At 46.9% G+C, this 115,343-nt stretch carries 97 protein-coding genes, 8 tRNA genes, 1 other RNA gene and 2 pseudogenes (1 of these 108 running past the window's edge); 56 read left to right on the top strand and 52 right to left on the bottom strand.

What is annotated here, in order from left to right; all coding sequences use genetic code 11:
* Window positions 1–70, top strand: partial view of a bifunctional tRNA (5-methylaminomethyl-2-thiouridine)(34)-methyltransferase MnmD/FAD-dependent 5-carboxymethylaminomethyl-2-thiouridine(34) oxidoreductase MnmC gene (gene mnmC / locus MJ770_RS00535; protein ID WP_239249331.1) — the end only. Its footprint begins 1,754 nt before the window's first position; only the last 70 of its 1,824 coding nucleotides appear in the window; the start codon falls outside the window, past its left edge; it ends in the stop codon at window positions 68–70.
* Between the two features lie 410 nt (window positions 71–480).
* On the opposite strand, the gene MJ770_RS00530 is transcribed toward mnmC, so the two are convergent.
* Window positions 481–1,134 (bottom strand): YceH family protein, encoded by a 654-nt coding sequence (locus MJ770_RS00530; protein WP_239249329.1) that lies wholly within the window; start codon window positions 1,132–1,134, stop codon window positions 481–483.
* Between the two features lie 307 nt (window positions 1,135–1,441).
* Here MJ770_RS00530 and MJ770_RS00525 point away from each other — a divergent pair, with 307 nt between their 5' ends.
* From MJ770_RS00525 to MJ770_RS00485, 9 genes are all read left to right on the top strand, one after another.
* Entirely contained in the window at window positions 1,442–1,636 is a 195-nt protein-coding gene (locus tag MJ770_RS00525; protein ID WP_239249327.1) for a hypothetical protein, read from the top strand.
* A gap of 241 nt (window positions 1,637–1,877) precedes the next feature.
* Window positions 1,878–1,962 (top strand) — tRNA-Leu (locus MJ770_RS00520).
* Window positions 1,963–1,999: 37 nt separating this feature from the next.
* The gene (tig, locus tag MJ770_RS00515) at window positions 2,000–3,313 is read left to right on the top strand and encodes a trigger factor (protein WP_239249325.1); all 1,314 of its coding nucleotides are present in this window, start codon (window positions 2,000–2,002) and stop codon (window positions 3,311–3,313) included.
* Complete coding sequence (gene clpP, locus MJ770_RS00510; protein WP_256448757.1) at window positions 3,313–3,939, top strand: ATP-dependent Clp endopeptidase proteolytic subunit ClpP; 627 nt, start codon at window positions 3,313–3,315, stop codon at window positions 3,937–3,939. Before tig ends, clpP begins: the two co-directional genes overlap by 1 nt.
* Before the next feature lie 61 nt (window positions 3,940–4,000).
* Entirely contained in the window at window positions 4,001–5,257 is a 1,257-nt protein-coding gene (gene clpX / locus MJ770_RS00505; protein ID WP_239249323.1) for an ATP-dependent Clp protease ATP-binding subunit ClpX, read from the top strand.
* Between the two features lie 111 nt (window positions 5,258–5,368).
* Window positions 5,369–7,780: an endopeptidase La gene (gene lon / locus MJ770_RS00500; protein WP_239249321.1), complete on the top strand. Its 2,412-nt coding sequence runs from the start codon at window positions 5,369–5,371 to the stop codon at window positions 7,778–7,780.
* Window positions 7,781–8,168: 388 nt separating this feature from the next.
* Window positions 8,169–8,244, top strand: a tRNA-Val gene (locus MJ770_RS00495).
* 14 nt (window positions 8,245–8,258) lie between these two features.
* Window positions 8,259–8,335 (top strand) — tRNA-Asp (locus MJ770_RS00490).
* Window positions 8,336–8,399: 64 nt separating this feature from the next.
* Window positions 8,400–10,289 carry a SurA N-terminal domain-containing protein gene (locus tag MJ770_RS00485; protein ID WP_239249319.1) on the top strand — a complete coding sequence of 630 codons (1,890 nt, stop codon included), beginning with the start codon at window positions 8,400–8,402 and terminating at the stop codon, window positions 10,287–10,289.
* Between the two features lie 54 nt (window positions 10,290–10,343).
* Here MJ770_RS00485 and fabI read toward each other — a convergent pair whose 3' ends face one another.
* The 4 genes from fabI to MJ770_RS00465 form a co-directional block, all read right to left on the bottom strand.
* The gene (fabI, locus tag MJ770_RS00480; RefSeq protein ID WP_239249317.1) at window positions 10,344–11,132 is read right to left on the bottom strand and encodes an enoyl-ACP reductase FabI; all 789 of its coding nucleotides are present in this window, start codon (window positions 11,130–11,132) and stop codon (window positions 10,344–10,346) included.
* 260 nt (window positions 11,133–11,392) lie between these two features.
* Window positions 11,393–11,716 carry a hypothetical protein gene (locus MJ770_RS00475; RefSeq protein ID WP_239249315.1) on the bottom strand — a complete coding sequence of 108 codons (324 nt, stop codon included), beginning with the start codon at window positions 11,714–11,716 and terminating at the stop codon, window positions 11,393–11,395.
* Window positions 11,717–11,897: 181 nt separating this feature from the next.
* A complete protein-coding gene (locus tag MJ770_RS00470; protein ID WP_239249313.1) occupies window positions 11,898–12,038 on the bottom strand; it encodes a hypothetical protein in 141 nt (46 codons plus the stop codon).
* A gap of 199 nt (window positions 12,039–12,237) precedes the next feature.
* Window positions 12,238–12,924 (bottom strand): hypothetical protein, encoded by a 687-nt coding sequence (locus tag MJ770_RS00465; protein WP_239249311.1) that lies wholly within the window; start codon window positions 12,922–12,924, stop codon window positions 12,238–12,240.
* Between the two features lie 720 nt (window positions 12,925–13,644).
* Here MJ770_RS00465 and MJ770_RS00460 point away from each other — a divergent pair.
* Window positions 13,645–14,346, top strand: a complete 702-nt coding sequence (locus tag MJ770_RS00460) for a YebC/PmpR family DNA-binding transcriptional regulator (RefSeq protein ID WP_239249309.1) — start codon at window positions 13,645–13,647, stop codon at window positions 14,344–14,346.
* An 80-nt stretch (window positions 14,347–14,426) separates the two neighbouring features.
* Here MJ770_RS00460 and MJ770_RS00455 read toward each other — a convergent pair whose 3' ends face one another.
* Together MJ770_RS00455 and MJ770_RS00450 are read right to left on the bottom strand one after the other, a co-directional pair.
* Window positions 14,427–14,666 carry a thioredoxin family protein gene (locus MJ770_RS00455; protein ID WP_239249307.1) on the bottom strand — a complete coding sequence of 80 codons (240 nt, stop codon included), beginning with the start codon at window positions 14,664–14,666 and terminating at the stop codon, window positions 14,427–14,429.
* Window positions 14,667–14,724: 58 nt separating this feature from the next.
* Window positions 14,725–14,958 (bottom strand): thioredoxin family protein, encoded by a 234-nt coding sequence (locus MJ770_RS00450; RefSeq protein ID WP_239249305.1) that lies wholly within the window; start codon window positions 14,956–14,958, stop codon window positions 14,725–14,727.
* A gap of 636 nt (window positions 14,959–15,594) precedes the next feature.
* Between MJ770_RS00450 and MJ770_RS00445 the strand changes: the two genes are divergently transcribed.
* From MJ770_RS00445 to MJ770_RS00420, 6 genes are all read left to right on the top strand, one after another.
* Window positions 15,595–16,671, top strand: coding sequence for a cell division protein ZipA (locus MJ770_RS00445; RefSeq protein ID WP_239249303.1), 1,077 nt, complete (start codon window positions 15,595–15,597; stop codon window positions 16,669–16,671).
* A 27-nt stretch (window positions 16,672–16,698) separates the two neighbouring features.
* Window positions 16,699–18,741, top strand: coding sequence for an NAD-dependent DNA ligase LigA (gene ligA / locus MJ770_RS00440; RefSeq protein ID WP_239249301.1), 2,043 nt, complete (start codon window positions 16,699–16,701; stop codon window positions 18,739–18,741).
* A gap of 51 nt (window positions 18,742–18,792) precedes the next feature.
* Window positions 18,793–19,659: a UTP--glucose-1-phosphate uridylyltransferase GalU gene (galU, locus tag MJ770_RS00435; protein ID WP_239249299.1), complete on the top strand. Its 867-nt coding sequence runs from the start codon at window positions 18,793–18,795 to the stop codon at window positions 19,657–19,659.
* Complete coding sequence (locus MJ770_RS00430; protein WP_239249297.1) at window positions 19,659–20,204, top strand: hypoxanthine-guanine phosphoribosyltransferase; 546 nt, start codon at window positions 19,659–19,661, stop codon at window positions 20,202–20,204. The genes galU and MJ770_RS00430 overlap by 1 nt, the downstream gene beginning before the upstream one ends.
* 337 nt (window positions 20,205–20,541) lie before the next feature.
* Window positions 20,542–21,288, top strand: a complete 747-nt coding sequence (locus MJ770_RS00425; protein ID WP_239249296.1) for an S-methyl-5'-thioinosine phosphorylase — start codon at window positions 20,542–20,544, stop codon at window positions 21,286–21,288.
* Window positions 21,278–21,865, top strand: coding sequence for a peptide deformylase (locus MJ770_RS00420; protein WP_239249295.1), 588 nt, complete (start codon window positions 21,278–21,280; stop codon window positions 21,863–21,865). Before MJ770_RS00425 ends, MJ770_RS00420 begins: the two co-directional genes overlap by 11 nt.
* 286 nt (window positions 21,866–22,151) lie before the next feature.
* Here MJ770_RS00420 and fumC read toward each other — a convergent pair whose 3' ends face one another.
* The 5 genes from fumC to MJ770_RS00395 all read right to left on the bottom strand — a co-directional run bounded on the left by fumC (window position 22,152) and on the right by MJ770_RS00395 (window position 30,036).
* The gene (fumC, locus tag MJ770_RS00415) at window positions 22,152–23,534 is read right to left on the bottom strand and encodes a class II fumarate hydratase (RefSeq protein WP_239249293.1); all 1,383 of its coding nucleotides are present in this window, start codon (window positions 23,532–23,534) and stop codon (window positions 22,152–22,154) included.
* Window positions 23,535–23,546: 12 nt separating this feature from the next.
* Window positions 23,547–24,332, bottom strand: coding sequence for a class I SAM-dependent methyltransferase (locus MJ770_RS00410; protein WP_239249291.1), 786 nt, complete (start codon window positions 24,330–24,332; stop codon window positions 23,547–23,549).
* A gap of 282 nt (window positions 24,333–24,614) precedes the next feature.
* The gene (gene nadB, locus MJ770_RS00405; RefSeq protein ID WP_239249289.1) at window positions 24,615–26,195 is read right to left on the bottom strand and encodes an L-aspartate oxidase; all 1,581 of its coding nucleotides are present in this window, start codon (window positions 26,193–26,195) and stop codon (window positions 24,615–24,617) included.
* 249 nt (window positions 26,196–26,444) lie between these two features.
* Complete coding sequence (gene recQ / locus MJ770_RS00400; RefSeq protein ID WP_239249287.1) at window positions 26,445–28,286, bottom strand: DNA helicase RecQ; 1,842 nt, start codon at window positions 28,284–28,286, stop codon at window positions 26,445–26,447.
* Window positions 28,287–28,842: 556 nt separating this feature from the next.
* A complete protein-coding gene (locus MJ770_RS00395; RefSeq protein WP_239249285.1) occupies window positions 28,843–30,036 on the bottom strand; it encodes a mechanosensitive ion channel in 1,194 nt (397 codons plus the stop codon).
* Between the two features lie 877 nt (window positions 30,037–30,913).
* Here MJ770_RS00395 and MJ770_RS00390 point away from each other — a divergent pair.
* From MJ770_RS00390 to ppsA, 3 genes are all read left to right on the top strand, one after another.
* On the top strand, window positions 30,914–31,627 hold the full coding sequence (locus tag MJ770_RS00390; protein ID WP_239249283.1) for a DUF6969 family protein: 714 nt from the start codon (window positions 30,914–30,916) through the stop codon (window positions 31,625–31,627).
* 647 nt (window positions 31,628–32,274) lie between these two features.
* Window positions 32,275–32,613, top strand: coding sequence for a hypothetical protein (locus MJ770_RS00385; RefSeq protein WP_239249281.1), 339 nt, complete (start codon window positions 32,275–32,277; stop codon window positions 32,611–32,613).
* Between the two features lie 362 nt (window positions 32,614–32,975).
* Complete coding sequence (gene ppsA / locus MJ770_RS00380) at window positions 32,976–35,360, top strand: phosphoenolpyruvate synthase (protein WP_239249279.1); 2,385 nt, start codon at window positions 32,976–32,978, stop codon at window positions 35,358–35,360.
* A 120-nt stretch (window positions 35,361–35,480) separates the two neighbouring features.
* Here the strand turns inward: ppsA and MJ770_RS00375 are convergent, their stop codons facing one another.
* On the bottom strand, window positions 35,481–36,236 hold the full coding sequence (locus tag MJ770_RS00375; protein WP_239249277.1) for a fused MFS/spermidine synthase: 756 nt from the start codon (window positions 36,234–36,236) through the stop codon (window positions 35,481–35,483).
* A 209-nt stretch (window positions 36,237–36,445) separates the two neighbouring features.
* Window positions 36,446–37,312, bottom strand: coding sequence for an NAD(P)H-hydrate dehydratase (locus MJ770_RS00370; RefSeq protein ID WP_239249275.1), 867 nt, complete (start codon window positions 37,310–37,312; stop codon window positions 36,446–36,448).
* 79 nt (window positions 37,313–37,391) lie between these two features.
* Here MJ770_RS00370 and purL point away from each other — a divergent pair, with 79 nt between their 5' ends.
* Window positions 37,392–41,354, top strand: coding sequence for a phosphoribosylformylglycinamidine synthase (gene purL / locus MJ770_RS00365; protein ID WP_239249273.1), 3,963 nt, complete (start codon window positions 37,392–37,394; stop codon window positions 41,352–41,354).
* Between the two features lie 68 nt (window positions 41,355–41,422).
* On the opposite strand, the gene MJ770_RS00360 is transcribed toward purL, so the two are convergent.
* From MJ770_RS00360 to MJ770_RS00325, 8 genes are all read right to left on the bottom strand, one after another.
* A complete protein-coding gene (locus MJ770_RS00360) occupies window positions 41,423–42,208 on the bottom strand; it encodes a peptidylprolyl isomerase (RefSeq protein WP_239249271.1) in 786 nt (261 codons plus the stop codon).
* A gap of 33 nt (window positions 42,209–42,241) precedes the next feature.
* Complete coding sequence (locus tag MJ770_RS00355; protein ID WP_239249269.1) at window positions 42,242–42,487, bottom strand: BolA family protein; 246 nt, start codon at window positions 42,485–42,487, stop codon at window positions 42,242–42,244.
* A gap of 41 nt (window positions 42,488–42,528) precedes the next feature.
* Complete coding sequence (locus MJ770_RS00350) at window positions 42,529–42,831, bottom strand: YciI family protein (protein ID WP_239249267.1); 303 nt, start codon at window positions 42,829–42,831, stop codon at window positions 42,529–42,531.
* Window positions 42,832–43,374, bottom strand: a complete 543-nt coding sequence (locus tag MJ770_RS00345) for a septation protein A (RefSeq protein ID WP_239249265.1) — start codon at window positions 43,372–43,374, stop codon at window positions 42,832–42,834. It abuts the gene before it with no gap.
* 23 nt (window positions 43,375–43,397) lie between these two features.
* On the bottom strand, window positions 43,398–43,793 hold the full coding sequence (gene msrB, locus MJ770_RS00340; protein WP_239249263.1) for a peptide-methionine (R)-S-oxide reductase MsrB: 396 nt from the start codon (window positions 43,791–43,793) through the stop codon (window positions 43,398–43,400).
* A gap of 104 nt (window positions 43,794–43,897) precedes the next feature.
* Entirely contained in the window at window positions 43,898–45,313 is a 1,416-nt protein-coding gene (locus MJ770_RS00335; RefSeq protein ID WP_239249261.1) for a PhoH family protein, read from the bottom strand.
* An 8-nt stretch (window positions 45,314–45,321) separates the two neighbouring features.
* Window positions 45,322–45,783, bottom strand: a complete 462-nt coding sequence (locus tag MJ770_RS00330) for a peroxiredoxin (RefSeq protein WP_239249259.1) — start codon at window positions 45,781–45,783, stop codon at window positions 45,322–45,324.
* Window positions 45,784–45,877: 94 nt separating this feature from the next.
* Window positions 45,878–47,803, bottom strand: coding sequence for an ATP-dependent DNA helicase (locus MJ770_RS00325; RefSeq protein WP_239249257.1), 1,926 nt, complete (start codon window positions 47,801–47,803; stop codon window positions 45,878–45,880).
* A 262-nt stretch (window positions 47,804–48,065) separates the two neighbouring features.
* On the opposite strand from MJ770_RS00325, the gene ssrA reads away from it, so the two are divergent.
* Window positions 48,066–48,434, top strand: a transfer-messenger RNA (tmRNA) gene (gene ssrA, locus MJ770_RS00320).
* Between the two features lie 841 nt (window positions 48,435–49,275).
* Here ssrA and MJ770_RS00315 read toward each other — a convergent pair.
* The 5 genes from MJ770_RS00315 to MJ770_RS00295 all read right to left on the bottom strand — a co-directional run bounded on the left by MJ770_RS00315 (window position 49,276) and on the right by MJ770_RS00295 (window position 58,237).
* Window positions 49,276–49,998, bottom strand: coding sequence for a flavodoxin family protein (locus tag MJ770_RS00315; protein WP_239249255.1), 723 nt, complete (start codon window positions 49,996–49,998; stop codon window positions 49,276–49,278).
* 865 nt (window positions 49,999–50,863) lie between these two features.
* Window positions 50,864–53,353, bottom strand: coding sequence for a WD40/YVTN/BNR-like repeat-containing protein (locus MJ770_RS00310; protein WP_239249495.1), 2,490 nt, complete (start codon window positions 53,351–53,353; stop codon window positions 50,864–50,866).
* Window positions 53,354–53,903: 550 nt separating this feature from the next.
* On the bottom strand, window positions 53,904–55,940 hold the full coding sequence (locus MJ770_RS00305; protein ID WP_239249253.1) for a C1 family peptidase: 2,037 nt from the start codon (window positions 55,938–55,940) through the stop codon (window positions 53,904–53,906).
* A gap of 1,234 nt (window positions 55,941–57,174) precedes the next feature.
* Entirely contained in the window at window positions 57,175–57,735 is a 561-nt protein-coding gene (locus tag MJ770_RS00300; protein ID WP_239249251.1) for a Fic family protein, read from the bottom strand.
* Window positions 57,704–58,237, bottom strand: coding sequence for a DUF4172 domain-containing protein (locus MJ770_RS00295; RefSeq protein ID WP_239249493.1), 534 nt, complete (start codon window positions 58,235–58,237; stop codon window positions 57,704–57,706). The genes MJ770_RS00300 and MJ770_RS00295 overlap by 32 nt, the downstream gene beginning before the upstream one ends.
* Between MJ770_RS00295 and MJ770_RS00290 the strand changes: the two genes are divergently transcribed.
* The gene (locus MJ770_RS00290; RefSeq protein WP_239249507.1) at window positions 58,193–58,402 is read left to right on the top strand and encodes a hypothetical protein; all 210 of its coding nucleotides are present in this window, start codon (window positions 58,193–58,195) and stop codon (window positions 58,400–58,402) included. The genes MJ770_RS00295 and MJ770_RS00290 overlap by 45 nt on opposite strands.
* A 179-nt stretch (window positions 58,403–58,581) precedes the next feature.
* On the opposite strand, the gene cysG is transcribed toward MJ770_RS00290, so the two are convergent.
* Together cysG and MJ770_RS00280 are read right to left on the bottom strand one after the other, a co-directional pair.
* Window positions 58,582–59,961 carry a siroheme synthase CysG gene (gene cysG, locus MJ770_RS00285; protein ID WP_239249249.1) on the bottom strand — a complete coding sequence of 460 codons (1,380 nt, stop codon included), beginning with the start codon at window positions 59,959–59,961 and terminating at the stop codon, window positions 58,582–58,584.
* Between the two features lie 722 nt (window positions 59,962–60,683).
* Window positions 60,684–60,768, bottom strand: a tRNA-Leu gene (locus tag MJ770_RS00280).
* Window positions 60,769–60,823: 55 nt separating this feature from the next.
* Between MJ770_RS00280 and rnr the strand changes: the two genes are divergently transcribed.
* Window positions 60,824–63,067, top strand: a complete 2,244-nt coding sequence (rnr, locus tag MJ770_RS00275; RefSeq protein WP_239249247.1) for a ribonuclease R — start codon at window positions 60,824–60,826, stop codon at window positions 63,065–63,067.
* Window positions 63,060–63,797, top strand: coding sequence for a 23S rRNA (guanosine(2251)-2'-O)-methyltransferase RlmB (gene rlmB, locus MJ770_RS00270; RefSeq protein WP_239249245.1), 738 nt, complete (start codon window positions 63,060–63,062; stop codon window positions 63,795–63,797). The genes rnr and rlmB overlap by 8 nt, the downstream gene beginning before the upstream one ends.
* Window positions 63,798–64,017: 220 nt before the next feature.
* Here rlmB and MJ770_RS00265 read toward each other — a convergent pair whose 3' ends face one another.
* Both MJ770_RS00265 and MJ770_RS00260 read right to left on the bottom strand, forming a co-directional pair.
* A complete protein-coding gene (locus MJ770_RS00265; RefSeq protein ID WP_239249243.1) occupies window positions 64,018–66,006 on the bottom strand; it encodes a UvrD-helicase domain-containing protein in 1,989 nt (662 codons plus the stop codon).
* A gap of 476 nt (window positions 66,007–66,482) precedes the next feature.
* A tRNA-Leu gene (locus tag MJ770_RS00260) sits at window positions 66,483–66,571 on the bottom strand.
* A 193-nt stretch (window positions 66,572–66,764) separates the two neighbouring features.
* Here MJ770_RS00260 and MJ770_RS00255 point away from each other — a divergent pair.
* From MJ770_RS00255 to MJ770_RS00145, 23 genes and pseudogenes are all read left to right on the top strand, one after another.
* Window positions 66,765–66,840: transfer RNA gene (locus MJ770_RS00255), tRNA-Gly, on the top strand.
* Between the two features lie 55 nt (window positions 66,841–66,895).
* Window positions 66,896–66,969, top strand: a tRNA-Cys gene (locus tag MJ770_RS00250).
* Between the two features lie 70 nt (window positions 66,970–67,039).
* Window positions 67,040–67,116, top strand: a tRNA-Pro gene (locus tag MJ770_RS00245).
* A gap of 460 nt (window positions 67,117–67,576) precedes the next feature.
* Window positions 67,577–70,951: a type I restriction-modification system endonuclease gene (hsdR, locus tag MJ770_RS00240; protein ID WP_239249241.1), complete on the top strand. Its 3,375-nt coding sequence runs from the start codon at window positions 67,577–67,579 to the stop codon at window positions 70,949–70,951.
* Between the two features lie 140 nt (window positions 70,952–71,091).
* On the top strand, window positions 71,092–71,346 hold the full coding sequence (locus tag MJ770_RS00235; protein WP_239249239.1) for an antitoxin: 255 nt from the start codon (window positions 71,092–71,094) through the stop codon (window positions 71,344–71,346).
* The gene (locus MJ770_RS00230; RefSeq protein ID WP_239249237.1) at window positions 71,343–71,759 is read left to right on the top strand and encodes a type II toxin-antitoxin system VapC family toxin; all 417 of its coding nucleotides are present in this window, start codon (window positions 71,343–71,345) and stop codon (window positions 71,757–71,759) included. Before MJ770_RS00235 ends, MJ770_RS00230 begins: the two co-directional genes overlap by 4 nt.
* Before the next feature lie 9 nt (window positions 71,760–71,768).
* The gene (locus MJ770_RS00225) at window positions 71,769–73,274 is read left to right on the top strand and encodes a class I SAM-dependent DNA methyltransferase (protein ID WP_239249235.1); all 1,506 of its coding nucleotides are present in this window, start codon (window positions 71,769–71,771) and stop codon (window positions 73,272–73,274) included.
* Complete coding sequence (locus MJ770_RS00220; protein WP_239249233.1) at window positions 73,274–73,828, top strand: endonuclease domain-containing protein; 555 nt, start codon at window positions 73,274–73,276, stop codon at window positions 73,826–73,828. Before MJ770_RS00225 ends, MJ770_RS00220 begins: the two co-directional genes overlap by 1 nt.
* A complete protein-coding gene (locus tag MJ770_RS00215; RefSeq protein ID WP_239249231.1) occupies window positions 73,825–75,465 on the top strand; it encodes a restriction endonuclease subunit S in 1,641 nt (546 codons plus the stop codon). The genes MJ770_RS00220 and MJ770_RS00215 overlap by 4 nt, the downstream gene beginning before the upstream one ends.
* A gap of 20 nt (window positions 75,466–75,485) precedes the next feature.
* Window positions 75,486–77,105: an ATP-binding protein gene (locus tag MJ770_RS00210; RefSeq protein ID WP_239249228.1), complete on the top strand. Its 1,620-nt coding sequence runs from the start codon at window positions 75,486–75,488 to the stop codon at window positions 77,103–77,105.
* Window positions 77,102–77,953, top strand: coding sequence for a hypothetical protein (locus MJ770_RS00205; protein WP_239249226.1), 852 nt, complete (start codon window positions 77,102–77,104; stop codon window positions 77,951–77,953). Before MJ770_RS00210 ends, MJ770_RS00205 begins: the two co-directional genes overlap by 4 nt.
* 33 nt (window positions 77,954–77,986) lie before the next feature.
* Entirely contained in the window at window positions 77,987–78,295 is a 309-nt protein-coding gene (locus tag MJ770_RS00200) for a hypothetical protein (RefSeq protein ID WP_239249224.1), read from the top strand.
* Between the two features lie 114 nt (window positions 78,296–78,409).
* Window positions 78,410–78,596, top strand: a pseudogene (locus MJ770_RS15520) (ParD-like family protein); the annotation flags it as partial.
* A gap of 168 nt (window positions 78,597–78,764) precedes the next feature.
* Window positions 78,765–78,887: a hypothetical protein gene (locus MJ770_RS00190; protein WP_320412200.1), complete on the top strand. Its 123-nt coding sequence runs from the start codon at window positions 78,765–78,767 to the stop codon at window positions 78,885–78,887.
* Between the two features lie 270 nt (window positions 78,888–79,157).
* On the top strand, window positions 79,158–79,400 hold the full coding sequence (locus MJ770_RS00185) for a type II toxin-antitoxin system Phd/YefM family antitoxin (RefSeq protein WP_239249221.1): 243 nt from the start codon (window positions 79,158–79,160) through the stop codon (window positions 79,398–79,400).
* Window positions 79,401–79,808, top strand: a complete 408-nt coding sequence (locus tag MJ770_RS00180) for a type II toxin-antitoxin system VapC family toxin (protein ID WP_239249219.1) — start codon at window positions 79,401–79,403, stop codon at window positions 79,806–79,808. It begins immediately after the preceding gene.
* A 75-nt stretch (window positions 79,809–79,883) separates the two neighbouring features.
* Window positions 79,884–80,030, top strand: a complete 147-nt coding sequence (locus MJ770_RS00175; RefSeq protein WP_239249217.1) for a hypothetical protein — start codon at window positions 79,884–79,886, stop codon at window positions 80,028–80,030.
* A 228-nt stretch (window positions 80,031–80,258) separates the two neighbouring features.
* Window positions 80,259–80,702, top strand: a complete 444-nt coding sequence (locus MJ770_RS00170; RefSeq protein WP_239249215.1) for an antitoxin Xre/MbcA/ParS toxin-binding domain-containing protein — start codon at window positions 80,259–80,261, stop codon at window positions 80,700–80,702.
* A complete protein-coding gene (locus tag MJ770_RS00165; RefSeq protein ID WP_239249213.1) occupies window positions 80,702–81,160 on the top strand; it encodes an RES family NAD+ phosphorylase in 459 nt (152 codons plus the stop codon). The genes MJ770_RS00170 and MJ770_RS00165 overlap by 1 nt, the downstream gene beginning before the upstream one ends.
* Before the next feature lie 613 nt (window positions 81,161–81,773).
* Window positions 81,774–81,977, top strand: coding sequence for a hypothetical protein (locus tag MJ770_RS00160; RefSeq protein WP_239249211.1), 204 nt, complete (start codon window positions 81,774–81,776; stop codon window positions 81,975–81,977).
* Between the two features lie 277 nt (window positions 81,978–82,254).
* Window positions 82,255–83,895: a tyrosinase family protein gene (locus MJ770_RS00155; protein WP_239249209.1), complete on the top strand. Its 1,641-nt coding sequence runs from the start codon at window positions 82,255–82,257 to the stop codon at window positions 83,893–83,895.
* A gap of 19 nt (window positions 83,896–83,914) precedes the next feature.
* Complete coding sequence (locus MJ770_RS00150; RefSeq protein ID WP_239249207.1) at window positions 83,915–84,304, top strand: hypothetical protein; 390 nt, start codon at window positions 83,915–83,917, stop codon at window positions 84,302–84,304.
* A 21-nt stretch (window positions 84,305–84,325) separates the two neighbouring features.
* A pseudogene (locus MJ770_RS00145) lies at window positions 84,326–84,634 on the top strand (transposase zinc-binding domain-containing protein); the annotation flags it as partial.
* Here MJ770_RS00145 and MJ770_RS00140 read toward each other — a convergent pair.
* On the bottom strand, window positions 84,595–85,008 hold the full coding sequence (locus tag MJ770_RS00140) for a helix-turn-helix domain-containing protein (protein WP_239249202.1): 414 nt from the start codon (window positions 85,006–85,008) through the stop codon (window positions 84,595–84,597). The pseudogene MJ770_RS00145 and the gene MJ770_RS00140 sit on opposite strands and share 40 nt — an antisense overlap.
* Window positions 85,009–85,049: 41 nt before the next feature.
* Window positions 85,050–85,292 (bottom strand): type II toxin-antitoxin system HigB family toxin, encoded by a 243-nt coding sequence (locus MJ770_RS00135; RefSeq protein ID WP_239249200.1) that lies wholly within the window; start codon window positions 85,290–85,292, stop codon window positions 85,050–85,052.
* Window positions 85,293–85,763: 471 nt separating this feature from the next.
* On the opposite strand from MJ770_RS00135, the gene MJ770_RS00130 reads away from it, so the two are divergent.
* Both MJ770_RS00130 and MJ770_RS00125 read left to right on the top strand, forming a co-directional pair.
* A complete protein-coding gene (locus tag MJ770_RS00130; RefSeq protein ID WP_239249198.1) occupies window positions 85,764–85,910 on the top strand; it encodes a hypothetical protein in 147 nt (48 codons plus the stop codon).
* Between the two features lie 176 nt (window positions 85,911–86,086).
* On the top strand, window positions 86,087–87,076 hold the full coding sequence (locus tag MJ770_RS00125) for a transposase (RefSeq protein ID WP_239249196.1): 990 nt from the start codon (window positions 86,087–86,089) through the stop codon (window positions 87,074–87,076).
* 99 nt (window positions 87,077–87,175) lie between these two features.
* Here MJ770_RS00125 and MJ770_RS00120 read toward each other — a convergent pair whose 3' ends face one another.
* From MJ770_RS00120 to MJ770_RS00080, 10 genes are all read right to left on the bottom strand, one after another.
* Complete coding sequence (locus MJ770_RS00120; protein WP_239249194.1) at window positions 87,176–87,745, bottom strand: YceI family protein; 570 nt, start codon at window positions 87,743–87,745, stop codon at window positions 87,176–87,178.
* Between the two features lie 515 nt (window positions 87,746–88,260).
* On the bottom strand, window positions 88,261–89,814 hold the full coding sequence (locus MJ770_RS00115) for a glutamate synthase-related protein (protein WP_239249192.1): 1,554 nt from the start codon (window positions 89,812–89,814) through the stop codon (window positions 88,261–88,263).
* Between the two features lie 95 nt (window positions 89,815–89,909).
* Window positions 89,910–90,371: an AraC family transcriptional regulator gene (locus MJ770_RS00110; protein WP_239249190.1), complete on the bottom strand. Its 462-nt coding sequence runs from the start codon at window positions 90,369–90,371 to the stop codon at window positions 89,910–89,912.
* Window positions 90,372–90,529: 158 nt separating this feature from the next.
* A complete protein-coding gene (locus tag MJ770_RS00105) occupies window positions 90,530–91,522 on the bottom strand; it encodes an endonuclease/exonuclease/phosphatase family protein (RefSeq protein WP_239249188.1) in 993 nt (330 codons plus the stop codon).
* Window positions 91,523–91,779: 257 nt separating this feature from the next.
* Window positions 91,780–92,370, bottom strand: a complete 591-nt coding sequence (locus MJ770_RS00100; RefSeq protein ID WP_239249186.1) for a uracil-DNA glycosylase family protein — start codon at window positions 92,368–92,370, stop codon at window positions 91,780–91,782.
* A gap of 195 nt (window positions 92,371–92,565) precedes the next feature.
* Window positions 92,566–92,799 (bottom strand): transposase, encoded by a 234-nt coding sequence (locus MJ770_RS15515; RefSeq protein WP_445083108.1) that lies wholly within the window; start codon window positions 92,797–92,799, stop codon window positions 92,566–92,568.
* Between the two features lie 54 nt (window positions 92,800–92,853).
* Window positions 92,854–93,234: a DUF488 domain-containing protein gene (locus MJ770_RS00095; protein WP_239249184.1), complete on the bottom strand. Its 381-nt coding sequence runs from the start codon at window positions 93,232–93,234 to the stop codon at window positions 92,854–92,856.
* Between the two features lie 31 nt (window positions 93,235–93,265).
* The gene (locus MJ770_RS00090) at window positions 93,266–93,715 is read right to left on the bottom strand and encodes a hypothetical protein (protein WP_239249182.1); all 450 of its coding nucleotides are present in this window, start codon (window positions 93,713–93,715) and stop codon (window positions 93,266–93,268) included.
* Window positions 93,716–93,814: 99 nt separating this feature from the next.
* Window positions 93,815–94,132, bottom strand: coding sequence for a quaternary ammonium compound efflux SMR transporter SugE (gene sugE, locus MJ770_RS00085; RefSeq protein WP_239249180.1), 318 nt, complete (start codon window positions 94,130–94,132; stop codon window positions 93,815–93,817).
* A gap of 180 nt (window positions 94,133–94,312) precedes the next feature.
* A complete protein-coding gene (locus tag MJ770_RS00080) occupies window positions 94,313–95,257 on the bottom strand; it encodes a hypothetical protein (RefSeq protein WP_239249178.1) in 945 nt (314 codons plus the stop codon).
* Window positions 95,258–95,551: 294 nt separating this feature from the next.
* On the opposite strand from MJ770_RS00080, the gene MJ770_RS00075 reads away from it, so the two are divergent.
* On the top strand, window positions 95,552–96,160 hold the full coding sequence (locus tag MJ770_RS00075) for an IS3 family transposase (protein ID WP_320412203.1): 609 nt from the start codon (window positions 95,552–95,554) through the stop codon (window positions 96,158–96,160).
* A gap of 246 nt (window positions 96,161–96,406) precedes the next feature.
* On the opposite strand, the gene MJ770_RS00070 is transcribed toward MJ770_RS00075, so the two are convergent.
* The 5 genes from MJ770_RS00070 to MJ770_RS00050 all read right to left on the bottom strand — a co-directional run bounded on the left by MJ770_RS00070 (window position 96,407) and on the right by MJ770_RS00050 (window position 104,175).
* Window positions 96,407–98,047 (bottom strand): sensor domain-containing diguanylate cyclase, encoded by a 1,641-nt coding sequence (locus MJ770_RS00070; RefSeq protein ID WP_239249176.1) that lies wholly within the window; start codon window positions 98,045–98,047, stop codon window positions 96,407–96,409.
* Window positions 98,048–98,261: 214 nt separating this feature from the next.
* On the bottom strand, window positions 98,262–101,525 hold the full coding sequence (locus MJ770_RS00065; RefSeq protein WP_239249174.1) for an ATP-binding protein: 3,264 nt from the start codon (window positions 101,523–101,525) through the stop codon (window positions 98,262–98,264).
* Window positions 101,486–102,637 carry a hypothetical protein gene (locus MJ770_RS00060; protein WP_239249172.1) on the bottom strand — a complete coding sequence of 384 codons (1,152 nt, stop codon included), beginning with the start codon at window positions 102,635–102,637 and terminating at the stop codon, window positions 101,486–101,488. Before MJ770_RS00060 ends, MJ770_RS00065 begins: the two co-directional genes overlap by 40 nt.
* A 34-nt stretch (window positions 102,638–102,671) precedes the next feature.
* A complete protein-coding gene (locus MJ770_RS00055) occupies window positions 102,672–103,175 on the bottom strand; it encodes a substrate-binding domain-containing protein (protein ID WP_239249170.1) in 504 nt (167 codons plus the stop codon).
* A gap of 565 nt (window positions 103,176–103,740) precedes the next feature.
* On the bottom strand, window positions 103,741–104,175 hold the full coding sequence (locus tag MJ770_RS00050; RefSeq protein ID WP_239249168.1) for a response regulator: 435 nt from the start codon (window positions 104,173–104,175) through the stop codon (window positions 103,741–103,743).
* A gap of 1,114 nt (window positions 104,176–105,289) precedes the next feature.
* Here MJ770_RS00050 and MJ770_RS00045 point away from each other — a divergent pair.
* The 3 genes from MJ770_RS00045 (at window position 105,290) to MJ770_RS00035 (ending at window position 107,981) form a co-directional block, all read left to right on the top strand.
* Window positions 105,290–106,273, top strand: a complete 984-nt coding sequence (locus MJ770_RS00045) for a malate dehydrogenase (protein WP_239249166.1) — start codon at window positions 105,290–105,292, stop codon at window positions 106,271–106,273.
* 145 nt (window positions 106,274–106,418) lie between these two features.
* On the top strand, window positions 106,419–107,045 hold the full coding sequence (locus MJ770_RS00040; RefSeq protein WP_239249164.1) for a class I SAM-dependent methyltransferase: 627 nt from the start codon (window positions 106,419–106,421) through the stop codon (window positions 107,043–107,045).
* 153 nt (window positions 107,046–107,198) lie between these two features.
* Entirely contained in the window at window positions 107,199–107,981 is a 783-nt protein-coding gene (locus MJ770_RS00035; protein ID WP_239249162.1) for a VC0807 family protein, read from the top strand.
* Window positions 107,982–108,448: 467 nt separating this feature from the next.
* Here the strand turns inward: MJ770_RS00035 and hpnE are convergent, their stop codons facing one another.
* The 4 genes from hpnE to MJ770_RS00015 all read right to left on the bottom strand — a co-directional run bounded on the left by hpnE (window position 108,449) and on the right by MJ770_RS00015 (window position 112,678).
* Entirely contained in the window at window positions 108,449–109,774 is a 1,326-nt protein-coding gene (gene hpnE / locus MJ770_RS00030; RefSeq protein ID WP_239249160.1) for a hydroxysqualene dehydroxylase HpnE, read from the bottom strand.
* Window positions 109,775–109,895: 121 nt separating this feature from the next.
* Window positions 109,896–110,729, bottom strand: a complete 834-nt coding sequence (hpnD, locus tag MJ770_RS00025) for a presqualene diphosphate synthase HpnD (protein ID WP_239249158.1) — start codon at window positions 110,727–110,729, stop codon at window positions 109,896–109,898.
* A 222-nt stretch (window positions 110,730–110,951) separates the two neighbouring features.
* Window positions 110,952–111,767, bottom strand: a complete 816-nt coding sequence (hpnC, locus tag MJ770_RS00020; protein ID WP_239249156.1) for a squalene synthase HpnC — start codon at window positions 111,765–111,767, stop codon at window positions 110,952–110,954.
* 542 nt (window positions 111,768–112,309) lie between these two features.
* Complete coding sequence (locus tag MJ770_RS00015; RefSeq protein ID WP_239249154.1) at window positions 112,310–112,678, bottom strand: cytochrome c; 369 nt, start codon at window positions 112,676–112,678, stop codon at window positions 112,310–112,312.
* Window positions 112,679–113,381: 703 nt separating this feature from the next.
* Between MJ770_RS00015 and MJ770_RS00010 the strand changes: the two genes are divergently transcribed.
* Window positions 113,382–114,200 carry a tetratricopeptide repeat protein gene (locus MJ770_RS00010; RefSeq protein ID WP_239249152.1) on the top strand — a complete coding sequence of 273 codons (819 nt, stop codon included), beginning with the start codon at window positions 113,382–113,384 and terminating at the stop codon, window positions 114,198–114,200.
* A gap of 514 nt (window positions 114,201–114,714) precedes the next feature.
* Window positions 114,715–114,906, top strand: a complete 192-nt coding sequence (locus tag MJ770_RS00005) for a phage holin family protein (protein WP_320412202.1) — start codon at window positions 114,715–114,717, stop codon at window positions 114,904–114,906.
* Window positions 114,907–115,343 lie beyond the last annotated feature (437 nt).

Below are 115,343 nucleotides of genomic sequence, written 5' to 3'. Positions count from 1 at the left end.
GATTGCAGCGATGGCATGTGAGCAATTGTTGCCACTGCCATTGTCGGTAGTAAATGCATTAACGCCTTAGCAGGGGCTTGTAGGGTAGGAATGGATAATTAACGATAATGTGTGCGGCAAAAAAACTATGCGGAATTCATATGTGCTTTTTTACTACGATTAAGGATCGGCCTGATAATTAAATATTGTGTCCGCTAAATTGTAAGAATCTCCCTCTTTATTTGATATTTCCATAAATAGTTGACACTGAAATAAATATAACTCGTTGATAGGTAGCGCGGTAGGCTGAGTTGAATGAAATCAAGCCCTACACTCACCTCACGCATGGTTTGGCGTCTGTCACACAAACACGAGGTCAGTTCTAACATTTCAAAAGGCTCTTAGAACTTAATTAAAGGGATGCATTACTTAGCCAAGCAGTTGCTTGGTGAATTCATCATGTGATTATTTTACCCATACGCAGACTGTCTCTGTTCATAGCTAATCCGTTAAGGAGTCTATTCTAGCGCTAAGCTCTTCAACTTGCTGTTCCAATTTAACCACTCTCTGTTCTAAATCCGTCTTACTAATCCGTTCTGTAGTGTATGTAGCTATCATTTTATTGGTGTGTGCTTCAATATCAATGGCGCCAGAGAATAGGTGCATGTATTCGCAGTCCTTACGTCCAGGTGTACGTGGCAGTTGTACAATCACTGGTTCGGAATTAAGCTCGTTAAGACTGTCAATTGCATCAACAACTTCAACGTTATCGGTAAAAATATGTAAGCGGCCACTGCGTGCTCGTAATTCACCAGGTGTTTGAGGGCCTCGCATCAATAGCAAACAGACGATGGCAAACTGCGGTGGAGTAAAATGTATATCACCGAAAGTGGTATTGCAAAATCGCTGTTTATATTTCTCAACGCCATTGTTGAAATTTTCCTCAATAACAAGCAGGTGTTTGTCACATAGGTCACGTGCGGTGCGTTTCACTATACCTTTATCCAGCGACATCACAGGGTCGCGTCCAGACTTCTGATTGCACGCATTCGTCAGCGCATTGAGGGATAATGGATACTGATCCGGCGTAAAGATGGATTTTTCCATCAGGCAAGCAATAATACGAGTTTCGTTGATAGTTAAGCTCTGGAGCATAGATTGGCCTCGGGAATTATTTAACGAATGTTATATTCAAATTTAAGCAATATTCTATACCCAAGTGGGAATAATGGGCCAAGTTGCTTTATTCGTATTAAATTTTCAAGCATTTTCAAAGGTGCAACGGTGCCTGCCATTGATATTTAGATGACGACCATCAAATGGAAACGTAACATATCTCACTGACCAGGATGTAACTCCTAAAGTCAGCGCACCTTGGACACAAATATCGCTTGAGTTTAATGAGACGTTTGAATGACTTTTTTTAACAGGGTTTTTTACTCAAAAGTCAATATCGAACGCCTTGAAAAACGCCACTTATTGCAGGTTGTTGTTATGGAAGGCTATAACGGCTGAGTGCATTCGCCACAAGGAAATATTTCCGGTGCCAGCCAAAACAGACACCATAGATGCACGTAGAGTTCTCGAACTGTTCTGCCAGCCCGAATACCTGTCGATGGCGAAAGACGCACGCTACTACGTTACGCCGGCACCGTAAAATATATATAAATCATGTAAATAGCGCCAAAAATGTATAGATATATTAGTCAGGAAAATGCTAATGAGCTGCGCTTAAGATAGTTTTGGTGGATTGGCAAAAGCATGCCTTTGTTCCGATTGCAATGCTTGGAATAGTGCCAACCAAATATAGAATATTTCTACTTGGCACCAACATTTCACCTTTTCGCTTACCGCCTTCATACTTATCATATGTTACAATGGCTCTGTTATTGGAATGGGCGAAAGTGGCGGAATTGGTAGACGCACTGGATTTAGGTTCCAGCGCCGCAAGGCGTGAGAGTTCGAGTCTCTCCTTTCGCACCAACTGAAGAATTCACTTATTAACCTAAGGAAAGCTAGTATGTCGAGCGTAGAAATCATGAGCGGGTTGGAGCGCCGCCTTAATGCATCCATCCCTCTGCAACTGGTTAGCAGCGAAATGGAGGTGCGCCTAAAGAAAATGGCACGTACCGCTGAGGTACCTGGTTTCAGGCCAGGCAAGGTGCCGTTCAAGATTCTGGAGCAGAAGCATGGTGCGCAAGTGCAGCAGGAGGTGCTGCGAGATGCTTTACGACAATCCTTCGCCAAAGAAGCGGAAGATAGCCAGTTAAAAGTGGTTGGTTTCCCTGCTTTTGAAATTAAGACCACCGACCCTGATGCAGTGTGGATTGAGTATAGTGCGACTTTCGAAGTCTACCCTGAAGTCGTATTGGGTGATCTTAGCGGAGAAAGTGTGGAGCAGGTGTCTTACACCTTAAGTGATGCCGATGTTGATACTACGATTGTTACGCTGCTTACCCAACACGCAACTTTCGAAGAGGCTGACCGTGCGGCCAGGGATGGAGATAGGGTGCATATTGATTTCAGTGGCTTACTGGACGGTAATGTATTCGAAGGGGGTGAGGCTAGAAATTTAGCCGTAATGTTGGGCGTCGGAAGTTTGTTGCCAGATTTTGAAAATGCCATTATTGGCATGAAAGCTGGTGAAACTAAAACTTTCGAGATGACTTTTCCGCAGGACTATAAGGCAGAAAAAGTGGCTGGTAAAGCAGTGACGTTTACTATTACCTTGCACAAGGTGGAAGATCAAATTTTGCCAGAAATTGACGATAAATTTGCCAAGCTCCTCGGTATAGAAGATGGTGATGTGAATAAGCTGCGAGATGAGGTTCAAAATAATTTAGAGCGGGAAGTCAAGCGACGCATAATGTTACGTAATAAAGACAGCGCGATGGCTGCCTTGCTGAATGTGACTCCTGAATTGGAGATACCTAAGGCATTGTTGGATGCTGAAGCGCAGGGCTTGATGCAGCAAACTATGCGAGATATGAAAAAACGCGGAATGGAAATGCCAAAGGATGAGGAGACTTTACCGCTTGAGCTATTCACTGAACGTGCGAAAAAGCGTGTTAAGTTGAGTTTGATTATGACGGAGATCGTAGGTAAATATGATTTGCACGCTAAACCTGAGCAGGTTAAGGCGCTGGTTGAAGATTACGCACAAAGTTATGATAATCCAGAAGAAGTGGTGGAGTGGCACTATAGTGAACCGGAACGTTTGCAAGACGCTGAAAATTTGGTGTTAGAGGATAACGTGGTGACTTGGGTGACGGAAGCTGCCAATGTGATAGAAAAGAGCATTGAATTTAAAGAGTTGATGGAGAATGCCGCGTGATGCATAGCGAAACACCTCTAAATAATGAGGATCCGCAAAATATCGGTATGATTCCGATGGTGATAGAAACCAGCGGCCGTGGGGAGCGTGCATACGATATCTATTCACGTCTGCTCAAGGAGCGAGTTATATTTTTGGTCGGCAATATCAATGATATGAGCGCAAATCTGGTGGTGGCGCAGTTGTTGTTTCTCGAGTCGGAAAATCCAGACAAGGAGATCCACCTTTATATAAATTCACCAGGCGGTTCAATTTCGGCAGGCATGGCTATTTATGACACTATGCAATTCATAAAGCCGGAGATTTCGACGTTATGCATTGGCATGGCGGCATCTATGGGTGCTTTTTTGTTGCAGGCCGGTGCAAAAGGTAAGCGCTTTATGTTGCCTAATTCTTCGGTGATGATTCATCAGCCATTGGGAGGTTTTCAGGGGCAGGCGACAGATATTGAGATTCACGCCAGATATATATTGAGCCTGCGTGAACGCCTTTATGACCTGATGGCGCAACACACCGGTCGCAATGTAGAGGAAATTGCCCGTGATAGCGAGCGCGATAAATTCCTAACTGCGACTGAAGCTGTTGATTATGGCTTGGTAGATAAAGTGCTTGATAAACGTGTTTGACCAAAAGCATGAGCACAATCGATAGGTAAGACGTAAGCGATAAACAAATCAGGAGGGGTGAATGGCGCTGGATAAAAGCAAGGGTGACAAGCTATTGTATTGCTCATTTTGCGGCAAGAGCCAGCATGAAGTTCGCAAACTGATTGCGGGGCCTTCTGTATTCGTGTGCGACGAATGTGTCGAGCTTTGCAATGATATTATTCGCGAGGAAATTAATAATACCGTGTCTGGCAGTACGGACAAGGCTGATCTGCTAGTGCCACATGATATTCGTGCGCGTCTTGATGAATATGTGATCGGTCAAGATCATGCCAAGAAAATTTTGTCTGTGGCGGTTTATAATCATTATAAGCGTTTAAAAAACACAGATACAGATGAGGTGGAGCTAGCTAAGAGCAATATTTTGCTGCTCGGCCCGACTGGTTCAGGAAAAACCTTATTGGCGCAAACCTTAGCGCGATTGCTTGACGTTCCGTTTGTGATGGCCGACGCTACTACGCTGACCGAAGCGGGGTATGTTGGCGAAGATGTCGAGAATATTATTCTGAAGCTATTGCAAGCGTGTGACTATGATGTGGAACGCGCGCAGCGCGGAATTATTTATATCGACGAAATTGATAAGATTTCTCGCAAAGCAGACAATCCTTCTATTACTCGAGATGTTTCAGGCGAAGGGGTGCAGCAGGCGTTACTTAAGTTAATCGAGGGGACGAAGGCATCTGTGCCTCCACAAGGTGGCCGCAAACATCCTAATACCGAATTCTTGCAGGTTGATACTACCAATATCCTATTTATATGCGGTGGAGCGTTCGATGGCATGGAAAAGGTCATACTCAACCGGTCAGAGAAAGCTGGCATTGGTTTTGGTGCAAGCCTTTCCAATCGAGATGATAAGAAGAGTGTAGGTGCGGTATTACGTAATTTAGAGCCTGAAGATTTGATCAAATTTGGTTTGATACCTGAGTTTGTCGGACGTCTGCCAGTGGTTGCTACTCTTGAAGAACTGGATGAAGCGGCGCTCATTCAAATTTTGACCGAACCAAAAAATGCCTTGACCAAACAATACCAAAAGTTGTTTGCTATGGAAGGCGTAGAAATAGAATTCGACGAGGCCGTGCTGCAGGCCATTGCCAAGAAAGCACTGGTACGCAAGACAGGTGCGCGTGGTTTGCGCTCGATTCTGGAAAGTGCTTTGCTTGATGTTATGTATGATCTGCCTTCGATGGACAATGCGAGCAAGGTGGTATTGGATGTCAGCAACGCAAATGGTGAAATTAAACCGATTGTGATACACACGGATGCATCAAGAGCAGCTTAGTAATTTAAAGCAGCATCCTGCGAGCTGATGCGGCGATTTATAACTTGACTTGAATTTTTTCATTGTGCCCCCATCTAATTGTCAGGTTAATCCACAGAGGAATTTTAAACTATGACTGAGTATGATACCGATGTACTAGTTACCAGCTTTTTCCCACTACTTCCTTTGCGCGATGTGGTGGTGTTTCCACATATGGTGATCCCATTGTTTGTCGGACGCGCGAAATCTATCAAAGCACTGGAATCTGCTATGGAAGCGGGTAAGAGTATTGTATTGGTGGCGCAAAAAGCTGCAGCTAAAGATGAGCCTGCCGCGGATGACTTATACTGCGTTGGTAGTATTGCTAATATTTTGCAGATGCTAAAGTTGCCTGACGGAACCGTAAAGGTGCTTGTGGAAGGCACACAACGAGTAAAAATATTACGTGTTCTGGATGAAAAAAATCATTTCGATGCGGATATTGACCCAGTCCCTAGTGATGATGGGTTGGATAATGAAGCAGAGGCTTTGCGTCGCGCCTTAATTAATCAATTTGATCAATATGTTAAACTCAACAAGAGGATTCCGCCAGAAACATTGACGTCTTTAGCTGGTCTGGAAGATTCAGGGCGACTAGCGGATACTATAGCCGCGCATTTGCCACTAAAACTGGAGCAAAAGCAGGAGATATTGGAGATTTTTGATGTCCGAAAACGCCTTGATCATTTGTTGGGTCTATTAGAAGCCGAGCTCGATATCCTGCAAGTTGAGAAACGGATTCGCGGTCGTGTCAAACGGCAAATGGAAAAAAGCCAACGCGAGTATTACTTGAATGAACAAGTAAAAGCAATACAGAAGGAGTTGGACGAAGGTGAAGATGGTGCTGATTTTGAGGAGTTGGCAAAGAAAATTAAAGCTGCCCACTTACCTAAAGAAGCACGTCTCAAAGCTGAAGCCGAAATGAAAAAGCTGCGCTTAATGTCCCCCATGTCAGCAGAGGCGACTGTAGTGCGTAATTACCTCGACGTGTTGGTAGGGTTGCCATGGAAAAAGAAAACAAAAATCAACAATGACTTGAAATCTGCTGAGGAAATATTAGAAGCGGATCATTATGGCTTAGACAAGGTCAAGGAACGTATTGTGGAGTATCTTGCAGTGCAGCAACGTGTTGACAAGATGAAAGCGCCAATTCTTTGTTTAGTCGGGCCACCGGGCGTTGGTAAAACTTCGCTGGGTCAGTCTGTTGCGCGGGCTACAGGCCGTAAATTTATGCGTATGTCATTAGGCGGAGTGCGTGACGAGTCAGAAATTCGTGGCCATCGCCGCACTTATATTGGCTCAATGCCAGGTAAAATATTGCAGAATATGACCAAGGTAGGCGTAAAAAATCCGTTGTTCCTACTCGACGAGGTAGATAAGATGGGTATGGATTTTCGCGGTGACCCATCGTCTGCGCTGCTTGAAGTGCTAGATCCAGAACAGAACCATACTTTCGTTGATCATTATGTCGAGGTTGAATATGACTTATCTGATGTAATGTTTGTTGCGACCGCAAATACCATGAATATCCCAGGTCCACTTTTGGATCGCATGGAAATTATCCACGTCTCAAGCTATACGGAAGACGAAAAAGTAAATATTGCAATGCATTATTTAATTCCGAAATCCCTTAAAAACAATGGTTTAAAAGTTGAAGAGATTGGGATATCAGAAAGTGCAATTCGTGACATATTGCGTTACTATACTCGCGAAGCAGGGGTGAGAGGTTTGGATCGTGAGCTGTCTAAGATTTGCAGGAAAGTGGTGAAAGCATTGCTTCTAAAAGGTCGTGCTAGCAAGGTAATGGTGAATGCTCGTAATTTGGATAAGTATCTTGGAGTGCGACGCTTCAACTATGGAATCGCAGAGAAACATAATCAGGTTGGGCAAGTAACCGGGTTGGCATGGACAGAAGTTGGCGGTGAGTTGCTGACCATTGAAACTGCAGTCTTGCCGGGTAAAGGTAATATTACCCCCACTGGTAAGCTGGGCGATGTCATGAAAGAATCGATTCAAGCTGCACTTAGCGTTGTGCGTAGTCGTGCTCATAGCTTGGGTATTGCAGATGATTTTTACCAAAAAACTGATTTACATATCCATTTACCTGAAGGCGCTACACCCAAAGATGGACCAAGTGCTGGCGCAGGCATTTGTACATCGATAGTCTCAGCGTTGACTGGTATCCCTGTACGTGCTGATGTGGCGATGACCGGGGAAATCACGCTACGTGGTGAGGTGCTGGCGATTGGTGGACTAAAGGAGAAGTTGCTGGCGGCTCAACGCGGTGGTATTAAAGTTGTATTGATCCCAGAAGAAAACACTAAGGATCTTGTTGAGATTCCAGATAACGTAAAAAATAAGCTTGATATTCATCCCGTTAAATGGATCGAGCAGGTATTGGAGATAGCGTTGGAGCGCAAGCCGCAGCCATTACCTGAGGCTGATCCAGTAGTTAAGCCCATGTTGGTGGAGAAAGATAGTCGAGCTACTGCGATTAAGCATTGATGTGTTATGACGGCTTTATTAAAATAATTGTAACTGTCTAATATATTAAATTTTTCAGTTACAGTGAATATTCTTTATATTGGGCCAATGTAGTACTTGTTTTCAACTGATAAAAATTAATTAAGAAAGTAACTATAAAAAATAGAATGACATGTAAAATATTTATTCGTAGTTTGCACGATGGATGAGTCCGTTTACGCAATAAAGATGGTTCTGATCAATCGATTATTCTGCACTCGTTGCAAGGATGAAAGCTAAGTCTAAAAAATCATTGCATATAAAAGCTTTCGTTCTAATGCTAGCGAATAAATCAAGATCAATGCAGTGAAATGGCCGAAATATTTTTCTGGTAATAATCTGAAGATTGCTGTAAACTGCTACTTTTATTGGGTGCTTAGCTCAGCTGGTAGAGCGTCGCCCTTACAAGGCGAATGTCGGGGGTTCGAACCCCTCAGCACCCACCAGCTGTTTTTTTTTGGGAGTGGTAGTTCAGTTGGTTAGAATACCGGCCTGTCACGCCGGGGGTCGCGGGTTCGAGTCCCGTCCACTCCGCCAAATTGAGGCGAACGAAAGTTCGCCTTTTTTCATTTTTGTACATAAACTTTATCGGGCGGTTAATATGTTTGATTTCGTGCATGGGAACAAACGGTTCGTTCAGATCGTGTTGGCTCTCATCATTCTTACGTTTGCATTTTGGGGTGTGGATTCTTACAACAAATCTTCTCCAGGTGAGACTTTAGCTACGGTTAACGGAAATAACATCAATCAAGTGGAATTCGATCAAGCTTTACGCCAGCAACAAGACAGAATGCGTAAGGTGATGGGTAGTAACTATGATCAAGCCATGTTTGATCAGCCTGAAATAAAACGCACAATACTGGAAAATTTGATTAGTCAACGACTGTTAATGTCGGAGGCTCGTTCCATCGGTTTGACTGTTAGTGAGAAGTATTTGGCTCAAAATATCGCTAATATTGAGGTATTTCAGAAAGATGGGAAATTTGACAAGCAGCTTTATGAATCAGTATTGCGCCGTGAGAATATGTCACCACTAACATTTGAGGCAAATGTAGCAAGTGAGCTATATATGCGCCAGCTTATGGATGCGTATACGCGGAATGGTTATGCATCAAATAATACAGCTGATAATCTGGTACGCCTGATTGAACAACAACGTGTTGTTGCTGTCGCTAATATTTCGTTAGAGCCATATCTAAAACTGGCGAAAGTGGATGAAGCTGCAGTGAAAGATTACTATGATATGAATTTAAAGGAGTTTCAAACGGATGAGCAGGTGAAGGTTGAGTATGTGACGTTTTCAGCTGATGCATTGCAATCACAAGTGACTGTGGATGAGGCTGAAATTAAGAAATATTATGATGAGCGTCAGAATGAATTTGGTTCACCTGAAGAACGCCAAGCGGCACATATCCTGATTGCTGTGAGTGCGGAGGCATCTGATGAAGATAAGGTGGCTGCCAAGACTAGGGCAGAAAAAGTATTGCAGGAGGTTAAGCAGTCACCCGATAAATTTGCTGTGTTAGCAAAACAATATTCGCAAGATCCTGGCTCCGCTGCAAGTGGAGGTGATCTTGGCTATTTTGGTCCCGGGGCTATGGTTAAGCCCTTTGAAGAAGCCGTATACAAGCTCAAGGTAGGTGAAATTAGCGATTTGGTGCCAACTGATTTCGGCTTTCACATTATCAAGCTATTGTCAGTAAATCCTGCTAACACGCTTCCTCTGGATGAAGCAAGGATTGCTATTACGCAGAGGCTCAAACTGCAAAAAACAAACAATAAATTTGCTGAATTGGCAGAACAATTCAATAATATTGTGTATGAGCAAAGTGATACTCTTGAGCCAGCAGCAGAATTGGTGAAAATGCCGATAGAAAAGAGCGACTGGTTGAGTAAAAATGAGTCGGGTTCATTGCCTTGGACAGACAAAGCAATACAAGCGGTTTTTTCGGAAGATGTAACGAAGAAGAAGCGCAATAGCACTGCAATCGAGATTGCACCAAATACATTGTTTGCGGCACGACTGCTGGAATATAAGCCAGTCAGTACTCGCCCGTTCAAGGAGGTGAATGAGAGTATTCGTAAGAAACTGCAGCGCAAGCAAGCGTTAGAGTCAGCTGTCAAACAGGGGCAACTGGTATTGGCACAACTGCAAAGTGGCGAGAAAGTTAACGTAGATTGGACAGTGCCGACTGCCATTACACGCGAACAGCATCCGGGTTTTGACAATCGAATGGCCCGTCATGCATTTCAAGCAGATGTAACTACCCTTCCGGCATATGTTGGCATTGAAAATGAACTAAGTGGTTATGAACTGATTCGAGTAGATGAAATCAAAGAGGTTGCTGATATTGACGAAGTGCACCATGCGCGTTATATGCAACAGCTGCGCCAAATAACGGGTGAAGAAATGTTCCAGGCCTATCTTGCGGATGCCAAGAAAAATTCTGACATTACAATGAAGCCTTTTTCTGCAGACGAGAATAATTAATCAGTTTTCTGGGCTCACTAATTTAGCTTTTAGCAATAAAATTATCAATATTGCTTATGGCTCAGTTGTTCCTAGTGCTGTGGTATTAAAACCACCATCTACATAAGTGATTTCTCCGGTGATCCCGCTGGCTAAATCACTGCACAGGAACGCCGCAACATTGCCGACCTCTTCAGTGGTGACGTTGCGTTTCAATGGGGCATTTTTTGCATTGTAGTTTAAAAGTTTACTAAAATCGGCAATGCCTGCTGATGCTAATGTTTTAATTGGACCTGCGGAAATGCCATTTACACGGATATTTTTGCTGCCAAGATTCATTGCTAAATAACGAACACTGGCTTCTAGACTGGCCTTAGCTAGACCCATTACGTTGTAGTGTGGCATGGTGCGAACCGCGCCAAGGTAGCTTAACGTCACCAGCGCCGCAGCCCGGCCTTCCATCATAGGTAATGCGGCTTTAGCCATCGCCGGAAAGCTGTAAGAGCTAATGTCATGAGCAGTTCGGAAAGCTTCGCGTGTAAATCCATCAAGAAATTCACCAGCTAATGCCTCGCGTGGAGAAAAGGCGATTGCATGCACAAAGCCATCGAATTTATCCCAATTTTTATTGAGATTAACAAATAGCTGTTCAATTTCTACATCGCTGGTTACATCGCACGGAAACACCAATTCACTTTCAAATTCTCGAGCTAGTTCGCATACTCGGTCACGTATGCGCTCACCCTGATAGGTAAATGCCATTTCTGCACCTTCCCGCCGCATGGCTTGTGCGACACCATAGGCGATGGAACGATTACTGATCATACCAGTAATTAAGATGCGTTTATTTGCCAGAAATCCCATGTTAATCCTTTAATTTAGGTGATGCTTAATATAACGCGTAATTATAACCTCACTATCATTTTTGCGCGCTGCGATGATACAACGCTCAAGCCGCGATTGAAATTTAGTCAACCTTCATCTAGCAGATTTTTTGAGTTCTATTATTCTGTTGGCGTCAACCGTCAACCGTCAACCGTCAACCGTCAACCGTCAACCGTCAAATTGTTCAACATGGAGCTGTGTTATTCAATGTTTATTCTCGGTGTGAATGGACGGTGAAGTCAGACGCGATAGGATTGAACTGACAATTTAGTAAGTTCTCTGCCACTCGTAGATCGTACTTGCTGTCGGTGGTGTTCACTAACTGCTTCTTCCAAACCGACTGCAACCTCGCTTCGCGCATTAGAATGACGCACTTTGTATCGATATATAACAATGTGTTGTGTCTTTAATTCGCTTATCGATACGGGGCGGCCGCCAGAGCAGTGTTGATTCACGAAGGCAGCTTGAATCTGCACACTGGCTGGTTGCTCGGTGTGCTTGGTGGTGAGATAGTCCGAGAGGCTGATTTGTAATACTCGATATGCTTGGCTGATGGTCTTCATGCTGTCCTTGCTGAATGAGATTGTAGATTATCTCAGTTCGTGTGCAATGAAATTCAATGATTTTTTAGTGATTTATTACCAGAGCCCTGCTGACGGTTCTCGTTCTCCCGTTGGCGTATGTGCTGCTGCTTGGCAGTGATAATCTTCCCGAGATTGGTTTATCATGCTGCTTATCCCAGTATTATTCAATCCAGTGGGCCACTGCTGCGCGACCTTGGCTTATGCCTATAACCACTTGCGTGATAGTCAGTCGTTGATTAGTTACTATGCTACAAACTACAAATTTATATGCGTCATCGTAATGCTTGCGGTGCTTGTTCATTGGCGATTCCTCTCTAAGCGGATAATAATTCTAGTGAGGTGTACGTTTCTATTAGAGCGCTACATGCAGTAGGCCTCTCATTCTCGGACAGCCACTTAGGCCATTTCTGGACGGTTATTTGGTGCACGATCACTCTTGAAATACCTCATTTACTTACTTCCACCCATGAATACTGTGACACCTTGTTACAGTCAGGTCCCTAGACCAATACGTCGCAGGGTACCTGCGTTGCGTTTTGGATGGTGTTTGAATGCGCGTATGCGACGGATAGCCCTAGGCTGGAAATAATGCCTCCATCGCCTCGCATCGCGCCATCGGCATGAGTTAGAGACGGCCAATACACGCCGATAGCCGGTTGCCCTGAGGTTGTCCAGGAGAATACTGAGTCTATCCAGGCAACGGCTGACGTAAACCCATTAGCATGGCCAGCGATGTCGGCTATCGGATACTGATGGATACCCACGCCTTCAGCAACATCGAAGTCGAATTGAATGCCACCCGACCAGACCTTGGATTCAAGCTTGCGGCACTGCTTTGTGCCATCTGCATTTTCGGTCAATGAAAAGCCCCATTCTTTCGCATATCCGACTCCGACTGCTAGTCCGGATGTTTTGACGTATGAAACCGTCTGAGAGTGAGTGCCATATTTTTGATTGTGATCCGGAAAACCGCCGAGGACGCGCTCCATGTAATCGATGCGTTCACGGTCCCCTTCGTATTGCGTTACTCCGGCATCGGGTGTTGGTGGAATATCGGCGTTGCGGCTTCGATATCGGGTACTGAGTTCCGCGGCAGTGAGCGTTACGCCAGAAGCTGGTACACGTTGCAGCAGAAAATTGATCGCAGCCAGACCGCTTTTCTTGGAGGCGTTGTATTTTTTACGCAACGCCGCTTTGTCAATGGAGCAAACTTTCGCATTGGCAGGATTTTTCGGATTGAGGTTGCGTTTGTAGCCTGCGGGGTAGGTATAACATTTACCTGTCAGGACATATTCGGTCGATCCCTTTTGGCAGCCTTCCCGCCCCTTGTATTGCGCTTTAGCAAACGGCCCGGCGAGTTTCTTGTAACATACTTTGTCACTCTTGATACTTCGCCATAACGCATGCTTGTATCCGGTTGGGCAGCTGTAGCATTTGTTACTGAGGCCATGTTCGAATGATCCCGGGAACTTCTTGCCACACTGTTTAGCATCGGATTATTCACATCAGTGACCGACACTGGTTTGGTCTGATCAAACGCTTGCACGCATCTTAAAATTTTGGATCTAGCCTGCAGGCTGCATCTGACGCAGGGCAGAATAATAGTAAGTCCTGGTCAAGCTGTAAATAGTAATGGGTCAAGTCACTTGATAAATATATAAGTAATTATATTGAATTGTCGAGTAAAATGAATAGGGTTGTAAATTTATAATTAATAAATAAATTGACCTATTATTTTGTATTAACCACTATTTGTTAATAGCGAATTTAGTATTGATAAAGCGACTTGACGCATTACAGGTGCACTCACATGAATGGACATGCGATTAGCGCTGCGATTGATGCAACTCCGTACTTGAGGCAAAATGCAGGAGAGATCGAATAAACAACACATATAGAGAGCAAACATGGGTGCACAGTGGAAAGCCAGACATAAAGAAGTTGCAGCGAATGCCAAGGGCAAGATCTTCGGTAAGTTGTCCAAGGAAATTATGGTCGCAGCAAAAGGCGGTGCTGATCTGGATTCGAACGCACGTTTACGACTAGTGGTTGAGCAGGCCAAAAAAGTATCAATGCCCAAGGAAACGCTGGAGCGGGCCATCAAGAAGGGTGCAGGATTGCTCGACGGCGGTGCAAGCTTGGAGCGGCTGACATACGAGGGCTTCGCGCCTCATAATGTCCCAGTGATTGTCGAGTGCCTAACAGACAACGTCAACCGTACCTACCCCAACATCCGCGTGCTATTTCGCAAGGGTCAACTGGGTGCCGCTGGTTCCGTCTCGTGGGACTTTGACCATGTGGGTATAATAGAAGCAACGCCAAATTTAAAAGATGCGGATGCCGAAGTCGCCGCCATCGAAGCTGGCGCGCAGGACTTTGAACCTGCCGACGAAGGCGCAACAATGTTCATCACCGATACGGCCGATCTTGATGTCGTGTGCAAGGCACTACCGGAGCAGGGCTTCACTGTGATTTCTGCACAATTGGGTTACCGCCCGAAAAACCCGGTCACGTTAAGCGATGCAGAGAGCGAAGACGTGGAGGCGTTTCTGGAAGCGGTTGATGCGGATGACGATGTGCAGAATGTATATGTGGGATTGGCGGGATAAGTGGCTGGTTTTGAGAAATCAATGGGGTTATGGTAAAAAAAATTGGTGGTTAGACTCGATTTTAATATTTTGTTTATTATTTAAAATAAACAGTCCACACTGCCTTCGTGTTCTTCAACGTTGAAATGTAATATGTTGCCATTTTTCAGGACCAGCGCCGGAAATGCTTTAACTCCCTTGTTCTCCGCTTCAATTTGTTTCGAAGGGTTTATCCCGATATGGACAATTTCTAAATTGGCTAAGCCGATTAGATTTACAACTTCCTGTCCAACCAATGCACATATATCGCAACCGTCGTGGTAGAGAATCGAATTTGTCATAATTTTATATAAATATTAGTATGAAAACTAAAACATGGAGAAAATCGGCCCTTAAAGTTTAACCTTTTATATTCGCCATTGATGCACCGAAATTTATGTGAAGTACATTTCCGTGTGGCGTTACTAATGCCGGAACTGACTTCACGCCTGCTTTTTTTGCCTCGTCAAATCTTGACATATCTTCACCAAAATGGACGATTTCTACATTTTCGGCACCAATTAAATTGACAATGTCATGTTCGGCATCGGCGCAAACAGGACAACCTGCATGATAGAAAACTGATTTACTCATTTTATTATCCTTGTTGAATATGTAACATAAGTTTCCAGTCGGAATATAATCAGGAATCCTAACATAGTCAAGTTGGTGTGATAAATTTAATAGTGGGCATGCTGATACTAGGTCGAAAATAAAGGTATACAATCATCGTTTCGGTGGGTATTCGTAATTCAGGCTCGGAACTTCGATCACCCTGTAGGCTGTCAGAGCGCAGCTTCTTTGCACAAAATTGAATTTCCAACATAGAAGCTAGCTGCTGGCATAGATGTTATTTGCAGGAGCTTTAACAAACCCTTTAGGATTGGAATAGCGTAGTGTGACCTCTTTGCCAATGCACCACTAATACAGCGTGCCAAGGCACTCTATTTTATTTCAATAAATCCCGCCAGTCGGCATACCCGGGTTATATTACAGCAAAATATAAATTCAATTGTATTCAAATTGTTGAGGATGGTTATATACAAAATATTCTATCGTTATAATTATGTAAACCATTTTACTATGGTAGGTAATATCAGAAAAATGATCTAAACTTAAATAATAGGCCATACTGACCTTTGCCATTTCTCAGCTCTCTTGCGATAATTCGACAATAACGGTGTGACTTGCCGCGCATGCAGAAAGTTAATCTACCGCATTATTTTCAATATGAGTGAACTACAACTTAGCTTGCTTGGCATCGGCGTCGCAGTGGTGCTGGCAATATATATTTATAATTGGTTGCAGCAGCGTAAGTATCGACGCAAGTTCAGTGCGGCGTTCAAGCATGGGCATGAGGATGCGTTATATCGCCCAGCTGTAAAAGTTCAGGCAGATGAATTGCTGGTCGAAAAGGTAGAGGAAGCCGTGCCCATTAGTATCTCGCCCAATGAATCGCAACATAAGTACGCGGTAGATGCTATGTGCGCGTTGCTGGATATGGAAACCGATTTTATCGCAGTGATTTCGCCTAAAAATCCGATGAGTGCAGATGCACTAACATTGCTGTGGCAGCAACGCTTTGATTGGGGTAAAAGCATCCAAGTATGTGGCTTGAATGCGGCGAGCGGTGAATGGGAAGATGTGATTGTAGATAGTCCAGTGGCCTATACCTCGTTTAAGCTGGCGTTACAATTAGCAAATCGAGCCGGTGCGGTGAGTGAAGTTAAATTGATGGACTTTCGCAAACTGGCGCGAACAATTGCAGCACAATTACATGCTGATATGGTTCTACCGGATGTGGCAGAAGCCACAGCGCGCGCGATAGAATTGGACAACTCCTGCGCAGCAGTAGATTTGATTATCGGCTTGAATCTGTTACCCAGCGATGAGCACAAACTGTCTGGCAAGGATGTTTCACGCGTTGCTGAACACTACGGTTTAGTTTTGCAAGCGGACGGTGCATTCCATTTGGTTGATGAGCACGGGCATACTTTGTTTAGTTTGTGCAATGAAAACAACACACCATTTCAACCGCAAGCTTTGGATCAATTTCATGTGACCGGACTGACTTTATTACTGGATGTGCCACGTGTGGAGCATCCTTCATTATGTTTCGACCAAATGGTGGTTTTGGCACAACAACTGGCTAATGAATTGCGTGCAACCATAGTGGATGCGCGCCATATGGCATTAAGCGAAGGCAGCATTACGCTAATCCGTGAGCGCATTGCTGCTGTTGAAGCTGACATGGGAGCACGCAACATTGTTGCTGGCAGCGCTCAGGCGCGCAGGCTATTTTCCTAAGTTTTTCTTTCAGATCAGGTTCCATTAATGATTGAGTCGGTGCCGCAGCGTATTGCGCATTTGCGTGGGGAAATCGAGCGACACAATTACCAATATCATACATTGGATGATCCCCTGATTACCGATGCGGAATTCGATGCATTGTTCCGTGAATTGCAAACGCTCGAAATTCAATATCCCTCACTTGCTTCGTCGGACTCGCCTACTCAGCGAGTTGGCGCTGCGCCGCGTTTAACTTTTTCCAAAGTAGAGCACCGCTCGCCAATGTTTTCGCTTAACAACGCCTTTAGTGAAGCTGAAGTAAAGGCATTTGATGTTCGTACTCGCGAGACATTGAGCGTGGCCGATGTAGAGTATTCCGTAGAACCTAAATTTGATGGCCTGGCAGTCACGCTCACCTATCGCGATGGATTATTTGTGCAGGGCGCGACGCGAGGTGATGGCGTGGTCGGTGAAGACGTGACGCAAAATTTGCGTACCGTAAGGAATATACCATTGCGGTTGGATTCAAGACAATTAGCCGAGCCCATTCCGTTAATAGAGATACGGGGCGAGGTGCTGATGTTCAAGATTGATTTTATCGCGCTAAATCGTCAGCAAGCAGCCAAGGGTGACAAGTTGTTCGCCAATCCACGCAATGCCGCTGCGGGTTCATTGCGGCAGCTCAATTCGCGAATTACATCTAATCGCCACCTGAGTTTTTTAGCCTATGGAGCAGGCGCGGCCGAAGGATTCATATTGCCTGGCACGCATGCTGAGCAGTTGGAGTTTTTGCAGAAGTTGTCTATGCCGGTGCCACAGGAACGTCGCGTAGTGAATGGACTCGGCGGCTTACTAGGCTATTATCGTGAAATTGGTGAACTGCGCAACAAGCTGCCCTACGAAATTGACGGTGTAGTGTACAAAGTTAATAACATCTCACAACAAACTAGACTGGGCTATGTGTCGCGGGCACCTCGCTTTGCACTTGCGCACAAATTTCCGGCAGAAGAAGCATTGACCACCGTGCTGGACATTGAGGTGCAGGTGGGACGTACTGGCGCATTGACTCCCGTAGCGCGCCTGGCTCCAGTATTTGTCGGTGGTGTAACGGTGACCAATGCCACACTGCATAACGAAGATGAATTACGTCGTAAGGATATCCGCATTGGCGACACTGTGAGTGTTCGGCGTGCTGGCGATGTCATTCCAGAAGTGGTCAGTGTCCTACTTGAACAGCGTCCTGTGGATACATGTGAGTTCAACATGCCACAAACTTGTCCAGTATGTGGCGCACACGTTATCAAGCTGCCGGACGAAGCGATACGGCGTTGTAGTGGCGGGTTGTTTTGCCCGGCACAACGCAAGCAGGCGCTGTTGCATTTCGCCAGCCGTCGTGCCTTGGATATTGAGGGGCTTGGAGAGAAGCTGGTCGACCAACTGGTGGGGCAGCAATTGGTGCATACACCTGCCGATTTATATAAACTGAATTTGCTGGCATTGGCCCAACTGGAACGTATGGGTGAAAAATCCGCTCAAAATTTGCTGGATGCAATAGAACACAGCAAGCAAACTACACTCGCGCGTTTTATCTATGCGCTTGGTATCCGAAATGTGGGCGAGGCGACCGCAAAAGAACTGGCGAGTTATTTTGCAACGTTGGACAATTTTATTTCGGCCGACGAAACACGCCTGCAACTTGTACCCGATATTGGGCCCGTTGTTGCGCAAAGCATTTCAACTTTTTTTTCCGAGCCGCATAACATTGAAGTGATCTCTCAATTATGCGCTGCCGGGGTGCAGTGGCCGGAGCAGGCTGAATCTGCCGTGCAATTATTGCCTTTGAACGCAAAAATTTTTGTATTAACCGGTACACTTGCCAGCATGAGTCGCGACGAGGCCAAATCCAGATTGGAAAAACTTGGCGCACGTGTGACTGGCAGCGTGTCACAGAAAACCGATTATGTGGTAGCTGGTGCTGAGGCGGGTAGCAAACTTAGTAAAGCTCGGGATCTAAATGTTACAGTGCTGGATGAACAACAATTCATGCAGCTATTGAATCAAAACGAATTGTCATCTGCCCCTGGCTAAATCGTAATTGTTTTTTGATAATCTTTAACCGGAAAGTTATGGGAATATATTATGACCAAAATTACTAAAGCTGTATTTCCGGTAGCTGGATTGGGCAGCCGTTTCCTGCCTGCCACCAAGGCAAGTCCAAAGGAAATGATGCCGATAGTAGACAAACCGTTAATCCAGTATGCGGTGGAAGAGGCTGTGGCAGCTGGTATTACTGACATGGTATTCATTACTGGCCGCAATAAACGCGCTATTGAGGACCACTTCGACACGGCTTATGAGATTGAAGCTGAGCTTTCTGCGCGCGGCAAAAGCGAGCTATTACGTGCAGTTCAGGAAGTAATTCCCAAGCACGTAAATTGCATTTACATTAGGCAATCAGAAACGCTTGGGCTCGGCCATGCAGTCCTGTGCGCGCAGCCAGTGGTGCAAAACGAACCGTTTGCGGTGATCTTGGCCGATGACTTAATTGCTGGGGATATATCCGTCATTAAACAGATGGCCGATGTATGTCAGCGCTATCAATGTTCCGTACTCGGTGTGGAAGACGTGCCACCGTCACAGACGGGCAACTATGGCATAGTCAGTAGTAGCAATGTGGAACAGAATGTTGAACAGGTACATGCCATCGTTGAAAAGCCTAGCCCGTCAGATGCACCTTCCACTCTAGCAGTGGTGGGGCGTTATGTGTTGACACCGCGTATTTTCCATCATTTGGCTAGAGTACAGGCGGGCGCTGGCGGAGAAATTCAGCTAACCGATGGTATTTCTTCGCTGTTAAAGGAAGAAAAGGTGCTGGCATATCGGTTTAACGGTACGCGTTACGATTGCGGCTCTAAGCTGGGCTATCTCAAGGCAACAGTTGCATTTGGCCTTAAGCACCCCGAACTAAGTGAAGGATTTGCCGCTTACTTGGCAACGATCAAGTAATGCTTTCTAATCAGCAAGCGAACGATATTCTGAATCAAGCAGAGTTGATAATTTCAGCTGAAGAAGTACAAGCAGCCGTAATGAGCGTTGCGCGGCAAATTAATGCTGTATTAACTGATACACATCCACTACTGCTGTCCGTAATGGGTGGTGCAGTGGTGTTTACCGGACAGCTGCTACCGCAACTTACTTTTCCGCTTGACTTTGATTATGTGCATGTGTCGCGCTATGGCAGGAACCAACAGGGCGGGGCCTTGCACTGGAAAGTCGAGCCACACGAAAATGTAACCGATCGTGTGGTTTTGGTGGTGGATGATATTCTCGACGAGGGTGAGACACTGGCCGCAATTAAGCAGCGTGTTCTGGATTTGGGCGCCGCCAAGTTTTACAGTGCTGTGTTTGCTGATAAACAGATTGCAAAGTCTAAACCGATTTGTGCTGATTTTGTCGGGGTAGAATTACCTGATCGTTTTGTATTCGGCTTCGGCATGGACATTTATGGCGCGTGGCGTAATCTGCCTGCAATTTACGCAACCAGGAAATAATAGACTCAATTAATATGAATGTAATGCCTTCTATTTATTAGATTTAATATGTGTAAATATTTTTATTTGTACTTTCTGAGTTTCAAATACGGGAATTAGTAAGTACTAGCAGCTTATCGGATTAAAGGGGACTCGCTGGAAATTAAGCTGAGTGGTGACTATTCTGCCGCTATTTTTTGGCAATAGAACAACTATTGCCTAGTAAAGTCGTTAAGTGGGGTAAGCAGGTATTTCGCCGCAAGGTGAAAGCTCGCAAAATTTTCCCATGATCAGCTAAATTTTCGCTACGATTCGTCAAGTCCAACAGGCTGCTAAATTTTTCAAAAGGTATTAAACAATGTTAGCGATTATTGGTGGCACTGGGCTGACGCAACTGACCAATCTGGAAATATCGCATAGACAGGTGATGCGCACGCCATATGGCGAGCCTTCTGGAGCGATTACATTTGGCCACTTGCGCCAGCATGAGGTGATGTTTATTGCCCGTCATGGCTACGGCCATACTATCCCGCCGCATGAGGTAAATTATCGCGCCAATCTGTGGGCGTTAAAAGAACAGGGGGCACAACGAGTCATTTCTGTCGCAGCAGTTGGGGGAATCCGCGAAGATCTATTGCCCGGTGTTATTGTGCTCCCAGATCAAATTATTGATTACACCCATGGACGCGAGTTTACCTACTTTGATGGGCGTGATTGCTCGGTAACGCATATTGATTTTACCCAGCCTTATAGTCAGGAACTACGCCAACAAATTCTGGATGCTGGCAGATGTGCCGACATCCCTTGTCTGGATGGCGGAGTATATGCCGCTACACAGGGGCCACGTCTGGAGACAGCAGCAGAGATCAACCGTCTGGAGCGCGACGGTGCCGATATGGTGGGCATGACCGGTATGCCTGAAGCCGCTTTGGCCAAAGAGCTTGGTTTGAATTACGCTGCTATAGCGGTAGTGGTGAATCATGCTGCCGGGCGCGGTAGCAGCCGCGATGGCGTTCATTTGGAAACCATCAGTACCGTGGCACAACCTGCCATGGCGCGCGTGCGTAGCATCCTTGAATGTGTGGTGGATTCTGATGTCGATTAAAGAAGTACTACGTATGGGCGATGCGCGCCTGTTGCGTTACGCGGAGGAAGTGATCGATTTTGATACGCCCGAATTGCACGATTTATTGCTCGACATGCGCGACACTATGCAGGCGCTGAACGGTGCGGGACTAGCAGCACCTCAGATAGGTGTGAATTTGCGTGTAGTGATCTTCGGTGTGCAGCTCAATTCACGCTATCCCGATGCTGAATCAGTGCCAGAAACGGTATTGATCAATCCCATTATCACTCCGCTAGCAAAATCAGGTAATCCATTAAGTGTAGAAGATTCGCATGTGGGATTAACATTGAGTCCGGATATGGTGGAAGGATGGGAAGGCTGCTTGAGCGTGCCGGGACTAGTCGGGCTGGTACCGCGTTTTCAATCCATCCATTACCAGGGACGCGATGAATATGGCGCCTTGATAGATCGCGTGGTAAATGGTTTTCATGCGCGTGTTGTGCAACATGAGTGCGACCATTTGGACGGGATTTTGTATCCCATGCGAATTCGTGACCTGAGTCAGTTTGGTTTTACCGATGTGCTGCGTTCTAATCAACGTCAGGCGGACGAATAAGGAGAGAGGAAGACTTGAAGTTTAAGAGTTAGAGAGCTTAGATAAGGACGCCTCTAAAAATTCAATTTTCTATGCAATGCAAGGCGCGAGTACAAAATTTGAGCGCGGCAATATGGTTAATATGCAAGTTATAAATTATTTCGAGTAACGCAGTATTGTGACGCAACGTGGTAAGCAGACAAGCCGCGAAGCGGCTGCATGCAAAATTAGATTTTTATTGGTGCCCATAAACAATGTCTCTAAACCAGCGATTTTTAAGCAGTGCGATTAAGTAATTTTAGATACATCAAGTCATCTTCGCTGGCTGCACCCAGCTGTCGAATTCTTCTTCCGTAACATAGCCTAGAGCTAACGCCGTCTGTTTTAGCGTGCCGCCATCCCGGTGTGCTTGCTTGGCGATTTCTGCAGCCCGATCGTAGCCAATATGCGGGGTCAACGCGGTCACTAGCATTAATGAGCGTTTCAGCAGTTCTGCAATACGCTCATCGTTGGCCAGGATGCCGCACACGCAGTGTGTCTCGAAGCTTGCCATTCCGTCAGTAAGTAGACGCACGCTTTGTTGAAAGTTGTGAGCGATAAGCGGTTTAAAAACATTAAGTTCAAAATTGCCAGAAGCACCACCTATATTGATAGCAACATCATTACCAAAAACTTGGCAACACAGCATGGTAAGTGCTTCGCACTGTGTGGGATTAACTTTACCCGGCATAATCGAGCTGCCCGGTTCGTTCTCAGGAATACTGATTTCCCCAAGACCAGAACGTGGTCCCGAAGCCATCCAACGGATGTCGTTGGCAATTTTCATGAGTGCGGCAGCGAGTGTTTTGAGCATGCCATGAGCGGCTACCAAAGCATCATGAGCGGCCAGAGCGGCAAACTTGTTGGCAGCGCTTTTGAACGGCAAGCTGGTGCTGCGAGAGAGTTCCGCAGCAACACGCTCCCCGAATTCAGCATGTGTGTTAAGTCCGGTTCCAACTGCAGTCCCTCCGACAGCAAGTTCGCAAAGCGAGGGGAGGGAAGCTTTAATTATGGATTCTGCATAATCTAACTGCGCCACGTAAGCAGAAAATTCCTGTCCAAGCGTTAGCGGAGTTGCATCCTGCAAGTGCGTTCGTCCAATCTTCACGATGCTGTCAAAGTTGCGAGATTTTTCTTCCAATGTCGTACGTAGATTGCGTAGCGACGGAAGCAGGGATTGGATGATGCTGAGGCTAGCTGCCACGTGCATGGCAGTGGGGAAAATGTCATTAGATGATTGACCGAGATTTACATCATCATTAGGATGGACCAGCCGACCTTTGCCCCATTTTCCGCCAAGCAATTCCGAAGCTCGGTTAGCGAGCACCTCGTTCAAATTCATATTGGTCTGGGTACCAGAACCCGTCTGCCATACAGAAAGTGGAAACTCTTGCGTATGCTGGCCAACCAGAATTTCATCCACTGCCTGCACAATAGCATTTGCCTTGGCAACGCTTAACAGATTTAAATCGCGATTGGCCAGCGCGCAAGCGCGCTTGACCATAGCGAGTGCAAGGATGATCTCCTCCGGCATACGCTCGGAAGAAATATGGAAATGTTTAAGCGAACGTTGCGTTTGCGCGCCCCAAAGCCGATCTGCTGCAACCTCTATGGGGCCAAATGTATCGTGCTCTATTCTAGTGTGAGTCATGCAGTATTGATTTTATTTAGTAATTATATAAGCCTGCTGAATGCCGAAGCCACCACCCGAAAAATCTTTCTCGATATCATAAAAAAGGCGGTTAATCGGGTTGAAGCCAGGGTATGCTGCAGGGTCTGTTACCAACTCTCTCAAAAATCTTGATCCCAGGTAATAGATTGATGAAAACTCATCTACCTTAAACGTCAAACCCTTTTGAGTGAGAAATTCCTCTAATACAGCCTTTTTAAAGAATCGATTTGAATCATGTTCAATTAATGGTGGCATTTCCTTAAGTTGCCTCATTGCATTGAGTAATGTAAACGGTTCCAAAAAAGGCTCGGATAAAATCACCTTCCCGCCTGGCTTAACAACCCTCAGGCATTCATTAATAGCAATTTGCTGTTCTTCCCAAGTAGCCATAAGGGTAACCACTCGTGTGGCATAAGCTAAATCAAAAGTATCATCAGGGAATTGTAAAGCGTTAATGTCACCAATTTCAAACTTTACAACATCTCCAACCCACTGAGCTTTTTTCAGAAGATTGGCCTGTTTAATCATGTTTTCAGCAAAATCAACCCCTGTAATAGAGCCAACATCTTTGTGCCGCTCTAATTGTTGGAACGCGGAATATCCATTAGCACAACCCACATCAAGTATATGATCCCCACTTGAAATGTGCTCTCCTATGGCATCGATTTCAAGTTCAATCATGAAATTATCGCTCCAAGATGCTTGATATGAGCCTTTATGAGTTTTAGCCTGACTTTCCCAATAGTCTTTTGCAACATCCTTTTCAGTTTTTTCCACGTTGTCTCCTTATAGACTAAATACTAGTGCCTGCTTGATAATTAACGTTGTATTTTGCATAAGGTTTGCTTCGTACAATACTTACCAATATGTCATACACTATCATTGGTTTTACTTATTATGCCTTATGCAAAGTGAGGCCAGCATTCTAAACAAATAAAAAATAATTGCCAAAAATGCGCTAACTTGCTCATAGTTAAATTTGACTATATTGTTGTTGTTGAGGCTCACACCAAGAAACGTGACTCTGGTTGATTACGCAAGAGGTGTACGATAAAAAGTTCACTTAAAAAGGGGAGTGAGCACGGTCGGTGTGGCCAGCGGCAGCGTATCGGGGTAATCCTTGCTGTAGTGTAAGCCACGGCTTTCATGCCGAGATAATGCACTTTGCACGATGAGATCGGCCGTTAATACCAGATTGCGTAATTCCAGCAAATCAGCTGTGACATGGAAATTGGCGTAGTACTCGTTGATTTCCTCATGTAATAGTTTGATGCGGTGTTGCGCGCGTTGCAGCCTTTTGGTGGTCCGCACTATTCCGACATAGTCCCACATGAATTGGCGCAATTCCGCCCAATTGTGCGAGATTATAATTTCTTCGTCGGCATCGGTCACTTGGCTCTCATCCCATTGCGGCAATGGAATGAACTGACTTGGTGGCGTGGAAAGTATGTCGCGAGCGGCAGCATCGGCAAACACCATACACTCCAGTAAAGAATTGCTGGCCAGGCGGTTAGCTCCATGCAGGCCAGTGTGAGCGGTTTCTCCTACGGCATAAAGATTGGCTAGATCGGTGCGCCCATGCAGGTCAGTAACAAGGCCCCCGCAGGTGTAGTGTGCTGCCGGGACTACTGGTATGGGTTGGCGCGCGATATCAATACCCAGCGACAGACACCGCGCGTAGATGGTAGGGAAATGCGTTTGCAGAAATTCTACCGATTTATGTGAGATATCGAGATACACGCAGTCTAAACCACGCTTTTTCATTTCGAAATCAATGGCGCGAGCGACGATGTCTCGCGGCGCAAGTTCGGCGCGCTCATCATGAGTAGGCATGAATCGTGTGCCATCGGGCAGTTTCAGGATGCCACCCTCGCCACGGACTGCCTCGGAAATGAGGAAAGACTTTGCGTGTGGGTGATATAGGCAGGTCGGATGAAATTGAATGAATTCCATGTTGGCCACCCGGCAACCGGCACGCCAACCCATAGCAACGCCGTCGCCAGTTACGGTATCTGGATTGGTGGTGTAAAGATATACCTTACTAGCACCTCCGGTGGCTAAAATTGTGTCATGAGCAGCAATGGTGCTGACTTCATCGCTCAGACTGTTGAGTGCGTAAGCACCATAACAATGATTGTTCGTGTGGCCGAGTTTGTTGCCAGTAATCAGGTCGATGGCAATGTAATGCTCCAGCAGCGTGATGTTGGGATGTGCCAGAACTTTGGAAGCAAGTGTTTCCTGTACGGCATGGCCGGTGGCATCGGCGGCGTGAATGATACGTCGATGGCTGTGGCCGCCTTCACGTGTCAGGTGATAGCCGATATCGGTATTGGCATCACGTGTGAACGGCACGCCTTGCGCAATTAGCCAGTCAATTGCCGACTTGGCGTGTTCAATAACATAGTGCGTGGTGGCAGGGTCACAGAGACCAGCACCGGCGGTCAATGTATCCTGTATATGCTCGGCCAGAGAATCTTCTTGCGACAACACGGCAGCGATTCCGCCTTGCGCCCAAACGCTTGCGCCTTCCAATAGCGATTTCTTGGTGATGACGGCGACTTTTCGCTGATCAGCAAGTTTCAATGCCAATGAAAGTCCTGACAGTCCGCTGCCTATAATTAAAACATCAAATTGCAGCATGCTAATGTTGTGCTTCGCTTATCTTCGAGCCAAGTTTACGATGGGTACGAATGATATTCTGGAAAATATCATTCGCCTTCACAATCCAGATGAAGGGTTTCGGGTTGTGATTGTGCATAGCGACGTACTCCTTAAATGACGTGAACAGTTCTGAACGCTATGGAAGATACCACGCTCCAGTCAGTTCGTTAAATTACAACAATAGAAACACGCGGCTGTCTTGCGGAAATAATGAACTCAATTTTTGGTCTATTTAACGTCATTTTCCTCTTCTGTAATCACACTCAAAAATTCATTTCCATAGCGGTCTAATTTGGCTAAGCCGACCCCGCTAATTTTTCCTAAATCGGAGAGATTACTAGGACGATATTTGAGAATTTCCAGCAATGTGCTGTCGTGAAAAATCACATAGGGCGGTACGCCTTGTACACGGGCGAGCTCCATACGTTTGGCTTTAAGCGCCAGCCACAGCGGATCTTCATTTGCTCCAGCAAAAGCTTCGCGCATTCTTGCGCCGCGCTCAATTTTGCTGATTTTATTTTTAGCCGGTTCTGCATCGCGACGCAGCCACACTTCGGACTCACCGCGTAACACTGGGCGTGCTTCTTCGGTCAGATGCAATCCGCCGTAAGCTTCCATGTCCACATTGAGCAAACCAGCAGCAACTAACTGGCGATAGACACTACTCCATTGAATCTGCGAGAGCGACTGGCCGATCCCAAAGGTACTAAGTTGCTGGTGGCGAAATTTTTCGACCTGTGCTGTTACCTTGCCTAGTAGCACGTCAATCAAATAACCAACGCCGAAACGCTGCCCAGTGCGGTAAACACACGACAATGCCATACGCGCCGCTTGAGTCGCGTCCCAAGTATCCATAGGCTCCAGGCAATTGTCGCACTGAGCACAGTTGCCTGGATGCTCTTCCCCAAAATAACGCACGATAAGTTGGTGGCGGCAAGCAGTAGATTCGCAAAATCCCAGTAGTGCATCGAGTTTATGTAGCTCTAACCGTTTGCGATCCTCGGGCGCCTCGCCGGACGCCAGCATCTGACGCATTGAGACAACATCGCCCAAACCGTAAGTCATCCATGCATCTGCGGGCAAACCGTCGCGTCCGGCACGACCAGTTTCCTGATAATAGCCTTCCATGCTTTTGGGCAAATCAAGGTGAGCGACAAAGCGCACGTTGGGCTTGTCGATGCCCATGCCGAAAGCGACAGTGGCGACTATTATGACGCCTTCCTTGCGCAGGAAGCTGCGTTGATTCTCGCTACGCACGACCGCACTAAGTCCGGCATGGTAGGGTAATGCATTCCAACCGCGCTCATTAAGCCAAGCTGCTGTTTCATCTACTTTTTTACGAGACAGGCAATATACGATGCCAGCATCATTGGCATGCTCTGTTTCCAGAAAGGTCAGCAATTGCTGCCGGGCATTGGCTTTCAGCGTTATCCGGTAACGGATGTTGGGACGGTCGAAACTTGAAACAAATTGCCGCGCATTCTCAAGTGCCAACCGTTCGACGATCTCACTTCGGGTTGGTGCATCCGCTGTGGCCGTTAGTGCAATGCGTGGCACATCCGGAAAGCGTTCATGCAATACCGTCAGGCCTCGGTACTCTGGACGGAAATCATGGCCCCATTGTGATACGCAATGGGCTTCGTCAATGGCAAACAGTGCCATGCCATGCTCGGCTTGCACCTGTTCCAGCATGGACAAGAAACCAGACATCAGCAACCGCTCTGGAGCCACATACAAGAGATCTAAATCACCCCGCAACAAGCGGCTAGACACGGTGCGCGATGTGTTTGCATCCAGACTGGAGTTAAGAAAAGCTGCGCGCACACCAAGCTGGCTAAGTGCGTCCACCTGGTCTTGCATCAACGCAATCAATGGTGACACCACTATGCCCACCCCACGCCGCAACAATGCCGGAAGCTGATAGCACAACGACTTGCCGCCCCCAGTTGGCATTAATACCAGCGCGTCACCGCCAGCAACAACATATTCAATTATAGATAGCTGTTCACCACGAAAGGACGAATAGCCGAAAACATCATGGAGAACTTGTTGGGCGGTAGGGGCTAACATGAAAATAAAGGTATCACACTCGAAGCTATTCTGCCCATGCGCATATTCTTACGTTCAGCCAAGCCGAACTTGCTGCCCAATCTTCGAAGCAGGTCATAGAAATGTTGACTACCCACACTTTCTATTCAGAGAATCGCGAAAATTTTGAATGTTATCCTCGTTTTTGAGTGGCAAGGATGTGTATTGCTGTTAATAAAACATGCCATCTGTATATCAATTAAAATTATGATTAATGGGTTAAGTTACTTGATTTATAATAAATTTACAGACGTATTATATTTCATTCGTCAATATAATATTCTGGCTTAATTAAAACATGTGGAAATGCTGCAATGTATTGAGGAAAACGGAATATGTTTATGCGAACTCGGCCTCTACCAAGATTCATTGCGTGATAGTAGACATTATTATGTTCCATTTTTTAAGTCGTACAGGCCGCCAGGATAAGTGACGCCTCCTTTTAATTTTATGCCTGCCAATTTCCAACTTAAAAAGTGCACAAATAAAAACGGCTCCCGAAAGAGCCGTTTAAATCCATCGCTAAAAAAATTGAGTACTATTCTTTAGTAATGTTATCAACCGTTAGATCCTTTTTTTTGGTAATTTTGTCAGCCCAGAGATCCGTTAGTTTTTTTGCTGCATCTCTGCCACCTAAACCAAAAGCCAGTGCTGTTGCAATAGCAACCCCACCAAGTGTAAATCCAAAAGCCATCGTAATAATGTCGTCTGCCAGTCCCATCGCTTGGAGTCCCATTGCCAACACCAAACCCAAAATCGCAAAACGAGCAATATTAGCTAAAACAATATTACTATTTTTGGATAATGTTTGATATGCCAGTGAACTAAGAAAATTACCAACAATCAAAATTATCGCGCCAACTAATAAGCCGCCACCAAACGTTAGTATTTTGGCAAATATAGCTGCAAGCACCTCGATACCTAAAGTATTCAATGCTGCAGTAGAAGCCGCAAGCATAGAGAAAAACATAATTGCCCCACCAATTAATTTGATAGGTGTGAATTTCTCAGTAAATAAATTGGTGAGACCTAGTTTGACGGGTAAATCATTAAGATGCATACCATCCAACAAACTCGTTAACAGATAGACAACAAATTTAGTTACAACGTATGTCACCAATAAAATGATGCCGGCACCAATGATGTTAGGTATAGCAGCCATTAGCTTATTTAACATATCTGACGCAGGTACAGAAATCGCAGGAATGTTTAATATACCTAATGCAGCTACAATAATTGGCACTAAAACAACAACAAATATAAAAGCACTGCCAAATTTAGAAACTACAACCTTGTCACTTCCTGTTTTTTCCGCAATTTGTTGATCAACCTTTTTCAATGGAACAGCAACTAGTTCTGCGACAATTTTTGCAATAATCCAACCTGCATAAGCTACAACACCCGCGCCAATAATACGTGGCACTGCAGACAGGAATTGGTCAATCATGTTCTTCAATGGTGACAGCACATCTGTTAAGCCAAAATGTTGCAATACTGCCATTAATACAAAAATAGTTAGAATACCTCTAATTAATGAGCAGCTAATATCCAATAAATTATATTTCGATAAAAATTTAATCTTACCCAACAGTTTGCAGGCAACATTACTCAGAAATTTCACAACCATTAGGCCGATAACCAGTATTACTAAGCCAATTATGGCATTCCCCAAAGCAGTAGTAGTAGCTGGCCCTAATACACCTTGTACGGATTCAGTTAAATTATTCATCATCAGACTCCCTTGTCAGATTTGTTGGAACACCAGTGTAACTTAAAAAACGATCTATAATTTATATTTAGATGGATTTTTTATTGCTTTTCCGTGTTTTGTATGGTAAATGGATCGGTTTTAGCTCCCTAATTTATCTTCGATATTTATCTCCATGGGCTGAGTAAATCCACGCGACCGAGTAAAGGATAATGGGTCACATTACTTGATTCAGTATAAATTGACAGACATCGTCTACCCCATTCGTTTACGTAATACCTTTGTAAGATGTTCTGATCAAGCGACTTAACCTGTTGCAGCTTGCACAGCCTAACGAAGGCTACAGGCGGTCCGTCACTATCGCTTGCCAAACCCGTCTTCTCAGACGAAAGGTGACGATGGCTTTAAGGGTGTCAGAACGGCGTGTCGATTACGCGTTCTTGTGTATTGGTCAGTGAGCCAAATAAGTGTAGTATATTCAGGGGAGCAACAATCAACTATATTGCTTCCTCATAGAGGTCGTTTGTGAGTTTTTCAGCGGATTTATGCGATAGCAATTTATTTAATCTTTACAGGAAAATTATCATGGCAAATTTGTCTCAGTTTCTTAAGCGATCAATTGTTGGTGCTGTTATTACAACTGCTGCATTGGCATCCACTGGATGCTCGACGATGTGTCACAGTGGTCGCGGCTGCGGGACATCGAAAAGTCAGTCAAAATGTGGCGCCAAATGTGGTTCCAATTCTGGCACTAAGAGCAGTGGTGGCGACGTAAATTATTATCGTACGCATAGCCCAAAATAAATCAGTATTACTGATACCCAAGAGGGGGGTTACCCCCTTCGGAATAACTCGTATTTATTGGACAGACTTTCTTTAGAGCAGGCTTGGTGGGTTTAATGTGAGTTACCGATCAATGTTGCGTGCGATGGGAGATGCAGAATTTGCGCATGTGTATAAGTGTGCGCAGTGTAGTGTGTATGCTTGGGGCGATGCCACTCATAAACATGGTTCGCTACTGCAAAATTGGATTTGTGGCAAGGAAGTCCGAGAAGATGAGCGCTATCCCGATCCGGATGTATTGGATCGTCGTCATGGCTATCAGTTTTTTTATCACTCCCATCGGCATGCAACGGTTGAGCATGGCCATTTGCATCTTTTCTATCACGCTACTATTTCAGGGAATAGGCGTTATGTTAGAGAAGGTAAGCCATGGAAACGAACAGCCCCATCCCATCTTTTTGCTATTAGTCTGGATAGTCGTGGCCTGCCTGTAGGTTTATTTACGGTAAATCATTGGGTAACCAATGGCCATTGGCTTAGTACCTCCACCATTTTGGCGACAATTAAACGTTTCCGTTTTCAAATTGAAGGCGAACACTCTGTGTCGGCCGAGTGGCTCACTGGTTTCATTGGCATGTACGTTCCTATCATAGAAAATCTCCTACATCGAAGGGACACTACACTGTCCAATCTCGCCAAGGCTATTGGAATAAGTCAATCACTAGAGGATCATCAACACGAAGTATTGAGTGTAGTGAAAATTGACTGGATGCACGATATCCAAGTGCTGGAAAAAGAGTGGGAGCGACGCAAAATGACTTGTTTTGGTTGATTTATTTCCGTGACGAAGGGGTGATAAGTCAGAGCACTCTGCTTGTAAAAACACAGGTAGGCCTGAGTTGTTGGTAACAAGGAATTAGCAAATCGTCCCTTCGAGGAGCAGACTTTTGGGAGCTGGATACTTAAAGGCAGTAGGAATTAATTTGGCCTATTATGAACTTCTGTTTGTGGCTACTTGGATCTCGCGAATGATGATTTTATGGCGGTGCAGATGTTGGACTGTTTGCAATTATTCAGAAGCCATTCGGTGAAAATTTTTTCCAGCAACGATCATGGATACGAAGGAGAAAAGAAAGTAGTAAGTAATATTGCAACGGTATACAAGACGCCTTGTAAAAAATTCAAATCAATACCCAACGTCAGTAACTGTTTCAAAGCTGACGCGATATTCTAATAGCGGGATTCACAAGCAATAAAGATGAGCGACAATGAGGCCGTCAGGGCACTAATCAATCCAAGAGTAATGTTGTATAAAGCTAATTCAATTTGAATCAAAAAAAGCAGGTTTGTGTAATTAAATCAGCAAGGAAATATGAAAATTACCTACAAATAAGATCGAATCAGAACAAAGTTTAGTTGCTCAGATTCAAAATCCTTCGTTCAGACTCATTCACGGATTGGAAAATACTGGAGAGTATTATGTCACAAGGTTTATGCACGTCATGCGGCTATACAGGTGAGACGAAAACAGTATCCAAAGGCAGTATTGATACCGAGATCATCCTTTGGTTTTGCTTTTTGATTCCGGGTGTCATTTATTCAATTTGGCGTTATCGTTCTCAGCATGAAGTATGCTCAGTCTGCGATCAGGCAACGATCATTTCAGCTCACTCTCCCGAAGCTCAGAAAATCATTCACGAGCGCGAGAATCGTGAAAAAGAGGTTGTCGCACCGGTCCCAGATTTCAGGCCGCCATCAAAAGTAGCTATTGGAACAGGCAGAGTGGTTGGGCGTTTAGTCGGCCGCTTTTTCAAATAAACTGAAAAAAATATTAAGAATCTATGAAGCAAGAATTGCCATAATTACCATTAGATGGTCTCTGGTAGACCGCTGAATTGTAGACCGCTGAATTCAGGGGTAGCTACTAAATTTGTATGGCTGGCTTTTTGTAACAGGCTGGAAGAATTCGATTATCAAAGCAGTTCATTGAGAAGACCATACACCACGGTTGTTGCCATTTCAGGCAGTCTTTACGCTGAATTTTTTGAGCGTGGCGGCATATAAAGATGTGTATCTTCGAAATAATCTGACTTGAGGGTGTGTTTGCGGTCAGAGATTTTTGTTATTTACACAGAGAGAGTTCAATGTCCGTTTCTACTATTTGTTGAGTGGAGAAAAATATGGAACAGCAACAGTATGTCGTGTGGCTTGAAACATTGCGTATGAGTGATGTGGCCAAGGTGGGCGGCAAGAATGCGTCGCTTGGAGAAATGATCAGCCAGCTTGCCCATCTTGGTGTGCGTGTGCCGCGTGGCTTTGCTACTACGGCTGCAGCATATCGTGAATTCCTTGCGCAGAGCGATTTAGATAAACGCATTCGCGCAGTACTCGACGATCTCGCTGTGACTGATGTGACCGCACTAGCTGAGGCCGGTAGTCAGATTCGCCAGTGGATAATGGACACTCCAATGCTGCCGCGTCTGGAAAGTGAAGTTCGTAACGCATATGAAAAGATGCAGGCCGAGGCGGGTGTTGATATTTCCTGGGCCATTAGATCCTCTGCCACGGCGGAAGATTTGCCGGATGCTTCGTTTGCCGGGCAGCAAGAAACTTTCCTCAATATTAATGGTGTGGATCATGTCTTGTCAGCCATTAAGCAGGTGTTTGCCTCGCTGTATAACGATCGTGCTATTGCCTATCGCGTCCATCAGGGATTTAAAGATCAGGATGTGGCGTTGTCGGCAGGCGTGCAGCGCATGGTGCGTAGCGATTTAGGTGCAAGTGGCGTTATGTTTACGCTGGATACTGAGTCTGGTTTTGAGCAGGCGGTACTCATTACTTCCGCATATGGCCTGGGCGAGACGGTAGTCCAAGGCACAGTCAACCCGGACGAATTTTATGTGTACAAGCCTGCTTTAAAGCAAGGTAGATCTGCAGTAATCAGCCGTAATCTTGGTGGCAAGGCGATTAAAATGATATTCGGCGCCGGACATGAAACAGGACGTTCTGTTCTCACAGTAGAGGTGCCGCTGGCAGAGAGTCAGCGCTTCTCGGTTACCGATGCAGAGGTGGAAGAGCTGGCGCGTTACGGGTCGATCATTGAGCAACATTATGGTCGCGCGATGGATATCGAGTGGGGCAAGGATGGGTTGGATGGCAAACTTTATATATTACAGGCACGGCCAGAGACAGTGCAGTCGCACGAAGCCCAAGGAAAGCTGAGGCGTTATCAATTAAAGCAACAGTCCCAAATATTGGCCAGTGGACGTGCTGTCGGAAAACGTATAGGCAGCGGTTCAGTATGCTTAGTGGCGGATGCCAGCAAAATGGATCAGGTGCAGCTGGGCGATGTGCTGGTGACGGATATGACCGATCCTGATTGGGAACCGGTAATGAAGCGCGCGTCTGCGATTGTTACCAATCGAGGCGGGCGCACTTGTCATGCGGCCATTGTGGCGCGCGAACTAGGTGTTCCGGCGGTAGTGGGATGCGGCGATGCAACGCAAATTCTTAAACATGGTGATGAGGTGACAGTTTCTTGTGCCGAGGGAGATATTGGAAAAGTGTATCAGGGCATTCTCGATATCGAGGTGTCAGATTTGGCATTGGATGAAATGCCGACCCCGCCAATTAAAATTAGTCTGAATGTAGCGAACCCGGAGCTGGCGTTTGAGTCCAGCCGTCTGCCCAATGCTGGCGTGGGGCTGGCGCGGTTGGAATTTATCATCGCACGGATGATAGGCATACATCCCAAGGTGGTGCTCGATTATCCCAATTTATCAGCGGACTTAAAAGCGCAGGTGGAGGCAAAGACCGCAGGTTATGCCACGCCGGAAGATTTTTATGTTGAGAAGTTGACCGAAGGCATAGCCATGCTGGGTGCGGCCTTTGCACCTAAACCGGTGATTGTTCGCTTTTCAGATTTCAAATCCAACGAATATTCCAGCTTGCTCGGCGGTTCTCAATACGAGCCAAGTGAAGAAAATCCGATGATCGGTTTACGTGGCGCTTCACGTTACATATTAGACAGCTTTCGCGATTGTTTTGCGCTGGAGTGCCGTGCCATACACCGGGTACGCGATGAAATCGGGCTGACCAATATAGAAGTGATGATTCCGTTCGTACGCACACTGGATGAAGCTAGGCTAGTGATAAAAGAGCTGGCTGAAAATGGTTTGCGTCGAGGCGAGAACGGCCTGCGCGTGATAATGATGTGCGAGATTCCTTCAAACGCGTTGCTGGCCGAACAGTTCCTGGAGTACTTCGATGGTTTTTCCATTGGTTCAAACGATCTTACCCAGCTTACTCTTGGCATAGACCGTGACTCTGGACTAGTAGCAGGGGCATTTGATGAGCGCAATCCGGCAGTTAAAGTGTTGCTCAGCATGGCGATTCAGGCTTGCCGCAAGGCCAATAAATACATCGGTATTTGTGGGCAGGGTCCGTCCGACCATCCGGATTTTGCGCAGTGGCTCGTAGAGCAGGGTGTTGAGGCCGTTTCGTTGAATCCGGATACCATTGTAGAAACATGGCTATATCTGGCAGAGCAGGCCGCCAAAAAATAATAAACCATCTTATTTCATGATTGCGGTAGTCCTGCGTTAAATTGACTTGCATAAAAATACGCTGGTGTACCTGAGCGCTATTTTGTTTTGGTAAGCAAGCGCGTTTAACAACGAACAAGGTTATATCTCAAGCACTCCGCCTTTACAGGTCTTTGCTTGCTCCAATCGCGTCAGGGTTGGCAGCAGGTTGAGGCCAATTTCTTTTTTTAATATTAGCGCCTGATCCTTCAAGTCATCCATCGAAACGCAGATTGGCTCGCCCGCTGCGGCAAAGGCAATGGCGTTGCCACTGTCGCAGGAAGGAAAAGCCAAGACGCGGCCATCGAAAGCACTGCGAATGCGTTCGACACTGTCCTTGAAGCCACGGCTGTGACTTAAAAGATTGACGGCCATGATGCCATTTTTACTCAGATGGGCGCGTGCAATTTGATAGAACGGCAAGGTCTCGAGCGCACCAGCGCGGGCATTGGCATCAAATCCATCTACCAGTATCAGGTCATAGGTCTGGTCGCAGTTGGCAATAAATTCGACGCCATCAGCAATCACTATTTTCAATCGCTTAGGGTCTTCCGGCAGCTTGAAAAATTGTCGGGCGGCAGCGATTACTGCGGGTTCGATTTCTACTACAGTGAGTTTGGCCAGTGGTTGGTTGCGATAAAGAAATTTGACTAGTGAGGCAGCACCGAGTCCAATCAATAATACCTTGCGGGGAAATTGGGTTTCCTCTCGTAAAAGTAAAGACGCCATCATCTCTTTGGTGTAATCGAGCTCCAGGTTCCATGGACGCGCGATGCGCATTGCACCTTGAATCCACTCAGAACCAAAGTGCAGAGTGCGAACGCCAGACTCCTCGCGAATGTCAATTGAGAGACTCATAATTTTTACCGAAATTTGTGTGTGTTTTTTTGCTGTTGTGCTTGAAAGCAGGTATTTGTAATGAAGGGCGCCTCTAAAAATTCAATGTTCTAGGCAAGACAAGACGCGAGTAAAAAATTGAACGCAGCATATATTTGATATGTAGGTGATAATTTTTTCGGGTAACGCGGCATTGTGATGGAAATTGGGTTTTGAGAGGTGCCATGAAGTTATTTGCTTTGTATAATCCATTGGTTTAACAGCCAGCGCGCCCATTCTGTCACTTCAGTGGCTGTCATGCCGATTGTGACTTTCTGTTTTGCCATTGCATCACCTGCTGCGCCATGCAGATGCACTGCCAGCAATAAGGCTTGATCCACATCTAACCCTTGGGCGATAAAGGCGGTAATAATGCCAGTTAACACATCGCCCATGCCGGGGCTACTCATGCCGGGATTGCCGGTGTTGTTTACATACATTTTGCCTTTGCGCGTGACGCACAGGCTATTAACACCCTTCAGTACCACGGCACTGCCAAAGCGTTTGGCCAGTTCCTGTGCGGCTTCGGAGCGAGCGGACTGCACTTTTTCAATGGTGCAGTCGAGCAGGCGTGCAGCTTCGCCAGGATGCGGAGTAAGCACGTTGGCACTCTGGCGAGAAACCAATACAGTGCGCATATCTGGGTGGAGGGCAAGAATGTTAAGTGCGTCAGCATCAAGTACCAGTACGGTTTCCAGCTGGAGCGCATCGTGCAAAATTTTCTGAGCAGTTTCGTCGTGCCCCATGCCGCAGCCGATGGCTAGCACATCCAGCTTGGGTAGGCGCAATGCGGTTTGTGCGCTATGCAGCATTAACTCGGGTTGCAATACATCTGCACTCAGTGCGTTGTCCGCCAGTATCCCTACGTGTAGGCAGCCAGCCCCCAGTTTGAGCGCCGCACGCGCAGCTAGCAGCGGTGCGCCTACCATGCCACTGGCCCCTCCTATGACGGCTGCTGTGCCAAAGTTTCCCTTGTGGCTGTCACGCGGGCGAGGGGCGAGAAATGCGGCGACTTGTTTTTGTGTAATGGTGGGAATGCGCGGTGCAGCGGCTGGCATGAATGTATTTTCCTTCGGGTGGAAATGAGGTCGCATAGTATAATGGCAAGCTGTTTTAACAGCCCCTGAAAATCTGTTTATGTTCCGTGTGTCCCTCGGCAAGTCCTCACTATCTCCTTTCCGTCTAGATAAGTTGCGCGCAGTCATCAGCAACGCCTTATCGAATATACATATAGTAGATGTATGCCATAGGTATTTTGTGGCGCTCAATGCAGATTTATCAAGCGCTGAAGCCAACTTGCTGGATAAGTTGCTCGACGTGGAGGATGCGATACAGGGGGAGGGCGGGCTTAGTGGTGAGGGTGGATTGCAATATCTGCTAGTTGTGCCGCGCTTAGGTACTATCTCGCCTTGGTCTTCAAAGGCCACGGATATTGTGCAGCATTGCGGTCTGCAAATGGTTGAGCGCATTGAGCGCGGCGTTGTGTACTCCGTCAAAATTAAGGATGACAAAGCGCTGACGCCAGTAGAACTGAAAGCGTTGTTGCCACTACTGCATGACCGCATGACAGAATCCGTGTTTGATCCTGTGGTTAGTCTCAAAACAGGCTTCAATGATGTGGCAGAAAAGATTTTCCGTCAGGATGAGCCACTGCCGCTTTCTATTGTGGACATACTGCACGGCGGCAATGCAGCGCTAGCTGCGGCAAATATCGAGATGGGACTGGCATTGTCCAGCGATGAGATTGATTATTTGGTGGAAAGTTTCCATCGAATAGGTCGTAATCCTACCGATGTAGAGTTAATGATGTTTGCTCAGGCGAATTCCGAACATTGCCGTCACAAAATTTTCAATGCGGATTGGGTGATAGACGATGAGCAGCAGGCAATCTCGCTGTTCGGCATGATCCGTAATACCCATAAGCTTCATCCTCAAGGTACAGTGGTTGCGTATTCTGATAATTCCTCGGTGATAGAAGGTGCGCGCATTGAGCGCTTTTACCCGCGCGCCGATGGCGGCTATGCGTACAACGATGAGCTGACGCACACGCTGATGAAAGTGGAAACGCATAACCATCCCACGGCTATCTCGCCCTTTGCTGGTGCAGCTACCGGGGCGGGTGGTGAGATACGCGATGAAGGTGCAACCGGTTCCGGTTCCAAACCTAAGGCAGGGCTAACGGGGTTCTCTGTGTCCAATTTGAATATTCCTGGCTTTGAACAGCCGTGGGAAATTTACGATAGCGCTCTTGCTAACTCCCTTCCAAGTGGAGATGGATCCGTTCCGATTTATGGCAAGCCGTCACGCATTGCTTCCGCCTTGCAGATCATGCTGGAAGGACCTATTGGTGGTGCAGCGTTCAATAATGAGTTTGGCCGCCCCAATCTGGCCGGTTATTTTCGCACCTTTGAAGAGACCGTGAATGATGAGGTACGTGGTTACCACAAGCCCATTATGCTGGCGGGTGGGGTGGGTAGTATCGCTGCGCAACACACACACAAACATGCCTTACCTGTGGGCGCGCTTCTGATCCAACTGGGTGGGGCAGGGATGTTGATCGGTCTGGGCGGCGGTGCGGCATCCAGCATGGATACGGGTACCAATGCGGAGAATTTGGATTTTGCTTCGGTGCAGCGCGGTAATCCAGAGATGCAACGTCGTGCGCAGGAGGTGATTGACCGTTGCTGGCAGATGAGCGAGAACAATATCATCTTGTCCATACATGATGTTGGTGCGGGTGGCATCTCCAATGCATTACCGGAACTAGTGCATGGTGGTGGACGCGGAGCTCGTTTTGAATTGCGTGCTGTCCCTTCTGAAGAGCGTGGGATGTCACCGATGCAGATTTGGAGCAACGAAGCGCAGGAACGCTATGTGCTGGCGATAGATCCAGTCCGTTTGGACGAGTTTAAAGCCTTGTGTGAGCGTGAACGCTGTCCCTTCGCAGTATTGGGGCATGCAATTGCCGATGACCAATTGATCGTGCATGACGAATTATTTAAAAATAATGCGGTGGATATGCCTTTGTCGGTACTGCTGGGCAAGCCACCTAAAATGACGCGTAATGTAAAGCGAGAGGTTGTGAATTGTCCTGCATTTGATGTAGGCAATGTAAACCTTAAAGATGCAATTGAGCGCACGTTGCGCTTACCCTCCGTAGCAGACAAAACTTTCCTAATCAGCATTGGTGACCGCACTGTGGGTGGTTTGACGGCACGCGACCAGATGGTGGGGCCGTGGCAAGTTCCGGTCGCGGATGTGGCAGTTACACTGATGGGCTTCAATACTGTACTGGGTGAGGCTTTTGCCTTGGGTGAGCGTACACCGCTGGCGGTGTTAAATGCACCGGCCTCCGGGCGTATGGCTGTGGGTGAGGCAATTACCAACATTGTTGCGGCACGCATCGAAAATATCGGCGACATTAAGCTATCGGCCAACTGGATGGCAGCTGCTGGTCATCACGGCGAAGATGCAGCGCTGTTTGACACCGTACGTGCGGTGGGCATGGAACTGTGCCCGCAACTTGGCATTAGCATTCCAGTAGGTAAGGATTCCATGTCCATGCGTACAGCATGGCAGGAAGGTGCCGAGAAGAAGGCGGTAACAGCCCCATTGTCGCTGATCGTGACAACATTCGCGCCGTGTATGGATGCGCGTTTGACGATGACGCCGCAATTGGCAGCCAATTCTGACACTGTATTGCTACTGATTGATCTGGGCGAGGGCAGAAACCGTATGGGCGGCTCGGCGCTGGCACAAGTCTATAAACAGGTGGGTAATGTTGTGCCTGACTTGGATGATGCGAGCAAACTAAAAATATTTTTTGACGTTATTCAGCGCCTGAATGGAGAAGGCAAGTTGTTGGCTTACCACGACCGTTCGGACGGAGGATTGTTTGCCACGCTTTGCGAAATGGCGTTTGCAACCCATGTTGGACTGACCGTAAATCTTGATGAATTGCAGGGAGACGTCCTAAGTACATTGTTCAACGAAGAGCTGGGTGCGGTGGTGCAGGTAAATTGCCGCGATTTGCAGCATGTGCTGGGTAAGTTCCATAGCGCTGGCCTTGCAGCGGTACACACAGTTGCTACGCTCAACAAGAGTGGCACTATAGATATAGTGCAGCAAGATAAAATATTGTTCAGCGATACTAGTGTAAATTTGAGGCGTATTTGGTCGGAAACGACGTACCAGATGCAGAAACTACGAGATAACCCGGCTTGCGCTCAGCAGGAATATGACCGCATCCTGGATGCGGAGGATCCCGGCCTGCAAGTAAAACTCACTTATGATCTTAACGAAAATATTACCGCACCCGCACTATTAAAATTACGTCCTGCGATCGCAATTTTGCGTGAACAGGGTGTAAATGGCCATGTTGAAATGGCAGCAGCATTTGACCGCGCTGGTTTTGCTGCGGTAGACGTGCATATGAGCGACATCCTCGCTGGCCGCGTGAAATTGGCGGATTTCAAAGGGGTGGCGGCATGTGGCGGGTTTTCTTATGGCGATGTACTAGGGGCGGGTGCTGGCTGGGCAAAGTCAATCTTGTTTAACCCGCGTGCACGCGATGAGTTTGAAGCCTTTTTCAAACGCGATGATACTTTTGCTCTGGGTGTGTGTAATGGCTGCCAGATGATGAGCAATTTGCACGAAATAATTCCTGGGGCAGAACATTGGGCACATTTTGCGCGTAATTTGTCAGAGCAGTTTGAGGCACGTTTCGTGATGGTGGAAGTGCAAAACTCACCCTCTATTTTATTTGATGGCATGGCAGGTAGCCGTATGCCCATCGTGGTGGCTCACGGCGAAGGATATGCTCACTTCGGTAACGACATACGCTTGAAGGCGGCGCAGCCGTTGGTCACGCTTCGTTATGTGGACAACTACGGCCAGCCGACAGATATCTATCCGCTTAACCCAAATGGTTCGCCACAGGGTGTTACTGGGCTGACGTCGGCTGATGGACGATTCAGCATTATGATGCCGCACCCGGAACGGTTGTTCAGGGTGTTACAGCACTCTTGGCATCCAGCAGAATGGAAGGAAAATGGAGCATGGTTAAAAATGTTCCAAAATGCGCGCAAGTGGGTAAATTAATATTTTATAAAAGCACATGTAAAATAAAAGGCGACCAATGGTCGCCTTTTATTATTGTTTAAGTATGATTATTCAATCTTTGCTTTAGCGCGCATGTCACTGACAGCATCGAGTATGGATTGTTGTTGCAGACGTCGCATGATGTTTCCTTTTACATCCCGATAATCAGGGAACTTGAAATCACGTACGCCATCCTGTTTGATAAGATGCCAGCCAGCCTCTGATTGCACCGGTGCACTCACCCCATTTTTTTTAAGATTTACCAGCGCGTCAGCAAATGCTGGTGTGAAATTGCCTGGCAGAGCCCAGCCCAGAGCGCCACCATTGGCATTAGAACCCTGATCCAAGGAGTGTTTTTTTGCCAGATCTTCAAATTTTGCTTTCTTTTTTAGTTGGGCGGCTATTGATTTCGCTTCACTTTCAGTTTTTACCAAAATGTGACTTGTGTTGTATTCCTTGCCTCCTGTCGTTTTTTTAATATTTTCAAATTCTTGTTTAATTGCATCTTCGCTGATTGGATGATTTTTAAGGTAGTTCTGTAAAAATGAATTCACGAGAACAGTCTGTTTGGCTAGCTCAAATTGCTCAATGGTTTCGGGTTGCTTATCTAAACCCTGTTTTACCGCTTCTTGTGCCATTATTTCACGGTTGATCATTTCCTCCTTAATGGCGAGACGCAATTCCGGAGAGTCCTCTGTGCCTTTTGAAGCGGCAGCCTTGATATGCATATCCACGGCTGCTTGAGAGATGGCGGTGCCATTCACTACGGCAACGGGTTTATGTTGCGCATATGCCTGGTTCACTGCAAGCGCAGAAAACAGAGTGATAGTGGCAATTTTTGATAATTTCAGCATTAGTTCTGTCCTCGTTGAAAGTTAAATTGAAAATTATATTTCTTCAGGTGTATAGGCAGCGATGGCTAGGGCATGAATATCGTGCTTCATCATGTCTCCCAGCGCAGAATATACCATACGGTGCCGTGCCAAAGTAGGCTTGCTAGCAAACTGTGTAGACACAATCAGAAGGCGATAATGCTCACCCCCGCCACGTGCCCCAACATGTCCTGCATGCTTATGACTATCATTGATAATCTCTATTTTTGCGGGTTGAAGCGCCGCAAGGAGGGTATTCATCTGCTCTATGCGGGTATTAGAGCGATCAGTTGCGGGATGGTTCAAATTGGAAAGACTTTCTTAAACGGTTTTACCTGAATTTCAACATATACCCCAGCGATCATATAGGGGTCAGCTTGAGCCCATGTTTCCGCATCTTTTAACGTAGCAAATTCTGCCACAATTAAGCTGCCTGTAAAGCCTGCAGCACCTGGGTCAACAGCATCTACAGATGGGAAAGGGCCGGCCAGAATTAAACGCCCTTCGTTCTGCAAGGCTTGCAGCCTTGCTAAGTGCGCGGGTCGTGTTGCCAGACGTTTTGAGAGACTGTCAGGTACATCTTGACCAATTATAGTGTATAGCATTTAACTTTTTTCTTCCTCTTCATTCATGTATTTCGACAGCAGCATTGCTTGTATCAGCACGAATACTAGCATCATTCCGGTGGCACCGAACAGTTTGAAATTAACCCATGCATCTGTTGAAAAATTGAATGCAATATATAAATTTACAACGCCAAGTATGATAAAGAATAGACTCCAGCCCAAGTTGACCTGGTTCCATACCTTAGTTGGCAGCGTGAGTTTTTCCTGCAGTAAAGTACGCATCAGATTCTTTTTTAAAAATAGATTGGAACCCAACAGTATGGTGGCGAATATCCAATACAAAATGGTGGGTTTAAATTTAATGAATGTCTCATCGTGAAGAATTAGTGTCGCGCCACCAAATACGGCGATGATGGCAAAGCTCACCCATAGCATGGTGTCTACCTTCCCATGCCGCCATTTAACCCACCCAATTTGAGCAATAATGGCGACAATCGCAGTCCCTGTGGCAACATAAATGTTGAACATCTTGTAAGCGACAAAGAACAGGAGAACGGGGAATAGGTCAAACAGTAGTTTCATGGCGACAGATTATGCTGGGTGATTTATTGTCGGTCTAATGTCAGTGCGGCTGAGTTGATACAGTAGTGCAGTCCTGTCGGTTTCGGGCAATCTTCGAATACATGACCAAGATGGGCGTCACAGCGGCTACACAGAACTTCTGCGCGTTCCATGCCATGATTGTCATCACTTTTTATAGCGATGCTGTCAGGCTGATGCGGTTGCCAGAAACTGGGCCAGCCGCTGCCGGACTCGTATTTCACATCTGAATCGAACAGTGCATTACCACAGCATACACAGCGGTACAACCCACTGTCATGGCAATCCCAATACATACCAGTAAATGCGGGTTCAGTGCCGCGCTGGCGGCATACTTCGTATTGATCAGGGGTAAGTTCTTCGCGCCAGATGGCATCTGGTTTTTGGATTTTTTCGCTCATTAAGTTATCTTGAGAATAGTTAATTTGACAAGCTCCCCCCAAGCTCTTTATGCGAGTACAAGGGGGTTGGAAGGTTTAGGTTAAGACAACGGGATGACGCTTGCTCACAGCACTTCTCCGGCATGGTCGGCCAGACGTGAACGTTCACCTCTTTGTAATGTGACGTGTCCACTGTGCTGCCAGCCCTTGAAACGATCCACTACATAGGTAAGCCCGGAGCTGCCTTCGGTCAGGTAAGGAGTATCAATTTGCGCAATGTTGCCCATACATACGACCTTAGTGCCCGGACCGGCGCGTGTGATCAGTGTTTTCATCTGCTTGGGTGTGAGATTTTGGGCTTCATCAATGATCAGATACTTATTCAAAAAAGTTCGCCCACGCATGAAGTTAAGTGATTTTATTTTAATTCGAGAACGAATTAGATCGCGTGTGGCGGCTCGCCCCCAATCTCCGCTTTCGTCGTTGGGTTTGTTGAGCACATCCAAATTGTCATCCAGCGCGCCCATCCAGGGCGACATTTTCTCTTCCTCGGTACCTGGAAGAAAGCCAATGTCTTCGCCAACCGATACAGTGACGCGGGTCATTATAATTTCTGAATACAACTTTTTTTCCAACATTTGCTCTAAACCAGCTGCGAGAGTTAACAGGGTCTTGCCGGTACCAGCCTGACCGAGCAAAGTGACAAAGTCAATTTCCGGGTTCATCAACAGGTTGAGCACAAAGCTTTGCTCGCGATTACGTGCAGTAATTCCCCAAATGGAGTTTTTGGTATGAGTATAGTCAGTCAAAGTGCGCAGCATGGCAGTGCTGTCATTCTGTTCTGTGACTACTGCATAGAAAGGATTGCTGTCAGTTTCTTGATAGACAAACTGATTTAACAGCAAGTCACGGCATAGCGGCCCCTGAATATTGTAAAAAGCATGTTCACCTTGCGGCCTGGATTTCATGTCCTTGCCATGTGTGTCCCAGAAATCCTGCGGTAATGCCAATACACCGGTGTAAAGCAGATCAGTATCTTCCAGCACCTTGTCATTAAAATAATCCTGCGCATCTAGTCCAAGCGCACGCGCTTTAATACGCATGTTGATATCCTTACTGACTAATATCACGGAACGCTTGGGCTGTTGATTGTGGAGGAACATTACTACCCCGAGGATAGCGTTGTCGGCTTTGCCGATCGCCATATCCGCAGGTAATTCGTTGTCGATGAATTGAGTTTGTAAATACAGTCGGCCGGTAGCGGCCTTGTTGCTTGGTGTTTGTAAAGGTACGCCGGCATCAATATTCTGTGTGCTCTCGCTTACTAATGAGTCGAGGAAGCGGCTGGCCTGCCGAGCATTACGTGCGACTTCAGTCATGCCTTTTTTATTATTGTCCAGCTCTTCCAGCACGAATATCGGTAAGTAAATGTCATGTTCCTCAAAACGAAACAGGCTGGTTGGATCGTGCATTAGCACATTGGTATCCAATACAAATAACTTGGTACTAAGGTTTGCAGCCGATGTTTTTTTTAGGGGCATAATGTTCCTTATGTAGATAGAGATTGCACGTATTGCAATACTTCCTGAGCATGGCCGTCGACTTTAACACTGCGCCATTCCCTACGCAGTATGTTGTCTTTGTCGAGCACGAAAGTGCTGCGCTCGATGCCTCGTACTTGTTTGCCATAAAGATTTTTCAATTTGATTACGCCGAATTGTTCACATACAGTTTCTTCTGAATCGGCAAGTAGAGCGAATGGCAGATTGAATTTAGCTTTGAATTTTTCATGCGACTCTATGTTGTCGCGTGAAATGCCAACCACCTCACAATCAGCCTTTTTAAAATCTTCATACAGATCGCGGAATTGTTGGCTTTCAGTAGTGCAGCCCGGAGTATTGTCCTTGGGGTAGAAATAAATCACTAGCGATTTGCCGCGTGTGGCAGAAAGTTTAAAAGTTACACCGCCAGTGGCTGCAAGTTCGAAATCGGCAATAGTTTCATCAAGCATCTAGGTAATCTCCTGTGAATAGAGGTCATTGTTGACAAAATTTCCGTACAAGGCAAGCGTAACATGGGCTAATACGTAGAAATTATGACTTGTATTAAGTAAAAAAATCTACTGCCTCATTTAAATCCCGCGTGCGCTTGAATGGCGGTAAGCTCTGCCATATGCGCTTGCCGTAAGATTTTGCTATCAAGCGCGTGTCACAGATCATCAGCACGCCGCGATCGGTCTCGTCTCGTATCAAGCGTCCCGCACCTTGCTTAAGGTTAATTACCGTGCGGGGCAATTGATACTCCATGAAGGCGTTGCGTCCCTGGCTGGTTATCTGCGCAAGACGCGCTGCCAGCACTGGGTCATCCGGTGGAGCGAACGGCAGCTTGTCAATGACCACTAGCGAAAGTGCTTCGCCGCGCACATCCACCCCTTCCCAGAACGACTGACTGCCCAACAGTATGGCGTTGCCGTGTTCACGAAAGCGGCTCAACAATTCATTACGCGAGCCTTCGCCTTGCAACATCAACGGATAGTTAAGATTTTTGCGTTCGAACTCAGCCGTTAAAAGCTCATGTGCGCGTTGCATGGCGCGCAGACTGGTGAACAGCAAAAATGCACGTCCCTTGCTGGCCTCGATTAAAGGAAGCGCCGCCATCACCACTGCTTCGGTATAGCCAGGGCTATTCGGATCGATCATATTCTGGGGCACATATAACAACGCTTGCTCAGGGTAGTTGAAAGGACTGTCCCAGCAGGCGGTTTGAGCTTCAAGTAACCCCATTTCTGATTGATAGTGAGAAAAATTCTGTTTCACCGAAATCGTGGCTGACGTGAATATCCATGCACGTGGGTGGCCATTAATTTGCTTGGAAAATGTTTCCGCTATCGACAACGGCGTGGTGTTAAGTTGCACGGATTGGTGAAATACTTCCAGCCAGCGCACCCTGTCCACTTGTTCTTTATCTTGCCATTGTGCAATTTTCTGCGCCATTACCAGTCCCCGTTGCCAGCAACTTTCCAGTCCCTCGCTACGCTCTGCTTGCTTCTCTAACAGGTTGATAACTTGCTTGAGCTTATCGTTCAGCATGACCATTGCATCCACCCAGCCGGGTAAATCTTCAATGGCGATGGCAGTCATGCGCCCCTCTTTCTGTTTGAACGCCAAGCGCAAATCACGCGCGGCTTTGTCCAATGAGTCTGTGGCGGTGGGAAGCGCGGCAAAGTCGTTAGCAGAAATCGCCGCTTCCAACCGCGCATCTCGTGCCAGCTCTATGATTTGTGAAGTCGAAATGCTTTCGCCAAAAAACAGGCTGGCGGTCTCTGGCAATTGGTGTGCTTCGTCGAAAATAACTGTATTGCAGGCTGGTAGCAGTTCTGCCAGACCTTCGTCGCGCAACATCAAATCAGCGAAAAACAAATGATGGTTCACCACCACTACATCGGCCTTCATCGCCTCCTTGCGCGCTTTAAGTACGAAGCAGTCTTTATGATGTGGGCACTCTTGTCCCAGGCAGTTATCTCGCGTTGACGTCACCTGCATCCAAATAAGTGCATTCTCTGGCACATCGCTCACACCACTCTTGTCGCCGGATTGGGTGATTTTTGCGTATTTTGCAATTTTGGCTAGATGGCGTGCATCCTCGCGTGTGGTAAAGCGGCCATCAGATTGTGTGCGTTCGAGGTGATAGTGGCACAGATAATTGGAACGACCCTTAAGCAACGCTATCGAAACCGGTACTTTTAGCGCATCACGCACCGTGGGTAAATCGCGTTGGAACAATTGATCTTGCAAGTTTTTCGTGCCGGTTGAGATAATTACCTTGCCGCCTGCGAGCAGAGCAGGGACGAGATAGGCAAAAGTTTTGCCTGTTCCTGTGCCTGCCTCAGCTATCAGCTGTCCATTCGCGGTAATCGCTTGTGCGATAGCTTGCGACATCTCAACCTGTTGTGGACGCGCGCGAAAATTGGGAATGTGCTCGGCCAGCGCACCATCTGGCGAAAATAGTAAAGCGAGTTTTTTATCTATCATTGTTAAAGCAGTAGTCCAACGAGTCGAGCAGCGAATTGATTTGCATGGTATCACTGCATGAAAGCAATGGGTGAGGGATAACTGGGGCAAGCCAAACACTGTTCATTAAGCCGTTCGTTGTAAGGTTGTCGAACCACTAGCTACACACAAAGAGCCCTTCGACTAACGCAGAATGAATTGAGAAGGAATGGAACTTCTTCTGCCTTTGTTACTCATAACTGCTACAATCTGCAAAGTTTTGTAGCAGAGTCATATCGAAACCGGGGGCGACTTGGCTTCGACGTGGGTTGCAAAGCAGAGTAGGGCATACCGAGGACCCGCAACCTCGTAAATCAGCTGGAAAACCAATAGTCGCAAACGACGAAAAGTACTCTTTAGCCGCGTAAGTGGTTGAACCTCACACCCTGCTGTCCGTGGAGGGGCTCAAGGTCGTAAGGCCGCGATGAGTGAGGTCATTAACACGGAATCGTGTCATGCAGGGTTACTTTGTATGACATTAGATTTAGGTAACTCGTCCAGTAGCAGCCTGTCAGTTGGCGTCTACCGGATAAAATTAAAGAACTTGACTAAGTATGTAGAACTGCCTGTAGAGTGCTTGCGGACGCGGGTTCAATTCCCGCCGCCTCCACCAACACCTTAAAAGCCAACCTAAGCCGGTTGGCTTTTTTTTGCCTTCTAGCCCGTGGCAGCGCGGCTTATTGCTGGGTTTTTTCTTGCCTCTATCGTCCAGTATTGGGCGACATCGTCCAATAACATCCAGTTTTAGACAGGGGTAACTCTTCGGGATAACTCTACAACTCAGAAAGGAGTTACCCCAAAATGCCTTTAACTGATACCGCAATCCGCAATCCGCAATGCCAAGCCCGGCGCAAAGCCTTCCAAGCTGTTTGATGAGCGCGGCCTGTTTATGATCGTTACCCCTGCCGAGGTGAGTGGTGGCGATTCCTGTAAAGGTCTTCAGAAATCACCGGAGACCATTACAGCCAATCCCTTAATAGGGATTGGCTGTTTCTTTTTCAAAAGCTCGTTTAGTCCTATATGGTCTGTTTTTGGCTATGTATGGTCACAATTTGGTCACATCATATGATTAACTGGGTGACCGCTATACTTCCTTATTCGCTGCGATGGTCAATCAAGTTTTACTCTTAGGGTGATGAGCTAGATGGCACTGGAAAAGGCCACAAAGTTTTCATTGCACGACCTACAAGCATAAGTGACGGAATTAACCTTTTTGAGAGGAATCTTTTGCCCGGGCCTGATCCAACAGACGGGACACTTTGGGCCAGTGACGAGGAGAGAAGAATATTTGCCAAGGCGCTCATGGCTGATGCCCGCAGAATGAAGTATGCGATTTATCTCACTCAGACGCGCTGTTATTTCCAGCTTTTCATCTTCAAGAGCAGGCTTCTGTTTATCGAGGTTTGCAACAAAGCTCTCGGCATAAAGGGCAAGTTCTTGGCCATATCATCCATTTATACAGTATTCACCCCCGGATTTTCGAAGCCGAATCGCTCCCCGGCTTTCCACGCTTCGCGGTCATTTCCTTCATTCGGGATTCCACCAGCCTCCTTCAACATTCGTGCGAGGTGCATGCAATTCCACGTCATGATCGTCGTGTTACGTTGCGTGAACTCATTGTCGAAGCCGACGCGTCGGCCATCTGCAGTTTCGTCACCATAAGAAGGGCCAGGGCCAGCCTCGCCTATCCATCCACAATCGGCTTGAGGTGGTATCGTGTACCCTAAATGGTTAAGTGCAAACCCAATGGTCATCGCCGTGTGCTTGATTCCATCTTCGTTTCCGGTGATGACGCAGCCTCCGACTTTGCCATAATAAATCGATTGCCCCTTGTCGTTGATCAGCCCAGACATGGCGTAGAGTCGTTCGATCAGTATGCGGCATATCGAGCTTTCCTCCCCCAGCCAAAGGGGAGTCCCCACGATGAGAATATCGGCCGCTTTGACTCCCTCCCACATTGCGGGCCACTCGTCTATATCCCATCCGTGCTCGGTCATGTCAGGATAGACGCCCGGCGGAACATTGTGCGCGGCCAAATGCAGGTTCTCCACCGAGACGCCATTCTTTCTCATGATTTCGGCGGATGCATTGAGGAGTAACCTCGTATGGCTGTCGTCTGCCTGCCTCTTTAGTGAGGAGTTAATAAAAAGTGCACGAAGGTCGGTGAAATCAGTCATGGAGTACCTCGGATCGAGTTCGTTTCAGTGTGGTTGTGAGTGGTAGAACGCTGTGCTTAGCAGAAAAATGTGAACGTGAGCGAGTAATTTTTCCGCGTGCAGCAACTTGTTATGCATTGTAACTACCGCTCTTGATTTTACGGGTATCAGACATCCACCACTCACACATATCCCATTGGTTCAAAGATGTGGCTTCATTACCTATAACTCTTTTTTATTTCTAAGAGAAATGTACCAAGCAGCTCAAACATTTCTTTTAGAAAACTCTCGCTTTTAGCTGACTTATTTTCTTCCATATTATAGAAATACTGCTTTAGATTGTTGTATGACTTGACTACTGAATCAGATCCCATGAGTGACAACTTGAATCCAAGTTTCCTGTAGTCCAGTGTTAGCATCTTGCTTATTGCTAACTCATTCTTATCTTTGTTTTTGTTCTTTTTATCTTGAGCCTATGCTGCATCAGGCATTAGCAGTATGATAAATGGTTCGAGTATCTGATTGTAGATTTCAATTCGGTCATCTCGAAGCCTATTTTCGAGATCAACCTTTCGTTCAATGCTTGACTTGAAACGCCATCCGATAGCAGATAAAACGATTACGAGCAATGGAGTAGCTACAGCACCAATTGCTGTGAGGTAGTCAATCCATGTATTTTCTTCTATTCTTCTCCTAACTACTTATAGATGCATAACGTTTGAAATGAGCGGCCGCCGCCGGCTTAACCCATGCGTTAAACATGCTCGGAAGTAGCGATAGCACAGGCAACGCAATAAAACGGACATGCCCGATTACGAAGTCATTCAGACTAAGAGTGCCAGCTTTGTTAGCTGCAATCAGAGTTGCGCTGGCTGCGATACATTGGTCAAGAGTAACGTGGTTTTTTTATCAGGGTTACAACGAGCAAAATTAGAAATAAAAGTCCAGCTATTAATCCTTGGAACCACCTTTTTTCTATGATTGATGGATTGTTAGGTACTTCGAAGTCGGAACCATTCTCCATTTGATAGACGAGGCGATGGCCCGGAACTTCCAGCACAAAGTGGACGTAGATCGGGTCGGGGCTCTTTGCATTGAGTTGCACAGGATTAATCATCAACTCGAATTTATCAGACGTCACTGAGCTGGATGTCGAGATTTTTAAACGGTGAGGTTCCACAGTGTGATTTTGGTAGTCAGCTAGACTGCGTCCGTATGCACTCAGGCATTTTGCGAAGGGGCATATATTCGCTGGATCCTCCAGGTTGATACTTAGTACAGGAAATCCATTTTCCTTGTAGGAGTGAGTGATGCGCCGAATTATAGGGGCTGGATATGAGGCCTCGCCGCGCAAAATGGTTCCACCATTACCAACTGCGACCAACGTCCCTTTGGGCTCGGTAGTCACGCCATAAAGTTCGCTTTCAGTGCCGCTGGGAAAGGCCGACCAGTTGGCACCGCCGTCTATCGATCTTACAATCGCCCCAGAATTACCAACTGCGACCAACGCCCCTTTGGGCTCGGCAGTTACGTCATAAAGTTTGCTCTCCGTGCCGCTGGAAACGGTAGACCAGTTGGCACCGCCGTCTGTCGATCTTACAATCGCCCCATCATTGCCAACTGCGACCAGCGCCCCTTTGGGCTCGGCAGTCACGCCATAAAGCTCGCTTTCAGTGCCGCTGGGAACAGCAGACCAGTTGGCACCGCCGTCTGTCGATCTTACAATCGCGCCACCATTTCCAACTGCGACTATTGCTCCCTTGTGCTCGGCAGTTACGTGCGTAAGCTCGCTCGTCGTGCCGCTGAGAACAGCAGACCAGCTCTTACCATCGTCTTCCGATCTGACGATTGTTCCATTACTGCCAACTGCAATCAGCGCCCCATTGGGCTCGGCAGTCACATGCCAGAGTTTGCTCGTCGTGCCGCTGGAAACGGCAGACCAGTTTTTGCCGGCATCTTCTGATCTGACGATTGCTCCATCACTGCCAACTGCGACCAGTGCCCCTTTGGGCTCGGCAGTTACGTGCTTAAGCTCGCTATTTGTTCCGCTGAGAATGGCAGACCAGTTCTTACCATCGTCTTCCGATCTCACGATGTCTCCATCACTGCCAAATGCAACCAGCGCTCCTTTGGGCTCGGCAGTTACGTGCTTGAGCTCGCTTATAGTGCCGCTGGGAATGACAAGCCAGTTTTTGCCGCCGTCTTCTGACCGTTCAATTGCTCCATCATTACCAACTGCGACCAGCACCCCCTTGGGTTTGACAGTCATATGCCTAAGAGCGTTTGTTGTGCTACTGGCAATGGCAGACCAGCGCTTGCCGGCGTCTTCCGACTGCACGATTGCTCCATTACTACCAACTGCAATCAGTGTTCCTTTGGAATTGACAGTCACGTGCCAAAGAGCGTTCGTCGTGCCGCTGGCAATAGCAGACCAGTTCTTGCCACCGTCTGTCGATCTTGCAATCGCCCCACCATTTCCAACTGCGACAAGTGCCCCCCTGGGCTCGGCAGTCACATGCCAAAGTCTGTTCGTTGTGCCGCTGGGAACGACAGACCAGGTCGCACCGCCGTCTTCCGATCTCACGATTGCGCCATTGTCACCAACTGCGACCAGTGCCCCTTTGGGCTTAGCAGTCACGAACCAAAGCCTGCTTGTCGTGCCACTGGAAACAGCGGACCAGCTCTTGCCACCGTTTACCGATCTCACGATCGCACCATCAATGCCAACTGCAACCAGCGCCCCTTTGGGCTCGGCAGTTACATACCAAAGCTCGCTCGTTGTGCCGCTGGGAGCGTTAGACCAAAACTTACCACCGTCTTCTGACCGCACGATTGTTCCACCATGACCAACTGCGACCAACGCCCCCTTGGGCTCAGCTGTCACGTGCCAAAGGTTGCTTGATGTACCGCTGGGAACGGCAGACCAGTTCTTGCCGTCATTTTCCGACCGCACAATTGTTCCACGATTACCAATTGCGACCAGCGCTCCCTTGGGCTCGGCAGTCACGTGCCAAAGTGTGTTTGTTGTGCCGCTGGGAATGGAAGACCAGTTCTTGTTGCCGATTTCAGATCTCACGATTGCGCCATTACTACCAACCGCGACCAGTGCTCCCTTGGGCCCGGCGGTCACATGCCTAAGCTCGCTCGTTGTGCCGCTGGAAACGGCAGACCAGTTCTTGTCGTCGCCTTCTGACCACATTATTGCGCCATCATCACCAACTGCTATTAGATATTTATCATTGGAGGAAAACGCCAGCGAAATGAGGGTGGATTTTGGTGAAACTTGTACGAATGATGGGATTAAGTCTGGTTTTGATTGCAGATCAGACCATATCTCGTGGGAGTTGCTACCGTTGCAAGCCTGAAGCAGAGACACTGCCAAAATGCTAACGCTCCTAGCTTTGGGAATAATCGACGACCTCCAACATTGATGCGCAGAAAGACTCTTGGTGAATGCTGCAATTGCGTGTGTTAGCACCCGATGCAAAAAATGAGTCATCTGTTTCCTTATAAATATCCAGTTCCACAGGAATGCTATTTCTATGTGGGTACACCACTATAAAAAACAGTATTTTGGCGAAGCGTTTTTTTGGAGAAGGATATATGCTTAGTGAGTTGCCTTCTAACATAATCGAAACTGGCCAATTGTTGCTATTTGCATCTTGGCTAAACGCACCTGAGACGCACAGTAAAGGGGATACGCTGTACGATTAATCCAGAGGCCACTTTCGTCCAGTTTCAAGGCAGATATCTTTACATCAAAACGCCAGCCGACATGCAGACTTCTGAGTCTAACTTGGATTACGTTGTCTATGAACGAATTTAATCCATTAGTTCGCCTGATGTCTAATCTTCCTTAAAATTAGTTTTTTAACACCATGTAAAGTAGCCTTACTCTTTCATATTTGTTACTCAAAATTGAATATTTAGCGTTTGGTCGTTTGGTCATCAATGTTCAATCTCCGCGTACGTAAGGACGATTTCGAGGTTTGGAAATTTATCTGTTCAGGAATCACAACCTTCCGAGTTGCCGCACGTGATTTTTTAGTTGTGGTTGGCGCAATTCGCATAAAGGTAGCCATCACTGTATTCTGATCATCGTCGAAATCACCGTGGTGGCTGGCCTCTGAGGCGTTAATTGAACCTTGGGGCTCGTTGTTCGGGGCAATTATCAAATCCGCTTTTTTACTCTTGAATAGCGAGCTGAGATCTGGATCTTTCTGAATGAAGTGTTCCATGCCAAGAATGGGTATGCCTTCACGAAACACGGGAATACGCTCTTTTTCCTCGAATGCGTTAGAAACAAGATACAAGAGTGATTTGTTGTAAATTCGTGCGCAATTATCGTCTTGCTCAGCTTTGTCGCTCAATGCAAACAACGCAAACTTTTTAATCTGCTCTGACTTAATTGCAGGAAGATAGGCCTCCTTGAAAAGATCTACTGTGCAAGCTGGAGCCCATAATGTGCAAGAAGTAACGTTAATGCCGTAGCCAGTCGCTCCTTTCATTGGTCCCGTAGTTAATTTGCCCTTGTGTGTCAGCAGCTGAATCAAGGGCGCATGCATAATTGAACCTGCGCTATGTCCAACAATATGGATTTCAAGGTCTGGATAGGTTTTAATCAATTTGACAATGTTGTCCAATACCAAGCGTACACCTCCATCAGGTTTGCTTGAGGCAAGTGCATTTTCTTTCATCTCTCCCCAGGCTGCTTTGCCCGTTAAAGCCCGCGCCAAAGGTTCTAGTGCGTCATCCAGTCTATCAAGCATGAAATCTTTTGCTGCATCCAAAATTCCCTCTGGTCGACGGCGACGGACTGCGTCCTGTAGGATATTTGTGATTGTCGACCAATAATCACTATTCCAGATAAAAGCAATTGGATAGATTCCTGCTGCAAGAAGCTCAGGTCGATATTCCGCAACGCGCTGTACTGCTGCTTTCTCACCCACCAATCCCCCATGTGCATAAAGTAGCAAACGTTTCTTCTTGACACCCTTCATCAAACGAGGAAAGTCATCTTCAAAGATTTGGGTCACCTCAGCAGTGGTTGTGCCGTAGTCGCCGCCTGGTTTTAGTTTGCCATCGTTGCCAATGCTGATGAGATGGGGCCGCAGATCTGCGTAGGAGTATGCATTTGATTGACCCGATACTGATGCATGAGCGACAGCAAAAGACATTGAGCGCCGCAGTGTGACTGGTGCGCCTAAACGTGCGACCCAAACGTCAGTGCCATTTTCAAGCCAGTCGTCGTAACTGATGCGCGCCATGCCTTCATTTCCCCATCGCTTACCCCAGGAATTTTGTATCCAGAAGCCCTCAGAGTCATAAGCGACAATTGCAAACGCGTGCCCGCCCAGGATATTGGCTGACTGAATGATGCTTCCGTCGGGCTTAACATTATCCCATCCGTCATGGACCGTTGCTGTTGCGTAGAGGGCACCGACCTCGGCGATAGCGGAGTGCATAGCAATCAGGTCTTGGTGATTGACACGGAAGTAAGCGCCCAACGGACGCTGCTTTGCAGCAGAAATTCGCTCGTCAGTTAATACTTGTTTGCTTTTACTGGAAATTTTATACGGCCAATCCGATTCAGCACAAACGCCGTGTTTGTTCCATCCCTTCATGGCACCGCGAGCGCTCGAACCTGAATAACTTTCACCGGGCCACTCGTCGTATCGCCTCGCTAATTCATAAAGCATTCTAGGGCTGACAGGTATATTGTCTGGCACAACTTGGCGACGAAGTAATAAGTAATTCGCAACTGTGGCGAGCCCGAAACCCGTGCAAGCCCCCTCGGTTCCCTGATCAAGGACGGGGACTTTGTAAGAAAGAAAATGTTCGATAGGGACATGGGTTGGCACTTCAATCAAAGTAGGAATGTACATCTGATCCCGAAAATCCAATGTATCTCTACGAGTGTTATAAATTCTTTTGACTGGTTTTTTTTCGCGAGCTGCTTTCATGGAAATTCTCCTAAGTTTTTTGTTGGATTGCTAACCTGAATCCGCCCCTATCAAATTTTAACTACGTTGTAGAAACTCCATTTTAATACCCTAATTCAGCTTTGTGTTAAACTTTTTAAAACCATATGGTTGTCTTCATTTTAGGCTGTCTGATTACCAATAGTACTTCCAAGGGGAAACTACTTTTTATTTGTACCCTTTGCTTTATTTGATGTCTTAATTAATAAACATGCGCCGCTGTTCCTCTTGTATCGCTGGCAGATCAACAGCAAGATTAACAGCGTAAGGTGATTAGGTTAGACATAGAGGTAGCCAGAACTGCACCCATGAATACCAATAATTGGTCGATCAGCCCGGCATGACGCCATTGATATCGTGCCGGTGGTATTGCTACGAAACGCGCTGATAGAAATCTTCTGAGAAAACTAAAAATAAGTTGGTCTATAACCGGCCCTTCAAGACTTTCACCGAGGCCTTTCAGGCTAAATATATTCGGGGTATTTTACGGATGACACTTTAAGCAGACACGTTTTGGATATCTTTATCCCGTCGCATTTAGCCAGTTTTATGAAAATAGGTTAGCGGTGGAACACCGGTGGTGATTATTATTATTATTGGTTCGCTCTGCCAGTCTAACTGCATAGTCCCGGTGCCTCTCGATTCAAACTTCACCTGACTTTATCTAGATTGACAACCGACTTCACTTAAATTGCTTCTCTGAGTCATCAAATTGTGTTGACAATTTAGCTTCTGGGCAAAGGGAAAAGTTTTACCTTAGCAAGGTTTCTTCCTTAAGATTCTATAAAACAGAGCTAACCAGATTGACTTCATTAAACTTTTTTGTTGTCCACATAAACTGTGGATAACAATGTTAGTAATTTCAACATAACTTGCATAAGTATTAATTTAATATACGATTTTCCTGGCCGCTTATTTCATAAGCGAATATTAATATTGCATTAAAACAGTGACATAAATTTATTGCTAATTTTTGGTTTTTAAAATGATATATGCCGCTGAGATTACTTATAACTTGTGAATAACCAGCATTGTGTCAAGCACTTTTGTTAAGGTTTATCCAAATTCATACATCATTCACACCGGAGTTTGTATTACAGCATCGGTAAATTTAGAAATGACTCACCCAATATAAAGTATGGCTGCTCACTCCTTGCAAATGATTTGGCAGTCGTCCATGCAGGGCTGCTTCGCTAGTGAGCCAAAGCATCGGAGGTTACTCTGGTAGATCGTTCAGTACATAGCTTGTGCTGCGCCCGCCCGCATCCGTTTTGCGCAGCACACCTCGTGCAAGCAGTTCATTGATATCTCGCAGAGCCGTATCCGATGAACACTTGGCAATGGCTGCCCACTTGCTGCTGGTGAGCTTGCCTTCAAAGCCGTCGATCAGCCGATTGAGCAACTTCATCTGTCTCTCATTTAATGGCGTGGCTGCCCAGTGCTGCCAAAAGCGCGACTTGGTCAGTACGGCGTCGAGCGAGTGTTGCGCCTGATCAATGGCGCAATGAAGGGTGTCAAGGAACCAAGCGAGCCACTCGGTGACGTCCATCGACCGTTTCTGGGTCCGCTCCAGGATGTCGTAGTAGGCCCTGCGCTCCCGCTGGATCTGCGCTGACAAACTGTAAAAACGTTGTAGGCTGCCGTCGGCGCGCGCCAGCAGTAAATCGCCGATAGCCCGGGCGATATGACCGTTGCCGTCATTAAACGGGTGCAAGGTGACGAACCATAAATGACCGAGACCGGCTTTAAGCAGTGGGGGGGAGATTCGATGTGTCATTCACCCAGCCAAAAAATCGGCCGGTTTCGGTCTCCAGACAATTATCAGGTGGTGCCTCAAAATGCACCCGCTGGCGTCCGATGGGGCCAGATACGACTTGCATCGGGCCGCTGGAATCGTCACGCCAAGTGGCTACGTTGAGTCTGGATAGGCCTGAGTAGCCGGTTGGAAATAACGCTGCGTGCCAGCCGAACAAACGCTCTCTGGTTAACGGCGCGTTACAGTTGGCGGTGGCGTCAAGCACCATCTCGACCATGCCCTCAACGTGACGATCCACCGGCGCCAGAGCGCCGATGTCTACACACAGACGACGGGCGATCGACGATCGCACGGATTCGACATTGAAGGTCACGCCCTCGATCTCGCTAGTCTTGACCACGTCCTCAGTGAGCACGGCCAAGCTGGCTTGATCGCGCAACGCCATGCCCACGTCGGCCAGACGCCCCATCAGAAATCCTTGAGCCCGACTGACCTCTGCCATAGGTCCAGCCAGTGCCGCCAAGTCGAACTGCCAGTTCGGCCAATCGTGCGCTTGCCAGATGTATTTGTAATCGCCGCTATTCATGCGGTGATTATGAAGCTGACTCCCCCTATTCGCAAGTTATTCACCGCACGATATGCGGTAAAAGTGAGCGTTATACGCCGCAAGGAAGGTGCTGGTGCCTAAGGTACAGCGATTCTTCGTGCAAGCCCTGTAACTTGTCGTCAGGACGCTGAGTCTGGAAGCCAAATAAATCAAGCCTTACAAGGTTGTTATTGGTTTCGAATGAACTTATTAAACAATAGTGAATACATTAACAATAAAATTGTTTGTTAACGCTTAACATACGACTTTATATGTCTATTCTAAGTGTTGTCAGGTTCAAACCAGGAGAGTTGTTCTCTGAGTTTTACCACGCCACCGATGATGATTAAAGTAGGAGCTTTAAGCTTTGCAGCCTCTGCCGCTGTTGGCAATGTAGCCAGAGTTCCGCAAACTACACGTTGATTTTGTGTTGTTCCCTGTTGCACGATGGCGGCAGGTGTGGATTCCGGCAAACCATGCGCTATTAGTTCGGCGCATAGCATTTCAAGACCATGCAGGCCCATGTAAATCACAATGGTTTGATTAGGATGTGCCAGCATTTCCCAATCGAGATTCATGCCACCGTCTTTCAGATGGCCAGTTACAAAAATACAGGACTGCGCATGATCTCTGTGCGTGAGTGGTATTCCAGCATAGGCTGCAACACCAGATGCAGCAGTGATACCAGGTACGACCTGAAAATTTATTTTGTGCTCTGATAGTGTTTCGATTTCTTCCCCGCCACGGCCGAATATGAAGGGGTCCCCCCCCTTAAGCCGCAAGACTCGTTTCCCTTCTTTTGCCAGCCTTACCATAAGATCGTTTATGCTTTCTTGCGGCATTGTGTGGTTACCGCGCATCTTGCCGACAAATATTCGTTCTGCATCGCGTCTCGTCATTTCCAGCACTGGTTTGGAAACGAGGTTGTCATAAAGTACTACATCTGCCTTCTGCATCAGCCGTAGCGCTCTGAAAGTGAGTAAATCTGAGGCGCCGGGGCCAGCACCTACCAGAAACACTTCACCGACTGAACCATGATTATTGTCTTTTAGCATAGCCAGTAGCATAGCTTCGGCAGATTTTTCGTTGCCCGAAAAAATTTTCTCGGCAATTGGACCTTCCAGCACGTTCTCCCAAAATATCCGGCGTTGATCTGAATTGCTGATATGTGTTTTGATCGTTTGCCTGAATTTGGCAGCGAAAGCAGCTAGCCGACCATATTCTGGCGGTACTAAAGTTTCCAGCTGCCCTCGTAAAATTCTTGCTAGAACGGGGGATGCTCCTCCAGTCGAAAAAGCAACCATTAGGGGAGAGCGATCAAGTATCGCGGGCATAATAAAGGTGCAGAGATCGGGGTTGTCGACCACATTGACGGGTATGTTTCTCTTTTTTGCTTCGTTCGAAATTTGTTCGTTGATTTCGATTTCATCTGTGGCGGCAATGACAAGTGTAATGCCATTCAGATGTGCAGCTTGAAATCGTTCTGGAATATATTTAATATTGGGAATACTTTTAAAAGCTTCGCATAATTCTGGCGATACTATCTTCACTGATGCGCCCGCTTGCATCAGCACGGAAGCTTTTCTAAACGAAACCTCACCGCCCCCAACAACGAGGCATAATTTTTCCTTGAGGTTTAAAAAAATAGGGAAAAAATCCATGTCAAGCTTTGTTCCTGTCCAAAATATGGTTGTTCTGTTGCCCCGATTCAGCCATCTGACTTGCTGATTCAACTATCTGCTTAGCTACATCCGATATAGATATTTCTGAGGAATTTAGCTCATTTAAGTAAATAAACATTTAACTTTAGCAGGTCGTTCAACAGCAGCTATTTATACTTTCAGCGATCATGAAAATATTAGTGTTTAAGCCATTTTACTAATGAATTCGGCCTCTTTTCACAAGACACCAAGCTTTCCTGCTATCATCAACGATAACAAAATTTGACTGTGGATGGTCCTACTTGGTTGAGTTTTTTTGTATATGACATTTGCACTTGATTTATATTCGTTCTGCAATACCTTATTCTGACGGGTTAACTGCTCCCCGCTTCTTCATATTGTGATCTATCGAACAAAGTCTTGCATATCATGATGCAAAATTTATGAAAGCAAATATCATTTTTTAACCTAATGTATTTTAAGTAATGATATCTACTTTAAATTTAAAGTGCTTTAAGACACATCGTGTCAAATTACAGGGGATTTTGGTTTAATTGTCGCGTTAGATCAAAAATGCTGCGAGGTGGGTTTGCACTATGCAAATGCCTGTTTAAGTGCTCAGATGAATTCCTGAAAAAATCAATTACATCAGCTAATATGAAAATAAATAAAAAAATGCCCCAATGGGCACTTTGTAACAAAACTAATAAAAATTTAATTTATGGTGCCCAGAAGAGGACTCGAACCTCCACACCTTACGGCACACGGACCTGAACCGTGCGCGTCTACCAATTCCGCCATCTGGGCAATAAACATTGCTTATTGAGGGCGCACAAGTTAATCGTTATAGGATTTTCTGTCAATGACAAATAAGAAAAAAAACGTTCGTGAGCTCGACCCATTCTTGGATCGGGAGCGCGAGCAGTATGAGCACCCATTACCCAGCCGCGAGTACATCCTGCAATTACTGGAAAAGCAAGGCGTGCCGGTTGCTGAAGAAGAGTTGTGTCATATGCTGCATATTGATGAACACGAGACTGAACTATTTACGCGTCGCCTGCGCGCTATGGAGCGCGATGGTCAGATAATGCGTAACCGCAAGCGTGCAATCTGCGTAATGAACAAGCTTGACCTGATTAAGGGCAAGGTACAAGGACACCCTGATGGATTTGGTTTTTTGATTCCTGATGACGGCAGTGTCGATCTGGTTTTGAGCGCCAAGGAGATGCATAAAGCGTTGCATGGCGATACAGTCGTGGTACGTGAAACCGGTACCGACCGACGCGGGCGTCGCGAGGCCAGTATAGTGGAGGTGCTGGAGCACGCCACTCAGCGTCTGGTCGGGCGGCTGTATGAGGAGCATGGCATTAAGTTTGTGGTGGCGGAAAATCGTCGCATTAGTCAGGATATCCTTGTTGCTCCAGGTGAGCACGTCGGGGCACAGGCAGGGCAGGTGGTGATGCTGGAAATTCTGCAGCAACCTAGCAAAAAGGCTCAACCCATAGGTCGCATCGTGCAGATTTTAGGCAATTATGCCGATCCTGGTATGGAAATTGAAATTGCGTTACGCAAGCATGATCTGCCGTATGAGTTTCCAGCCGACACGAAACACCAAGCTGAAAAAATTCCGGACCAAGTGCTGCCAGAAGATTATGCAGGGCGCGAAGATTTACGCCAGTTACCGCTTGTGACCATAGACGGCGAGACTGCACGGGATTTTGACGATGCGGTATATTGCGAACCGCATGCTAATGGCTTCCGCCTGGTGGTGGCGATTGCCGATGTAAGTCATTATGTAAAGCCCGGAGATGCGCTGGATAAGGAAGCTTTGAATCGAGGTAACTCGGTATATTTCCCTCGTCGTGTTATTCCTATGCTGCCGGAAAAGCTTTCCAACGGCCTTTGTTCGCTTAATCCACATGTCGAGCGCCTGTGTATGGTATGTGATATGCAGATTAGCGCTGAAGGCGAGATAGAATCTTACCGCTTCTATCCATCAGTCATGTTCTCGCAGGCGCGCCTGACCTACAACCAGGTGGCTGATATGCTGGTTCACCCACAAGGCGAGGCTGCACAAAAATTTGCCGCCGTTCTGCCGCAAATCAATCATTTGCATACCTTATTCAAAACCTTGCTGCAAGCTCGCGAGAAACGTGGTGCGATTGACTTCGAAACTATAGAAACCCAGATGATATTTACCGATCAGGGCAAGATTGATTGCATCGTGCCTCTGGTACGCAATGATGCCCATCGCCTGATAGAGGAATGCATGCTGGCGGCCAACGTGTGCACCGCCAATTTCCTTAGTGAACGTAAGCACCCAGTGTTATATCGTGTGCATGAAGGCCCCACACCTGAAAAATTGGAAGCAGTGCGTGAGTTCTTTAAGGAATTTGGCCTGGACCTTGGAGGTGGCGAAAAACCTGAGGCTGGCGATTACGCCAAGCTGCTCAAGCAGGTCAAGGGGCGACCTGATGCAGCCTTATTGCAAACTGTGATGTTACGTTCATTGCGTCAAGCGCGTTATTGCCCGGAAAATAATGGCCATTTCGGTCTTGGCTACGATGCTTATACACACTTTACTTCGCCAATTCGTCGTTACCCCGATCTTCTGGTGCACCGCGCTATTAAGGCTGTGTTAAATAACGAACAATACAAACCAAAAGAGAAGTGGGACGCACTGGGCATACATTGCTCCTTGACAGAACGCCGGGCTGACGATGCCACACGAGATGTTGAAGCGTGGCTGAAATGTTTCTACATGCGAGACCATCTCGGCAGCAGCTTCGAAGGCACTATATCTTCAGTGACTGGATTCGGTTTGTTTGTCGCGCTGGACGATCTTTACATCGAAGGGTTGCTCCATGTGTCAGAACTCGGTGCGGATTATTTTCATTACGATGCGACCAAGCATCAGATGCTAGGCGAGCGATCGGGCAAGCGCTATCGTCTTGGGGATCGCGTGCGCGTTACGGTTGTGAGAGTGGACATGGAAAGTACCAAGCTCGACTTTGTGCTGGATCTGCCCGCTGGGGAAATGCCAACTAAGGACGTGGCGGCTAAGAAACCCAAAAAAGCCAAAAAGACTAAAGAGCATCATGACTGAAACTCGTGTAATTCATGGCTTTCATGCCGTCACTGCGCGTATTCGTCAGCATGCAGACAGCGTGCTGGAACTTTATGTAGACACGCAACGTCGCGACCCGCGTGCTCGTGATCTGTTGAAGCTGGCGGAAAGTAACAATGTTCGCGTGGTCCCTGTTGATTCCAAACGTCTTGATGGCATGGCAGGCAATGCTCGACATCAAGGAGTCGCCGCTCGCGTAAATGCCGCGCAAAAGGTGCGACATCTGGACGACGTGTTGGAAACCCTTACTGAACCGGCGTTGTTACTAGTGCTGGACGGTGTGCAAGATCCGCATAATCTGGGTGCTTGCTTGCGCAGTGCCGATGCTTTTGGAATACATGCCGTTATCGCTCCTAAAGATCGCGCCGTTGGACTGAATGCGACTGTGGAAAAAGTTGCCTGTGGCGCGGCGGAAACTGTTCCCTATATTACCGTTACCAACCTCGCGCGTACCTTGCGGGAGTTACAGGAGCACGATATCTGGGTTGTCGGTGCAGATGGCGAGGCCAAAACTGACCTGCATGGGTTCCGGCATACCGGCGCATTGGCTTGGGTGCTGGGAGCGGAAGGAGAGGGGCTGCGTCGGCTTACTAAAGACACCTGCGACCAGCTAGTGCGCATCCCCATGCTGGGTAGCGTAGAAAGTTTGAATGTGTCTGTGAGTGCTGGCGTGTGCCTGTTTGAGGCAAGAAGACAACGGATGAATTAAAGGGTACTTGAAAATTTCGTCATTTCCGCGAAGGTGTGTATCCAGTACTTGCAACAATATAATCAATAAATCGTTTATTTATTATTACTTTCGCTGGAATGACGTAGATTTGAATTTTTAGATACGTCCTAAGTAAAAAGCTGGACAGAATAGGGCAGGGCAGCGTAGTTGCTGAACGTTCCGGGCCTGACTTCCAGTTATGTATATTTTCAATAGTTGGTCAGCTTAACATCGCTTTCAACCGCGCTAATTTCGCCATTCCCACATCTTTACTTACTTCAGTTGCCCTGCCTGCTGGTAATACACCCGAATAGATTAGTTCATCTGCGGGCAATTCTTGCAAGAAACGGCTTGCTTCGCATGCCTGCCATTCTTTTCCCCGTTTACGCTTTGTGCAATAGCTGATTTGCAGCGAACGCTCTGCGCGAGTTATGCCTACATACATCAGGCGACGCTCTTCCTCTATCTGTTCCGGTAGTTCGCTTTGATGGTGCGGCAGGGTGCCTTCTTCCACGCCCACCATGAATACATGGCCGAATTCCAGGCCTTTGGCAGCATGCAGAGTTGATAAGGAGACTGCATCTGATTCTTCTTCGCGGGATTCGAGCAGGTTCATCAGCGCGATGGTTTGTGTCATCGCCAGCAATGTCTTGTCGTCAGCTTCCGATTTGCGGTTGATCCAACCGACAAAATCTGCAACATTAGCCCATTTCGTTTCCGCCTGACGCGGCTCATGGCTGTCGAACAGCCATGCCTCGTAATCTATTGCACTCATTAAATCTGCCATCACCGTTGCGCACGCCTCCTTATCGGAACGTGCTTCCATGCGATTAATAAAATTGCAAAAGGTGAGTAATTCTTCATGTTGCCTTGCAGGAAGTTGATGTGCCATGGCGCTCTCAAAAGCTGCTGCGAACATACTGATGTTGCGCGTACCGGCATAGCCTGCAAGCTTCTCCAGTGTCTGGTTGCCAATACCTCGTTTAGGTGTGGTAATGGCGCGAATGAAGGCTGGATCGTCATCTGTGTTTGCAATCAAGCGCAAATAGGCAGTGAGATCCTTGATCTCCGCGCGATCGAAGAAAGAGCTGCCGCCACTGACGGTATAAGGCACTTTCTGTCCACGTAACTGTTCCTCAAAAGTACGCGACAGGTGATTGCTGCGATACAAAATGGCGTAATCAGCAAAGCGTGTGTTATGTTCAAATTTATGTGCCAGCAACCGCATTACTACAGACTCTGCTTCGTTCTCGCCATCCCTGGCTGCGAATACGTGGATAGGATCGCCTGGTCCATGGTCACTCCATAGTTTTTTCTCGAATAGCTTAGTGTTGTTGCGTATTAAATGATTGGCACAGGTCAAAATGCGTTGTGAAGAGCGATAGTTTTGTTCCAGCTTAATAACGCGCAAATTCACGTGATCATTATTTAAATTCTGCAAATTTGCGGTGCTTGCCCCGCGCCAGGCATAGATCGCCTGATCATCGTCGCCCACGGCCGTCAGTGCAGCGCGACTACCCGCCAGCAGGCGAGTCATTTGATACTGGCAATCATTGGTATCTTGATATTCGTCGATCAACAAATAACGAAAACGTTGCTGCCAGCGCAACAGGGCTTCAGGAAAATCCTGAAATAAATCCACTGGCAAACGTATCAAGTCATCAAAATCCATTGCTTGATAGGCACGTAATGTTTCTTGATAACGCGCATAAAGCAGTGCTGTACGCTGATCTGCCTCGCTTTCAACCAGGCTTAACGCTTGTTCTGGCGAGGTGAAAGAGGATTTCCATTTGGACATGACACTTTGTGCAATACGGATATCTTGCTTGTCTGGTGCACCCAATAGCTCGCTAATTATTTTTGCAGTGTCAGCACTATCGAAGATAGAGAATTGCTTTTTGTAGCCGAGCAGAGCAGCCTCCTCACGCAAGATTTGCATGCCCAGTGCATGGAAGGTACTAATAGTTAAACCCTTGGTGTTGCGCCCAGTTAACAACTTGCCCACGCGCTCACGCATTTCATTCGCAGCCTTGTTGGTAAAAGTGATTGCGGCGATATTGCGTGGTGCATAGCCACATTGTTCGATCAGATAGGCCAGCTTATGAGTAATAACGCGCGTTTTGCCGCTGCCTGCGCCAGCCAGAACCAACAGGGGACCATCCAGATACTTAACTGCTTCGTATTGTGAAGGATTGAGTTTGCTCAGCATTAGGACACCTTTAAAAATCTAAACTCATCCCCGTTGACTCTATGAAAATTGATCAAAAAGAGATTCAAGAGCGGCTATACATACCAATTGGCAGAAACATTCACTATTAGTGGGATGATGCAAGTGGCCCAGCAATACAAACAAGCATCCGACACAATGAGAACGTCGCTAATCCATGATGTTTTAGATCAGCTTATCAGGTGCGGCCTTTTGGGGGGGCAGGTCAGCGGATTACGGCTGATAAAATGTATCAGTATATCGTGCTAGAGGATGGCATGTCACACGCGAAAGTCACCGATCATTAATGATGTGCTGCAGCTATTCGGCGGTACTTTTGTTGCCTGAGCCAGAACTAATCTGCGCACCCTAATGTCTTCGCGGTGAAAGCCCAGCCGTTCAAAACCGCCTGTCAAATAGATTTTGCGGAGTAAGGCTGTTTGATTAGTTATCAAAATACGCTATAACTAATTGATTGTTGGTGCCCGGGGCCGGACTTGAACCGGCACAGCCGTTTCCAGCCGACGGATTTTAAGTCCGTTGTGTCTACCAATTTCACCACCCGGGCGAGATAAAGCAAGTTTGGAATGAGTTTTTACCGACAAACTCATTCAGCGATGCGCATTATACAGAGATGCCTACCACGTTAGCAAAAACATCTTCGTTTTTCTCAACCAAGCCGGTTAATTGGCGAATCAACTTAACTCTCTTTCTTTCTTGACACTGAGAGCAATATCTCTATAATGCGGACTTCGATTTTTGCGGGAATAGCTCAGCTGGTAGAGCGCAACCTTGCCAAGGTTGAGGTCGCGAGTTCGAGTCTCGTTTCCCGCTCCAAATTTTTTGGGAGAGTATTTTACTTTCCCATTTTTCTTTAGAGCATGTGCAAAATGGCGGGGTGGCAGAGTGGTCATGCAGCGGCCTGCAAAGCCGTGTACGCCGGTTCGATTCCGACCCCCGCCTCCATCTTCAAGCAAGTTTACATAGCTAAAAATTTAATTCGTTGATATTTTTGCTCTGTTATAATTCTCTTCTTCGGGGCGTAGCGCAGCCTGGTAGCGTACTTGGCTGGGGGCCAAGTGGTCGGAGGTTCGAATCCTCTCGCCCCGACCAATAAAATCAATGGCTTGCTAGTTAATTCTGGCAAGCCATTTTTGTTTTTATCTTCTCAGGAGTAAACCAGAAAGTTACTAAGTTCTCAATACTGCTTCAGTAAGTATCATTAGCCGCACGCCTTCACAATATCGTTTTATTGCAAACTCAGAATAATATTCTGTTCGAATTTCCATCAATACAAAGCCTGATTATCTCCACACTCGTGTTCATGGTGTCAGCGTTGCGCGTGAATCGTGTTTTTGATGCGTAAACATTTCCAATAGTTACTACGCGCAACTTATCGGTGATTGCACTGGCTTAGCTGACATACTCGCGGAGTATGTCAGCTAAGACATGCGGTGCCGCAGATGTGAAGCTGACAAGGACATTTGGATAATGCTGGACATTACAGTACATTACTGGTGTTTAGCAGTACACCCACTGCTCTTTCATCAGCTGATAGATGTAATAAAAAGTAATGGCCTCTCTGCTTCAAACAAATTTCGCGCATTTAGAGCAGCACGACGAGCAGTTGCTACGCTTGGGTATGTTGGCAGAAAAGTATTTCGCAGATGATCCCAATACCTGTTTACTCAAACTGCGCCAACTTTCCGAATTGTTAGCCCAGCTCATTGCGGCGAGAACCGGCCAACTTGTTGCACCGCAAGAAACCCAATACGAACTATTGCGTCGCCTTCAGGATAGTGGGATTGTTCCGCGCGAAGTTGGGCAGTTGTTTGGTGAGATGCGCCGCACTGGTAACGCTGCCAACCACGCGCTTGAAGGAGATCATCGGGGGGCACTAAGCGCCTTGAAAATGTCATGGCAGTTGAGCCTTTGGTTTCACCGTACTTTTAAAGACCCATCTTTCAAATCTGGTCCATTTGCGCCACCAACGCCACCCAAAGATGAAAGCAATGAACTGCGCACTGAAATATCGCTGTTGAGCAAGGCACTCCAGGAATATCAGGCAACCCATCACGAATCCGCAGAGCGGCTTGAGGCGACAGAGGCAAAACTACGCGAAGCCAAGAATGAGCGGGTATTCTGGGAACTGATGGCTGCTGAGACCGAACAAGCCAAGGTCGCGCTAGAGAAGCGTCTTGCCGAACAGCAAACCGTAGCGGCCGCCCAGCCAAAAAGCACTTTGGTGAAATTTATTGCTGCCGCGAATACCGCCGCCAGTGCTGTTCAGTTGGATGAGGCTGACACCCGCAAACTGATCGACCAGCAGCTGCGGCAAGCAGGCTGGGAGGCAGATTCCCAGACTATTAAATACAACAAAGGTGCTCGTCCGTCCAGAGGGCGCAACTTGGCAATCGCTGAATGGCCTACTGAAAGCGGCCCCGCCGATTATGTACTGTTCGCAGGCTTGATGCCGATTGGGGTAGTAGAATCCAAACGCAAAAACGTCGACGTATCTGGCGCATTACAACAAGCCAAGCGCTACAGCCGAACCTTCATCCCATCGCAAGAGACAATACTGTCCGGTGAAAACTGGGGTGGAGAGGCTGCCTTTCGCGTGCCCTTCGCCTTTTCATCCAATGGCCGCCCTTATCTTCGCCAGCTTGCCACCAAGAGCGGCATCTGGTTCTGTGATCTGCGCCGTGCCGATAACCTGGGGAACGTGCTCGATGGCTGGTACACCCCGGAAGGATTGACCACGCTGCTCAAGCGGGACGAAGCCAAAGCACACGAACAACTCGCCAATGACCCGTTCAATTACGGTTTCCCATTACGCCCATACCAGCAGGATGCTATCCGCGCCGCTGAATCGGCTATTGAAGCTGGTCAGCGTGAGATGTTGCTGGCGATGGCAACCGGCACTGGCAAGACCAAAACCTGTATCGCGTTGATTTACCGTCTACTCAAAGCAAAGCGCTTTCGACGCATCCTGTTTCTGGTTGATCGCTCTGCCTTGGGTGAGCAAGCAGCAAATGCCTTCAAAGACACGCGCATGGAAAACCTCCAGACTTTTGCTAATACATTTGGCATCAAGGAGCTGGAAGAACAAGCACCGGATACCGAAACTGCGGTACATATCGCCACCATACAGGGCATGGTGCAGCGCCTGCTCTACGCAGCAGAAGATGCAACCACGCCATCCGTCGATCAATACGATTGCATCGTGGTGGATGAATGCCATCGCGGTTATCTGCTTGATCGTGAGTTGTCCGATACGGAAATGACCTTCCGGGGATATGAAGACTACATCTCAAAATATCGCCGTGTGCTCGACTATTTCGACGCCTACAAGGTTGGACTGACTGCCACGCCAGCGCTGCACACCACGCAGATTTTCGGTGCGCCAGTTTATACCTACAGCTATCGGGAAGCTGTTATCGACGGGTATTTGGTCGATTACGAACCACCCGTACAAATCAAAACCGAGCTTTCCAATCAGGGCATCACATGGAAAGCAGGCGAGAACATCAAGGTTTTTGATGGCCGATACAACCAGATCGAGCTATTCAAAACGCCGGATGAAATAAAAATGGATGTTGAGGACTTTAACCGCAAGGTCATCACAGTGTCATTCAACCGTGTGGTGTGCGAGTATCTTGCCAAAGAGATTGATCCTTCTTCCCGCCGCAAAACACTGATTTTCTGCGCGACGGATGCACATGCCGACATGGTGGTCGATTTGCTCAAGACAGCATTTAAGACACAGTATGGCAGCGTGGACGATGATGCGGTTATCAAGATCACTGGTGCTGCCGACAAGCCCCTGCAACTCATCCGCCGTTACAAAAACGAGCGTAACCCCAATGTGGCGGTAACCGTCGATTTACTCACCACTGGTATCGACGTACCTGAAATCTGCAATATCGTTTTTCTGCGCCGGGTAAATAGCCGCATTCTGTTTGACCAGATGCTGGGCCGCGCCACGCGCCTTTGCGACGAGATCGAAAAAGAAGCCTTCCGTGTTTTTGATGCGGTCGGGATATTCGAAGCGCTGGGCGATATGACCGCCATGCGGCCCGTTGTGGTTGATCCCAAGATTAGCTTTAGCCAGTTGGCCCAAGAGCTGATAACGGTAGGCGATGAAACAGCTCGTCAACTTGTGCGTGAGCAGTTCCTTGCCAAGCTGCAAAGCAAGAAACGCCATCTCTCCGAAAAATCCGCCAGCGACTTCGAAACCAAGGCCGGGATGACAGCGGATGACTTCATCAAGAAGCTCACAGCGATGCCCATCAATGATGTGGCGGCTTGGTTCACACAGAACCCCGATCTCGGTAAAATCCTTGATCGTAAGGGTGAAGGCACAGCCCCTCCAATGTTCATCTCCGATCACGAGGACAAAATCCTTCCTTCCGAGCGTGGCTATGGCAATGCGAAGAAACCGGAGGACTATCTCAAGGAATTCACCGCCTTCATTCAGAGCCACAGCAACGACATACCTGCACTGATGACTGTGCTCACCCGTCCACGCGAACTCACCCGCAAGCAACTGCGCGAGCTGGTGCTGGAGCTGGATAAGGCCGGATACACCGAAACCAACCTCGCCACCGCCTGGCGCGAGATGACCAATCATGACATCGCTGCGCGCATCGTCGGATACATCCGCCAAGCCGCCATCGGCGATGCGCTTGTGCCATACAATGAGCGGGTCGATCATGCGCTGCAAAAACTATTGGCGTCAAACAATTGGACTGGCCCGCAGCGCGAATGGCTGAAAAAGATTGCTGCACAAACTAAAGCCAATCTGCTGGTAGATCATGCCGCACTGGATGATCCAGACCTTATCTTCAAGCGCGAAGGCGGCGGATTTACCCGGCTCGACAAGATGTTTAACGGCGAGCTCAAGCAAGTGTTGGAAAGCTTCAACGAATTGATCTGGGCAGCGGCTTGAGCCAGAAGGGTTAACCACAATATCCCCTCCCCCTTACAGAGGGAAGGGACTGTTTGGCGCTAAGGGTTAATCTGGGTTGAATGCATCACCTATAAGTGGTATAAATCACGGTATATACCAGTCAAGAAAGGAGCACCATCATGCAAACAGCCAAGCTATTCAAGAATGGTCGCAGCCAGGCCGTGCGCCTGCCTGCCGAGTTTCGCTTTGAAGGTGATGAAGTCATCATCCGGCGCGATCAGGTTACCGGCGATGTCATCCTTAGCCCGCGCAACCGCAAATTCGAGGAGTGGATCAAGTTGCGTGACCGCTTAATCGCCGAAGCGCCTGAGGAATTCGAAAGCTTCGAGATTCCACGCGATCCTGGGCCTCCCGTTGATCGCGATTGGCCATGAACATTGCGCATCCCTATATGTTGGACACGAATGCCGCATCAACGCTGATTCGCGGACACATTACGCCTGAAATGCAGAATTTATTGATGGAACACTCAATTTGTATTTCCCTCATCACCGAGGCGGAGTTACGTTTCGGTGTAAAGCGCAGGCCGGATGCCACCCGTTTGGCAAAAGCCGTCGAAATCTTCTTGCAGGATACGCCGGTATTGCCGTGGTTATCATCCACCGCGCAAACCTATGCCGAATTACGCACGCAAATGGAAACGCAAGGCATCGGCCTGTCGGCAATGGATATGTTGATCGCCAGCCATGCCATGGCCGAAGACTGCACGCTGGTCAGCGCCGACCGCGTCTTTATGCAGGTGCCCGGCATGCGCCTGCTCGACTGGACAACCTCTTCCCCAAAATAATTTAATCACATGACTACAAACGACATCGTCGGAAAACTCTGGAACCTCTGCAACGTCCTCAAGGACGACGGCGTTACCTATCACCAATACGTCACTGAACTGACCTACCTGCTTTTCTTAAAGATGATGCAAGAAACCGGCGGCGAGAGCGAGCTGGTTATTAAGCAAGTAGGGGAAGACGGGGAGTTTGTTCTGGACAAAAACAAACAGCACGTTAAGGTGCCGGGCATACGCTGGGAAAATTTAATTGGTGCAGCGGCTCCTCAACGCCTGCGCATGTATGAAGACATGCTTCGTGACTATACCCGCTATGGCGAAGGCGTAGTGCAGGAAATTTACGCGAACTCCAGCACGTTCATTAAAAAACCAGTAACGCTGTCCAAGCTGGTGACGGAGATCGATAAACTTGACTGGTACAGCGTACACCGCGAAGACTTGGGCGACCTCTACGAAGGCTTGCTGGAAAAAAACGCCAACGAAAAGAAATCCGGTGCAGGCCAATACTTTACACCGCGCGTGCTGATCAACAGCATGGTGGCCGTAATGAAGCCGGAACTGAAAGACATCATCCAGGACCCGGCAGCGGGCACCGGCGGATTTCTGATCGCGGCCAATCACTACCTGCGTGAGCACACCAAGCCGGAAAGCTGGACAGAAACGCAGCAAAAAAAATACCGGAACAACACTTTCTACGGCATGGAGCATGTGCAGGATACGCACCGCTTGGCGCTGATGAATCTGTTGCTCCACGGTATAGATGGCGGTATCGAATATGGAGACACGCTCGGAGATGATGGCGAAAAACTGTGCAAGCAAGGCGCTACGCTCATTCTCAGCAACCCACCATTTGGCACCAAAAAAGGCGGTGGCTTACCCAGCCGCACCGACTTCACTTACCCCACCAGCAACAAGCAGTTCGCTTTCTTGCAGCACATCTACCGTGGCCTCAAAGCCAATGGCCGCGCCGCCGTGGTGCTGCCAGACAACGTGCTGTTCGAGAGCAACGTTGGCAGCGACATCCGCCGCGACCTGATGGATAAATGCAACTTGCATACTATCCTGCGCCTACCCACCGGCATCTTTTACGCGCAAGGCGTCAAGACCAATGTGTTGTTCTTCACACGCGGCGATAATGACAAGGGGAACACCAAAGAGGTGTGGGTGTATGACCTGCGCGCCAATATGCCGCAATACGGCAAGCGCACCCAGCTCGTGCGCAAACACTTCATCGAATTCGAGGCCGCGTTCGGTGACGATCCGTTAGGCGGAGCCAAGACGCTGGCCAAACGCTTGGACACCGGCGAACAGGGCCGCTTCCGCAAATACACCCGCGAACAAATCGCCGCACGTGGCGACAGCCTCGACATCGCCTGGCTTAAGGACGACAGCGACACCAACGCGGATGAATTGCCGGAACCGGCCGTACTGGCACAGGAAGCGATGAGTGAGCTGGAAGCGGCGCTGGACGAGCTGCGCGGGATACTGGAAGAGCTGGAAGAGGGTGTGTCCGTCTGATGCTGCCCTATACCCGACAACTCAAACAGAACTCGCGCGAATTGCGCAGCAATATGACCGATGCCGAGCAAAAATTCTGGTATCGGTTGCGCCGCAAGCAAATTAACGGCTGGCAGTTTTATCGCCAGAAAATCATTGGATCGTTCATCGTTGATTTTTACTGCCCGGCTGCCCGGCTGATGGTTGAGCTGGATGGCAGTCAGCATTTTGAACCACAACATCAAGCAACCGACCAGAAGCGCGATGCTTACTTGGAGAGTTTAGGGCTGCGTGTGCTGCGTTTCGATAATCGGCAGGTGTTGTTGGAGATGGATGCGGTGTTGGGGGTTATCGCACAAATTCCTAGCATTACCCTGGAAATCCCCCCTAACCCCCCTTTTTCAAAGGGGGGAGAGAACCCGTGTACGCATGAAGCGCCCATTCTTGAACAGGAATCTACAGTGTTCGTTACTTCTTCTGAAAAAGACACCGACGCTCCAATCCCCCCCTTTGAAAAAGGGGGGCTAGGGGGGATTTGCGTTAATCCCTCGATGCTCGTGGAGAGGGAGGCATGAGCATCTTGCCAAACGGTTGGGCAAACGCACCGCTTAAATCACTGCTTTCTTCCGATGGCATATTTTCAGATGGTGACTGGATTGAAAGTAAGGACCAAGACCCAAATGGTTCAATCCGATTGCTGCAATTAGCGGATATTGGCGATGGCTATTTTGTTGATAAGTCATCAAGGTTCGTGAATGAAGAAAAGTTTGCCGCATTACACTGCACTGAATTGAAAACCGGCGATGTTTTGATTGCTCGGATGCCAGACCCATTAGGAAGAGCGTGTTTATTGCCTGAAATGCCTCAGTCGTGTATTACGGTCGTGGACGTGGCGGTATTTCGAACCGGAGAAAAAGGTGCTTCTAACAAGTGGTTGATGAATGCTATCAACTCGCCGCAGTTGCGTGCGTTCATGGAAACCAATTCATCGGGTACGACACGTAAGCGGATTTCAAGAGGTAAGCTCACTGATATGGAGCTACCTATTCCGCCTCTCAACGAACAAAAACGCATCGCCGACAAACTCGACGCGGTGCTGGCGCGGGTGGATGCCTGCCGCGACCGCCTCGACCGCATTCCCTCCATCCTCAAACGCATCCGCCAGTCCGTCCTCGCCGCCGCCACCTCCGGCAAACTGACGGAGGATTGGCGATCTCTGAAAGGTTTGGGCAAGGAAGTTCAATCTGTCTTGCTAAGAGAAGACGAAATCATTGTCCCTGAGTCGTGGAATATCTTTACGCTAAGAGAAGTGATTGATCCTGATAGACCACTATGCTACGGCGTAGTACAGCCCGGCGAAGAAAGAAACGGAGGAGTTCCTCTGATACGAGTTCAGGACATGGATCGCGGTGGGGTCTTAACAAGTGAGCTTCGTACAGTCTCGCAGGATATTGATGCTGAATACAAGCGATCAAGGGTTGTTGGTGGCGACTTGCTTGTATCTGTTGTCGGAACAATTGGAAGAACTGCAATCGTACCGCATGGCCTAGAGGCAAATATCGCCCGTGCTATTGCAAGAGTTGCATGTAGAACGGGGGTCAGTAGCAAGTGGGTTAATTTTTGGCTTTCTTCGGAGGCGCTTCAGTGGTGGCTGACTAGCTCATCGAAAGAGGTCGCGCGGAAAACTCTCAATCTATCGGATATTGCCTTGGCTAATGTTGCAATTCCTTCAGTTGAGGAGCAAACCGAAATCGTCCGCCGCGTCGAAGCACTGTTCGCCTTTGCTGACCGCCTCGAAGCCCGCCACCAAGCCACCTGCGACAAAGTCGAAAAACTCACCCCGGCCACGCTCGCCAAAGCCTTTCGCGGCGAACTGGTGCAACAAGACCCCAACGATGAACCGGCCAGCGTGTTGTTAAAACGGATAGCTACAGAACGGGCAATGAAAAAAATATCTCCGAAAAATGGAGAACGTAAAAAAAAGGAGACTTATCCTATGAAGCCAAAAAATGTTATCCCTATCATCGAAGCTCTTAGGGCCGCAAAAAATCCGCTTACTTCACAGGCTCTGCTGGTTGAGGCTGGCTACCCAACAGATGCTGGAACTGAGCTTGTTGAGCGCTTCTTCCTAGATATTCGCGCGGAACTTGAAGGTAAGCGTATCGAGCGAGTTCGCAAAGGCAACGACGACTTTTTTTCCATAGTTCAATAGTCGATGAATGTGAGCGATTAATGAAGATCGACTATCTCAGCATACGATCCAGATTTAAGAACCTGGAGAACGTGTGTATCAATTTCGATGAAGAGCATCTGATGACTGTTATTGTTGGATGCAATGGGTCTGGTAAATCAAATGTGCTCGAGGCGCTAGTCGCAATTTTCCGAAACCTGGATCTTGGTGAGCCACCTCCGTTTTCATATGAACTGAGGTACCTTCTTGGTGAAGATTCAGATGCAATGTGGATCCTTGTGGATGCCGATCCAAAACGTGGTTCTTTAGGTGCCCAATACCAGATAAAAGTCACCCAACAGTCTTCAGGGAAATGGGCCGAAAACGTTATTCCTGTCTCTCGTGTTCAGCGGGATAAATCTGGACACGCGCCTTACCTGCCACGTTACTTATTTGCCTATTACTCTGGGCCAAGCGATAGGTTGGAGCAATATTTTCGCAAGCACCGAACAGATTTCTATCGGAAGCTACTGAAGAATGAGGTGGATCTCACTGGCGATATACGACCGCTGTTTTATGCTAAACCGGTACATAGTCAGTTTGTATTGCTGGCTTTTTTCTTGGGAATGGAAAATGACAATGAACGCAAGTTTTTACTAGATGAATTTGGCATTGAAGCATTGGATTCCGTTCACTTCGTAATGCGTAAGCCTGACTGGGCGAAGAAAAAAGGAGAATTGTTCTGGGGCGCTAGCGGGGTGGTTCGTGAGTTTCTCGACGAGCTATATCCTCATACGCTTGCTCCCTTGAAGATCACCAGAAACGAGGAGATGTCGCTAACCGGAAAAAATATAAAGAACGAGTTCTTTCATTTGTTCCTGCAAAACGCCGATGTGTTGCGCAAATTCGCCAACAAAATGACTCCTGATGTTTTTTTCAAAATGTTAGAGAGCACACTACTTTCTGAAATTATCTCTGAGGTCAGTATTCGTGTAAGAGTAAAAAGTAGTGGTGATGCGCTAAGTTTTCGTGAGCTAAGTGAAGGCGAGCAACAGCTACTCACAGTGTTAGGTTTGTTAAAATTTACTGGCGGTAAAGACTCACTCTTTCTACTTGATGAGCCGGATACACATATCAATCCGTTGTGGGCTATTAAATATCTTAAGATGCTCAAGACCTTCGTTCAGAACGGCAATACCAGTCATTTATTGATGGTAACGCACCACCCATTGGCAATAGCTGAGTTGGAGAGAGGGCAAGTGCAGGTTATGTCACAGGACGCTGTGTCACATCAAGTTCATGCGGAACCACCGGCTGAAAGTCCTAGAGGCATGGGGTATGCTGGCATACTCACCAGTGACATGTTTGGTCTTCAAAGCACACTCGATCAACCCACCGAGGATCTTATCCGCGCTCGTCGGTCATTTTTGGAGAAGGACGCTCTCACGGAAGATGAAAAAAAACGACTTGCAGAAATAGACAAGCAGATTGAGGTGCTTGGCTTTACCACAGCGCACTGGGACAGTGATTACCAAGAGTATTTAAGGGCCCGTAAAAAATTGGATGCAAAGCTTTTTGAACTTAGCCCAGTTACACCGGAAATTCGAAGGAAACGCAGTGCAAGGGCATTGGAGATTTTGGCGAAAATCAAAAACAAGGAAGTGAAGGGGAGCCTCACATGAGGTATGTGCCTTATGATCCTAAAAAGATTACTCTTCCTGACGGATGGGCTGCCAAAGTCGCAGCTCTTGAGGCATTAATTTCTGAAGAATCAGATGCCGAAAAAAAGCTAAAGCTTATCGGTGATCACGATGGTTACTGGAAAGAGCTCAAGCCACAATTAGCCATGATATTAAACCGCAAATGTTGGTATACGGAGGCTCCACAAGCTGGGACTGATGTTGATGTTGATCACTATCGCCCTAAAGGTCGTGTGGCTGAACTGAGATCTAAAACCAAATCACACCCAGGCTACTGGTGGTTGGCCTTTAAGCCAGATAATTATCGTTATAGCTGTATCGTTGCCAACCGTCGACGTCGTGATGTTGAAACTGGTAACACGGGCGGCAAAGCTGATCATTTTCCAATTGCTGATGAAGCCCACAGAGCTTGGAAACCTACTGAAAACTGCGATGGTGAGATGCCAGATTTGCTGGATCCTTGTAAAGCAACAGATACAGTTCTTCTGACTTTCAAGGAAGACGGTGAGGCAATGGCTCGGTATGATCAAAATACACATCCTCGCCTTTATAGGAGAGCACAGTCTTCGATTGAATACTACCACCTCAATCATACAGACTTCGTGCGGGCACGGCAGAAACTTCGCGATGAGATAGATCGTTTAGTCCATTCTGCAAAGAAGTATTTCCAACAATTGGAGAGTAATAATGCTGTTATCGATCACGCCTACGAGGAAGCAATTTCATCGTTGAGGGAGATGCGGCAACCTAGTGCACCTTACTCGAGTTTTTGTATGACATATCTTGATCAGTACAAATTTGATGAAGAAATAGCTGGGGTCTGTGCATGATGTGCACAACGATTTGAATAAAGGCACAAGCCAATGAGCGACATCAAACTATTCCGCCTCACCCAAGGACTAGCCGTCGAGCTGCAAGGCGACGCCTCCGATCTCGAAAAACCGCTGCAAACGCTGATCGAAAATAATTTAGAACCGCTGCTCGGCATTTACTTTCTCGCCAGTGAATATTCCACCGGTAAGACCCACGCCGGGCGTATCGATTCATTGGGACTCGACGAAAACGATTGTCCGGTGATTCTCGAATACAAACGCTCCACTGGCGAAAATGTGATCAATCAGGGGTTGTTCTATCTCGACTGCCAGATCAATCATCCCCAAAGCGCTTTATAAACGTGTCCTGCCGCTGTCGATAACGATTGCAGGGAATTGTCGTTGTTTCCATCTTTACTTCAACAGGGCTACTATGTTGCTACTTTTGTAGTAATGCTTTTTGGGAGAGCGATGATGGGAATGCCAGTCAGGATTGATGACAAGTTATACGAGCAGGCGCGCATTGAAGCGCTGGTTGAGCATCGTACCATTGCCGGGCAGATTGAGTACTGGGACTGTTGGTCGTGCATCACTCGACAACCCAGATTTGCCGGCAAGTTTCGTGGCGGAAGCGCTGGCATCGATGCGTGAGCCGCGCGATCTGTGCCTCGCAAACGGTGTACATGAGTTACGCGGTAGCACAGACAAGGCGATTTGCCCGACAGTAAAAAAACCTACATGTCAACGTTGCGACTGATGTCGTTGATGCGGTCGAGTTGATCGCCAGCAAGCCTTCCATCGGTGAACGAAAATAAGTGACCTGGCTGATTTGTTGGTCTACAAAGATCATAGCCAAAGGCAACTCAATCTGCTGGGTTACACACACGACGTTGGTGTGCAGCTAATTTATCTGGAAGCCATTTGCCCTCATGAAAATTTTATCGTGACCTGAAGCGCTAATCAGTATTCTTCCCCTCAATTCCGCTTGCTGTCGTAAACATTCCATAAAATCCATAAATACCCCGCTCCATAAGGATGATGAAGTTAGTAATCCTGACCTCTACCGCTTTCTGCAGGCTGCGATTGATTAACGAGAAAATCATACTGAAAAAATACAAATTACCCACACATAGCCCAGACGAGGCAAAAATATAGATGTGCCTCTTGTTAAATGGTCCAGCTCGGACTAACATTAGTCCATTCAATTAAACCGAGGTGCGCCATGCAAACCGTAAACATTCATGAAGCAAAGACTCAATTCTCCCGTTTTGTCGATCAAGCCGAAGCGGGCGAGGAGATAATCATCGCACGCGCGGGTAAGCCGGTGGCTCGCCTGGTGGCGTTGGATACAGTCACCAGCAAGCCGCGCAAGCTGGGGCTGGGCAAGAAAAACTTTACCTTCCCCAAACAATTCGACCGCGTGAATGCCAGTGAAATAGTCGAGATGTTTGAGCAAGGCAAGTAAATGAACGCGCATGTTTATTTGCTGGATACCAATGTGTTGCTGGCGGCATTGCTGGCACCGGAACGTTTGCCTCCAAAAGTGGTGGCAGGTTTAACGGATGCGTCCAATACGGTGTACTTCAGTGCCGCGAGCATCTGGGAGGTGGCTATCAAGCGTTCGCTGAATCGGGCGGATTTTGATTTTTCTCCCGAAGATATTCATCGGTTGGCATTGGATACGGGCTTTACCGAGTTACGGGTAAAAGGGGAGGATTGTTACCCGTTAGTGAATTTGCCTTGGCATCACCGCGACCCGTTTGATCGTCTGCTGGTCGCACAGGCGCAATCGTTGCCCGCCTATTTGCTCACCACCGATGGCGTGTTGCGCCAATACTCCGAATTGGTGGTTCACCTGACTTTGAACCCATGAGCATCCACAAGGAAATCGGCTTCGAGAGCGAGATTTGCCAACACTTATCCTCCCACTGGGGGCACGGCTGGCTGTATGTCCGAAGGCGATGCGGCGAACTACGATCGCGCACGGGCGCTGTTTACGGCGGATGTGCTGGCGTGGGTACAAGAAACCCAGTCTAAAGCCTGTGAAATCCTGACCAAAAACCACGGCGCGCAAGCCGGTGGAACTGCCATATAACAGCGAATGGTTCAAGGTGCCACCCAATGCACCAAACGGCCACACACCTAAGTACGGCGTACTACATCCAAGTTTGATACAGCGTGTACATGCCGCTTGAGAAGCGGCTCGAGCAAATTGACAACAGCCCTTCCATGAAAGAACACCTGAGGTGTTCCTAAATAAACAATATCAAACCGTTATCATTTGATGTATTATATGTTGTCAAATGACAGTATGGAGATAGAAATGACTGCGACCAGCACCATTACGCGTAAGTTTCCACAAGGATTTAGCCAATGGAAAACGAATTTGGCCAAGGCCAATCCCGGCGCGCGGATCAAGATCGTTCGTGCAGGTGTGTCGCCCCTCGTATTTGTTTCGGCCAGCGAACACTTCGGTATGCCGCGTAACCTGTTTGCCAAGTTACTCGGCATCTCGCCAGCTACAGCCGAGCGAAAAATTAAGGCCGGTAGCCTGTTAGGGCAAACCGAAACAGAGCGTCTGGAGCGTATTGCGCTGATTGAGCATGAGGCTGATAAAGTGTTTGGCACATCTGACAAGGCTCTCGACTGGTTGACTAAAAACAATTTCGCGCTGGGTGTCACTCCACTATCCATGCTGGACACTGAAACAGGGGCAGGCGAAGTGCGCAAGGTTTTGTCAGCTATTGCCTATGGTGGTGCGGTTTAATGCAGGCTTGGCGGATCGCTAAACGGGCTTACGTGCTTGATCGTCAAGGAACTGGCGCGCACCTGTCCGGTGGACGCTGGAATTCGCCCGGTGTAGCAGCCGTCTATGCGGGGCTGACACCCGAGATCGCGGCTATGGAGAAGCTGGTTCATACCGGAGATGTATTGCCGCAGGATCTGGTGCTGGCCGTGATAGACCTTCCAGACGATCATGGTCTGTACCAGCGTTATACGGTTAAGGATTTGCCCGTAGGCTGGGATGCTCTACCCAGTTCGACGGCTGCAATAGGACTTGGCGATCAGTTCCTGTTTGAGGTTTCGCAGCTAGGGTTGATAATACCTTCGGCAGTCATGCCGGAAGCTTTCAACATCGTCCTGAATCCCAATCACCCGGCATTTTCCGCCGTCACCATCAACGTCGTTCGGCCATTCGAGTTTGATTCCAGATTACTTGGTTGAGTCTAACTAAGATCTTGGATGTGCCGCCTAACTTGCCAAGCAACCTTTAATCGTCAAGGTATTTGACGACCAAACACCCCATTTTCTTGTATTAATGGCCTGCGGCACCAGCCAGAAAACTGACCAACTCCGCTCGCGATAATTTCTTATTGCTGATCACGAGACGGCGGCGTATCAACTCGCAGGCTTAATCTACTCGACAAAATTCGGTTTTAATAACACAGTTGAACTGCCATACAACAGCGAATGGTTCAAGGCGCCGCCCAGTGCATCAAACGGCCAAACAGCAAAGCTCGGTGTGCTTCATCCAAGTTTGATGCAGCGTGTAAGTGTCACTTGGGAAGTGGCTCAAGCCAAGTTAACATCTTCTCCTCCCATTCAGTATCAGGAGTGGCTGAAGTTCCTCAGGATGATTAATCGCAACGGACCTCACGGCTTATTCACAACAACGCTATCGTGATTTTGTTCAAGAAGGCAAAGGACAGCCATCGCCCTGGCAACAGTTGAAAAATCATATTTTTCTGGGTGATGACGATTTTGTAAATAACATGCAATGCAAGCTTAACCCCGAGCAATCGCTTAAAGACATACTCAAAAAGCAAAAACGGTTTCCGTGCGTATCAGTTGGGCGCGCCTGTTAAAGCGGGTGTTTGATATCGACATCGAATACTGTCCGCACTGTGGCATGGATATGAAAATCATCGCCGCTATTTTGGAGAAAGCCGCAATCACTAAAATTCTTTATCATCGCGGTCTATCTGCCCGGGCACCGCCTAGAGCACCTGCACAAATCCATGATCTTTTCGAGCCAATCTGATCCCGTGCTTGCTCCTTTCAACCCACTTTATCACTGGGCTGACCTTTACCCATGGGCGTCTTTCGCCTAAAGCGTCAAAGCACGGCAGAATCTTTGATTTGTTTATGCTAACTGAACCGGAATACAGTCATTTTTCGATCGATTATCACCGCGTTTGACAGCCGGATTAGCTTTCAGTACATTCGAAACTCATGGAAAAGGTGGTTTATTTTTCCTATACCCCTCACGCCGTAATCGCAGGCAAAGGGGAAACGATCCATCACAGGGAGAACGCAGGATGCGCTACACACGCCGTAAATTTCTCGCGACCGCCGCTGCCGGGGCATCGATGATGTTGCTGACGCCCGGGCATGCGTTCGGGGCCGATACCAAGGGTGCGAGCGCTACCGCCCGCTACCATCGTTACAACGTCAACACCGCGCAGGGGCAGCGGATGCTCGCCAGCTATGCGCGCGGTGTGCAGGCCATGCTGGCGTTGCCACCGGATCATCCGCATAACTGGTTCCGCAATGCCTTCGTGCACATGATGGATTGCCCGCACGGCAACTGGTGGTTTTATGTGTGGCATCGCGGTTATGTGGGTTATTTCGAGCAGACCATTCGCAAGCTCAGCGGCGATCCCGAATTCGCTATGCCGTACTGGGATTGGACCTCGCAGCCGGAAATTCCGACGAGCATGTTCAGCGGCGTACTCACGCCCACCGACGGGGCCTATGCGCCTTACACGGGCAATCTCAATGTGTTCACGTCCTTCATCAAACCGGCGTTGACCCAGTTCTGGAATTCGCTGTCCGGCGGGCAGCGCGGCCAGCTGTCGCTGCGCGGCTACAACACCATCGACGATCTGTGGAACGACGTGACCGGCTACAACGCCGCGCAGCAGGCCGGCATCTCGGGCAATATGGCCTATGCCATCACCTGCGGCGCACGCTATCTGTCGCGATCAAATCCGAAGTTGGATGCGAAGACCGCCGCCGATGTCGCGCCCAACATCATCCGCGCAGGCCTGTCGCCGATCGAGTTTTACAATCCGCAGATCAGCAGCAGTTTCTCCAGCTCCAAGACCACATCGCATGTGCTGCAGCCCAACGGCACCACCCAGTTCTCGGTGTTGGAAGGTTTCCCGCACAATAAGGTGCACAACTGCATCGGGGGCGTGGCCGCGATCGATCCCGGCCCGTACGGCAACATGACCAATTTCCTGTCGCCGGTCGACCCGATCTTCTTCCTGCATCACTCCAACATGGATCGCCTGTGGGATTTGTGGACGCGCAAACAGATCGCACGCGGTCTGCCGATTCTGCCTCAAGGCAGCGACTTCGCGCCGTTCATGAGCGAAGCCTTCCTGTTCTATGTGGACGGCGACGGCCGCTATGTCGGGCCAAGAAAAGCCGGTGAGTACGTGAACACGTCGGTGTTCGACTACGACTACGTGGGCGGCTTCGCCAGCGATCTGGACAAAGAGCCGGAGCCACTGCGCGCCGAGCCGAAGGTCGCCGCGATCAAGAGCGTGCGCAACGCCGATGCCGCCTCCGTCGTGGTGCCCAATGCGATGATCCAGAGTCATCTTGCGGAGAGCCGCGCGCGTACGCTGATCGCGGAGATCACGCTGGAACGGCCGCATGGGGTGTCGAACACGCGCGAATTCGATGTGCTGATCAACGCACCCGAAGGCGTGAACCAGGTGGAGGCCGACAGCCCGTACTACGCGGGCACGATCGCCTTCTTCGGCCCGATCATGTCGGGCATGGAGATGTCGCATACCAGCACCTTCGCCGTGCCGCTGCCGCAGACCCTGAAGGCGTTCACCCAACTGGAAGCCACCAGTACCAGGCTGGATATCCGGCTGGTGCCTTCCAGCGGACAGGCGCCGATGTCGACGCCGGTGCTGGATGCCGTCATCATCTCCGCACCGTGAATGTCGTGAACCCTCTGCCATGATGAACCGTGCCGCCGCGTTTGCATTCGCACTGCTGTTCGTGCAGTGCGGGCACGCGGCGGCGCAGGACAGGGTCTTTACGCTTCCTCAACCGCTTGGCACCGGAGACACTGCGTATCTCGAAGTGAAGCTCGGAGCGATCGGGCCGGGACAGGAGATCGAAATCACCACGACGGGCGGCCGCACGCTCGGCGTCATTTCGCCCCACGGCATTCGCGCCGGACACGCCGCAGGCACCTATACGCTGCCCCTGCCCGCCGATGCGATCAGCCATGGCCGCGTTGCGGTCAAACTCATGATCACGCGATCGGATGCGGCACCACGCATGCCGAATGCGGATGAAGTGCGCGGCGTGCGCGTTGTCGTGAGTGAGGCGGCGCGACCGTAGCGACCAAAAGATGAATTTGAGGCATTTTTTCAGTGTGGCGTTCTGGCCCATGGGTTCTTACGCTTGCTTTGTGCCAACTGCGTCCATGAGAAACTGGTGGCCTTTCCCTGCAAGCGGCGTGGATTCTGTTCCTCGTGCGGTGGGCGGCGCATGGCGCAGACGGCTGCTTACCTGGTTGATCACATCATTCCCCGGGTGCCGGTGCGTCAATGGGTGCTCTCACTGCCGATCCCATTGCGTTACCTGTTAGCTGCCCATCCGCGCTTGCTCACATCGATATTGCAAGTCATTCACCGTACCATTTCAACTTTTCTAATCAAGCAAGCGTAGCCTGGGCTAACGTAGGTAGGCGCTGAGCTTGCGAAGCCCAACATCAGATGGAAATGTGAACACATGCGCCACCGACGTGCTGACTTCAAGCCGCGAGCAGCCATAAAGAAACGCACGGCATCCTTGGGTTCTGCTGCCTCGATGGCGTAATGCTCTTGCTCATACTTCGAGACCATATCCCCAACCAAATCAAGCAAGCCTGACAGCGGATGGTTTTCGTCATCTCCGGTGGTATCCAGCAGGGAGTTCATCAGGGCCACCATACGGTCATAACTCTTTTTATCAGGGATGGGGCGAAGATGCGCCAATGCATCAAAAGCTTGCCAAGAGGTTTGGATTGCCTGGATGTCAAACTGAGTGCGTATTGCGCTCATGATTAGCCTTTACCTTTCCTATAGAGCTTGTTCCAGTCATCTTATTCCCGATGCGCCATCACCTTATGCACAAACAACTTTTTGAACTTGTATCTGACGATAACGACCAGGCGATAGTTGTTTCCACCCACATCAAAGATCGTATAAGGCGGCACGTTTTCGACGGAGTTGAAAAACTCACGAATGTGCTTGCACTTCCTAAATTCAGCGTGCTCCACAACTGAGTGCCACTCGCGTAGAAGCCTTTCTGCTCCTGGATGTTTCCGCCAGAACTCGTGAAGCATTTTGACGGAGATGATGTGTACGAAAAAATTATATCGAATTGATATATAGCGTCAAAGCTCTGTTCAACAAAATCGCTGACAGCTTGCTGGAATTAGGCGGCTAGCGGTATCTTAACGCTGAATGTAGCTATCTCGGAAACTGTCGTTGAGGCCTTGCGTTTGAAATGGAAATTTCTCAAGGGAAGCCATTCACATGAGTTGTTGAACCAAAAAATAGTACAATTTCAAAACTAAATAGTGAAACAGGGCTTCATAAAAATCTGATGGGAAGAGGGCGCTTTTGCTGATTATCTGCATTAAAAAATAATACACCCGGTGTAGTGTCTTTTCCGTCTTGCTCCATGTGCTTAATGCCATGAGCTGATATTGGCGGCTGACCAATCGAAACAAACAGAAGTCGAACAATCGTCATAACCACCCAGCGGGATTGTTCAATTATTCAAGTCACCTGAACACTACCTGCAATACAAAATGGCGTCAGCCGAGCCAATGCCAGCAATGGAATTTGGTTCGGTATTCCACGGCTTTATCCTTGAACCAGAGGTTCTTGCCAAAGATTATGTGCTCGCGCCGAAGTTCGACCAAATCACTGTTGGCGATATCATTGGGCATGAATGATCATGCCTTGTCTTAGCGGAGGTTCGAATACTCTCGCCCAGACCAATAAAAAGTGGTTTGCAACTTAACGTTTGCCAATCACTTTTATTTTGTTCGTACAAGGCTAAGGGAAATTTGCAGCGTGTAACGGGTCAAGTCGATTGATCAATACATAAATGATATGTTATCGTTCAATCATGCCCCGTCCCGAACGAATTGAATATGAAAATGCCTATTATCACGTAATGAATCGTGGTAAAGACCGCGGCCGTATGAAAATATTCCGTTCTCCTGAGTATTTTGAAGCATTCCTGCGTACGCTTAAAGAGGCCGTTGAACGATTTGGAATTGTGGTTCATAGTTATTGCTTGATGGCAAACCATTATCACCTTTTGATTCAAACGCCTAACGCGAATCTCAGTCGTGCGATGCGTCATGTTAATGGCGTATACACTCAACGTTATAACCAGCTTGCCAAATCAGATGGGCCAATTTTTCGAGGACGCTTTAAATCGATCCTTGTTGATCAGGATGCGTATTTGTTGCAATTGTCGCGCTATATTCATCTCACTCCAATTGAAGCCAAGAAACCGCTGGTTGATAAACTTGTTGATTATCCTTGGTCGAGTTTTCCTGCTTACATCAATCAAGCCGACAAACCTGATTGGCTAATGTGTGAACAAATATATGGCATGCTGGGTTCAAAGCAAAAGTATTCGGCGTATGCCAAGTATGTTGCGCAGGGGAATAACGAACAGCTGACTCGATTTTATAACCGCGGGAACACTGCTTCGGTTATTGGAGAGAAAGAATTCGTTAAATGGTTAAGTGAGAAAAAAATACCACAGCTCAAAGAAAGCAAAATAGCGAATTTAATTATTCCGTTTGGCTTGTCGATTGAACAGATTGTCAAAAATACCGCCGCCTATTATCAAAAACCGGTAGCGTTACTCAGACAATTAAAGAAGGGGCGAAATAGCCAGTTACCAGAACGAAAAGTCGCCATTTATTTATGCCAACATCTGGGTGATCACCGATTAAATGCGATTGCGGACTACTTTGGACTTGGACATTCAGGCTCAGTGAGCCATATCACTTGTTTGATAAGAAAGGAGTTAAGTAAGGATATAGAATTGGCGAAAGAAGTAGAAAAAATCTGTAAATTTATTATTGATCAAGTAACTTGACCTATTATTTATAGCGTTAGTGAGCTAGCCAAACCCGTCCAACAAATGGTTTAGATCGTGGCTCGCTTCGCGATCACGATCTAAACTTAATTGTTATACTTATTGTGTAAATACTAAATTAAATGTTACAGGCACTGCTGAACTTATAACGGGCAGTTTTGCAACTTGTGCCAGGGCTTCTATCCCACCGGTCAATTCAAAATCAGCAGCTTTGATGATAATAGGATGCACCGAGTTAACAACAATACTATTATCGGAAAGCTTGATCACTTGAACGTCGCCTGATATTTCTTTTGAAACCCCATGTAAGTTAATAGTTACAGTTAAATTTGTTTGATATTGTTCGCCGATTTTTAAACTCTTCAATTTAGATTCATCTATTGATGTTTCTATTGTAGCCTTTGGAAATTGAATGATCTCGAAAAGCATACTTTTCATTCGATCATCTCTCACAGGGATGTTTGTATATACACTAGCCAGGTCAATTACCACACTAGCTTTACCCTCTTTCAATGAACCCGCTAAAGAGGTAAAACGATGAACTTCACCTATAGTTGATTTTTTTACTGAAACAAAATGTAATGAAGACTTCTCATTGTTGAGTGTCCAATTAGCATGGGCACTGAATGGCAGAAAGACAAGCAGACTTAAAAGTAGTAGTTTTTTCATGTTTATATTCTCCGTTGTTCCCGGTTTAAAAAAATTACGCTAGGCTTGGGAATACTTAGCATAAAGACCAACATCACTTGAACAGTGAAATTAACGAGTCTTCTGCAACAGCAAAATGGCGCGCCAATTTTGTTGTTTTCGGTGAATGTAATTGTTATATCAGTTTATTTGCATGTTGCCACAGAACCTTGCATGGCCCTGCAGTTTATTACTTATTTGGCATTACATAAAATACCGATGCTCATAAATTTTAGCAAGGTTTTTTTAATTTATTTTTTATTTTAACTTTAAATTTAATGACTTATTAACGTTGTTACGCTTTTTATATTGGTGCTTGGTTGCTTTGAGATTTGTTTGTTCAAGCCGACATGCCTTCTCAGACATCGACCCATGATTTCCTTGAGCTTGGGAATAATATTTTTTAATTTTTGTAACTCAGTTTTCTTTTAGGTTATGACGATCCAGCTCACAAAGTTTTGTAAAGTGAAACGTAACAAAGTTCCGGTGGTACTTTGTTATACATTACCTGAGATATCCATAAATCCTGAGTATGTGACACCTGACAATAAAGCCATTTCACGATGCCACGTCGCCAAATCATTGATATTAAACTTGCTTAAAGCATTATGGCCACACGCCCGCGCCATTACTTGCATCAGTTCTACAGAAGCGCATAAAAAGTTGTGTAATTGAGCAGATGATTTTTCAATATTTAACTTTTGTCGTAAGTCTTTTTTTTGAGTAGCAATACCTGTTGGGCAGTTATTTGTATTGCATATTCTTGCTGCAACACAGCCAATTGATTGCAGAGCGCTATTTGATATTGCAATGCCGTCTGCGCCTAGTGCCATAGCCTTAACAAAATCTATGGGGACACGTAAGCCACCTGTAATAATAAGTGTCACACGACTGCTGGCACCTTGCTTATCTAGATACCGACGTGCTCGTGCAAGAGCGGGTATCGTTGGCACACTGATATGGTTTCGAAACATCTCAGGCGCTGCTCCTGTACCACCACCACGTCCATCCAAAATTATGTAATCGGCACTTGCGTCCAATGCGAACTGAATGTCTTTTTCTATATGGTTTGCACTGAGCTTAAAGCCAACAGGAATGCCACCAGTAATTTCTCTAACACGGTTTGCAAATTGTTTAAAATCTTTTGATGAGGAAAGATTTTTAAAGGTAGGTGGTGAGATAGCGGGCTCACCTTCTGGAATACCTCTTATCTGAGATATTTTGCCTATGTTTTTGTTACCAGGGAGGTGACCGCCTGTGCCAGTTTTTGCACCTTGTCCACCTTTAAAATGGAAGGCCTGTACTTTGTTCAGTTGCTCTTCTTTATAGCCAAAGCCTGCACTGGCATATTCATAAAAATAACGAGAATTTGCTTCTTGTTCTTCAGGTAGCATTCCGCCTTCACCCGAACAGATACCCGTGCCTGAGAGATCAGCACCTTTGGCTAATGCAATTTTTGCTTCTTCGGACAATGCACCGAAGCTCATATCAGAAACAAATAAAGGTATTTTTAATACCAATGGCTTTTTAGCCTCTGGACCGATAATCAGCTCAGTAGCAACGACTGTGTCTTCTAACAAAGGTTTGGTGGCCAACTGTGCGACCATTATTTGCAAATCATCCCAATGAGGTAATTTGTACCGTGGAACACCCATAGCTGTCATTTGACCATGGTGTCCTAATTTGGATAATCCTTCTCTGGCGAGCTGGTGAATAAATTCTACTGTAGGTTCTTCGATTGTTGCTTTGGCTTTCGGTAATTCAGAAGGCTTTGAAGTTACTCCGGGTCCTTCTTTACCCACTTCTTCGGCTTTAAATTGTTTATGTGTTCCGTCACAAAAAGGTGGATTGCCAGTATGTTTACAAGCACACAAATATGCTTCGCCGTCATTGTCAGAAATAACTTTTCTGGGAGTAAAAGATGTGCCCACATGCGAACCATCACAAAATGGCTGGTTTTTTGATCTACCACAAGTGCAGAAATAATATTCCTGACCTTTAGAAAGACTCACTTTAGCTGGTTTGTTATCTGCAATTATTGGATTGCTCATACTTTCCTCTTTAGCGATGTATAACGATTAATTTGTGCGGCGCAAACGAAGCGCAGTGTAGTTTGCGTCCGAACGAGTACCTGTTAAGCCGTAATTTATTCCAATGGTAGATAAACATCAGTGATCATTTCTAGCTCTTTCACATTAGGGCCAACATTAACGTAGTGGAAAAATAATGGATAATCTCGCAATTTTTCACCGCTGTCAGGTAACCAACTTTCATATAAATAAGCTGCCGCCGTTACTTGATCTCGTGCTCCTATATGCCGAGCTACAGCACAGCGACCAGATGGAATTACCTTGTTTATAACGCCCTGTGGGTTTAGCGGAATCTCTTGCCTTACTGAAATACAAAGATCGACTCTATATTTTTCTGGGAGTGTTGTAGCGGGGTTGTTGTAATGAACTCCGTAACTTTGGTGTTTGTGAGGTGACAGTGTATTTTCAATACGCCATTCAATCAGTTTTTTTATCGACTCATGCTCAAGCCCCGGTGGGCCTTTATGCTCCAAAACAGCTACTTTAGTTTCTGGAAAATTGACAATCTTTACTTCCATTGTGTGTTCTCCGAGTAGCAATTTATTGTTAGCCTAACGCCATACATCTGTAGCAAACTGGCAGCTAAATATGTTAATTTTTGACAGCAAATATTTGTTAAATGAGCTTGCGACTCACATTGCAATCTGATGTTTAAGGAACCAAATTTCAAGTGAGCTTATCCATTTAGCTTAGGTACATCCTTCTTACTGACGTCTTTTTTTTCAGATACTCTTTTGGCCTGAATGTGATCCTGACCATTAGCCTGTAGCCCCTCTTGGTTTGCCCCCTCGACAGGGTCATACACAAGAACTGTATAAAGTGGAAAATGATCTGAGCCAATCGATGGCAAACGCTGTATATTTTTTACGTTAAAGTGCGAGCTGTGAAATAGATGATCCAATGGCCAGCGTAAAAAGGGGAAATCTACGTGAAAGGTGTTAAACAAGCCACGTCCTACGCGAGGGTCAAGTAAGCCACTAACTTTACGAAAAAGTCGAGTTGTAACAGACCATGCGACATCATTGAGGTCACCTGTTACGATGACTGGTTGTTCAGTCTCTGCGACACTTCTAGCAATCGTAATTAACTCAGCATCACGTTCGGTCGACTCAGGGTTTTCAGTCGGGCTGGGTGGTGCGGGATGGACGAAGTGCATGTGCACTTTATTCCCTGTACGTAGCTCCAAAGACAAATGTATTGATGGCACATCCTCCTCAACCAAATAAGAAATTTTTTCTTCGCTAATAGGTAATCTGGAGTAGACGTGCATGCCATATAAATTATCAAGGGGGCATTTGACACTATATGGCATGTCAGCCTCCAGTACTTTAAGCTTGTTCTCCCACCATTTATCCGACTCCAGGGTTACTAGAATATCGGGTCGATACTCTGTAACAATATTAATTAGCGCATCGCTTTTATGATTTGTTTTTAACACGTTGGATGTAATGATACTAAGCTGTCTATTGGGATCAATAACTTTGGAGGTCATGACCTCTTTAGGCCAGATGGGGGTATAAGGTAATACCCACCATAACTGCCAAAAAAAACATAGGGCTGTTGCAGAAATTAGCAACCAATTGACCAGCATTTGCAGGTCGAGAAAAATAAAGTGGAAAATCAGCAGGACCGCTGCAAAGAAGGCAAACTGCAGACGCGGAAAATCCATCCCCCTGACGATCCAATGTGAACATTTAAATCGAGGTAGTAAGGTGGCAATTACAATCAATAACGTAGCTATAGCAGATATCAGTAACATATCACTTCCAGTTGCTTATTATGCCGTACGTTTGAGTTAAGTTGCCGCAGCGAAGCGGAGGTCGCAACTTGAGCGATTTGTTAAACGAGTTAGATTGTGGCTCATTTCGCGATCACAATTAACGCAGTATTGTGACAAAAATTGGATTTTAGAGGTGCCCCTACTCGTTAGCCCATCTTATCTTGCAAAAGTTGCCGACATTGTTTTTGCAGTAACGGAATTAAATCTTGTTCAAACCAGCGATTTTTACTAAGCCATATATTGTTTCTAGGGCTGGGATGCGGAAGAGGGACTTTGCTTGGCCAATAAGTTGGCCATGATTTTACAAGAGCAGTTAGAGAAGAGCTGCTGCTACCAAAATGATATGCCTGCGCATATTTACCAAGTACTAACATTGTTTTTATGTTGGGAAGTTGCGCTAAGAGTTGATCGCGCCAAGCTCGTTCACATTCTGGACGTGGAGGCAAATCTCCATTTTTTCCTTTACCAGGATAGCAAAAGCCCATTGGTAGAATTGCGATTTGATTAGAGTCATAGAATGTATTTTTAGAAACACCCATCCAGTCACGCAAACGATCACCACTGGCATCGTCGAACGGCACACCAGATTCATGAACTTTTTTGCCTGGTGCTTGCCCTGCAATTAAAATTTTGGCATTCGGGTTAATTTGTAAAATAGGACGAGCACCATAGGCTAAGTGCTTTTCGCAAATTGTACATTCTCTAATATCATTCAATAAGGATTCAATTTTAAGCATGACAACAGTACTGTGTTAAGTGCTAACGGCGTTGCAGAAAACCTTCCGTTCTGAACCCTGTTTAAGCTTTGCGTGGGATTTTCAAGCCTAAAGGTTTTCTTCATATTCGGCTGTCTGTTTACCGGTAAACTTTCCATCAGAAACTTGGCTACTCTCGTAAGCCTACCGATGCGATAAAGGGGCGAGAGCACCTTGCTACCAGCTGCTTAATCTTGCATAACCATGATTCGCCTGCTTCTCGATATTATGCATTATGTAATACGACATCCACTGCCAATTCACATTTACTTTTCCGCGTAGCGTAAAGCGGTGCAGGCGCTTGCTTCCACGCAGATTGCAATACATCAGCTCCACCGTCGCAAAGTGGCGTGAGATCATTTGTTTACCCGTTTTAGAATCGATCTTCGTCTGGGATGAGTGGCGATGCATTTCTTATGCGCAGCGTCCAGTAAATTTAGTTTTTGTGCGCATTTGATTGATTTATTATTCGGCTCTATCACGAATAATTGACTCAATATACTCCTTTAAAACGACCGCATTATTCAGCTTTTCTTCTTTGGAGCTGTAGAGAAATGTAACGGTACCCGCCTTTAGTTCTTCTAATATTGCTGCAACTTGGTCAGGGTTGCTCTTCAATTCAGCAGCATACCGGCTTTTGAATTCGTCCCACTTTTTCGGGTCATGTCCGTACCAACGTCGCAACTCTGTAGAAGGCGCAACCTCCTTTATCCAGACATTCACTTTCGCCTTTTCTTTAGATAGTCCACGGGCCCACAATCGGTCAACAAGAACACGCCGTCCATCCGACTCTTCAGGTTCTGCATACACTCTTTTAACGCGGATATCGATTTGTTTACTGCTCATTTGCCAGCCTTTTACAAAAAGCGAGGGGGACTTAAGAAGTTGACTTTATATAATCTTTGGTTGCAGATAAATAGTCATTTGTCATATCAGGAGTGAGGAACTCAATCATTACGCTATTCTCTATCCAAAACTCAATCACATTGAATCCGCCTCGCGACAAATCCAAAGCTTTCCAGCCCTGTGTTTTCGCAACCTTGTAAATCGCTTCTCTCGTACGATTGATGGAGATAGCTGCATGAGTCGCGCTGAAATTGGATTGCGAAGGGTCGTGCCGGAAATTCGCTTGATTTTCACCTGCATCAGGGTACATCTCCGTACCCGCAGGATGTAACTCTATGGCTGAACCGTATTCATCTCCAAGCCAAACGATGTATGAGTTCGGGTTGGGACCAAACCGGGTAATGGTTCCACCGAAAAGTTCAGCCAGCACCTCAGAAACATTTTTGGTGTCTTGAACGGAAATCGAATAGTGATGAATCATTATGAATTGATCTCATTTAAGGCCAAATGCCAAGTTTTGGGGTGGCTGGAGTGGAGCGTAAGCCGTCTCAACTTTGTTATCTGCGGCAACTGCGCCTTATTATGTATGGGCCAGTTTAAGGCCAACAATACCAGCACAAATTAAGCCGAGGCTTACCATCTTTAGCATTTCAGTTGATTCATCGAACAATACAATTCCTAGTGCAGCCGTGCCGACAGCGCCAATGCCTACCCACACAGCGTAAGCTGTACCGACAGGCAAGCTTCTCATTGCTAAGCCCAGTAATAGGAAACTCGCAATTAACGACAGCAGCGTTCCTATCGTTGGCCAAAGTTTTGTAAATCCCTCAGAATATTTTAGCCCAATGGCCCAGCCTATCTCAAGCAGTCCGGCCACGAAGAGAATAATCCAGTTCATAAACACCTCTCAGTTACAGGGGCCGTCCCCTTTTGCTTTGGGAGAGGTGAGGTCGTCCTCACTTCAAAATGCCTACTGCCCAAAATTACCGGAAGCAAAAACAGAGCGTAGCGGCGATTTATGTTGTCCATTAAAATGCGTTGTTATCTTTAAATATCGCAGTCATATTCTAACAATTATCTAATCGATCAGAGGACGACCCGTAATCTTAAATTTTGGTCCTTTATGTATTTTACCTGGCGTGCATGAGACATTACCTTCCGGTGGGCTGGAAGCCCAAACTGGTTTAACTGTGTATTCTTTTCCAGCACTGAGGTCCTTAAATCGGTATATTCCGTGATTGCCGTGACCGCTCACTGAAGCACCCTCAAATGGTCTGTCGGAACCTACGTTATAGATGCCTACATCTACCGTCCAGATTGAACTTGGCCCCTGAGGTCGCTCTTGTATCGGTTGGCGCCACTTCCCTTCGAGTTCACCTTCAATTGAGCAGGTTCCCTTCGGCGGTGCACTTACCACGACCTGAAGCGTCTTCGACTTCATCGTTGTCGGTCCCGATGTCGATTGCCCGACCATTAGAATATAGGTTGTGGTCTGGTCTAGTGAGTATGATCGCGACCCTGACGTTGGGACTTTTTGTAAATCATTTTTGCCATATCTGCCGAGCATAACCGTATTAGCATTTGCCGTGCGCCATGACAAAGTGACAGAGCTACCTTTGTTGACTTTTCCAGTGTTTGCAGCGAATGAGATTATCTCCGCAGGTGTATCTGGTATTTCTGTCGGTGCCACGCTGACCTCCGCTATCGCCTTCTTCAGATCGCCTTGCCGGCATTGCGAAATTGCGCGATTATGCACGTCCTTATTGACGTGGAGGAGGGTGTCCTTGATATGTGCATCAAGGTCTCGGACGCATCTCTTGTATACGCCGATCCGTTCGATGTATTTGATCGCGCTACTAACGTCGCCCTGTTGGCAGCTTTTATTTACCCTTTTTTGGTCTGCTGCGTATAGTTGTTTGATACCTGCGCGGACCATTGTCTCTCGAACCTCTAAATGACATTTGCGAGTTGTTACATCAGACTGCTCTGCAATAGCATTTTCGATGGTAGTAAGGGCTAACACGATAAAGGTTATCGTGTTACAGCCAATTATTGCTGTTTTTTTCATTTGCATACTCCCTAATATTAAAACAACACCGCGCTTTGCGGCTGGTTTGGATCGAAGCGGAAGACAGTCCGACAACAGCGCTTTGTTATGCCAAGCTCAAATCAATGCGTATAGCTTTTAACATCTGCACTACGGCAACATTTCTTTTGCCTTTGTGCTTGGCTCACTATTTTTTAGATGTTCAATTGCGATCACAACTGTATCAGTTGCGTAAAGCTGTAGTTTGTCGCTGACAAACAAAGTAAAACCATAAAGGCCATCAGCCAAGCATGTCGAGTATTACAAACCAACCGCTCAGGATATTACACCGCCAAACGACGCATCAAGAAGCCAGCTATATCTGTCGCCAGTGTGCAGGTTAAAGCCGCTTTCGTGACGAATCAACGCTGCTATGGCAGTCGTCGTATCGTTGACGAACTAAAGGCGCAGCACATTGTTATGGGTCGATACAAAGTGCGCCGCTTAATGCGTGAAGCGGGTTTAAAATCGGTTTGGAAGAAGAAGTTTGTGAACACCACCGACATCAAGCACGCTCTACCCGTGGCAGAGAACTTACTGAATCGTCAGTTCAATCCACCGGAGTCGAATCAGGTTTGGACTTCAGATATTACTTACTTCCGTACCAAAACAGGTTGGCTGTATTTGGCAGCGGTGATGGGCTTGTATTTACGCAAGATCATTGGCTGGACGATGAGTCTCACGATGCCAGCGGCCTTAGTCTGTCAGGCGTTGCAGATGGCGATTGGACAGCGGCAAACAATGGTTGGACTGATATTGAATTCAGATCGAGATAGCCAGTACGGCAGCCACGAATACCAGGCCTTGTTGAAACAGCATGGCATCATTTGCAGCCTTTAAGAGATCCAGAGTATTTTCGATGCTGTCATGGACTATGCGACACTGTTCCTTCAAATGATCATTGAGCATAATTAAAAATAGGCTGATTCAACTTTGAAGCGTAGCTTCCGTAAGCAAATTTAGGTAGCGAGCTGTGTTAATTTCGGAACCACTACACTTTTAGAATGCGCCGAAGAAATTCTTGATTATTTCTCAGTATCACAGAGCTGTTAATCGTTTAAGTTTCAAACAGAATGTCACACAACACTAAGTTGCGTAATGCGCCTGATTGCGGCCAGCGCGCTTCGCTTCATAAAGTGCACTATCGGCACGGGCAAATACCGCTGTCGGAGAAGCATTGTCAGACTGTTGGCACTGGACGACACCAATACTCACTGTCACCGATATAATTTTGCCGTTGGCGCTGTAGCGCATGTCATTTACCCGAGAAAGGATGCGCTCCGCTGTTATAAACGCCATATCTGCCGTTGTTTCAACCATGATAATTACGAATTCATCACCACCATAGCGCGCAGCGTAGTCCACGCTACGAATCGACTGGCTAAGTATCTTGGCCACAGCCACAATTACCTCATCACCCGCAATATGGCCATGGTTGTCATTGAGAGTCTTGAAGTTATCGATATCCATCATGAGCACTGCAAAGGGCCGTTGATTACGATTGAATCGAGCGAGTTCATCTTTCAGAATTACATCGAGTTTGCTTCGGTTATATAGACCGGTAAGTCCATCAGTAACGGAAAGCGTCTCAAGCAGTGTATTCTGTTGCTGCATAGCTTGATTTGTGGCCACTACTTCTGCATGACTATGGCGCAGCTTGTCCGCCATCCGATTAAATATCAGGGTTAGGTGGCCAAATTCATCATTTCGTGTCACGGGCAGCTGCACATCAAGATCGCCGTCGGCGATGCTGTTGGCGGCAACGATTAGATGCTGCAATGGCGTGACGATTGAACGGCCCATACGAAAAGCCACCGCTGCTACTACCAACACAAGTATGCACACCAGTGCCAGAAACTGATTGCGCAAATCTACCCAGGCAGCGTAGATATCGGCACGTTCTCGTTCGGCCACTACCGTGATCGGTAGCGCAGCAGGCGTATCTGCCACCCCAATGACTTCACGATTCATTAAGCCCTGAAAGGTCATGGATTCGCCAGGTTTTGCCAGCAGCTGACGCAGAATCAACGCATCCAGCGATATTCGTTTGATTTTATCAGCGTGGCTGCTAAGTAATGCCCTGCCGTTCTGGTCCAGCAAGAGTACTTCGCCCAGTGGTGATTTAGTTGAACTTTTTAGATAGGGTTGCGCGGTACGTAGATCAAGCACGGCTACCAATGCACCCATTAGCACATTGTCGTACGACAGTACCGGCACCGCAACGCTAAATGTCGCGGTGCCGTGCAGCTTATCCCAGTGGGGTGGTTCGAGAACAACGCCTTCGGTGAATGCACTCTCCGGCCAGCTTTGAGGGAGATTTAAAACGGAGGGTGGCGCCGCGCTGCTGGCCACAATCTGCCCGGCAGCACCCACAACGGTTAGCTCGATTATTGTATCAAGTTTTGATTGCACTGAACGCAGATAGTGGGTCAAGGCCTGTGGTGTTTTGTTAGACATGCCTGCATGTGGGTGAGATGTTGCAGACAGTCCGTCGATGACTGCGTTGGACGTGGACAGTGCCCGCACTGAATGGATGTGCTTATTTATCCATAGCTCCAACTCACGACTGGCCTGGCTTGCCAGAGCGCGCAGCTCACGGTTTACAGTATCGCTGGTTTGCGCTTCGTTCTGGCGGAATGAGAGCAGTCCTAAGCCCAGCGATGGGATAAGCGTGGCCATGATGGCGAAAACTAAAATTTTGCTTTTAATGCTCTTCAACAATACCATCTGTATGAATTTCCTTGCTAAAAAAGCTGCTTTATGTGAGATAGAGTGTTTGCTCAACTTTCAATTTCTCACATTTCAACCTTACGCAAAAGAAATAAATCCATTCGTCCTTAGCCCGTCGAAAGATGAGCGGATTTTTAGCAGGTTATATATTGTTATTAATCTTGAGCTTATCGAATTGTTTCCTGCTACGAATTATATAGGGCTGCACCGTTCATACCAACTCATTATTTACATTATCAGAAATCTGCGTCAGCAATGCCCGCATTTGCACCACAATGTCACGTGCTTGCTCAGTATCTTCACCGCCATTGAGCTGCTCTAATGTCTGACATAATTCCCCAAAACCCATGGCACCAACAGTTCTGGCCGATGACTTGGTGCGGTGCCCCAAGTCGCTCACTGTTGCCATGTCGCCATGTTCCAGCGCAGTTTCGATTTCAACGATTGCTTTCTGTGTCAAGTCTAAAAACATCTTGACATATTTACGAATTTTGTCTGGGTGATTTCCCAACGTACTGGACAGTATTGAAACATCGATGATGTTTGGGTTGTTTGCACCTTCTGCTTCATGAGTTTCCATCGTTCCAACCTCCGGTAAGGTTGCGGCGGGTATGAGCAGGGCTTGATCGGATCGCGGCACAAGCCATTTGGAAAGTGTAGTAAGGAGTAGCTGAAACTCAATCGGTTTAGTTATGAAATCATCCATGCCCGCGCCGAAGCAACGTGTCAAACTTTCATGTCCTGCATTAGCAGTCATGGCAATTATTCGCGTGGCCGCGAGCTTAGGGTTGGCTCGAATCTGGCGAGTAGCTTCAAGGCCATCCATTACGGGCATCTGCATATCCATCAGGACACAGTCATAATGTTTCTTAACCAGCAGATCAAGTGCTACTTGTCCATTATTGGCGATGACAACGGTTGCGCCGGCTTCTTCCAATAGTTCTTTAGCCACTTGTTGGTTAAAGAGGTTGTCTTCAACCAACAGGATGCATGAGCCTTGAATGATATCCAAATCGACTGATGGCTCGGGTTGATCATTCGTAATCGGCTTGACACCTCTGTCCAGCCGGGCAGTAAACCAGAAAGTGCTGCCCATGCCGGGCACACTCTCTACGCCAACTTCGCCACCCATTATTTCAGCCAGCTGTCGGCTTATGGCCAGCCCCAGTCCGGTACCGCCATATTTCCGTGTGGTTGAAGCATCGGCCTGATGAAATGGCTGAAATAGTTGAGAGATTTGTTCTGCGCTTAAGCCGATGCCGCTATCCTGTACCTCGAAGCGCACCAAGTTGCCTGTTCCGTTGGTATTGTTTTCGATAATTCGTGCACGAATGATTATTTCACCCGTATCAGTAAATTTGATGGCGTTGCTGGTGAAATTTAGAAGTACCTGATACAGTCGCAACGAGTCACCACGAAGCGGATGAGATAAGTCAGGGTCAATTTCAAATACAAATTTCAGGTGTTTACTTCTAACGCTCTCACTAAATTGGCAGGAGATGTCCTCCAGTATTGTATCCAGCTCAAAATTCACTATATCTAATTCTATTTTGCCAGCTTCTATTTTGGAAAAATCGAGTATTTCATTGATCAGGCGCAATAGATGTTGCGCTGAATGGTCAATTTTTACAACATAATCAAGCTGCTTGGGGTTAAGTTCTGTACGTCGCACGAGCTGTGTCATGCCAATGATACTGTTCATTGGGGTGCGGATTTCGTGGCTCATGTTGGAAAGAAAGTCGCTTTTGGCTTGGTTGGCTTTCTCGGCTTGTAGCTTGGCTTGTTCAAGTTCAGAAGTGCGTTTCTCAACTCGATCTTCCAAGCTTGCATTCAGTTTGAGCAAGTTTTGCTCGGCAGATTTGAGTTCGGTGTGGTCAATTCCGATTGACAGGATCATTGCCGTCTCGCCTGGATGGTCTGAAAGGCGTGAGTGGTTCCAGGTAATTTCGAATTTTTCGCCTGATTTACTAATCAAAGTTGATTCTCGCTGAATGAGCTTATGTTCCCCCGTAGCAAGATCTTGCAAAGCCAGTTGGATCTCTGTTTCAGCTGATCCATCAAGAAAAATTGCCTGAAAAAAACGCTTATCCAATAATTCTGCTTCCTTCCAGCCAGTTAATAATTCCCCATAACGATTAAGACTATAAATAGATCCATCAGCAGATTGAGTCAGAATAATGACCTGTGTGGTATCAAGCAGACTTTCATTAAAATCCCGCTCAATTGAAATACGGTGCAACATCTCCTGCAGATTTCCAGCATGCGTTGCCACTTGCTGCTCCAGCGTTTCCAGGCGAAAGGATAAGGCTACTGCGGCTTCATTCAGACTGTCAATTTCGTCACCAAAAAAACGACGGCCGCGTGAGGAGATTTTTGAGCGTGCCTCAGCAAAAGCGCTGCGCCCCAGCAAGGGAATTGCTTGGATAGCCCGCGTCATGCGCTGCAATGGCGCATGCACCAGAAGCGCCAATAACAGCAAAGAAAGCAATGAAGTTGCTAACTCGGCCTGTAAGCGGCTCACTACCGATGTGCGAATTTCGCTTAAGGACTGAGTTAAATCATCGATTACCACTAGCATGGCGCCGGAGTATGCGTCACTAGAACTATCCATTGCCACAAACGACAATTCGAACTGTTTGTCTTGGTAAGGCACCAATTGCCAATTGGTCTTACTTTGTTTAAGTGGCAAAGCTTTTAATTGCTGGAGCAATGGAATGTTGCGTTCTGAGCCGCTCAGCGCAACCACTTGCAAGCCCAAATTTGGCAACGAGTTATTACCATTGACAAGGCCGTCAGGGGCCAGCACGCCAAGATCTGCTCCGGATAAACGATTGAAAGAAATAATAACTTCTGTCAGAGAGCTACCCAGAACAATTACCCCAGCCACTAGGCCCGACGATAGAATTGGAGCTGCAGCAAACTGAGTGCATGTCTGTTGGCAGTGTATCCAATGCGTGGCGCGTTCTTGCGAGATTACGGCATGCACACGGTCATTCTGCTCAATATCAGCGGTCACATCCCCATACCAAGAGGCCAAAGGGGTGCCCGTTCTGGAATACACCTTCATCGAATTGATGTCGAGATCGAGTTGCAAGACAGGCCAGTAATTATCGAAGTGCCCATAAAGCTGCTGAGATGCAGGCTCTAACTGGAGTTCATCTCTCGTGCCGACCGTCGCCAGTACGCTGGCCATTGCTTGCAAACGCAGAGCCGAATCAATGTGTACAGCGATAGCTTCAGAAATCAGGCGATCGCGCGATGTGGTGCGTTGTTCTTCAAATCGAGTGTTTAAATCATGATAATTCAGCCAGGAAAGTGTACCGTTAACCGAGAGCATCACAGCCCCCAGCGTGAGTAGTACCTTCCACTTCAGGCTCAAGAATCTGGATGTGTCATGGCCTGAATTAGTGGGTTGGCTTTCCCGCATTAGCGTTATTAAAACCGGAAAGATGCCAGTAACATGAACATGTTCCAACGGCGCACAAGAGATGAAGTGTTGGGGTTATCCTGAACTGGCAAGTAGGCTGTGCCGTCAACACGATGGTATTCGGCACGCAGCATGAATGCGGGGGTTACATCGAAACGCACTCCTGCAGTCCAATCTTTGGAAAAACGCGTAAAACTCGGCTGGCGTGTGGCCGCAGCGAATGCCTTGCCATCACGATCCTTACTATCGGTATATGCCACATCGTAACGTAGCAGTGCTTCCCACTTCGGAGCCAACCGGTAGCTGCCCTGAATATAATAGCTTTGGCCATGAATGGTGGCATCTGGAGCGTTCGGACCAAAGCCACTATTTGAAGCGGGCCGTAGGGCAAATTCACTGGTTATGCTCCAATATTCGGCGTTGTATTGGGCAGAAAAAATCTTTGGCGTAAACTTTAATCGTCCAGGCCCCAGCACATCACGTGCGCCAGGATTGTAGCCCGTATCCAATTGCAAGGCGGTAAAGCCGAAACGATACTTACCGCCGTCAAGTTCATAAATTGTCTGGAACATAGGCATCAATGTCGATTCGAACCTTCCATTAGGGATCAAGCCAACTAAGGCAATCTTACTCGCTTCGCTCTCAATCTGGGGCCGCCCGAGACCTAAAGTCATGAACAGGCTGCCGACTTCGCCATAGTGATCGAAATAAAGCTCGGCTCCGTCAGCCGCAACGGTAGGGTTACGTGTGCGCTCGAAGTAAATGGATTGAGGCAGGAGGATGCTGGGACGCGTGAAAGCGACATCGCGTGTTTTGTTATACAGCCCAAAATTAATTTTTACCCGCCCCAAGCGAAGCCCGGTACGAGATTGCTCGCTCGTTGATAGTGTCCAGTCGATTAGTCCATAATCCAGTCGCAAATTGCCGTTATCAGTTTCCCCTGCTTTATGCGAAAGTATTCCGGCGGACAGTTGCACATCGGAAGTCGGTCGTAAAGAAGCATTAACTCCGATTTCTCTAAAGTCTGCGCTAGCTTGTTTATTACTCTGACCGAGGAAATTATTGTCGCTGGTGATTACTACGCCCTGCGTGAGAAACCCATGTACCTTCAACTTGCTGTCCATTATATCTATGGCATGAGCAAAAGTAGTCCAAAGCAAGACTGTAGCTTGGATGCAAATCCAAGCTACAGTCTTAACGAATTTGAAGGATACGTACATTATCAGTGACCTCGTTTGATTTGATATAGCCAATCGCCCCTGGCGTTGATGATATTTTAGTGAGCATCTCTTGCGCGGTGGCTACTTGCTCAGGATATTGTCCCTGTCCGGAAAATACTTGCCGATCCCACGCTAATCTCAATTGATGGGGGAATATCTGCAGAATGTTCTTGCTGAAGGCGCCATGTTCAGGCGCATCATCATTCATTACAAATACCTTGGCCGTAGTATTTGCCGGCCACTTGCTAAGGCGCATGCCAAAAACAGCACGTAGCGTGCTTCGAGAAATCGTATTTTCGTTAGTCGAAGGGAACGCTATAACAACCATAGCTGGCTTTTGAGTGTCGGCATAAGAATTTGCAGTAATCAGCAGTGACGCAAGAATGTAAGTCGGAATGGCTCGCCAAAACAAAGCAAAAATATTCATTCTGAGAAAATTGTTCATTGCTAAAAACGGATGTAGCCAAATAGATTCCAACACAAGTTGCTAATGGTCGAGTTCAGAGTGTTGTACTTTGCTTCAGTTTTCATGTTTGTCGATTCATTTGTCTAAACGTTGAGCATTACTGGATTAATTAGACCTGCAAGCTCGCAAATAACACTAATATTCGATTTCAAGCTCTGAAATCATGGACATCCATGAACCATATGAATAATATAGCTAATAACGGGCTTGCAGCACGCTTGCTGCTGTTAAAGTCAATGCAGATGTATGAGGGTACTTCGACCAAGAGCCATGATTCTTTAATAATCTTCCCTAAAGTTTCATTTACGAGTAGAAAAATACTGGTGCCGATTAGCGTGCTTGCATAGGCACTGTCGATTTTAATTGGATTGATCCACGAGCAGTCTTGCGAAGGCGTTTACTAGAAGCAAAGTGCTGGTAACTGGTTGGTATTTAATAAATAATTGTATACAGTCAAAACATTGTGCGGAGACGGACTGGGTAATTCAGGCCGACGCTAGCCGTTATAAATTAGAGCTACTATTTATAGGATTTTGGTCATAGTGCCAATTCCGTGAAGGAAAGTTAAATTTCATTTTTATTGGCAAAATCGAGTAATAATGGTTGCTAGCTCATCACGTGCAATTGGTTTTATCAACGTGCCTAATGGTATCAAGCCAAGCTTGCTGGAATACACATCCATCCCAGACAACAGGTGTTGTTGGGTTCCTGAGATTAAAATGATTTTACCAACATAACCTTCCATACCAAGACGCATCAGGAAATCAACGCCGTCCATTTCAGGCATGCAGAGGTCGCATATAAGTATGTCCGGCTGTGATGATAACCCGTCTAATATTGCTATCCCCTGTTCCCCATTTTCCGCCTTAAAAACTTCGGCTACGCCTAATTCGAGCAGCATATCGCCAACAAATTCAAGTGTGAATTTGTCGTCGTCCAACAATAGTACTCGTAGTTTTTTCGCCGCTATCATCTGAGCTACTTCGTTCTCATTCGTGCCATTCGCAATCATACAAACCCCTCATTTCAATGTTCTCTTTAAATAAATTTACGCAAGTAATTGCACTGCAATATCTTATATTCATTAAATTTATTTATCATTTTCAAGCATTTATGTTTGACGCAAGTCAGCAAAACGGATTGCACCAAAGATTCTGGCCGAGGACTTAGGCCGGCACCTCAAGGAACTCCGCATCGCCATGTGTTAAGTGCGTTTCAATTGTAACTATTGTTTTTTGTGGCTAGTCTATAAATATCAGGGCACATTCGACATATTTTATCTGAATGATTTCACTATGTCTTGGTCGGATCGTAACCCTCAATGATGCTTAGGTGCGTTTGCACCTGCTATTCTCATTACTTTTTTTGCTAAAATATCGGAGGGTAGATCGCCGCGGGTACGAGGGTAGCGAAGCAATCGGCCCAATGTCGCACTTTGCGCCGACGAAACACGACGTTCACCGAATGTGGCATAGTGAGTGCGATGTGACAGAAGATCTGAAAAGCAATGGCGCATATTGCCCGAAGGTTAGTGTGGGTAATTTAGTGTGGAAATTAAGTGACGCCATCAACATTACTAAATTGGCTTGGCATTTATGAGACGCTTGACCGATATCCTTTTAAGTGAGTGACTTGTCGACGTCCACGATGAGACACTACTCTCCGAAATAAACAATCAAGATAGCTATGGTGCAACGCAAGCATAAAAGCAGTTTAAAATCAGGTGTATCAAGGGCGTTTTTATCTGTTGTTTTCCAATGCAGCTTACTTCGATATTGGTAGTACGTCCCATTCTTAAATTTGTGCCGCGAGACAGTGACGATGAAACTGTCCGAGCTTGAGTATAGCTACTGACCCAACCCCTTGGCTGACTGGCTAGACTCTTGCAGCGTGTAATCTGCACCAATTCGCTAAATCTGGCACGATACCCCGCCACATTAGAAATTTTGATGTCGAAGATTGTAATTTAATAATTTCAAATTAAATTCAATTTGATAGCATCACATTTGATCCGTATTTGGATCGGGGAAAAAATTGGTTTTAAACTGAACGCTTAAGCGCCCCCTTTGCCTGACTGACAAACACTGTCAGAATGTCTGTATCATTCATCGTGCAGGAGATTGTTTATGAAAGCGCCTATCCGCATCGCCATTACTGGTGCTGCTGGTCAGATTAGTTACAGTCTATTGTTTCGTATCGCTAATGGCGAAATGCTGAAACACGAACAGCCCATCATTCTACAACTACTGGATATACCACAAGCGCAACAAGCGTTGCGTGGAATAGCAATGGAGCTGGAAGATTGCACATTTCCCTTGTTGCAGCAAGTTATCATTACTGATGACCCCAAAGTCGCTTTTCTCGATGCAGAAATTGTCCTGCTAATTGGCGCGCGTCCGCGTAGCAAGGGTATGGAACGAAATGATCTGATCGAAATCAACGCTGGAATTTTCGCCGAGCAGGGCAAAATTCTTAATGCGTTTGCCGCACCTCATGTCAAAGTTCTAGTGGTAGGTAATCCAGCTAACACCAATGCATTAATTGTCATGCGTAACGCACCTGACCTCAACCCGAAGAATATAAGCTCTATGATGCGGCTTGATCACAACCGCGCCATTGCGCAGGTAGCTCGCAAGCTTTCACAACCAATTGATAAAATTAAAAAAATGGTGATATGGGGCAACCATTCCGGTACACAATATCCTGATCTGTCACATGCCGAAATTAGCGGGCGCAAAATCTTAGACATTCTGCCAGATCATAACTGGATTGAAAGCGAATTCATCCCTACGGTGCAAAAGCGCGGAACGGTGGTGATTGAAGCGCGTGGATTGAGTAGTGCTGCCAGCGCAGCCAACGCAGCCATTGGTCATATGCATGACTGGATACTTGGCTCGCACCATGATGACTGGGTCACCATGAGCGTATTATCGGATGGTAGTTACGATATACCAGCAGGTGTGGTATATGGATTTCCTGTCACTTGTCACAACGGTGACTACCAAATAGTTCCGAATCTACCCATAAGTGAATTTGGTCGACAGCATATGCTGGAAAGTTATTATGAGTTATTGAAAGAAAGTGAACAAATAACACATCTGCTAGGTTAGTTGTCAAAAATTATCTATGTCGCTCGCTTTAATACTAAGCCTGCCATCTGGATACGTAAAAACTAAAAATATCAAAGTTGGACGACATTGCTATTTAAAAACTAAGTAACATTAGATTGACGATTATTCAATAATGAGATGCAAGATGAAGTTGAATCAGCAAGACTTAGAAAACATATCCACCCTCACTTTAAATTACTACAACCAGCATGCCGAAGATTTCTTTACCGGCACATGCAATCACGACGTCAGCCAGAACATAATGTCGTTGTTGCACTACATCGAGGTTGAGCCGCCTTTTAATATACTAGATTTTGGTTGCGGACCGGGACGAGACCTCAGGGTATTTACCAAAATGGGTCATGTTGCGTCGGGTTTAGATGGCAGCAAGTCTTTCGCTGAAATGGCGCGTGACTACAGTCGTTGCGAAGTATGGCAGCAAGATTTTCACAAGCTCGATCTTCCTGCCAATCATTTTGATGGGGTCTTTGCCAACGCCTCACTGTTCCATGTGGCCATTCAAGAGTTGCCACGGATATTACGTGAGTTGCACTCGACGCTAAAACCGGGTGCTGTTCTGTTTAGTTCAAATCCGCACGGGAACAACGAGGAAGGGTGGAACAACGGTCGTTACGGCGTATATTATAATCTCGATACTTGGCGGTGCCTCATGTTAGATGCGGGATTCACTGAATTAATCCATTATTACCGTCCTGACAACTTGCCACGGGAACAGCAGCCTTGGTTGGCAAGCGTTTGGAGGCGTGGATGATAATAAATTTCCAGAAAAAAACCAAGTGTATTGGCTAGTACTGAGCCTTTAATGAATTGCAATGATAAAATCATAAAGAGTAAACTTATTCATACTACTTGCTCATAATTCGTTGCCTTTTTCGCCCGAGCTACCTTAAAAGGCAGTTGTAAGATGGCTATTGAAAATAGGGATTACACACAAGGAAATCATATGACCTATTCCACCGTGCAAGAAAAAAAAGCAGCAAGTCATACCCCGCGTCCGTTTGTTGATCTGTTAATCAGCATTCTTATTCCGTCAGTTATTCTGATGAAATTCAGTGGTGAGGACAATCTGGGTGCTAGCGGAGCTCTAATTATAGCCTTGGCTTTTCCGCTTGTCTGGGGTTCATTTGAATTTTTGAAATATAAAAAATTCAATTTTATAGCACTTCTTGGTTTGGTAAGTACGTTACTTACAGGTGGTATTGGTTTATTGGAGTTGAATACCAAATGGCTGGCGATTAAAGAGGCCGCAATTCCTGGCTTGATTGGTATTGCAGTGCTACTTTCTACTTATTCACGTTATCCTTTGATCAGGACATTGCTGTATAACCCAGCTGTTATTGATATTGAAAAAATCACCCTGAAGCTTGTAGAAAATAACAATACTGAGATTTTTGAAGCCCGTTTATTAAAAGCCACCTACCTGCTTGGCGGTACCTTTTTCTTTTCTTCAGGTATGAATTATATACTTGCAAAATGGATTGTAGTCAGCCCTTCAGGTAGCGCTGCTTTCAATGAGGAGCTGGGACAATTAACTTTGCTTAGCTACCCAATGATCGCGATTCCTTCCATGCTAATGATGATGATGATTTTTTATTATTTGTGGCGTACTATTTCCAGCCTGACTGGACTTACCTTGGATGATGTGCTCGCATCCAATAAAATTAATAAAGGTGAGAAACATGACTAGTATATGGCGTAGCATCTGGACTTTTATCATGTTAATTTGTGCAATCGCCGCGATTTTTTTGATTTTAGGCGTGCTGCCCCTTATTTTTTTCCCGTCAAAATGGCTCTCTTGATGCCTCTATTGAATGTTAGATCAGTTTTCCGGAACTGATGTTGAAGTTGAATAGTATCATTGTATGAATATATTATATAATATATTCATATGGTTGAAGTTGTTTTAATGTTCTGTTTGGAGGTCGCTTTCCTGAAGTGCTTATTGACATTACCGCTGCGTTTGCAAGCCTTTCGTCCTAGGCCACGCTTTCCTTGAAAGACAGCATGAAAATTGTCTCGACGGCCTCGACAATGCCAGTCAGTGTCTGTTCGCGAACGTATTTCTAACTGTGGTTTAAATTCAAGTTTAAGGATGCAGAAATATGAGCGCGTTAAGTGATACGGAATTCAGGGGTAAGAACAGTATTATGTTTATTATTGAATCGTTGCTGCAATAGCTTTCGCACACAGGATTCCACTCATCACTGCTCCTTCTAGCGTAGCCGGATAATCGCCTGCCGTGTAATCGCCAGCTAAGAGTACGTTGGCAAGCGGTGTGGTATGGGAAGGGCGAGGAAGGTTTGTTTTGCAGGAGAAGGTGGCACTTTTTTCTGCAATAACTTTGTGCCACAAAGGTGTTTCCATTATTCCAAGTTGTTCGTAGATTTCTTGCGCTACTTTTTGTGCTAACAGCTCATGTTTTAAATTTTGATGACTCCCTTGTGCGCTAATGACGGCGGCGATTAAACCGTGCTGCCCGGCGATTTGTCCTTTATCAAACAACCATTGAGCAAAGCATTGATCGAAGCCCAGCATTGGCTGTGGCAAGTGCACCTGTTCGGGGTATTGCAGATACACGGTGTAAATAGGTTGATGCGAAATGCCTGCAATCTGTTCGGCTATGAGTGCAAGTTGTGGCACGGTACGGAATAGTCGCGCAGCTGAAATAGGTGAGGATGCACAGATGACATGGCTGAATAGTTCGGTATGCGCATTGGATTCAGCAGTTGAACGGGTGATTAATTTGATTTCTTTGCCATGTGGATTGATGGCTTCTACGCTGCAAGCAGTAAGCACTGTGCCCTTATATTGATTGACAAATTCAGTTGCACGTTCTGGAAATAGTGCTGTGAAATCTATGCGTGGCAGCAGCATGTCGCTATTGCTGCGCAAACCGTTCAGACTGTCGCGTAACACATGTAGTAACACTTGTGCGGAGGCAATGTGTATCGGTGTGTTGAGCGCGGAGATGCAGATTGGCTCCCATAATATTCGTATCAGCTCGTCATCTTGGTCGTGCATACGTAACAATTCCAATACACTGATATCGTGTGGCAAGGTGAAATTTATGCGGTTCAGCATGAGCATAAAACGAGCGGCGCGCAAGCGCTTGCCGAATACAAGTCCTTTTGATCTTAGCAGTCCAGCTAGTAGATGAAGCGGGGCGGGGAGGTGCGGTGCTTTTAATTCAAAGCGATTGTGTAAAATGAGTTGAAGCGGCAAACGCACGAAGTCGTGCTCTATGTTGCCGCCGACTTGTTCAATAAGCTGCAATGTATGGTGGTAGCAACCAAGCAGAATGTGCTGGCCGTTATCGATTTGAACATTATTATGTTGCACACCGCGTGCACGGCCGCCAAGCTGCTTAGCGCTTTCGAATACTGTAACCAAAACGTTAGATGCAGCGAGCGTCACGGCGGCGGCCATGCCGGCGTAGCCACCGCCAATGATGGCGACATGTAAATTTTTATTTTGGCTCACGATACCAATTCTCTGTTCGCTTTAAGCGTAGCGAAGGAAGTTATTTTTTCTTCTGTTCGGCTTAGACGTAAATGTGTCTATAGCTTAGTACGAATGACAGGTTAGAGCAGCTACAGTGCCCTTAATTTTTCACCCAGGTTTTACATGCTAGCCACAGCTTGCGCAGTGGCGTGAGCGAGACGCGTTCTTTTAGTACATGACAGCCACTGGCAACGATTTCTTCCAGAGTAGTTCGATAAATTGCCGCCATGATAAGTCCGGTGCGCTGCGCTTTGCGGTCAGTATCGGGCAGTTGCTCGAGTGCTCGTTGGTAGTAGCGCTGTGCGCGATCAACTTGAAACTGCATGAGTTTCTGAAAGCCTTCACCCTCCTTGTTATCAAGGATATCGTTGACATGCACACCGAAAAGCGCTAACTCATTAAGCGGCAGGTAGATGCGCCCGCGTCGAGCGTCTTCGCCCACGTCACGAATGATGTTAGTAAGCTGGAAAGCGAGGCCAAGATCGTGCGCATATTTGAGCGTATTACGGTCGGTGTAGCCAAAAATTTCTACAGTGAGCAACCCCACTACCGAGGCAACACGATAACAATATTGTTCTAGAGCCTTAAAATCGACATATTGGTGCTGTTGCAAGTCCATTTCCATACCATCGATAATCTCGTGGAAATATTCTTGAGGTAAGTTGTATTGCTTAACCACCGGCTTCAGTGCCCGTGTGACAGGATGCTGCGGCGTTCCTGTGTAAATAGCAGTCACTTCGGTATGCCACCAAGCCAGCGTAGAGTGTGCCACGTTTTCATCTGAGTTTTCGTCCACAACATCATCTACTTCACGACAAAAAGCATACAACGCTGTGATAGCGCGGCGTTTGTCTGACGGCAGAAACATAAAACTGTAGTAGAAGCTTGAACCGCTTTGTGCTGCTTTGTCTTTGCAATATTGATCTGGAGTCATGTTAATTCGCAATTGAACGGTAATAGGCTGGACTATTTCTTTAGGACGCCTCTAAAATTCAATTTTGCGAGTAGCCGATCTGCGACTTGCATGTTTACCTCGCTTCATCAAAATATGGCGTTACTCGAAAAAAATTATTGATTACATATTAAGTATATGCTGCGCCCAGATTTGTTACTCTTACCTGTCTTGCCTAGAAACCTGAATTTTTTAAGACGGTCATTAGAAATTAAAGGGCGCGCTTTTGCCCAACATAATAACCCAGTCGAATGGGCGTAAGATAGGACGTTGGCGGAACATGTCGAACTGTGCGGTTTCAAGCTTGTCGAGGATGCGGTTGCCACCAGCAATAATGAGCCGCATTTCAAGGCCAATACGGCCAGTGAGTATGCTGCCAAGGGGGGTGCCGCTGCGCATCAAGTCGCGTGCGCGCTTAGCCTGAAATTGCATGAGCTGTTGCCATTCCTTATCTACACGGCTTTCTGAGATATGTGCTTCAGTTACGCAGAAGTGCGCCATTTCATCTTGCGGTAAATAGATTCGGTCGATGGCATAGTCCTTCGATATATCTTGCCAAAAATTAATGAGTTGTAGGCTGGTGCAAATGGCGTCGGAATATATCAGGTTTGAGGGTGTGGCTTCTTCATACAGGTGTAACAGTAATCTGCCGACCGGATTAGCGGAACGGCGGCAGTAGTCCAGCACTTCGTCGAAATTGGAATATCGTTTTTTGAGCACATCCTGCGAGAAAGCATCAAGTAAATCGTGGAACAATTGCAAAGGCAACTGGTGTTGCGCAATGATGTCTGCTAAGTCACGGAATAAAGGGGTCAAAGGTGTTTCATTGGTGGCGATGCGATTAAGTTCATTTCGAAAACTATCAAGTGCCGTAAAACGCTCTTCATTTAGGAGATCGCCCTCGTCGGCAAAATCGTCAGCCTGGCGCGCAAAATGGTAAATGATCTCCACTGCTCGCCGCAAGCGTTTAGGCATAAGGATGGAGGCAACAGGAAAGTTTTCATAGTGATTGACGGACATTTGAATGCAAGTTTTGATCTGTTATTCTAGCGTTGATGAGAGTCTAGCTGACTGTCTGACTTGAAGAGTCTAAGCGAAATTTGGCTGGGCGAGAGCAGGTTTCGCGAGCTTTCACCTTGTGGCTAAATGCCTGCTTACCCCACTTGCCGTTTTTTTGTCAAAAGTCATTTATTGACCAAAAAAACGCGGGAATCTGCACCGACCAGGCGGAATTTCAGCCGATTTCCTTTAAATCCGACAGGTTGCTAGGGCAAAGCAAGCTGTGAGGGTGAAGGCTTCTTTGCAAACATGCTTGCATTAAATTAAGTTGTAGCAATTTAAAATTGACGTTGCCGTTAATTGTTTTGATCGATACAGTAATTGTCAAATTTGATTCAGTTTATCAATTTGTAAGTGCGCCCCTAATAATTCAAGTTTTTAAGCAAGACAAGGCACGAGTAAAAAATTTGAGTGCAGTATAAATTATAATATGTAGGCGATAATTTTTTTCGAGTGGTGACGTATTGTGACGAAAAATTGGATTATGTATAGGTGCCCTTAATTTACAATCTTCGCTCTGCGGTCATATCACCTTGATTTTGGCAGATGTTTGCTGTTGTGGTAGAGCTTTCATCAGTCTGACATGGGTAATGGTAATAGATAACATTGAGATATTGCGCAACGTCATCTATTTCTTCCTGGTCCCACCCAAGCCCTGCAATTCCCTGCCAGCGCTGTACTTCCGATTGTAGACTTGTCCAGTCAGTAACGCGTTTCTTTTCTCTCCAATGTATTTGGGTGCTATGACAGGCGATGCAATGTTTTGTGTACAACAACTCGCCACGTGTAGCGTTATGTATCAATAGTGTTTCAGCATTAACGAAATTTCCAGAAAAAATGAACAGAGCAGCGAGAATTAATCTTCGAAACATATCAATCTCCTAGTGAACATTACCTTTCGGCTCAGTATATACCTCTATATAAGGTTTTGTCGCCTAGCACCCTGGGTGCTAATGCCAGAGGAACGATCACTATGTAAGCGCTAAGTGAAATGTCCACTATTTGTCAATAACGAGCACCTCTAAAATTCCAATTTATCGAACAACCACTCTGCGGCATGCCTGCTTTCCTTGTATCATCTCAATACGGCTCAACTTGAAAAAAATTATTGATTACTTAACAATAATATATGCCTCGTTCAAATTTGTTTACTCGTGTCTTGTATTAGTTGGAAACTTATATACTTTAAAACACTCTAACTAACAAAGTATTTATAAATACAAGAAGCGGAAATGCTGCGCTTTAAAATCACAAGAAGGCAATATCATTATAAACTGAGTTGAGGGTTTGCTACTTTAGTCTAAAAGCCACCTTGTACTGCTACTAAGCTTGGAGAGGTAGGCTCCTACTTAGCTGTTTTTCTATTTGAGATTTTCAAGTATTGAATGGGGTTTGAGTGCTGCTGATGATGATGGTAGGATACGAAACCACTGTTAGAGATTATATTCAGCCATTCGAATATCAGTGATAGTTGATGACACGAGGAAAATGTATTGACAGACGGGGGTAGTAGCGAAGGCGCAAGGTAAAACAAAATCATGTCGGGTTGATAGACTTAATTTATGAGGGATGAAAATGCACAATACAATTGTGGTAAATTTATTTAGGCTGTTTTTGGTAGTGGCTTTTTTTGCGATGAGTGCAAGTGCACAAGCTGATTTGCAAGACGCTATTAAGGACTATGAGAAAGGTAACTACCCAGCTGCATATAAAGAATTTAGACGGCTGGCAGTTAGTGGTGATGCAGCTGCCCAATACAATCTTGGTTTAATGTACCATAAAGGCCAAGGTGTTCATCAAGATTTCAAAGAAGCTGCGGTCTGGTATAGATATGCTGCCAAGCAGCAAGATGCAGATGCCCTGAACTCGCTTGGAGTTTTACACCAGTATGGCGAAGGTGTATCACGGGACTATGATAAGGCAGCTATGCTTTACCACCAAGCAGCCGGGCAAGGTCATGCTGGTGCACAACTTAACCTTGGGCTGATGTCGCATGAAGGCAAGGGTGTGCCCAAAAATTACAACGAAGCCGTGTGGTGGTATCGTAAAGCGGCTGCTCAGGATAACGCAATTGCGCAGTACAATCTTGGTTTACTATATGAGAATGGTCAAGGTGTACCACAGGATTTTAAGGAAGCCGCGTCTTGGTATCTAAAATCAGCTGAGCAAGGAAATGTAAAAGCGCAGCACAGTATCGGGAAGGTGTTTGAAAGTGGTCAAAGCGTTCCACAGGACTGGATTCAAGCGCACATGTGGTATAACTTGGCAGCGGGAAAAGGATACAAAGCGGCTGAGTTCAGTAGGAAAAGTATTGAACGCAAATTGGCTGATGTGCAAATTGAACAGGCGCAATCATTGGCACGGAAGTGGCTGGAAGAGCATTCTAAGCAATAGTAGAAGTGATGATGGTGGCGTGTCTTGAGATTTACACTGCCACCTTAAAAAATTATTGAAGAAAGCCAGCGACTCTTCTTCCGGAGTTTCGGGGAGGAATTAAAGCGTGATGGCTATGCACGCAAGCTTAAAAATCCTTGGCTGCGTAAAACGAGCATGCGCCATGCGGTAGCATTCGTTCACAGCCTATCAATTCTGTGGGGACTTCTTTTTCGCTGTCGATACACTGACTTTGTCCACCACTTTCCTTTCATCCAAATTCTTATTGTGCGAACAGTTTATTTTCAACGCTGCCGTGACTGACTGCATTGTCCGATTGCCACGAGAGTCGACATCGAATAACGCGTGTTCGATATATGCTTTCAAAAAAACGTATATTCTCATTGTTTTCGCCACTCTAGAAATTAATCCTAAAACAAGTGGAAACCACTCACGTAATTGTTAAGGAATGATGGAGCGGGGTTAGTATCTTGTTTATGATGAGTAACGTGATGGAGTTTTAACTCACTGGGGTATAACAGCGCTTTCGCTATGGGTTGCAGGTTCCATATTTCAAGGTATTTCATTTTCAAATAAACAACCTTTGTTTATTTCAGCGTTGTTGCTGGGATTCGCCAATGCGGTTATTAGACCTGTCGTTATATTACTTACCATACCTTTTACACTTATCACTTCGGTTTATTTCTGCTGGTTATCAATGCGCTGATGATGCTTCTGGTGTTCCATGCTTCAAGGTGTCAGGATTTTGGGCTGCATTTTTTGCGAGCATCTATATTGCGGTTCTCAGCTTTATTGTGGGCCTAGTCGTTTTCCAGTCAGGTGATAATCTTATTGTCATCCCCGCCCATAATGGAGTGTACATCTGAGAAACTATTGAGAGCAGAAAAACCGGCGTTGGAATACCAGAATCGCTAAATGAGGCCGGAATTGAAAGTGTTGGTACAGTACAAGAAAAGTGATGGAATCAGTGTGGCGGGCATCGACATCGGCAACTACAACGGTTCATGCGATATGCGGTTTCAAAAGCGTATCACGAGTCATCGGTTTAGAAATAAACCGCTCTGTGGGATGGGCCGCCAAGTTTAATCTAAGTAGTCGACACTGAATTATTCGATTCTGTCGTTCAGATCAGGCTACGCAAGC

The sequence above is a fragment of the Candidatus Nitrotoga sp. M5 genome (assembly GCF_927904885.1).
GTDB lineage: Bacteria > Pseudomonadota > Gammaproteobacteria > Burkholderiales > Gallionellaceae > Nitrotoga.
The sequence above is the reverse complement of the archived record's forward strand: the minus strand, read 5'-3'. Positions and strand labels throughout refer to the sequence as shown.

Bases quoted from the DNA above. Each gene is read 5' to 3' on its own strand.
- MJ770_RS00385 (WP_239249281.1), top strand. From the start codon at position 32,275: ATGTCACAAGGTTTATGCACGTCATGCGGCTATACAGGTGAGACGAAA.
- MJ770_RS00370 (WP_239249275.1), bottom strand. From the start codon at position 37,312: ATGCCAGCCGCTGCACCGCGCATTCCCACCATTACACAAAAACAAGTC.
- MJ770_RS00200 (WP_239249224.1), top strand. From the start codon at position 77,987: ATGAGCGACATCAAACTATTCCGCCTCACCCAAGGACTAGCCGTCGAG.
- MJ770_RS00015 (WP_239249154.1), bottom strand. From the start codon at position 112,678: ATGTTTCGAAGATTAATTCTCGCTGCTCTGTTCATTTTTTCTGGAAAT.
- rlmB (WP_239249245.1), top strand. From the start codon at position 63,060: ATGACTGAAACTCGTGTAATTCATGGCTTTCATGCCGTCACTGCGCGT.
- clpP (WP_256448757.1), top strand. From the start codon at position 3,313: ATGCATAGCGAAACACCTCTAAATAATGAGGATCCGCAAAATATCGGT.
- MJ770_RS00330 (WP_239249259.1), bottom strand. From the start codon at position 45,783: ATGCTTGATGAAACTATTGCCGATTTCGAACTTGCAGCCACTGGCGGT.
- MJ770_RS00230 (WP_239249237.1), top strand. From the start codon at position 71,343: ATGAACATTGCGCATCCCTATATGTTGGACACGAATGCCGCATCAACG.
- MJ770_RS00045 (WP_239249166.1), top strand. From the start codon at position 105,290: ATGAAAGCGCCTATCCGCATCGCCATTACTGGTGCTGCTGGTCAGATT.
- MJ770_RS00095 (WP_239249184.1), bottom strand. From the start codon at position 93,234: ATGAGCAGTAAACAAATCGATATCCGCGTTAAAAGAGTGTATGCAGAA.
- ligA (WP_239249301.1), top strand. From the start codon at position 16,699: ATGATTGAGTCGGTGCCGCAGCGTATTGCGCATTTGCGTGGGGAAATC.
- MJ770_RS00215 (WP_239249231.1), top strand. From the start codon at position 73,825: ATGAGCATCTTGCCAAACGGTTGGGCAAACGCACCGCTTAAATCACTG.
- MJ770_RS00335 (WP_239249261.1), bottom strand. From the start codon at position 45,313: ATGCCCCTAAAAAAAACATCGGCTGCAAACCTTAGTACCAAGTTATTT.
- MJ770_RS00425 (WP_239249296.1), top strand. From the start codon at position 20,542: ATGTTAGCGATTATTGGTGGCACTGGGCTGACGCAACTGACCAATCTG.
- rnr (WP_239249247.1), top strand. From the start codon at position 60,824: ATGACAAATAAGAAAAAAAACGTTCGTGAGCTCGACCCATTCTTGGAT.
- MJ770_RS00125 (WP_239249196.1), top strand. From the start codon at position 86,087: ATGCCCCGTCCCGAACGAATTGAATATGAAAATGCCTATTATCACGTA.
- fumC (WP_239249293.1), bottom strand. From the start codon at position 23,534: ATGACTCACACTAGAATAGAGCACGATACATTTGGCCCCATAGAGGTT.
- hsdR (WP_239249241.1), top strand. From the start codon at position 67,577: ATGGCCTCTCTGCTTCAAACAAATTTCGCGCATTTAGAGCAGCACGAC.
- MJ770_RS15515 (WP_445083108.1), bottom strand. From the start codon at position 92,799: ATGCATCGCCACTCATCCCAGACGAAGATCGATTCTAAAACGGGTAAA.
- MJ770_RS00430 (WP_239249297.1), top strand. From the start codon at position 19,659: ATGCTTTCTAATCAGCAAGCGAACGATATTCTGAATCAAGCAGAGTTG.
- MJ770_RS00110 (WP_239249190.1), bottom strand. From the start codon at position 90,371: ATGGAAGTAAAGATTGTCAATTTTCCAGAAACTAAAGTAGCTGTTTTG.
- MJ770_RS00105 (WP_239249188.1), bottom strand. From the start codon at position 91,522: ATGGATTTTCCGCGTCTGCAGTTTGCCTTCTTTGCAGCGGTCCTGCTG.
- MJ770_RS00360 (WP_239249271.1), bottom strand. From the start codon at position 42,208: ATGCTGAAATTATCAAAAATTGCCACTATCACTCTGTTTTCTGCGCTT.
- MJ770_RS00070 (WP_239249176.1), bottom strand. From the start codon at position 98,047: ATGGTATTGTTGAAGAGCATTAAAAGCAAAATTTTAGTTTTCGCCATC.
- MJ770_RS00210 (WP_239249228.1), top strand. From the start codon at position 75,486: ATGAAGATCGACTATCTCAGCATACGATCCAGATTTAAGAACCTGGAG.
- MJ770_RS00395 (WP_239249285.1), bottom strand. From the start codon at position 30,036: ATGATGAATAATTTAACTGAATCCGTACAAGGTGTATTAGGGCCAGCT.
- galU (WP_239249299.1), top strand. From the start codon at position 18,793: ATGACCAAAATTACTAAAGCTGTATTTCCGGTAGCTGGATTGGGCAGC.
- MJ770_RS00010 (WP_239249152.1), top strand. From the start codon at position 113,382: ATGCACAATACAATTGTGGTAAATTTATTTAGGCTGTTTTTGGTAGTG.
- tig (WP_239249325.1), top strand. From the start codon at position 2,000: ATGTCGAGCGTAGAAATCATGAGCGGGTTGGAGCGCCGCCTTAATGCA.
- cysG (WP_239249249.1), bottom strand. From the start codon at position 59,961: ATGGATTTTTTCCCTATTTTTTTAAACCTCAAGGAAAAATTATGCCTC.
- MJ770_RS00130 (WP_239249198.1), top strand. From the start codon at position 85,764: ATGGCGTCAGCCGAGCCAATGCCAGCAATGGAATTTGGTTCGGTATTC.
- MJ770_RS00235 (WP_239249239.1), top strand. From the start codon at position 71,092: ATGCAAACAGCCAAGCTATTCAAGAATGGTCGCAGCCAGGCCGTGCGC.
- MJ770_RS00475 (WP_239249315.1), bottom strand. From the start codon at position 11,716: ATGAAGACCATCAGCCAAGCATATCGAGTATTACAAATCAGCCTCTCG.
- MJ770_RS00135 (WP_239249200.1), bottom strand. From the start codon at position 85,292: ATGCTTCACGAGTTCTGGCGGAAACATCCAGGAGCAGAAAGGCTTCTA.
- MJ770_RS00040 (WP_239249164.1), top strand. From the start codon at position 106,419: ATGAAGTTGAATCAGCAAGACTTAGAAAACATATCCACCCTCACTTTA.
- MJ770_RS00460 (WP_239249309.1), top strand. From the start codon at position 13,645: ATGGGTGCACAGTGGAAAGCCAGACATAAAGAAGTTGCAGCGAATGCC.
- MJ770_RS00115 (WP_239249192.1), bottom strand. From the start codon at position 89,814: ATGAGCAATCCAATAATTGCAGATAACAAACCAGCTAAAGTGAGTCTT.
- MJ770_RS00185 (WP_239249221.1), top strand. From the start codon at position 79,158: ATGCAAACCGTAAACATTCATGAAGCAAAGACTCAATTCTCCCGTTTT.
- MJ770_RS00485 (WP_239249319.1), top strand. From the start codon at position 8,400: ATGTTTGATTTCGTGCATGGGAACAAACGGTTCGTTCAGATCGTGTTG.
- MJ770_RS00300 (WP_239249251.1), bottom strand. From the start codon at position 57,735: ATGACACATCGAATCTCCCCCCCACTGCTTAAAGCCGGTCTCGGTCAT.
- MJ770_RS00140 (WP_239249202.1), bottom strand. From the start codon at position 85,008: ATGAGCGCAATACGCACTCAGTTTGACATCCAGGCAATCCAAACCTCT.
- MJ770_RS00225 (WP_239249235.1), top strand. From the start codon at position 71,769: ATGACTACAAACGACATCGTCGGAAAACTCTGGAACCTCTGCAACGTC.
- MJ770_RS00050 (WP_239249168.1), bottom strand. From the start codon at position 104,175: ATGATTGCGAATGGCACGAATGAGAACGAAGTAGCTCAGATGATAGCG.
- msrB (WP_239249263.1), bottom strand. From the start codon at position 43,793: ATGAGCGAAAAAATCCAAAAACCAGATGCCATCTGGCGCGAAGAACTT.
- MJ770_RS00170 (WP_239249215.1), top strand. From the start codon at position 80,259: ATGACTGCGACCAGCACCATTACGCGTAAGTTTCCACAAGGATTTAGC.
- ppsA (WP_239249279.1), top strand. From the start codon at position 32,976: ATGGAACAGCAACAGTATGTCGTGTGGCTTGAAACATTGCGTATGAGT.
- MJ770_RS00375 (WP_239249277.1), bottom strand. From the start codon at position 36,236: ATGAGTCTCTCAATTGACATTCGCGAGGAGTCTGGCGTTCGCACTCTG.
- MJ770_RS00455 (WP_239249307.1), bottom strand. From the start codon at position 14,666: ATGACAAATTCGATTCTCTACCACGACGGTTGCGATATATGTGCATTG.
- MJ770_RS00420 (WP_239249295.1), top strand. From the start codon at position 21,278: ATGTCGATTAAAGAAGTACTACGTATGGGCGATGCGCGCCTGTTGCGT.
- MJ770_RS00445 (WP_239249303.1), top strand. From the start codon at position 15,595: ATGAGTGAACTACAACTTAGCTTGCTTGGCATCGGCGTCGCAGTGGTG.
- lon (WP_239249321.1), top strand. From the start codon at position 5,369: ATGACTGAGTATGATACCGATGTACTAGTTACCAGCTTTTTCCCACTA.
- MJ770_RS00165 (WP_239249213.1), top strand. From the start codon at position 80,702: ATGCAGGCTTGGCGGATCGCTAAACGGGCTTACGTGCTTGATCGTCAA.
- hpnD (WP_239249158.1), bottom strand. From the start codon at position 110,729: ATGACTCCAGATCAATATTGCAAAGACAAAGCAGCACAAAGCGGTTCA.
- hpnC (WP_239249156.1), bottom strand. From the start codon at position 111,767: ATGTCCGTCAATCACTATGAAAACTTTCCTGTTGCCTCCATCCTTATG.
- MJ770_RS00220 (WP_239249233.1), top strand. From the start codon at position 73,274: ATGCTGCCCTATACCCGACAACTCAAACAGAACTCGCGCGAATTGCGC.
- fabI (WP_239249317.1), bottom strand. From the start codon at position 11,132: ATGGGATTTCTGGCAAATAAACGCATCTTAATTACTGGTATGATCAGT.
- MJ770_RS00205 (WP_239249226.1), top strand. From the start codon at position 77,102: ATGAGGTATGTGCCTTATGATCCTAAAAAGATTACTCTTCCTGACGGA.
- MJ770_RS00155 (WP_239249209.1), top strand. From the start codon at position 82,255: ATGCGCTACACACGCCGTAAATTTCTCGCGACCGCCGCTGCCGGGGCA.
- sugE (WP_239249180.1), bottom strand. From the start codon at position 94,132: ATGAACTGGATTATTCTCTTCGTGGCCGGACTGCTTGAGATAGGCTGG.
- MJ770_RS00265 (WP_239249243.1), bottom strand. From the start codon at position 66,006: ATGCTGAGCAAACTCAATCCTTCACAATACGAAGCAGTTAAGTATCTG.
- recQ (WP_239249287.1), bottom strand. From the start codon at position 28,286: ATGTTAGCCCCTACCGCCCAACAAGTTCTCCATGATGTTTTCGGCTAT.
- MJ770_RS00180 (WP_239249219.1), top strand. From the start codon at position 79,401: ATGAACGCGCATGTTTATTTGCTGGATACCAATGTGTTGCTGGCGGCA.
- MJ770_RS00325 (WP_239249257.1), bottom strand. From the start codon at position 47,803: ATGATAGATAAAAAACTCGCTTTACTATTTTCGCCAGATGGTGCGCTG.
- MJ770_RS00530 (WP_239249329.1), bottom strand. From the start codon at position 1,134: ATGCTCCAGAGCTTAACTATCAACGAAACTCGTATTATTGCTTGCCTG.
- purL (WP_239249273.1), top strand. From the start codon at position 37,392: ATGTTCCGTGTGTCCCTCGGCAAGTCCTCACTATCTCCTTTCCGTCTA.
- MJ770_RS00305 (WP_239249253.1), bottom strand. From the start codon at position 55,940: ATGAAAGCAGCTCGCGAAAAAAAACCAGTCAAAAGAATTTATAACACT.
- MJ770_RS00100 (WP_239249186.1), bottom strand. From the start codon at position 92,370: ATGCTTAAAATTGAATCCTTATTGAATGATATTAGAGAATGTACAATT.
- clpX (WP_239249323.1), top strand. From the start codon at position 4,001: ATGGCGCTGGATAAAAGCAAGGGTGACAAGCTATTGTATTGCTCATTT.
- nadB (WP_239249289.1), bottom strand. From the start codon at position 26,195: ATGCTGCAATTTGATGTTTTAATTATAGGCAGCGGACTGTCAGGACTT.
- MJ770_RS00035 (WP_239249162.1), top strand. From the start codon at position 107,199: ATGGCTATTGAAAATAGGGATTACACACAAGGAAATCATATGACCTAT.
- MJ770_RS00450 (WP_239249305.1), bottom strand. From the start codon at position 14,958: ATGAGTAAATCAGTTTTCTATCATGCAGGTTGTCCTGTTTGCGCCGAT.
- MJ770_RS00350 (WP_239249267.1), bottom strand. From the start codon at position 42,831: ATGCTATACACTATAATTGGTCAAGATGTACCTGACAGTCTCTCAAAA.
- MJ770_RS00345 (WP_239249265.1), bottom strand. From the start codon at position 43,374: ATGAAACTACTGTTTGACCTATTCCCCGTTCTCCTGTTCTTTGTCGCT.
- MJ770_RS00315 (WP_239249255.1), bottom strand. From the start codon at position 49,998: ATGACTGATTTCACCGACCTTCGTGCACTTTTTATTAACTCCTCACTA.
- MJ770_RS00150 (WP_239249207.1), top strand. From the start codon at position 83,915: ATGATGAACCGTGCCGCCGCGTTTGCATTCGCACTGCTGTTCGTGCAG.
- MJ770_RS00175 (WP_239249217.1), top strand. From the start codon at position 79,884: ATGTCCGAAGGCGATGCGGCGAACTACGATCGCGCACGGGCGCTGTTT.
- MJ770_RS00120 (WP_239249194.1), bottom strand. From the start codon at position 87,745: ATGAAAAAACTACTACTTTTAAGTCTGCTTGTCTTTCTGCCATTCAGT.
- MJ770_RS00470 (WP_239249313.1), bottom strand. From the start codon at position 12,038: ATGAACAAGCACCGCAAGCATTACGATGACGCATATAAATTTGTAGTT.
- MJ770_RS00090 (WP_239249182.1), bottom strand. From the start codon at position 93,715: ATGATTCATCACTATTCGATTTCCGTTCAAGACACCAAAAATGTTTCT.
- MJ770_RS00355 (WP_239249269.1), bottom strand. From the start codon at position 42,487: ATGAATACCCTCCTTGCGGCGCTTCAACCCGCAAAAATAGAGATTATC.